Here is a 103972-nt window from a genome sequence, read left to right on the forward strand (position 1 = left end):
CCGAAGCCGCCCGAGCTCTACCCCACGCACGAGGACCTCGCGATCGACCGCCTCGTGGGCACCAAGCAGCACGGCTACTTCCCCTCGGATCGCCAGCCCGAGCTCTTCGCCGCGCTGGCCGGCGTCGCCGACGTGGAGCTCGACGGCGCGCCCGTCCGCGTCTCCAGCGAGGCGATCGGCCCCCGCGCGACGGTGCGCGACCACGACGACGGCATCGCGCTCCTCGTGGAGCGCGACGGGCGCGTCGACGAGGTCATCGCGTCCGGCGTCGTCCGGTGCGGCGGCACGCTCCACCTGCTCCGGGAGACGGACCTCACCGGCCCGAAGCTCGAGCGGCTGCCGCTCCGGCGGGTGTTCGCGCGCGCGGACCTCGGCAAGCTCGTGACCCAGGTCCTGCCCGAGCTGCAGAAGCGCGTCCCGGTCACGGTGCAGAGCCAGCGGCTGCCCCGCGCGGGCGGCGCGTCCCGCCCGCGGATCCTCCTCGAGCTCAGCCAGAAGGACCACACGCTCTCGGTCGTGCCCAGCCTCGTGTACGGCGATCCGCCGGAGGCGCGCATCGAGAACGGGCGGCTCGTGCACCTGTCCGGCCCCGTGCCCGTCCGCGACGAGGCCGCCGAGCGCGAGCTGCTCATCCGCCTGCGCGACGAGCTCCACCTCATCCCGGGCCGCCGGGTCGACTTCGACGGCGCCGAGGCGATCCGCTTCGCCTCGCGCCTCGAGGCGTGGGACGCGCGCGTGTTCGCCGACGCCCGCGGCGAGCTCTTCGGCAAGGCCGAGCTCGTGCCGCGCTTCGTCATCGACGACCGCGCCTTCGACGTCGAGTTCACGCTCTCCGCCGGGCGGAGCGACGGGGCGGACGAGGAGGGCGCCGGCGCGCCGCCGCGGCGCGCGGACGCCGCGGCCGTGATCCGCGCCTGGCAGGACGGCCTGCCGCTCGTGCCGCTGCTCGGCGGCGGGTGGGCGCCGCTGCCCTCGGCGTGGCTCGAGAAGTACGGCGCGCGCGTCGCCGACCTGCTCGCGGCGCGGCGCGACGACAAGGAGGTGCCGCCCGCGGCGCTGCCGTCGCTCGCCGCGCTGTGCGACGAGATCGAGCACCCGCGCCCGTCCGGCTTCGACCGGCTGATGCCGCTGCTCGACGGCTTCGCGTCGCTCCCGGAGGCGCCGCTGCCGCCCGACCTCACCGCGACGCTGCGCCCCTACCAGCGCCGCGGCGTCGACTGGCTCTCGTTCCTGCGCGACGCCGGCCTCGGCGCGGTGCTGGCCGACGACATGGGGCTCGGCAAGACGCTGCAGACGCTCTGCGCCCTGCGCGGCCGCACCCTCGTCGTGTGCCCGCGCAGCGTCGTCCACAACTGGGCCGACGAGATCCGGCGGTTCCGCCCCGGCCTCCGGTTCGCGATCTACCACGGCGCGCGGCGCGCGCTCGATCCCGCGGCCGACATCACGCTGACCACCTACGCCGTGCTCCGCAACGACGTCGAGCTGCTCGCGGCGCAGGCCTGGGACGTGGTGGTGCTGGACGAGGCGCAGGCGATCAAGAACCCCGACAGCCAGGCCGCGCGGGCGGCGTTCGCGCTGCGCGCCGAGCTGCGCGTCGCGCTGAGCGGCACGCCGGTCGAGAACCGCCTCGACGAGCTCTGGAGCCTGCTCCACTTCACGAACCGCGGCCTGCTCGGCGGGCGCAGCGCCTTCCAGGATCGCTACGGCCGGCCGATCGCCGACGGCGTGCAGGGCGCGGCGGCCGAGCTGCGGCAGAAGATCCGCCCCTTCGTGCTGCGGCGGCTGAAGCGCGAGGTGGCGCCCGAGCTGCCGCCGCGCTCGGAGACGGTGCTCTACTGCGAGCTCGAGGAGGCCGAGCGCGAGCTCTACGACGCGGTGCACGCGGCCACCCGCAAGGACGTGGTGGCGAAGCTCGCCGCGGGGGCGAGCGTCATGGCGGCGCTGGAGGCGCTGCTCCGCCTGCGCCAGGCGGCGTGCCACCCGGCGCTGATCCCGGGCTCGCACGCCGGGGAGGCGGGCGCGGCGCTGGCGGCGCGGACCGCGCCCTCCGCCAAGGTGACGCGGCTGCTCGAGGCGCTGGAGGAGTGCGTGGCGGACGGCCACAAGGCGCTCGTCTTCTCGCAGTGGACGTCGCTGCTCGACCTCGTCGAGCCGCACCTCGCCGAGGCGGGGATCTCGTTCACGCGCCTGGACGGCGCGACGCGCGACCGCGGCGCGGTGGTGGCGGAGTTCCAGTCGGCGGGCGGCCCTCCGGTGATGCTCATCTCGCTCAAGGCGGGCGGCACAGGCCTGAACCTGACCGCGGCGGACCACGTGTTCCTGCTCGACCCGTGGTGGAACCCGGCGGTCGAGGATCAGGCGGCGGACCGCGCCCACCGCATCGGGCAGCACCGCCCGGTGATGGTCCACCGGCTCGTCGCGAAGGACACGGTGGAGGAGGGGATCCTCGCGCTCCAGGAGCGCAAGCGCGCGATCGCGGGCGCCGCGCTGGGCGAGGCGGACAAGGCGGTCTCGCTCACGCGGGAGGACCTGCTCGCGCTGCTGGGATGACGCGCGCGGGGCCACGCCGCGCGCGGGCGTCGCCGCGGCGGCGGCGGCGCCGCCGCCGCCGCCGCCGATCGAGCGCGACACGCGCGGTTGCGACGGTCGAGCTGTCGTGGGATGAGCGCCTGCGATGCGAACCTCCCGCCTGCCCCTCGCCGCGCTGCTGACGTCGCTCGCTGCGTGCACCGTCAACGGTCCCCGAGAGCCCGCGCCCGAGCCGTCGCCCACGGCCACGGCGCCCACGGCCACGGCGCCCACGGCCACGGCGCCCACGGCCACGGCGCCCACCGCGACCGCGCCCGAGCCGTCGCCCACGGCCACGGCGCCCACCACCGCCGCGCCGACCGCGCCGCCGACGTCGAGCGCGCCTCCGGCGCAAGCGCCCGGCGACGAGGTGCTGCTCGGCTCCTGGAGCTCCGCCGCGTGTGCGCCGCGCAAGTACGAGCGCGTGTTCTCCTTCGTAAAGGACGGCAGCTTCACCGCGGAAGATCGCGTCTCCCCCTGTCCGCCGAAGGTGGCGTGCGTCTGGTCGGGCATCGTCCATCACAAGGGCACCTTCAAGCGCTCCGGCGACACGATCGCGCTCTCGGTCGCCGAGACGTCGCAGGGGCGCGGCGCTCAGCCGTTCCCGGCCACGCTCGCCGTGGATCCCAAGACGGGCGTCCCCGCCGAGACGGGCGAGGACGGCAAGCGCTGCCCGTACCAGCGCTGAGCTCCGATCCCTCCGCGCCGGCGGTTCGCGGGAGGGGCGCCGGTGTGTTATGCACCGCCGCTTCGATGAGCTCCGACCGCGAGGCCGCCGGCGCAGGCCGGCCGTTCACAGCCGCCGATCTCGACGCCTGCCTGAAGGTGCTCGAGGCCCTCGTCGACGATCGCGCGCTGCTCGCCGACGTCAGCGCCGAGGACCGCCGCCGGCTCCTCCTCGCCGCCGGCCGCGTCTCGCGCCCCGAGCGCGCCGAGCAGCGCGAGCTCGCCCGGGCCTTCCGCAAGGGCGACCGGCGCGCGCAGCGGTCCGCCGACACCGCGATCCTCGACGCCGCCGGCATCCGCGTCGCCCGCCGCGATCCCGTGTTCCGCACGCCGGACGCGCCCGCCCTCTCCCCGTCGACCGCGGCCGCCCCGGCCGTCGAGCTCGCCTGCGCCGCCGCTCCGGCCGTCGACTCCGCCGAGGCCGCCGCCCCGGCCGTCGACTTCGCCGCGGAGCCGGCGCCGCCGCCGGACGCCGGCGCGCCGGAGCTCGCGCGGCCGCGCAAGTGTTATGTCTGCAAGGCCGAGTTCCGGAAGGTGCACTTCTTCTACGACGCGATGTGCACCCCCTGCGGCGACTTCAACTACAAGAAGCGCAGCCAGACCGCGCCGCTCGACGGCCGCGTCGCGCTGGTCACGGGCGCCCGCGTCAAGATCGGCTACCAGGCGGCGATCATGCTGCTCCGCGCCGGCGCGCGGGTGATCGTCACCACCCGCTTCCCGCACGACGCGGCCCGCCGCTTCTCGGCCGAGCGCGACTTCGACGTGTGGGGCTCGCGGCTCTCCATCTATGGCCTCGACCTCCGCCACACGCCGAGCGTCGAGCTCTTCACGCGCCACCTCCTGCGCACGCAGGGCCGGCTCGACTTCCTCCTCAACAACGCCTGCCAGACCGTGCGGCGCCCGCCGGGCTTCTATGCCCACCTCATCGAGGGCGAGACCGCGCCCGTCCGCGCCCTCCCCGAGGGCGCCCGGCCGCTGCTCCGCGACTACGACGCGCTCCGGGAGCGCGGCACGCTCCCCCTCGTCGCCGGCGGCGACCCTTCCGCCGGCATCCGCGAGCCCGCGCTGCTCTCCCAGATCCCCGGCCCCGGGGACGAGCCCCTCGACGAGGTGCTCTTTCCGAGGGGCCGTTACGACGCCGACCTCCAGCAGGTCGATCTCCGGAGCATGAACAGCTGGCGGCTGACGCTCGCCGAGGTCCCGACCGTCGAGCTGCTCGAGGTCCAGCTCGTGAATGCCGTCGCCCCCTTCGTGCTGAACTCCCGGCTGAAGCCGCTCATGCTGCGCCACCCGACGTTCGATCGCCACATCGTCAACGTCTCGGCGATGGAGGGGCAGTTCTACCGCCGGTACAAGACGGACAGGCACCCTCACACCAACATGGCGAAAGCCGCGCTCAACATGATGACGCGCACCTCCGCGCCCGACTACGCGAAGGACGGCATCTTCATGAACAGCGTCGACACCGGCTGGGTCACGGACGAGGACCCCGCGGCCCTCGCCGCCCGCAAGCTCGAGGAGCACGGCTTCCACCCGCCGCTCGACATCGTCGACGGCGCCGCCCGCATCTGCGATCCCATCTTCTCCGGGCTGCTCACCGGCCAGCACCGCTACGGCCAGTTCCTCAAAGACTACATGCCCGCCGACTGGTGACTGGAGAGGCGGTCACCCGCTTCGGATACGGGCCCATCTCGGCGTTTTCGGTGCTCAGCGCACAGGAGTGCGCCTCCGCGCCGAAAACGCCGATCTGGACCCGTCTCCTGTGCGGGTGACCGCCGCTCCGGGACGCATGTAACCGGCGCTCCGGGACGCATGTGACGGAGGCGGATGAAAGCGGCGCTGGCGACTACGCGCCGTTCCCCAGCGTCGCGCTCGCCTGCCACGTTTACCTGCTCCGCTCCACTTTATCCGACATCGCCCGACTGCCCAGCTCGTCCGATGCGTCCACACCCGGTCGCGTGTGTCATGACGCCTTGCGTCCGTTCGCTTGACAGCGTCGCAAATCTGCTGATAAGCGTTCACTTAACACTTACCAGGAGGGAGCGTACGTCGTGGAGATACTCGTTCATAATTCGCTGACCCGCTTCCTCATCCAGGCGTTCCTGATCATCGTGTGCGCGCGCCTCGTGGGCCTCATCGCCCGCAGGCTGGAGCAGCCGATGGTCATCGCCGAGGTCACGGCGGGCATCCTGCTCGGTCCCTCGCTGTTCGGCTGGCTCTTCCCGGAGACGTCGGCGGTCATCTTCGCCGAGCAGTCGCTGCCGCTGCTCAAGCTGGTGAGCGAGGTCGGGCTCATCGTCTTCATGTTCCTCATCGGGCTGGAGCTCGACCCGAAGCTGCTCCGCGGGCGCGGCCACGCCTCGGTCATCATCAGCCACACCAGCATCGTCGTGCCGTTCGCGCTCGGCGGGTTGCTCGCGCTCTATCTCTACCCGCGCCTGTCCGCCAGCTCCGTCCCCTTCAGCTCGTTCACGCTGTTCATGGGCGCCGCCATGAGCATCACGGCCTTCCCCGTGCTCGCGCGCATCCTCACGGAGCGGCGCCTGCTCAAGTCGAAGGTCGGCGCGCTCACGATCACCTGCGCCGCCGTGGATGACGTGACCGCCTGGTGCATCCTCGCGTTCGTCGTCTCGATCTCGCGCGCCACCGGCCTCGTGGGCGCCGTCTGGACCACGGTCTTCGCCTGCGCCTACATCGGCGGCATGCTGGTCGTGGTCCGACCGTTCCTGGACCGGCTCGGGGAGCGCGGCGGCACCAAGGAGGGGCTCTCGCAGGACCTCGTCGCCGTCACGCTCCTCCTGCTCATCGTGTCGAGCTGGACGACCGAGATGATCGGCATCCACCCGCTGTTCGGCGCCTTCATGCTGGGCGCGATCATGCCGAAGGGCACGAGCTTCGCGCAGAGCCTGGCCGAGAAGCTCGAGGATTTCGCGGTGGTCTTCCTGCTCCCGCTCTTCTTCGCCTACAGCGGGCTGCGCACCCACATCGGTCTCCTCAACTCGGCGGACGGCTGGCTGATGTGCGGCCTCATCATCGTGGTCGCCTGCGTCGGCAAGTTCGGCGGCAGCACCGTGGCCGCCCGGCTCACCGGCCTGCGCTGGCGCGAGGCGAGCGCGCTCGGCATCCTCATGAACACCCGCGGCCTGATGGAGCTCATCGTCCTGAACCTCGGGCTCGATCTCGGCATCATCTCGCCCAAGCTGTTCACGATGATGGTGCTGATGGCGCTGGTCACGACGTTCATGACCACGCCGCTCCTGCGCTGGATCTACCCGCCGGAGGAGCTCGCCAAGGAGCTCATCGACGCGCCGGGCCGGACGCCGCTCCCCGCCGCGGCGGCGGAGGTCTACACCGTGCTCATGTGCGTCTCCTACGAGCGCACCGGCCCCGGCATGGTGACGCTCGCGAGCGCGCTCGCCCGCCGCGGCCCCGACGCGCGGCGCCTCTACGCGCTGCGCCTCATCCCGCCGACCGACCGCGGCTCGTTCTACCTGAACCAGGCGCCCGAGGGGCAGGGGCCGGGCGCGCTCGCGCCGCTGCTCGCGCGGGCCGAGGAGCTCGACGTCGAGGTCCGGCCGCTCTCCTTCGTCTCGCCCAAGCCGAGCCTCGACATCTGCAACGTCGCCGACGTGAAGCAGGCCGACCTCGTGCTGGTCGGGTGGCACAAGCCGCTGTTCAGCCAGACCGTGCTCGGCGGCACGGTCTACGAGGTCATGCGCAGCGCCCGCACCGACGTCGGCGTGCTCATCGATCGCGGGCTCAAGGAGGTCCGCCGGTTGCTCGTCCCCTTCCACGGCACCGCGCACGACAAGGCGGCGCTGGGGCTCGCCCGCCGGCTGGTGCAGGAGGTCGGCGCGGACGTCACCATCCTCCACGTCGTCAAGCCGACGCGCAAGGCCGGCGACGCGCCGCTCGGCGCGCAGGAGACGGTGGACCAGGTGTTCGAGGGCGAGGAGGGCGGCGCGCTGCGGAAGTCCAAGGTGACGCTCAAGGTGGTCGAGCACGACTCGCCCGCGGCGGCCGCGGTGGACGAGGCGGCGCGCGGCTACGACCTCGTCCTGGTCGGCGTCGGGCCCGAGTGGGGCCTCGCGCAGCGGCGGTTCGGCATCCGCGCCGAGCACATCATCCAGGGGTGCCCGACGTCGCTGCTCGTCGTGCGTCACCATGAGCCCGCGACGGCGCCCGCCGCGGCGCCGGCGCCCGCGGCGAAGCTCTTCGCGCTCGCGTCCGAGCCCGAGCCGGATCGCACCTGAGCCCCATGGCCGCGGTCCCCGACATCGGCAGCGCCTCGCGGGCGCGCGCCCTCGCCGAGTTCGGGGCCGCGCTGCGGCTCCTCCGCGTCGAGGCGGGCATGAGCCTGCGCGCGCTCGCGCAGCGCATCGGCGTGTCCAGCGCCTACCTGAGCCGCGTCGAGCACGGGCACGACGCCATCCCCACGCCCGACCGGCTCACGGCGATCGCGAGCGCGCTCGGCCTCCGGCCGGCGCTCCTCCTGGAGCTCGGCCACCAGGTCGAGCCGCTCGTCGCCCGCTACCTCGACCGCGTCCCGGCGGCGAACGCGCTCTTCCTCGAGATCGCGCGCCGCCGCCTGACCGGCCCGCAGCTCGCGCGCGTCAAGGCGTTCATCGACGCCGAGTTCCCGCTGGGCGCCCCGTTCGGCGCGGCGCCCGCGCCGCGGCTGAGCGCGCTGCTCACGCCGGAGCGCATCGTGCTGCGCCTCTCGTGCGCGCACCTCGAGGACGTCATCGACGTCGCGGCGTCCCGGCTCGCCCCGCCCGGCGGCGCGATCGCCGCGAGCGCGCTCGCGCAGGAGATCCTGCGGCGCGAGCGCGAGTCGCCGACCGCGCTCGGCAACGGCGTCGCGGTCCCCCATGCGATCCTGCCGGGCGCCTGCGCCGCGGCCGTGCTCGCGACGCTGGTCGAGCCGCTCGCCGTGCCGACCCCGGGCGGCGCGCCGCTCCGGCTGATCGTCGTGCTCGTCTCCGGCGAGGGCGGGCGCGCGCACCTCGAGCTGCTCGCGCAGGTGGCCCGGCTCGCCGTCCACGACGCCGCCGACGCGCTGTGCGCCGCGGAGAGTCCGGCGCAGCTGATCGAGCAGCTCGCGCAGCTCGAAGCGGGCTGCGGGTGACCGCCGCTCTGGGACCCCGGTGGCAGCGGGCTGAACCCGCCTGAAACGAGCAGGATTTCGGGCCGCCGAGGGGCGGCGTCACTCGATGATGCGGACGAGGCGCTGCACCACGTGCGAGCCGCCGCGCACGTCGCGCAGCACCGCGGTGATCGTGGCGATGCCCGGCTCCGCGGGGGCGATCCACGTCACGGCGTGGTCCTCGATGTACCCCGTGGACGGGTCGTTCACGAGCTTGATGCCCCCGTCGAGGTCGCCCTGATCGGCGTAGTAGTTGACCCAGACGCTCTCCTTCAGCGACTGCTGCTTCGCGTCGGGGTCGGTCTCCGCCACCTTGTCCTTGTCGACGATCACCTCCAGCCGGTGCGCCTCGCAGTCGGTGAACGGATCCGGCGCGTTGCACCCGACCTCGCGCCGCTCCTCCGCGCTGAGGGGGCAGCGGCGGACCTCGCGGATCGCGCCGAGGTCCTCGGGCATGGACTCGCCGTCGAGCTCGAGATCCACGATCGTCGGGTTCACGTTCGGGCGGCGGTCCTCGAAGACGTAGACCTGCGTGTAGCCGGGGACGAAGCTGTCCGCGCCGAGCCGGCGGCCGCTCGAGTCGAAGCAGCCGATGGGGAACGTCCCGGCGCGCCCGGTGCCCTGGTCCTCCACGGCGCCCGGCCTCCCGGCGCAGGCGACGAAGAAGACGAAGGCGCTGCCGTAGTGCGGGCCCGAGGCGGGGGGCTCGCGGCTCGAGAGGATCTCCTCCCCGATCCGGATCGTGTAGGTGTCGCCGAATCCCACGGCCACGCCGTTGAGCTCGGGCGGCGGGTCGCCCTCTTCCCAGTCCTGGAGCTGCTCGGCGAGCGGCTCGAAGTCCTCGTAGCAGCCGTAGTAGTCGTCCCCGATCGGGTTCTCGCACCCGCCGAACCAGTAGACCGACACCGGCCGCGACGCGTCGTCGTCGTCGCCGAACGCGTCTTGGTAATGGATCCGGAAGGTGACCTCGTCGCCGGGGTTGGCGTACGGCTTGTCGGCGACCACCGCGAAGACGCGGAGCGAGTCCACGAGGCTCGGCGGATCGAAGCCAGCGACGCACCCGGAGGCGATCGCCGGCGCGGCGAGCGCGCCGAGCGCCAGCGTCCCGAGCAGCGCACGCCGCCACCCGCGCCGCGCGCCGGCGGGCTTCACCGCGCCGCCCGCGCCGCCCAACGCTCCCGTGGATCGCATCTCAGAACTCTCCTCGCATCCCGAAGCTCGGCAGGACAGGCAGCCCTGTGACGTACTGGCGGGCCGTATAGTTGTAGTTGTACTGGATCGCCTCGCTGTTCGCGTTGTTGTAGACGTTCTGCACGTCGAGGTAGGCCGAGAGCCGGAAGCGCTTCCAGGCCCACGTCTTGTCGAGCCGCAGATCCAGCTGGTGGAACACCGGGAGCCGCTCGGTGTTCGTGCCGGAGAATGGGATCGGCGTGTAGGTCCCGGTCGGCGCGTGGAACAGCGCGTTGGTGCGGTACGGGTCGCAGCTCTGCTCGTAGACGTTGCACACGTTGGGCGTGACGAGGTTGCCGGAGACGAGGCGGAACCGGGCGCCGAACTCCCAGCCGTCGCCGAGGCGGTAGCTGCCGAGCACCGTCAGGATGTGGGTCTGGTCGAACGAGACGAGCCGCTCCGCCTCGCCGGGCCCCGGCACCCGCGTGCTGCGGGAGAGCGTGTACGCGGCCCAGCCGAAGAAGCGGTCGTCGGGCTTGTACTTGAGCAGGAACTCCCCGCCGACGACCCGGCCGGACCCGGCGTTCCGGTACTGGAGCTGGACCGTGCTCGCCTGGTCGAGGCCGACCACGAGGTCGTCGAGCTGCTTGTAGAACCCCTCGGCCGACGCCTCGATGTTCCGGGTGAGCTCCTGCTCGACGCCGACCGCGTAGTGCAGCGCCCGCGTCGCCCGCAGGTTCGGGTTGCCGAGCGGCGGGATCACCTCGTTGAACTGCGGCGGCTGGTGGAACACGCCGACGCCGCCCTTCACCGTGGTGCGCGGGAACCCGTGCGCGACGTCGACGCGCCCGTTGACCCGCGGGCTCACGGTGGCCTGCTGGTTGAGGTCCTGGTAGTCGAGGCGCAGGCCCGGGACGAGCTTCGCGCGGGCGCTCGGGGCGAGCTCGAGCTCCGCGTAGGCCGCGGGGAAGTAGAACGAGCCGTCGCGCGAGACCTCCTGGAGGGTGCGCGTCGAGAACGGCTGGTTCGGCGGCTCGCCCGGGCGGTTCGGCGCGGGGCCGCGGAAGCTCACCTTGTAGAGGCCCGTGGACATGTCGAGCCCCGCGTTGAACGTCGCCCCCTTGGACAGCCGCCGGGAGTACTCGAGGCGGCCGGAGAGCGTCTTCAGATCGATCTGGAAGTAGATCGGCCCGACCCCGAAGTCGGCGTCGTCGCGGCCGAGCGCGACGACGCCCTCGAGCCGGTCCCGGTCGGTGAGCTCGTGGTCGTAGCGGACCTGCAGCCGCTGAAACGCGGTGTGCAGCCCGACGTTGCCGGAGAGGGCCGGCTCGTTCGGCACCGGATCGCTGAGGAGCAGCTCGAGCGCGTCGTCCGACCCGAAGAACGCGAGGCGGAGGCGCGACGAGGGCGTCGGCTCGGCCTCGAGCAGGGCCTGGTAGTCGTAGTAGACGGGCGCCTGGGTGACGCCCGCGCCCGCGGCCTCGAGCACGGGGCCGAACGACTCGCCGATGTAGCTCCGCCGGCCCGCCACCGCGAAGCGGATCTTCTCGAGGAACGGCACGGGCCCCTCGAGCAGGAGGCGCGCGTCGATCAGGTCCATCTGGGCGAGGCCGTGGTACTCGCCGTCCGCCTTGGGGGAGCGCAGCGCGACGTCGACGATGCCGCCCTGCACGCGGCCGTACTTGGCGCTGAAGTTGCCGGGATAGAAGTCGATCTTCTCGAGCATCTCGGTCGGCACGACCGAGGAGAGGCCGCCGAAGTGGTAGACGAGCGGCACCTGGGTGCCGTCGATGAAGGTCTGCGTGTCCTGCGGGCCGGAGCCGCGCACGATGAGGAGGCCGGCGACGGTCGGTGGGCGCGCCACGCCCGGCAGGTTCTGGAGCGAGCGCAGCGCGTCGCCGTTCGTGCCGGGGATGCGGTTGATCTCGCGCTGCTCGAGCGTGCGCTTCGTGACCTCGCGGGGCGGGCGGTCGCCGCGGACCGTGACCTCGAGGCCCTCGCCGCGGGGCAGGAGCCGGTACTTCACCTCGAGCTGCTCCCCGGCGGCGATCTCCTCCTCGACGGAGAGCGGCTCGAAGCCGGGCGCCTCGATGGTGACCTGGTAGCGCCCCGGCGGGAGGTCGACGAAGCGGAAGGCGCCGCTCTCGTCGGTGGTGAGCTCCGGCGCGGCGGCGCGGGCGGGTGGCGGCGCGCCGCCGCCCGCCCGCGCCGCGCCGCCGGTGCGCGCGACCGACACGGTGGCGCCGGCGAGCGGGACGTCGCCGCCGCTGGCGAGCACGGTGCCGCGGAGGTTCTCGGCGGGCGTCGCCGCGCCCGCGGCGTCCGGCGGCGGCGCGGCGGGCTTCAGCGTGAACGAGTAGCGGTACAGGATGCGCGCCGCCGCGGGGGTGCCGTCGGCGCGCCGGGCAGGCTCGAACTCGAGCTTCTGGGCGGCGGCCACGGCCGACTCGTCGAACCCGTGCCCGCCGCTCTCGACGACGACCGCCTGCTTCACGCGCCCGTTCCGGTCGATGTCCAGCTGGAGGGTCACCGACCCCTCGACCCCCTGCTGCTCGGCCTCCTTCGGGTACTCCGGCGGCGTGTAGTTGAGCGCCCGCGGCGGCGTCGCCCGGCCGGCCGGCGCGGGCGCGGCGTCCGCGGGCTTCACGAGCGCGCCGTCGGCCCCGCGCGGCACGCTCGTCGGGCCGGGAGGCGCCGGCGGGGCCGCCTGCCCCGGCGCGCCCTGCGGCGGCTGCTGCGCGCCCTGCGGCGGCTGCTGCGCCCGCGCCGGGGCGGGCGAGAGCGCGGCCGCCAGCAGGGCGGCCAGCGCGGCGTGGGCCCGCCTGCGGGCGCGGGGCGGGCTCGATCCGTCGAGGCGCACGAGGGCGGGCTTCGGCGTCACCACGAGGTCACACCGGATCGCGCCGCTTGAGGAACACGCAGAGCGTGACGAGGAGCAGCAGGGTCATCCCGGAGAGCACCGCGAACGGCACCCAGGTCTGGTCGTACGAGGTGAAACCCCACGCGCCCGCGTAGTTGTCGGCCGCCATCTGCGCGATCGAGCACTTGAACTTTCCACCCTCGATGAAGTCCGCGGGGCTCGAGTCGTTGCGGTGCAGATCGATGACCCAGGCCGGGTCGCCGGCGATGGCGAGCCGCTCCGGCGCGATCGCGCCCTCGAAGCCCCACCGCGCCGGGATGATGTACATGAGCGGCCGGAGGTGCGGCACGGTCGTCATCGGCACCATGAGCCCGCCGAGGACGACCTGGGGGATCAGCGCGATCGGCGTGAGCGCCATCGCCGCCTCGGACGAGGCGACCACCGTGGAGAGGAGGAGCCCCAGCGCGACGGCGCTGAGCGAGGTCGCGGTCAGCGCGGCGAGCTGCATGGCGAACGCCTGCGCGCCGCCGTGGAAGCCGAGCGCGAAGAACACGATCGCGAGCAGGACGGTGCACTGGATGACGCAGAACGCGGCGAGCAGCAGGTACTTCGAGAGCACGTAGTTGACGAGGCCCAGGTTGACCATGCGCTCGCGGAGGTAGATGGCCCGCTCGCTGACGATCTCGCGCGCCGCGTTGGAGGTCCCGAACCAGACCGCGGCGACGATGAGGAAGAAGATCGCGGCGGTGTGATCGGTGGTGGCCTCCATGCCCTTGAGCACGTCGGCCTGCTGGTCGCCGCCGCCGGCGCGGCGGCCGAGCTCCTGGAGGGCGCCGAGGCACCAGGCCGGGATCGCCTTCTCTTGCCCGCCGAACACGATCGCGAGCAGGACGCCGATGATCGGGGCCTGGAGGAGCATGATCGCGGTGCCGCCGACGTCGCGGATCTTCACCTTGAAGTAGCGCGACAGGAGCAGCCCGAGCTGCCCCTTCGTCGTGGCGCGGCCCGCCGGGATGCCGCGCTGCCCCTGGCCGGTGCCGATCTCCCGGCGGCCGGAGTACATCTTCCGGTACGTCGGGTTCGCGTCGCTGAAGAACTCCTTGCGCCACTCGATCGCCGCGAGCTTCCGCGCCTCGCCGCGCGACACGTTCGGGTTGCGCGCGCGGAGCTGCTCGAAGATGGGCCGCTCCCGGAGCGCGAGCATCTCGAACATGTCGCGCGGGTTGTCGACGTCGTTGGGCTGGCCGAGCCGCTCCTTCCAGCTGCCGAAGAAGCGGTAGGCGTCGGGCCGGGTCGGCCCGAAGAACATCGGGATGCCGCCGTAGCCGAGGATGAGCCCGTGGCTGAACTTCTCGAACTCGTCCTTCGCCGGCTGGTGGATCGTCATGATGATCGTCTTGCCGGTCGCCTTCGTGAGGTCGTGCAGCAGGCTGATCAGCGCGGTCGTGTCGTCGGCGGCGAGGCCCGAGGTCGGCTCGTCGAGGAAGAGGATGACGGGGTCGGTGACGAGCTCGAGCGCGATGTTGACGCGCTTGCGCTGCCCGCCCGAGAGGATCTTGTTCTCGGGCTTGCCGATCTGCAGGTTCTTGACCCCCTCCAGGCCGAGGTCCTTGATCGTCTGCTCGACGCGCGCGTCGATCTCCGCCTCGGTGTAGTCGGGCGGGAGGCGGAACTTCGCGCTGTAGCGGACCGCCTCGAAGACGGTGAGCTCCGGGTGCACGAGGTCGTCCTGCGGCACGTAGCCGATGGAGCCGCGGAGCGTGTCGTAGATGTTGTAGAGGTCCTCGCCGTTGATGCGGACGACGCCGCTCGTCGGCGGCAGGTAGCCGTTCAGCGTGAGCAGGAGCGTCGTCTTGCCGGCGCCCGACGGCCCCATGAGCGCGATCATGTCGCCCGGCAGCGCCTTGAACGACACGTTGTCGAGCAGCGTCTTCTGCTCCTGGGGGTTGTCGCGGTCGGGGACCTGGAGCGAGAGGCTCCACGCCTCGATCTCGTAGAGCGGGCGCCCCGCCCACCGATCGGCGGCGTACTCCTCCTGGACGAGCTCGACGGCGCCCGCGCCCCCCATCTCGATCTGGAGGGGCATGGGCCCGATGTAGATCTTCTCGCCGCTCTGCACGGCGATCTTCTGGCCGGGCGCGATGCGGTTGCCGCGGACGTAGGTCCCGTTGGCGCTGCCGCGGTCCTCGACGTAGAGCTGGCCGTTCAGCGAGTGCAGCAGGGCGTGGTGGCTCGACACCTGCGGGTGGGCGAGCACGATGTCGTTGTCGGGGGTGCGCCCGATCTTCTTGACGTTCGGCCCGCCGCCGGAGAAGTCGAGCTGGCCGAGGACGGTCTTGTTCTTCTTGCCGGGCGCGCCGGCGGCGGGCCCGGACGACGCCGCGTGCGCGGGGGGCGGCGTGTACCCGCCGGCCGCGGGCGGCGGCGCGTAACCGCCGGGCGCGGGCTGCGGCGGCGGCGCGTAGCTGCCCGGCGCGGGCTGCGGCGGCGCGTAACCGCCGGGCGCGGGCTGCGGCGGCGGCGCGTAGCCGCCGGGCGCGGGCTGCGGCGGCAGGGCGCTCGGGGAGTGCGCGGCGCCGTGCCCCGGGGGCAGCGCCGACTGGCGCGCGGCCTGGGCGAGCTGGACGAGCAGGGACACCTGGACCGGGACGGGGCCGAACGCGACGGCGCCTTGCGGATCGATCGGGGTCGGCGCGCCGGGCGGGATGCGCTGCGCGCCCACGTAGGTGCCGCTCGTGGAGTTGTGGTCGATGACCATCATGCGATCGAGCGTGACCGTCGCGTGCTGGCTGGAGACGCTCGGGTGCTGGAGCACCAGGGAGGCGCGCGCGGGGTCGCGCCCGATCACGACCTGGCCGGGCGCGGGCGCGAGCGTGCCGGGCGACGCCAGCATCAGCGTGATGGCCGGGTGGTTGAGCGGGACGGGCGTCTGCGCGACGACGAACTGGGTGCGGAAGTCGAACGGGACCTGCTCCCCCGGCGCGAGCGGCCTCCCGTTCGCCGACGCGGGCCCCTGCCCGCAGGCGAAGGACAACTTGCCGCCGCCCTGGTTGACGATGCGCGCGTGCTCGGGCAGGACGCCGGGAGCGACGAGCACCACATCGCAGGTAGGAGCGCTGCCGATCGTGATGCTTTGTTTGCCTAGCCCCGGGATCATGCGGCCCGCGTTTCACCACAGGCGGTCGGGGAGGGCAAGGAAAGAGGCGCGCCCGGCGATCCCGCGCTCTTCGTCGCTCGCCGGCGGCGCGGCGCCGGTCGCGGAGGTGGGCGAGGGGAGCGACGATCCTGGTTCGCGCGGCGCGGTGCGCGCGGTGATCGGGGGCGCGGCGTCAGAGGCTCGCCTGCGGGGCGGACAGGGCGTCGAAGCGGAGCGTCGTTTACGGCTGCGGCGCCTACGGCTGCGGCGCCGGGGGGATCACCGCATCATCACAGGTCGAGGAGCATGAAGCCGGCGCGGGCTTCCTCGAGAGAAAGCGTGCGGGCCGACTCGGGCTCATCGTCCCTGTCGGCTGGGGCGCTGTCCGTGTCGTCTCCGTACTCGATCTCCTGGTCTCCAGGCATGGAGCCACCTCCGGAGACCTAGGCTAATCCGGAATCCTGGGTTTCTTCAATCGCATTTCGCGGTGGAAGGGGCGCCGTCCTCGCTGCTCTGGCTGCGTCTGGCCGCTTCCGGCGTTCAGCCCGAGGTCAGCTTCCACAGCAGGAGGGCGATCAGCACGACGACCACGACGGAGACGCCGGCGATGAGCAGGACGAGACCGGCGCGCGGGGAGCGCAGGGTGCTCGGGAGCGTCGTCGTGGATGTCGACAGGGGGCCAGAGAAGCCCGGCGCGGGCTCGTGCGCGTGCCCGGCACGCGGCCCGGTCGCGGCGTAGCCCTGAGCGTTCGGCGGCGCGTGCGCGAGGTGAGGCGGCGGGGCGGCGCCGGCAGCAAGGCCGCCGGGCGCCGCCGCGTGGCCTTGCGCGGGGATCGCCGCAGCCCCGGGGGCGTCCGGGCTTGCTGGAGGAGCCAGGGCGCCGAAGGCAGGGCCCGGGTGGGGCGGAGCGCCATGGGGGCCCGGGTAGGGCGGCGCGCCGGGGGCGCCGGGGTAGGGCGGCGCGCCGTGGGGAGCCGGGTAGGGCGGCGCGCCGTGGGGGGCCGGGTAGGGCGGGGCGCCGGGGGCGCCGGGGTAGGGCGGCGCGCCATGGGGGCCCGGATAGGGCGGCGCGCCATGGGGGCCCGGGTAGGGCGGCGCGCCGTGGGGGCCCGGGTAGGGCGGGGCGCCGGGGGCGCCGGGGTAGGGCGGGGCGGCCTGAGCGCCGGGATGATGTGCTGCGCCCGGGGGAGGCGGCGCGCCGGGGGCGCCCGCATGAGGTGGAATGCCGGCGGCGGCGTGAGGTGCCGGGCCGGGGGCGATCGGGTGCGGCGTGGAGACGGCGGGAGCGCTCAGGGGAAGCGGAGACAACACGGCGGGCGCGTCGGGCGCGATCGGGTACGGCGCTGGCGCCTGCACCGGGGCTCCCGGCACGGTCAGGGGCTGCATCCGTGCGGCGTCCACCGCGGTCGGGCGCAATGCAGGCGCGCCGGGGTTGGCCGCCGGGGTCACGCCGGGCAGGTTGTCCGTGGCCGTCGGGGTCAGGGCGAACGTGCCGTCGATGGCCGTCGGCGCCACGACCGGCGCGCTGTCGTTGGCCGTCGCGGCCACGGCAGGGGCGCCGTCGCTGGCCGTCGCCGCCAGGACGGGGGCGCTGTCGTCGGCCGTCGCCGCCAGGACGGGGGCGCTGTCGTCGGCCGTCGCCGCCAGGAGCGGGGCGCTGCTTCTGGTCTCTGCGCCCGCCGCAGCGGCGCTTCCGCCGGCTGCTGCGCGCGCGGCCGTCGCCGCTCCGGTCGCCGCGGGGCCTGCTGCAGCCGCGTCGGCCAGGGCCGGCGGGCTCACCGCCGTCGGCGCGTCGGTCGCGGTGGGTCGAACGCCGGCGGGCGCGTCGGTCGCGGTGGGTCGAACGCCGGCGGGCGCGTCGGTCGCGGTCGGCGGCACGGGCGCCCACGGGGCGCCTGCCGCGGGCGCGGCCGCAGCTGCCGGCGCGCCCGCCGCGCCCGCGGCCGCCGGTGCCCCGTGGCTCTGGCCCGGCGGCGCCTTCGCCGGGCCCCGCTGGCTCGCCGCGGCCTCGTCCGGCCTCGTCATCGCGACGGTCTCCAGCGGACCCGACGTGCGCTGCGCCTCGCCGCCGCCGCCGCCGCTGTCGCCGGCGACCCCGGGCGGCCCGTGCGCGATCGTCTGCGAGCGGTTGCCCGCGTCGATCACGCGGGCCATCTGGACGGTGATGTTGTCGTAACCGCCCCGGCTGTTGGCGAGCTGCACGAGCATCCTGCACGCGTGATCGACCGGGCCCGACGCGAGCGCCTGTCGCGTGCACCCGAGGATGTCCGCGCTCAGCACGAGGTCGGTGAGGCCGTCGCTCGCGAGGATCAGCACGTCGCCCGGGTACAGCTCCATCGGCTCGGGGCGGACCTCGACCTCCACCTCCGGCTTCATCCCGAGCGCGCGCGTGATCTTGTTCGCGTCCGGGTGACCGATCGCCTGGGCCTCGGTGATCATGCCCGCGTCGATCATGCTCTGCACCATCGAGTGGTCGCGCGTGAGCGGGTAGATCTGGTGGGCCCGGATCACGTAGGCGCGGCTGTCGCCCACGTGCGCGACGTCGACGCCGGCGTCGTGGAGGAGCATCGCCACCGCGGTCGAGCCGGGCCGGACCCGGTTCTCCGCCTGGCCGCCCAGCCGGTAGACGCGGCGCCCGGCCTCCTCGATCGCGGCCTTGAGCGCCGCGCCCGGCGCCGCCGTGGCCGGCGTCTGCTCGATCACCTCGAAGATGGTCTTGATCGCGGTGCGGCTCGCCTCGCTCCCGCCGTAGTGGCCTCCCATGCCGTCGCACAGGACGCAGAGGTGACCGAACTTGGTCTCGGCGTAGCCGCACGCGTCTTCGTTGACCTGCTTGTTGGGATCCCGGCCCGGATCGCTGTGCTGGGCGAATTCGATCTTGAGGCGCAGGGAGGGCTCGATCGGGGGCATCATCGCGGGGCATCCGTCGGGGCGTGAGGCCGGGCCCCGGATCACGCTACTCCAAACGCACGCTGAACTCGACGGGGCCGAACCGCAACGCCGCGCCCGGGGGCACGGGCGTCCACACGGCGGCGGCGATGCGCTGCCCGTTCACGTAGGTGCCGTTGTTCGAGCCCTCGTCCCGCACGAAGAGCTGGCCCGCCTCGAGCTTCACGCTCGCGTGGGTGCCGGAGACGCGCGGCTCGGAGAGCAGGATCTGACACGCGGCGCCGTCGCGCCCGGCGCGCATCTCGATGCCGGGGTGCACCGTGAAGATGCCCGCCGCGCCGGCCAGCGTCGCCCGGCTGGCCCCGCCGGGCGGCGCCATTCCCATCACCGGGCCGCCGCCGTAGCCGAAGTCGCCGGGGGGAGGCGGCGGCGGCGGCGCGGCGAAGGGCCCGGGCCCCCCGCCCGCGACGATGGGCCTCGGCGGAGGCGCCGCCGCCGCCGCGCCGCGGCGCCGCCCGCCGCCGCGGAAGATCGAGACGAGCAGCAGCACGATGACGACCCCGCCGAAGGTCACGCCGCCGATGAGCAGGTAGGGCAGCGGCGCCTCCTTCGCCTTCAGCGTGAGGATCTTGTCGGCCGTGACCGCGCTCGTCCGCCGCGCCTGGTTGTCGTAGACGATGAGGCGCGCCGTCATCTGGTCGCCCTTGCCCACGAGGAACTTGTCCGTGTCCGGCAGCTCGAACTCGACGACGCTGTCGCCCGCCGTGATCGCCTTGCCGCGCATCCCGCTCTCGATCAGCGTCCGCTGGGCCTTCTTGGCGTCGTCGAGGCTGCCGCCCTGCAGCGACTGCGGCGCGGCCTGGTTCTTCGGGACCATGTAGATCTCGGCCCGCTGCGCGTTGCCGCCCCAGCAGAAGTTGCCGAAGATCTTGACGGTGCCGCCGGGGTAGAGGGGCGACTTCTTCGCCGCGCGATCGGTCGCCTCGCGGTCGACGTCGAGCGGCCACGCGGTGGGGTCGATGCCGACGGGGACGTTCTGGAAGGTGGCGTCTCCGGCTATCGGCGGATCCGTGTTGATGAAGGCGAGCTTGAACGTCTGCGTGATGCTCGGCGCGACGCACGAGACCCGCCACTTCACGATGTGCATCTTGTTGAAGCGGGTGCGGATCGCGTTGACGATGTTGGCCGCGCGCCGCTGCTGGCCGTCGCGCACCACGGTGAAGAAGCCGCCGATCTCGGTGTTGGCCATCCCCTCCATGAACTCGCGCGCGTTCGCCGTGAACTCCTCGACGAGCCGGCTCGGGAACCAGATGGAGATGACGGGCACCGGCGTCTTCGGCAGGACGTCGTTGTTCTCGGGGAACCGCCCCTTCGTCAGGTAGTCCCGGAGCAGGTTCGACGCCGCGGCGGTCGAGCTCGGATCCGCGCCGGCGGAGCCGTTCGAGAGCACCACCATCGCCTGGTGCATCGGCACCGCGACGCCCTGCCCGGCGTTGCCGAGCTCCTTGAACGCGTCGGTCGCGGCGTTCTTGATGATCGTGAAGAGCGGGCGCGTGCGGCCCTGCGTCGGGTAGGTGCGCGCGGCGCCGGCGATGGTCTGCGCCGCCGTCTGCTTGTTGCTCACCCACTTCGAGTCCTCGACGACGCCGCGGTCGTTGAAGAACATCACGTCGACGATGTCGTTCGGCTGCATCGCGTTCACGAACGCGCTCGCCACCGCCTTCGCCTCGTCGAACCGGTTGCCCATGCTCGACGCGGCGTCGATCAGGATGAGCCACGCCGTCCCGACGCCCGGCTGGCCGGCGCTGTCGCCCCAGCGGGCCTTCGACTCGAACTTCGCGGGCAGATCCGTCCCGTCGACCGTGACGGAGAAGATCGCGTTCTTGTCCGGGAAGTCGAAGGACGAGTAGAGCGCCGACGGCTGCTCCATCGCGTCGGCGACGCAGTCGAGGTTCGCGTCGCCCGTGAGCGCGGCGCAGTTGCGGGTGAGGTCGCTGAGGCGCTTGTTCTGCACGACCTCGAGCACGGTCGTGAGCACGGGCGAGCCGTCCACGGTGCTCGCGCGCGGGTCGATGCGGAGCAGGTGCGCCTCGGGCGCCGCCTCGGCGCGGCGCTGCCCCGCGAGCAGCGCGAGCAGCGCGGCCGCGAGCGCGAGCAGCGTCGCGCGGAGCGCGGCGTTGGCCCCGCGCCCCTTGCGGCGGGCGAGGGCGCGGAAGGGGTGGATCGGGCGAGTCGCGTCATGAGAGGGAGTCATGCGTGGGGATCTCCAGCGATCGCGGGGGAGCAGAGGAGCGCTCCCCGCGCGAGCGGGGCGGCCGCCGCGCACGGGCGGCGGCCATCCGGTTGGTTTTCACGCAGCCTGGCCGGGGCGCCAGGTGCCGGTCGAACGTCGCGGGGGAAGGGGGCCAGGCTCGGCAACGCTCTCCTCGTGCGGTGGGGCCGTCAGGCCCGCGCGGCCACGCTGAACAGGATGACGCTGAAGCCGCCGAAGCGGACCTTGTCGCCATCGCGCAGCTCGCGCCGGCCCTGGAAGCCGATCGCCTCTTCGTTGTGGAACGTCCCGTTGGTCGAGCCGAGGTCGGCGAGGAGGATGCGGCCGCCGTCGATCTCGATCGTCGCGTGGTGCGTCGAGGTCGTCCCGTGGGCGATCTCGATGTCGACCTTCTGCCCTGTCTCGGCGCGGCCGACGACGTTCTTGCCCTGCCAGAGCGGCCAGAACCGCCCGAGCGGATCGTCCTGGAAGCTGACGAGGAAGCCCGCGAGGGCGCGGCGGCTCTCGTGCCCCGAGAGCCTCGGCGGCGCGGGCGTATGGCTCGGCGAGCGCATCCCCGGAGGTTGGGGAACGTACGGGGGCGGCGGCGCCGGCACGTGCATGATCTGCTGGGGCATCGGCGGCTCGCCGTAGCCGCCCATCCCCGCGAACGGCGGCGGGGGCGCCCCGCCTTGCGCGAGCGGGGGCGGCGGCGCGGACTGACCTCCGCCGGGCGCATAGGCCGTCTGGTTGAAGGGGTCGCCGCTCACCTGGATCCCGTCGAGGGCGATCGGGTGGCCCCCCTCGATGCAGAACGAGCCGCCGGGCGGGATGGCGTGCCCCTGCACGCAGCGCGCGCCTTGCTGCTGCGGCTGCTGCGGCGGCGGCGGCGCGGGCGGCGGGCCGAAGCCCGGCCGAGGGGCCGGGGGCACGGGGTAACCGCTCACCTGCTCCGGGAAGCCCGGGGGCTGGCCGTAGCCGCCTCCCGGGGCGCCGAACCCCGGCGGCTCCGGCGGGAAGGGCGGCGGCTTGATCGGCGGCGGAGGCTGGGGCGGCGCGCCGTAGCCGCCGGGCTGCGAGCCGAACGGCGGCGGCGGGCCGAAGCCGGCAGGACCACCCTCGGGACCCGCAGGGAAAACCGGAGGCGGAGGCGGCGGAGGAGCTCCGAAGGGCGCGGGCGGGGGCGGACCAAAACCCCCGCTGGGCGAGCCGAAGTTGGGAGGAGGCTCGGGAGGTGAGCCGAAGCCCGGGGCAGGATACGGAGGCGGAGGCGGCGGAGGCGGCGGCGCCCCGAACGCACCAGGCCCAGGCGGGCCGAGCGGCGAGGCGCACACAGCGCAGAACTTATCGGCGGGGGTCGCGGGCGCACCGCAACGCGGACAGAGCATGGTGATCCTTCTCGGGTTTCGCGGCGCTGGGGCACCGCCGCCGCGAGCATACCGTGGGCGCTCGGCCGAGGATCAAGAAGAAGTATGCGGGAATCCTTGCTGGCGGCCGGGAATGCGGCCTGTTCTTGCAGCGCGCCATGCAGCGCGGCATCGCGCCGCAGCCTGGCCGCCAGGCGCGCAAGAGCCCGGGCGTTGCGCTGGGGTCGTTCGACGATCGATGGAAGCCGAAGCCCGGCCGTTCACCAAGGGCGGCCGGGTCTGCGGAGCATTCCTGTGCTCGGCCGGGGCGCCGGCCGGCGAAGATCAGTCCTTCGCGTCGCGGACGCGGGCGGCCTTGCCGGCGAGGCTCCGCAGGTAGAACAGCCGCGAGCGGCGGACGACGCCGCGCGAGACGATCTCGACCTTGTCGATGCGCGGGCTGTGGAGGAGGAAGATGCGCTCGACGCCGACCGTGAAGCTCACCTTGCGCACCGTGAAGGTGCTGCGGACCCCCGCGCGGTGGCGCTTCAGCACGACGCCCTGGAACACCTGGATGCGCTCCTTCTCGCCCTCGACGATCCGGTAGTGGACTCGCACCGTGTCGCCGACCCGGAAGTCCGGGATCCCCTCGCGGAACAGGGGGGCTTCGATCTTCGCCAGGATGTTCGAGGTCTGCATGGTCAATCCTTCAAAGGGTCGGGGTCCGTCTTCGCGGTCCCCTGCTCAAGAGGGTGCAGGGTCGCCGCCGTGCGTGGGCTCGGCCGGCGGAGCGGGCGCCGCGTGCGGCTCCCGTGCTTCACGCCGTGGACGCCGTGAACACACGGGGCGCGGCCCGTCTCCAGCTCCGGGAGCTTGGGCGCGAGCGCATTTCCGCGCTCCCCCCGGGGGGGTACCGGAGAGGTGCGGCATTATGCATGCGGGCGATCCGGTGTCAACGCCGGGATCGGCGCGGCTGCGCGCGCCGATCCCCCGGCCTCAGCGGCGGACGGGGATGATCTGGACGCGGCGGGCCTCGCCCTCGCCGTCGCTCTTCGTCACGACGCCGGGGAACTTCGCCAGCGCCAGGTGGACGACGCGGCGATCCTGCGGGTTCATCGGCTCGAAGGTGATGATCTTGCCCTCTTCGACCGCCTGCTTGCCCAGCCGCCGCGCCATGGAAGAGAGCGTGTCCTCGCGGCGCTGCCGGTAGCCCTCGGCGTCGATGATCACGTGGCGCCGCTTCTTGCCGGGCCGGTTGATCACGCGGTTGGCGAGGAACTGCAGCGCCGAGAGCGTCTGCCCCTTCTTGCCGATCACGCGGCCCGCGTCCTTCCCCTCGATCTCGAGGCGGATCTCCTCGGGCGGATCTTCCTCCTCGTTCTCGAGGAGGTCGACGGTGCAGTCCATGCCCATCGCCGCGAGCACGTCGATCACGAAGTCGAGCGCGACGTCGGCGCGCCCATCCTCCACGAACTCGGCCTCGACCGCGTCGTCAGCGCCCTGCGCCTCTGCATCGACGTCCGCCGCGTCGATTCCCCTTTCGGCAGCTTCACTATCCACGGACACGTGCTTTTCCCTTTCCGAGAGCAGGCGCCGACTTGTCGTCGTCACCCGGAGCCTTCTTCAGCGCGGATTGGGGCTCCGCGCTCGCGACCTCCCTCACCTCGATGCCTCCGGCCCGCTGGTCCCGGGCCTTGAGGTACCGCTCGACGAGCACCTGCTGCCCGATGCCGAGCCAGGTGTTCGTCAGCATGTACACGCCGAGGCCGGCCGGGAGGAAGAGCATCATGACGGTGAAGATGCCGGGCATGAGGTACATCATCATCTTCTGCTGCGCCGGATCGCCCTGCGGGGGCATGAGCTTCTGCTGGATGAAGCTCGAGGCGCCGAGCACGATGGGGATGATGAAGTACTTCCCCGGGGCCGACAGGTCGGGGATCACGGGGCCGAACGGGGTGTGGTAGAGCTCGACCGCGGTCTGCAGCGCGGTGTAGAGGGCGAACCACACCGGCATCTGGAGCAGCATCGGGAAGCAGCCGACGACCGGGTTCGCCACCTTGTTCTTGCGCCACAGCTCCTGCATCGCGAGGCCGCGCTGGGCGGCGTCGTCCTTGTACCTCGCGTTGATCTCGTCCATCTCCGGCTTCAGCTTGCGCATCGCCGCCGCGCTCTTGATCTGCTGGATGCTCAGCGGGAAGAGCAGGAGGCGGACGGTGATGGTGAGCAGGCAGATGGCCCAGCCCCAGCTGCCGACGGCGCGGTAGAGGACGTACAGGTACGAGACGAGGAGCTTCGCGATCGGCGAGAACCAGCCGAGGTTGATGACCTCGCTCGTCCCGTGCCCCACGGCGCCGAGCACGTCGCGCTCCTTCGGGCCGGTGAAGGAGAGGACCTTGTAGGTCACCGCGCCGCCGGGCGCGAGCTCGTGCTCGGGGTAGGCGAGCCGCGCGCGGTAGACGTGCCCATGGGCCGGGTCCTTGGACTTCTGGGGGAAGCTCGCCGTGTTCCAGATCTCCTCGATCTGCGTCTCGGCCACGGGCGCCGCGGGCCCTTCCTGCGGGATGGCGATCTTGCTGAAGTAGCTGCTCGACACCGCGACGAAGCGCGCGGCGCCCGGCGTGCGCCGCCAGCGTTCGGACGTGAACTCCTTGTCCTTGAAGTCGTCGGGCTCGAAGGCGTCCGGGTGCTGTCGCTCCGTCTTCTGGTCGGTCGCGGCGACCGTCTCCGTGATCCACTCCGAGATCAGGCCGAGGTGGCCCTCCGTCTCCTTCTGGGTCCGCCACGCGGTCTGCTCGAGCGCGAGCCGGTGCTTGCGCGGCTCCTGGCCGGTGTTCTCGACCGTCAGCTGGAGCGAGAGCTCGAACGGGCGCCCGGTCGCGGCGATCACCTTGGTGAGCCGCGTCGCGTCGTCGGTGTAGGTGAAGGTGCAGCTCTTGCCGTCCTGCGCCGAGAGCTTCCAGTCGAGATCGTCGAACGGCACCTGCGCCGCGCTGCCGCCCGGCAGGCGCAGGTCCGTCCTGAGGGGCATCCGCGACTCGAGCGACGTCGTGACCAGGTCCATCGGCCGGCGTTCGCCGTTTCCGGTCGTGTACTTCGGGTCGGTCATCCAGAGGTGCCGGACCGACCCGCCCCGGGTGGACAGCTCGGCCCGGAAGCGATCGCCGTCGATGACACAGGCCTCCGCCGGGGCGCGCTCTGCCGGGGCGGTGCTGTCGTTGACGTCGAGCGGCTGGAGCTTATCCGCGGAGCTGCCGAAGAGGAGCGGCTGGCCGAACTGGATGAACAGGAAGATGGCAAGGCCGACGAACAGCCATTTGACGAGATTGCTGCGTTCCATGAAGTCCTTCGTCGATCCCAGGATCTCGATCCGCGCCGTGTGCTGCTGAGAGTCTCATGACGCCTCACGAGGCTGCCCAGGGTGGCTCCGGGGGGCTCCGCTCTGTGCCTTTCGGGCTGCACCGCCGGGCTCGCCGGCGATCGCGCGGGATCAGTCCATGAGAGTGGCCAGGCCGCTGGAGCCGCTCACCCGGCGTGCGAGGCGAGCTCCGTGCCAGTAGACGAACTGCGTGCCGTATCGTGCGGGTCAGCGTCCCGTCGCGGCGGCATCTGGGCCGCCGCGTCACGGCGAAGTCGAGGTGGTGGCGGAGGGTCGAACCCGCCCGGATGAAACGGGTGACACCTACACAGTCGCTTGAGCGAAAGCAAGCTCCCCCGAAGCGCTCCGTGACCGACAATGCAGGCCGCGGCGTAGCGGGAGCACGAGGGCTCGAACCGGCAGACCGGGCCCATCACCGCCACGATGAGCCTGGAGAGCGTCACCTGGTAGACGCGGATCAGCGCGAGGAGGAGCTTCGCCAGCATGCGACGGCCAGGAGGAAGGCCGGATCTTGGGTCGCAGCGCACGACCGCGCAAGGCTCGGCCTCATCTTCCTCTGGGTCGGGCTCTGGGTCGGGCGGGCGGTTCCTCCTCGTTCTCGTTTCCTCCGTCGCCCCCTCGGTCCGGCGGCGACGCCGCTCGCGGGCCTGCGCTCGGCGATCCCTGCGCAGCGAGCGCGTCGCGCGCCCGGCGGCGGAGCACCGGGACCACGCTGCGCAGCTCCGCCAGCACGTCGTCCAGCCCGAGCGCCCCTGCGCCTGTGCGCAGGATCACCACGATGTCGACGCGCTCCGGGAAGAGCTCCGGGAACCTCCGGTAGGCCTCTCGGAGCAGGCGCTTCGCGCGGTTGCGGGCCACGGCGCCGCCGACCTTGCGCGAGGCGACGAGGCCCAGCCGAGACGGCCCGCCCGGGGGCGAGGAGGGCGCGCCCGTCGCGACTTCGGTCGCGCTGCGCGGGGGCGCTGCGACGAGGACCAGCAGGTGGCGGGTGGTGACGCGGTGGCCACCGTTCTGGATGCGGACGAAATCGGCGCGCTTGCGGATCCGCCTCGTCCGCGGGAAGGAAGACGACGAAGGCGAGGACGGCGAGCGCGGGCGCGCTGCGTTCGCCATCGCGCGGGGCTACTTCTTGTAGATGGTGGGCGCGAGCCGGGCGCGGCCCTTGCGGCGGCGGTTGTTGATGACCTTGCGACCGCCGGCGGTCGCCATGCGCGCACGGAAGCCGTGGGTCCGGGCGCGGCGGGTGTTGTGGGGCTGGTAGGTGCGCTTCATGGCTGTGGTCCCTTGGCTGCTGTATCGCGAACGGCGGCTCCAGGCCGCGCGTCGAGCGGGGCGCGCAAGAAAGCACGAGGTCTCGCCCAGGTCAACACCGGACGGCGCAGCCCGGCCACGATTCGCCGTTCTCTCTCACCTTTCTGGGCGCCTAGTGTAGCGTGTAGCCTCCGATCGACCGCGACGGCCGTTCAAGACGGGTCACAGGAGGGAAATTGGCGCGCACCGGAGGACAAGAGGCGGAGAGGCAGCACGTGACTGCGCGGAGCGTCAAGCGGCGCGCCCTGGGCGCTGCTGCGGCGGGAGCGCTGTTCCTGGGCGTGCTCCCGGCGAGCGCCCAGGTCACGACGTTCTATCTAGACCGGCTGTACATGGCCGGCGCCCCCCAGGACTCGATCGCGCTCTGGCGCCCTCAGGTGGCGCCGGAGACGCGCTTCTTCGGGCAGTTCGGGCTCGGCTTCGGCATGAACCCCTTCCGGGTCGAGAACATGCTGAACGACCCGCGCGCCGCCGATCGGTTCAGCCGGGCCAACGGCGAGCCGGTGTCCTCTCAGCTCATCGGTTACCTCAACGGAGGCGTCGAGTTCCTCGACCGCTTCGGCGTCCAGGTGGGGCTGCCGATCATCGCGTTCCAGACGAGCGACCGCACGAACGACTCGGACGTCGCCGGCGCGGAGGACGCGGCGAGCCCGTCGACCGCCGCGATCATGGACCTGCGGCTCGACGCGCGCGCGATCCTGTACCGCTCCGAGGATCGTTTCTTCAAGCTCGGCGTGAACGCGGCGGCGTGGGTGCCGACGGGCGGCGACAAGTCGTTCGCCGGCGACCACAGCGCGAGCGCGAGCCTCGGGCTCTCGGGCGAGCTCGATTTCAAGTCGATGTTCTTCGTCCTGAACACCGGGCTGCATTTCCGCCCGTTCGCCTCGCTCAACGACTTCAACGTGTCGAACGAGTGGACCTGGGGGCTCGGCGGCTTCGTGCCGCTCCGGGACGGCAAGCTGCGGCTCGGCGCGCAGATCTTCGGGTCGACCGGCGTCGGTCGGGGCACGACGTTCACCGGCGACAACACCCCGGTCGAGTGGATGGCCGAGGGGCGCATCGCGCTGGACGAGAAGAAGAAGGCGTGGGCCGGGATCGGCGGAGGAACGCGGCTCAGCGGTGGGTACGCGCCGGATTTCAGGCTGGTCGGCGTCATCGGCTACGCGTTCGGCATCTCCGACGTCGAGCCCGTGTCGCCCGGCAGGCGCTTCACGGCGGCCCCGCCGCGCAGCGCGGACACCGACAAGGACGGCCTCCCGGACGACATCGACCTCTGCCCGACGGATCCCGAGGACGGCAAGCCGCCGAACCCCGACGACGGCTGCCCGGCGCTGCCGGATCGCGACGGCGACGGCATCCCCGACAGCAGCGACAAGTGCCCGGATCAGCCGGAGGACTTCGACAAGATCGACGATCGCGACGGCTGCCCGGAGGACGACGCCGACCAGGATCAGATCGCCGACGCGAAGGACGCCTGCCCGAAGGAGCCGGGCGAGCCGAGCCCCGAGCCGGCGAAGAACGGCTGCCCGCAGTTCATCCGCCGCATCACCGGGTCGAGCGAGATCCAGATCCTGAAGCAGGTCCAGTTCGCGACCGGCAGCGCGAGGATCCTGCAGAACAGCTACGCGATCCTCGACGAGGTCGTGCGGCTCCTCAAGGTGAACCCGGAGATCACGCTGGTCGCGATCGAGGGCCACACGGACAACCGCGGCCCCGACCAGCTCAACGAGAAGCTCTCGAACGACCGCGCGCACTCGGTGAGGACGTACCTGATCGAGCGGGGCGGCATCGATCCTGAGCGGCTCACCGCCGCGGGCTTCGGGCCGAGGCGGCCGATCGAGACCAACAACACCGAGGCCGGGCGCCAGAAGAACCGCCGCGTCGAGTTCCACATCCGCGACAGCACCACGGGCGGCACCAAGGCCGGCGACAAGGGTGGGAACACCGTCACGCCGTAGCCGCCGCGCGGCGCGCGAGGGGGCGCTGCTCTGCGCCGCCCTCGCGCTCGCTTGCAGCCCCGAGCGGGGCACGCCCTACCTCTGCACGTGCACGTTCGTCACGGACTTCGACGACGACTCGAGGCTGTCCGTGGAGGTCTGCTCGCCGAGCGACGCGCGCGCCGAGGGGTTCGGGCGCGGCTGCGCGCAGACCCACGCGCCCGGCCCCGTCTCCGGGTGCACCTGCAGCGGCGTCCCCGGCCGGGGCCCGTGCGAGCTCAACGCGTGTCGCACGACCGCAGCAGCGCCTTGAGCTCGGCCGGCGTCGTGACGGGCGCCGAGCACGACCGCCCTCGGCAGACGTACGCGACGGCTTCCCCGGGGCGCGCCGGCTTGCCCTCGGCGACGACCCTCACCGCCGCGGCGCTCTCCGGGCGCGCCGGATCCACGACCGCGATCATGCGGTTCGGCAGGTAGGCCCGGAACGCCTCGCGCGTGAGCTCGCGGGTCGCCGCCGCGACGGCGTCACCGACCACGACGACCGTCACGCTGCCGCGCGCCAGGTGATCCAGCACGCACACCGTCTGGCCGAGGCCGAACGGGTTCTCGAGCGCGGGCTGCGCGAGCGCCTCGAGCTGCCGCTCGGCGGGGGGAAGGTAGCGCTCGTCGGCGACGTCGGACAGGCGCAGGCAGAGGCGCGCGGCCATCGAGGCGGCCGACGGCACCGCCTGATCGTAGATGTCCTGCGTGCGCGCGATCAGCGCGTCGCCGTCGTCGGGCGTGAAGAAGAACCCGCGCGACGGCTCGTCCCAGTGGTGGGCGATCATCGCGTCGGCGATCGCGCGCGCGGCGTCGATGTACCGCGGGTCGGCGGTGGCCTCGTAGAGGTCGAGGGCCGCGTTGCCGAGGTACGCCTGGTCGTCCAGGAAGCCCGGCCTCACCTCGCTCGCCGCGGATCCGGCGGCCTTCGCGCCCACGGGGACGCCGTCCTTGAGGTAACGGCCGACGCGGCCGCCGCGGAGGAGCTTCCGCTCGAAGACCACGAACGCGCGCGCCGCGGCGTCGACCCAGGCGGGCTCATCCAGCGCTCGGCCCGCGTCGGCGAGCGCGCCGAGGAGCAGCCCGTTCCAGCTCGCGAGCACCTTGTCGTCGCGCGCCGGCCGGGGCCTCTGCTCGCGCGCCGCGAGCATCTTGCTCCTGGCGCGGGCGAGCGCCTCGCGGCAGCGCTCGAGGTGCGCCGCCGAGCCGCCGCCCGCGCCGGCGTCGAGGGCGGCCGCGGCCTGCTCCACCGTGCGGTGCTGCGAGAGCACCGTCGCGCCGGTGTGCTCGAAGTTGCCCTCCTCGGTGACGCCGAAGACGAGGCGGGCCATGTCGTACGCGAGCGGATCCTCGCCGACGGCCGCGCGCAGCTGATCGAGCGTCCACACGAAGAACTTGCCCTCGATCCCCTCGGAGTCGGCGTCCTGCGACGCGTAGAACCCGCCCTCCGGATCGCGCATCTCCGCGAACAGGTAGCCGACGATCTCGCGCGCCGTCTCGGCGTAGGCGGGCTTGCCGAACGCCCGAAAGCCGTCGGCGTACAGCCGCAGGAGGAGCGCGTTGTCGTAGAGCATCTTCTCGAAGTGGGGCACGAGCCAGCGCTCGTCGGTGGAGTAGCGGTGGAAGCCGCCGCGCAGGTGATCCCAGATGCCGCCCTCGCGCATCTTGTCGAGCGCGAGCTCGACGCTCTCCGCCGCGACGCGGTCGCCCTCGAGCACGCCGCGGCGGAGCAGGACGTCGAGCGCCATCGTGTTCGGGAACTTCGGCCGCGTCCCGATCCCGCCGTGGCGGTCGTCGAAGCGCGCGAGCAGGTGCCGCGAGGCGCGCCGGAGCAGATCCGAGGGGGCGGCCTCGACGACGCCCGAAGGTCCCGCGGCGCGCCCGGGCGCGCGCTGCGTGTGCTCGATCGCCTCGGTGATCTCCTTCGCCTGGAGCTCGACCTCGCCGCGCCGGTTCCGGTAAGCGTCCGCCACCGCGTCGAGGACCTTCGGGAAGCCGGGCATGCCGTACTTGTCCTGCGGCGGGAAATAGGTCCCCGCGAAGAACGGCCGCTGGTCGGGGGTGAGGAACACCGTCAGCGGCCAGCCGCCGTTCCGGCCCATGAGCTGCACGACGAGCTGGTAGATGTGATCGAGGTCGGGCCGCTCTTCCCGGTCGACCTTGATGTTCACGAAGAGCTCGTTCATGCGCCGCGCGATCGGCTCGTCCTCGAACGACTCGCGCTCCATGACGTGGCACCAGTGGCAGGCGGCGTAGCCGATGGACAGGAGGATCGGCTTGTCCTCGCTCCGGGCGCGGTCGAGCGCCTCGGGCCCCCACGGGTACCAATCGACCGGGTTGTGAGCGTGCTGCAGCAGGTACGGCGACGACTCGTTCACGAGCCGGTTCGTGTGGGCTGACATCAGGCCCACCTAGCGCCGGGCGAGGGGAGCCGCCAGCCGTGGCGGTGCGGCCGCCCGCTGCCATGGCGGGGCGGCGCGCCGCCGCAGCGCTCGTCGTTCTACCTACCGCGTCGCCGCACGCTCACGCCCGCTCCAGGACGAGCGTGCAGTTGTGTCCGCCGAAGCCCGCCGAGCACTTCACCGCGTAGCGCACGTCGACCGCCCGACGCTCGCGCACGACGTCCAGGGAGCACTCCGGATCGAGCTCATCCACGTTGATCGACGGGTGCAGCAGCTGGTCGCGCAGCGAGCACACGACCGCGATCGTCTCCACGGCGCCGGCGCCGCCGAGCAGGTGCCCGATCATCGACTTGGTCGCCGAGATCGGGATGCGCGCGAGGCGCTCGCCGAAGACGCGCCGCAGCGCCAGGATCTCCGCGGCGTCGCCCTGCTGCGTCGAGGTCGCGTGCGGGTTGATGTACCCGATCGCCTCGGGCGCGACCGCCGCGCGGGCGAGGGCGCGCGAGAGCGAGAGCGCGAGGCCGAGCCCCTCCGCGTGGGGCCGCGTGAGGTGCTCCGCGTCCGTGGTCATCCCGAAGCCGGCCACGTAGGCGAGCGGCCTCGCGCCGCGCGCCCGCGCGTGCTGCTCCTCCTCGAGCACGAGCGCGCCCGCGCCCTCGCCCATCACGAAGCCCTGGCGGCGGCGGTCGAAGGGGCGGCTCGCGCGCGTCGGATCGCCGTCGACGGCGCGGGCCAGCGCCTTCGCGTTGCCGAACCCCGCGACGGTGTTGAGCCGCGTCGCGGCCTCGGCGCCGCCCGCGACCATCACGTCGGCCTCGCCCGCCTCGATCATGAGCGCCGACGTGGCGATCGAGTGCGTGCCGGTCGCGCACGCGCTCGCGAGGTTGTACGACGGACCCATCAGCCCGTAGCGCATCGCGATGAGCGCGGCCGCGCCGTTCGGCATGACGCCCGGGATGAAGTACGGCGACACCGCCCGCGGGCCGCGCGCCGCGCTCCGCGCGACCTGCTCCTCGAAGATCTCGACCGAGCCCATGCCCGTCGACATCAGGCACCCGACGCGCGTCCGGTCGAGGCCGCCATCCCCGGCGGGCGCCGGCGCGGCGACCGCCGCCGGCGCGCCCGGCCGCGCGCGCTCCGCCGCCTCCTCGTGCTCCGCGGGCGCGCGCTGCACCGGCGCGATGCCGGCCTCGCGCAGCGCCTCCACGGCGGCCGCCAGGCTGAGCTGCGTCACCCGGCCGTAGATGTCCGCCTCCTTGGGGGACAGGTACTTGCCGGGCTCGAAGCCCTTCACGCTCGCGGCGATGTCGCTGCGGAGCTTCTCGACCGGAAAGTCGCGGATGTAGTCCACGCCGGACTTGCCGGCGAGCAGGTTCTTCCAGGTGGTCCCGGCGTCGTTGCCCAGCGGGCTGACGGCGCCGATCCCGGTCACGACGACGCGCCTTCGCATCAGGCTTCTCGGTGGGAGGGGGTGAGGGTTCAGGCGGACAGCGCCTGGGGGGCGACGCTGTCGAGGCTCGGGGCGAGTCCTTCGATCGACGTGTCGCGCCGGCGCTCTCCGCCGCGGCGCAGGTCGAGCGCGGTGCGCTGGGCGGCGAGCATCTCGTGCCGGCCCACGCCGAGGTACTTCAGGATCGGCATGTACACCTTCTGGATGAACACGTTCCGATCCACGCCGGCCTCGCGCATCTTCAGGATGCGCGAGTCGTAGTCGGGGACGATCCCGACGCCCGGCATCTCGAAGTTCGCGAACACGTGCGCCATGTCGGCGAGCGTCCCCTGGCGGTCCTCCTCGAGCAGCACCTTGATCACGCTCTGGTAGAAGCGGCAGTGCGCGATCTCGTCGCGGGCGATGTAGTCGTAGATCGCCCGCAGGCACTCGTCGCTCTCCGCCGCGGCCCGCTCCCGGTGCTTCACGTAGATGACGAACGTCGCCATCTCCTGCACGCACCCGTAGAACGTCATCTGCCGCGGCGTGTGGAACGGGAGGTTCCACTGCTTGGCGAAGATCTTGTGCTGCAGGTCGGTGAGCTGCTCCTCGGTGCGCTTGCCGGAGCGCAGGAGGTACTGCATCAGCGTGAGCGAGTGCTTCGACTCCTCGTAGGCCCAGTTGGCCTGGAACCACGCCTGGCCGAAGTAGCTCCGCACGATGTTGATGCCGTTCGACACGTAGTCGGGCAGGTACATCTCCACCGAGCAGAACGTCTCCGCGCACAGCGCGAGCTCCTCGCTCGCGTCCTTGTTCACGCGATCCCAGGGGATGTCCTGGAAGACGTTCCAGCGGCGCTCGCGCTCCGCCTTCTCGAAGAACGTCATGTACTCCCGGAAGATCTTCTCCTCGAGCCGGCTCATGCGCTCGCCTCCAGGCGCTCTCCCACCTTCTTGCACAGGTCGCCCACGGTGATGAGCTCGACCAGATCCTCGTCCGGAATCATGATCCCGAGCTCGGTCTCCATCTCCCCGACGATCTGCATCATCGAGAGCGAGTCGATGCCGAGCTCCGTGATCACCGACGTCGCGGTGACGTTGGGGAACTCGCGCTTGTCCACGCGGGCGGCAACCGTCTTGAACATCTCGAGCAGCTTGGTCATGTCCGTCATGGTTCAGTCGATCCTGCGAAGCTCGTATTGAGCGAGGGAGCTGTAGTGCTTGTCGAACGCGTTCACGCACGTCGACAGGTAACGATCGTAGTCGTCGAAGACCTTGTTCCCCCACGTCGACCGGATGGTCTTCTCGTTCAGCCGGAGCCGGCGCAGCCACTCCGCCGTGGTGCGCTGGTAGTGCTCGCGCCGCGTGTTCACCTGGATCACCTCCCAGTAGGGGTTCACCGCCTGGATGATGTCCTCGAGGCGCGGGTTCAGGCCGCCCGGGAAGATCTCGCGGGTCACGAAGTAGATGTCCTCGAGCTCCGCCTTCGTGCCGGCCGCGAGCGGGCCCCAGGGCGACATCCGCGGCGTCCGGTTGCGGAGGATCGTCTGGAGGCCGAACCACGCGCCCTTGTTCGTGAGCTCCCAGGCCTTCTTGAAGTAGGCCCGGTAGATGTCGATCGCCTTGCCCTGGCGCGCCTCCTCGGGCGAGCACAGGTGGTCGATCATGCAGATCGAGATGAGGCTGTCGAAGCGCTCCGCCGTCGAGAACGTGCGGAAGTCGCCGCCGATCACCTCGACGCCGGGGATCTTGCGGGCGTTCACCTCCGCGGCCTGCGCGGTGGAGAGCGTGACGCCGACCGCGCGCTTCGCGCCGCGCGTGGTGGCCACGTACTCGAGCGCCGCGCCCCAGCCGCAGCCGATGTCGAGGACCTTCTTCTCGGGCGTCACCTTGGCGAAGTCCGAGAGGATCCGGAGCTTGTTCAGCTGCGCGGCCTCGAGCGATTGATCGGGGGACTCGAAGACGGCGCACGTGTAGTTCATGCGCTCGTCGAGCCACAGCCTGAAGAACTCGTTCGAGACGTCGTAGCTGACCTCGACCTCGGCCTTACTGGATCCCATCGATAACTCCTTCGACACGTGCCGGGATGCCGCCCGCGCGGCCCCCATCGTTTCTCGCTGCGGCGCCGCCCGCGCGGTCCGCGCCGGCGTGAGGCGAGCGCGCCTCGACGTCGTCGGCGTCCGTGGCGAGCTCGAGCTCGCCGGCCTCGAAGCGCCGCTTCATCTCGCGGCGCCGCACCTTGCCGCTCGACGTCTTCGCCAGCGTCCCCCGCTTGATCGTCACGACCTCGGAGAGCTGCACCCCGAGCTCCGCGCGCACGGCCTGGAGGACCGCCTGCGCGACGCCGGGGGCGCTCCGCTTGACCTCGGCGACCACGACGGCCCGCTCGGCGCCGGAGGCGCTGAGGCAGGAGAACGCCGCGCAGTGGCCGTCGCGCACCCCCTCCACCGAGGACGCGACGCGCTCGATGTCCTGGGGGTAGTAGTTCTTGCCGCCCAGGATGATGAGGTCCTTGGAGCGGCCGCAGATGTACACCTCGCCGCCGGCGATATAGCCGAGATCGCCCGTCCGCAGCCAGCCGCCGCCGAACGTCGCCTCGGTCTGCTCCGGCTCGTTGAAGTACCCGGCCGCGACGCTGGGCCCGCGCACCCAGATCTCGCCCACCTCGCGCTCGCCGAGCTTCGCGCCGTCCGGGCCCGCGACGATCAGCTCGTGGCAGGGGAGGGGGCGGCCGCACGACACGAGCTCCAGCGCCGCGCCGCCGTTCGCGGGGCGCGCCTTCCCGGCCTGCATCGCCTTCACGTCCACCCGGTCGGTGGTGAGCGGGGCCTCGAGGTCGCTGAAGGAGATCGCCAGCGTGGCCTCGGCCATGCCGTACGAGGGCAGGATGCTCTCCGGGCGGAGCCCCTGCTTGCCGAAGCGGTCCAGGAACGCGCGGAGCACGTCGGCCTGGATCGGCTCGGCCCCGCACCCGAGCGCGCGCAGGCAGGAGAGGTCCCAGCCCGCGGCCTGCGCGTCGGTGACCGCGCGCGTCGCGAGCGCGAACGCGAAGTTCGGCGCGAAGGTGATCGTGCCGCGGAAGCGGTGGATCGCGTCGAGCCACAGCGACGGGCGGCGGATGAACGCCGTCGTCGGCAGGAACATCACCGGCACGAGCGCGTACAGCGGGGCCACGACGAAGCCGATGAGCCCCATGTCGTGGTAGAGCGGCAGCCAGCTGACGCCGCGATCCTCCGGCGTGGAGCGCAGCCCGTCGAACATGATCGCGTGGCTGTTCACCGACAGGTTGCGGTGCGTCACCATCACGCCCTTGGGCCGCGAGGTGCTCCCCGACGTGAACTGCAGGAACGCGAGGTCGTCGAGCGACACCTGCCACGCCTCCTCCGCCTCGGCGGCGTCGAGCCCTTCGGGCCCGCGGACGTCGCGCTCGAGGACGACGCGCAGCCGCGGCGCGCCGGCCTGGCCGACCGCGGCGAGGTATGCGTCGATCATCTCCTTGAGCGGCTCGTTCGTGACGAGCACGCCGGCGCCGGACGCCTCCAGGATGTGCCGCACCGTCTCGCTGTAGGCCTCGAGCTTGGCCAGCGACTGCGGTGGGTACATCGGCACGGCGACGATGCCCGCCGTGAGCGCGCCCACGAAGGTGAGCACGAACTCGTCGGCCTCGGTCAGGATCAGGGCGACCCGATCGCCCTTGCGGAGCCCGAGCGCGCGCAGCGCACGCGCCCGGCGCCGCGCCTCGCGCCAGAGCTCGGCGTACGTGACCGACCGCTCCTCCCCCGAGCTGCGAACGAACCTGACCGCTCGATCGGCGTGCGCGGCGTGCGCCGCATTTTGCTGGAGGACCTCGACGAAGGTTCGCATGGCTCTCTGGCAGTCCTGGCTACCCGGCATGGACAGAGCTGTCCGACAAGGACAACCCGGACTTCGGTGCGCGCCAGCCATAAGCGAAATCCGGGCCAGGGCAAACAGAAAACGTTAAATTGCAGGCTTTCCGCAGGATTCCCGCACGACGGGGGCGTCAGATGACGAAAAACCGTGCGCAGAGTGCGTCGAAAATTCGTCACATCGCCCCAGGGGTGCGAAATTCGATTCGCAGGCGATGGGCGCAGGGCGCCCAGTGTGGCCGCGGCGAATCTGCCCAGGCGCAGCGCCGACGTGCTGGAGCGCCCGCTTAGCACGGTTGCCGTCGCGCTGGCTCGGTTCCGCGGCGCGGCCCATGCGGTGGCGCGGGGATCGACGGCGCACAAAAACGAAGAGGCGCCGGTCTCCCGGCGCCTCCCGATCTCACGCGCGACGGGGCTGGCTACTCGCCGCCGCCGAGATCCATGTGGCTCGCCTCGTCGTCGTGGGCCTCATGGGCGTCGTCGCCCTTCTTGTCGTCCTTCTTCTCGGTCTTCTCGAACTTCTTCTGGTCCGCGACGGCCCAGTCGGCCGACCACGACGAGAGCACGTAGATCGTGCCGTCGCCGCCCTCCTTCACGGCGTAGCGGCTCGATCCCTTCGCGACCTTGCCGACCTTGATGGTGAAGTCGCCGGCGTCGTCCTTGAGCTTGATCTTGACGATGCCGCCCTCGGTCGCCGCGTTGTCGAGCCCGGTGTCGGACTTCGCGTCGCCGAAGTCCTCTGCGTTGAGGCTCTGGTAGCCGCGCAGGAGGTCCTTCACCTTGTTCTCGTCGAGCTTCTCCCACTTCGGGGCGGGCGCGCCGATCTTGCCGCCCTTGTCGCGCGGCGCGAACGTGCCGGACCACTTGTCGCCGTTCTTCGAGAAGCTGAACAGGCCGTTCTTGTTCTCGACGGAGGCCTGGATCACGTTGTCGTCCTCGAACTTGAGGATCGACGTCTCGCGCCAGTTCTTCGGCTCCCGCGTGTACAGGTAGCTCGAGTAGCCGGCCGCGACGTAGACCCCGTCCTTGCCGGCGACGCGCGCCATCTGCCCGCGCGAGCCGCTCTTGCCGAAGTACATGTCGAGCGCCTTCTCGTCGCCCTTGTACGCGACGACGTGGACCGCCTTGTCGTCGTTGAGCTCGTACTGCCCGTAGGTGCCGGCCGTCCGGTCGATCACCTCCTTCAGCTTGAGCTCCTTCAGGTTGTCGAGCAGGCTGCGCACGTTCGCCGCGTTCGCCTTCGCGTTCACCGGCTGCGTGACCTCCCACGCGTCGCCCTTCTTCTCGAGCGTCACGTCGGACTTGTCGGCGTTCTTGATCGAGATCTTCGTGATCTTCTCGACGTCGTCCTTCGGCACCCCGACGCTCGGCAGATCCGCGGTCGCGGCCGTCGCCGAGTGCGCGGAGAGCTGCTCGGTCTTCTTCTTCTGCGTGATGTACACGCCCAGGCCGAGGAGCGCGAGGACGGCGAGGGCGATGTAGATTCTGTGCTCGGTCTTCATGGCTCTTTACCCCGTGGGGCTCTGGCTCAATCGAGCTTGATGTTCTCGCGGGCGCTCTCGCGCCGCCGCCACCGGACGAGGCCGAACGCGGCGAACAGGGCGGCGGGCAGCAGCGTGAGCGTCCACTGCACGCGCGTCTGCACGCTCTTGCGCTGCGCCCGGTACTCCTCGGCCTTCCTGGCCAGGCTGGCCTCGTCGTCCTCCGCCTCCTGCTTCGGCTTCTCGATGTCCGAGTAGGTGAGGTTCGTCTCGCCGAGCAGCTTCGCGCTGGCCGCGAGGAGCGTGCTGTCCCCCGCCATCCAGTCGAGCGTGTTCTTGAGCGCGAGGATCGTGTTGGTCAGGTACTTCTGCGCGTAGGGCTGCGACAGCATCTGCAGGTCCTCGTCGCCGCCCATCCCGCCCATCATCGCCATCTGCGGCGGCATGGGGGGCGGGTTGCCGGCGCGCGCGAACGGGTTCGCGAGGAACTGCGACGCCGAGACCACGAGCACCCGGCTCGGGCTGGCGCTCTCCCCGGGGGCCGTGATGCCGAGCCCCTCCTGCCCGCCGAAGGCGCTCTTCAGCTTGCCCTCGACGGTCACCCCGATCGCGCGCTGCGCGCGCTCGCCCTTCGGCGCCCAGTCCGAGCGGATCTTCATGTCGATCGTCTCGGCGGTGTCGACGGTCGTGTTCGGCGTCGAGCGCGCGACGACCTTCACCGTCGCCTCGGGCTGCTTCTCCGGGTGCGGCACGAGCGTCGACGGGAACGGGAAGGCGAGCTCCGCGAGGCGGAAGAAGCCCGGGAACGCCGTGTCGAGGAGCTGCTCCTTCTCGTCGAGGCGGCTGTCCTCCTGGAGCTGGAGGATGCCCGGCGCCCGGAACCACAGGAGCTGGCCGGACTGCGTCTGCACCGGCAGCGCCATCGAGCGGCTCCAGTCGAGGACCGCCTCCTTCTTCATCTCGACGCCGTAGCCCTCGAGCAGCTTCTCGAGGCCCCACGTGTTGAGCGTCGCCTTCATCGCCGGGTCGGAGGCCTTGATGTTCACGGCGCCGGCGAAGACGGCGAGCGCCTTGTTGCCGAGCATGAGGAACTGGTCGATGCGGCGCAGCTCCTTCTCGGTGAACTCCTTGCCGGGCTGGGTGATGACGATCCCGACGAGGTCCTTGTTGATCTCGGCGTCGCCGCCCTTCAGGTCGACGTCCTCGAACTTGTAGAACGGCAGCGCCTGCTCGAGGATGCCCTTCATGTTGGGGCCGGGCCGCCCGCCCTGGGACGCGATGAGGTTCGCCTCCGAGAGCTTGATCTCGTCCTTGCCCGTGACGATGCCGAACGTCTGGTTGATGTTGTCGGCGCGGTCGCGGAGCTCACGGATCTTGTTCGTGATCCAGAACTCGAGCCCCTGCGACTGGTCGGGCGACAGGATCGGGATCGCCTCCTTCTCGCTGCCGTACTTGAACGAGACGCCCATGAACCCGCGGGTGATGGTCGCCTGGTCCTGGCCGGTCTCGCTCCCCTCGCCGAACGCGGCCTCCTGGAGGCCGGCCTCCTTGGCGGCGGCGCGCTGCTCGTCCGTCTTCGGCTCGATGATCGTGTAGTGGAGCTTGCCGTTCGAGGCCTGCTCGTACTCGCCCATCAGGTCGGTGAGATCCTGGATGAACGCCTCGTGCTTCGGGAGCCCGCGGGTGACGTAGATGTCGACCTGGAGGTCCTGCTTGAGCCCCTCGCGGACGAGGTGGGCGGAGCCCTTCGACAGCGTGAAGCGCTCGTTCTTCGTCAGATCGAAGCGCTTGTAGGCGCTGTAGGAGATGACGTTGGCCACCACGAGGATGGCGGCCACGATGGCCAGGTAGACGCCTGTTTGCGTCGCGGCTTTGGCTTTCCGTTCCATGGGTAGTCCTTACGCCCACTTCCTGCGCTCGAGCGCCCTGAACGCGGCCATCAGGCAGCCGACGGTGATCGAGAGGAAGAAGACGACGTCTCGGGTGGACACCATGCCGCGCGCGAACGGCGCGAGGCGCGTGTCGAAGCTGATGAAGGCGAGCACATCGCGCACGGCCGGCGGCGCGTTGTCGGACGCGGCGCCGATGAAGTGCAGGAAGAGGAGGAGCATGAAGGTGATGAAGAACGCGATCACCTGGCTCTCCGTGAGCGCCGAGATGAGCAGGCCAATCGCGACCGCCGCGGCGCTGTAGAGCACGAGGCCGATGTAGCCCGAGATCACCGGCCCGCTGTCGAGCGCGCCGAGGTGCCAGGGGGTCACGAACATCATGAACGGGTAGAGCGTGGTCGCGAGGATGAGCACGAGCACGAGCCCCCAGGCGCCGAGGAACTTGCCGAGGATGACCTCGTGGTCCTTGACCGGGAGGGTGATGAGCATCTCCAGCGTCCCGCTCCGCCGCTCCTCGGCGAGCAGGCGCATCGTCACGACGGGGATGACGAGGAACGACAGGCCGCGCGGGGCCTGCGCGAACAGCTGCGCGAGCGAGGCGCGATCGGCCTGCCAGAAGCCGCCGTTCAGGTAGAAGAAGACGAAGCCGAGCGCGATCAGCCCGAGGCAGATCACGACATAGGCCAGGGGGGAATCGAAGTTGGAGCGGAACTCCCGCTTCGCGATGGTCAGGGTGGTGCTCATAACCGTTCAGCCCTTCTTCTTTTCGGGCGCCTCTTCCTCCGCGCCTCCGTCGCCGTCGTCCTTCTCCTCGTCGCCGGCGGTGTCCTCGTCCTCGTCCTCGTCCTCGTCGTCCTCGTCCTCGCCCGCCGAGGTCTCGTCCTCGTCGTCGAGGTCGTCGGTGATCAGCTTGCGGCCGCGGTCCTTCCGCTCGTCGCCGCGGGTGAGCGCCTTGAAGACGTCCTCGAGGCTCTGCGAGTCGCGCCGCATCTCGAGGAGCAGCCAGCCCTTCTGGACGATGAGCTGGAAGAGCTCGGGCCGGATGTCGCCGCCGAGCGCGCCGAGGAGCTGGAAGCTGTGGGCGTTGTCGTCGGTCGGCAGCTCGGTGACGCTGGTGACGCCGGGCAGCCTGCCGAGCGCCTCCTGGACCTCCTGGGCGGTCGGCGGCTTGCGCGTGCCCGCCCGGTAGCCCTCGGCGCCCTCGAACACCTTCTTCTCGTGGACGGTGACGACGTACCGGACCTTGCCGCTCTTCGCGCGGATCTCGTCGAGGGGGCCGTCGGCGACGACGCGGCCCTTGGAGACGATGATGGCGCGGGCGCACGCGGCCTCGACCTCGGAGAGGTTGTGGGTCGAGAGCAGGATCGTCCGCTCCTTGCCGATCTCCTTGATGTAACGGATGACCTCGGCCTTCTCGTTCGGGTCGAGGTCGCTCGTCGGCTCGTCGAGGATGAGGATCGGGGGGTCGTGCACGAGCGCCTGCCCGAGGCCGACGCGCTGGCGGTAACCGTGGGAGAGGTTCCGGATGTCCTTGCCGAGCACCTGGGCGAGGCCGCAGACCTCCACGATCCCCTTCATGCGCTTGCGGAACACGGACTGATCGAGCCCGCGCATGTCGGCGACGAAGGAGAGGTATTCCCAGACGTTCATCTCGCCGTAGAGCGGGGCGCGCTGGGGCAGGTAACCGAGCTTTCGCCTGACATCGAGCGGGTCGTCGAAGACGTCGTAGCCGTGCACCCGCGCTGTCCCGGCGGAAGCCGAGATGAAGCAGGTGAGGATGCGCATCGTCGTCGACTTGCCGGCCCCGTTCGGTCCGAGGAAGCCGACCACCTCGCCGCGATGGACCTCGAAGCTCACCTTGTCGAGCGCGCGCAGCGACCCATAGCGCTTGGTCAGCGAGCTCGCCTCGATCATCACATCGCTAGCCAAAATAACCTCCTTGATCGTTCCTTGACGGGGAGCGTCGTGCTCCACGATTCCGCGCCTGGCGATCCCTCCCGCCCCTGGCCGGCAGGCGCGCCTGTCGGCGCCCTGGATCGCCCTTTACCCAGGCGAATGGCGGCGCCATCCTAGCGGCGGGGGGATCTCTGTCAACAGCGCCGACCCGAAGCGGCTAGGGCGGGGGTTTATTCCCCGGCCGCCGAGCCCGGCGGCGGGAGGTGCGGGCGAGCGTGGGCGCAGGGGCGCGGCGGGCGGCGGTCGTCCGTCCGCGGGTGCAGTCGAGCGTCCGCGGGCGTTGTGGCGGCGTCCGCGACGGCCCTCGGGCTGCGTCCGCGGCCTCCCCGGGGCTGCGGCTGGGCTCGCGTGGGCTCGTGAAAGGTTGTGCTCGTCGGCCTTTCTAGCGCTCTCCACATTTCCTCTTGACCCGACAGCGCGCTTTGGACTAGTTGGCCACACCTCGCGTGAGCCTTATCGTCCAGAAGTTCGGCGGCACGTCCGTCGGGTCCATCGAGCGCATCCAGCGGGCGGCCGCGCGGGCGCTCGCCACACAGCGGGCCGGTCATGACGTCGTGGTCATCGTGAGCGCGATGGCCGGCGAGACGAACCGCCTGCTCAAGCTAGCGTCGGACATCGCGCCGGTGCCGGACGCGCGGGAGATGGACGCGCTCGCGGCGACGGGCGAGCAGGTCTCTGCGGCGCTGATGGCGATCGCCATCCAGGCGCAGGGCGGCAAGGCGCGGAGCTTCCTCGGCCACCAGCTGAAGATCCTGACGGACAGCGCCTACACGAAGGCCCGGATCAAGGCGATCGACGCGCAGCGGCTGCACGAGGCGCTGGCCGGCGGGCAGATCGCCGTGGTCGCCGGCTTCCAGGGCGTGGACGACGCGGGCAACATCACGACGCTCGGGCGCGGCGGCAGCGACACGAGCGCCGTGGCCATCGCGGCGGCGGTGGGCGCCGAGTGCGAGATCTACACCGACGTCGACGGCGTTTACACGACCGATCCGAACATCTGCAAGACGGCGCGGAAGATCGACCGGATCAGCTACGAAGAGATGCTGGAGCTCGCCTCGCTTGGCGCGAAGGTCCTCCAGATACGGAGCGTGGAGGTTGCGATGAAGTATGGTGTCCCGGTGCACGTGCGGTCGTCGTTCTCGGACGTGCCGGGCACGTGGGTCGTCGGCGAGGAGCGGTCCCTGGAGAGCGTGACGGTGACGGGCGTGGCGCTCGACCGGAACGAGGCGCGGGTGATGCTGGTCGGCGTCGACGACAAGCCGGGCGTCGTGGCGCAGATCTTCGGCGCGCTGGCCGAGGAGAACATCAGCGTCGACATGATCATCCAGAACGCGCCGAGCTACGGGATCGAGGCGCGCGGCGCGGGCGGCGAGGTCAAGGCCGACGTGACCTTCACGGTCGGCAAGGCGGACCTGCCGCGGGCGAAGCTCGTGATGGAGAAGATCGCCGGGGGCGTGGGCGCGGTGGGCATCCGGTACGAGGAGGACATCGTGAAGGTGTCGATCGTCGGCCTCGGGATGCGCACCCACGCCGGCGTCGCGGCGCGGATGTTCCAGCTGCTCGCCGCCGAGGGGATCAACATCCAGGCGATCTCCACGAGCGAGATCAAGGTCTCGTGCCTGGTCTCGACGAAGTACGCTGAGCTCGCCGTGCGCGCGCTGCACGATGGCTTCGGTCTCGCCGCCAAGGTGTGACAAAAACTGTGCTACCGTCATAATGCGCTCGCTGTGAGCGGCCGCCGACACTGTCGGTAAGGCTGCTCGCAGCGCGTTGCGTTATGGCGTCGCGATCGCTCCATGAGGGGCGCACGGCGTCGCTTCATGTCGTCGTGGAGGTTCGCATGCGTAGCAGGGATGTCGGGCTGCTGGGGCTGGGCGCGTTCTGCGCCATGGCGCTTTTGATCAACGCTGGCGGGTGCCAGGCCGAGGGCGGCGGCACCCCGCCGACGGGCCCGACGGGGGCGTCCGGATCAGGCGGCGGCGGCGCGGGGACGAGCTCGGGGGACGGCGGCGGGGACCAGCCGACGACGTCGGGCACGGGGGCCGGGACGGGGACGGGGGCCGGGAGCGGGGGTGGCGGCGCGGGGGGCGGAGAGACGGCGCCGCAGGCGGCGACGATCGAGGAGATCACGACGGGGGCGATCCCGAGGGACACCGTCGTCGAGCTCAAGGGCGTCGTGGCGATGAGCCAGAAGTTCTACCTCGACGACACGAGGTCCGGGGACTGCCTCTGGGGTGTGTTTCTCTCCAGCCCCGGCCTCAGCGAGACCGCCGCCAACTCTGGGATTCTGGCCGTCTCTCGCAGCGAGGCGTTGACCGGAGAGGACGGGGAGATCACCTGCCCGAGGCTGGACAGCGCGCCGGCGGGGGACGCCTTCCCTGACGACGTGGCGCCCGGGGACCTGCTCGACGTCGTCGGCGAGACGACCTACTTCAACTCGAACTCATGTCACGACGGATGCGGCGATCTGACGTGTGATTCTGACAAAAATCCGCCGGAGACGGCGGATAGCTGCAGGCAGGACTGCGGCGCGATGCCCGATCTCATCCATGAGAGCGATATCGGTCAGTACCAGATCGAGTGGATCAGGAGTGTTACGCGGACGGGTCGCGTGGACGTTCCCGAGCCTCATGTCTTCACGCCCGAGGAGGCGATGAAGCTGAACTCTCCGACCGAGATCGACTTTCACCACAAGTGGGGTGGAGTGAAGGTGCGCCTGGAGGGGTCGCTCGCCCCGGAGCTGCGGACCAACACGAGCGGTCAGGAGGTGGTCGTCGGCCCCTACGGGAACATCCACCTCCAGGGCGGTCCCGTGCAGGTGGGGAACAAGATCTATTACATCGGCGGCTCGCAGGACGCGTGCCACCAGGGGCCGGTTTACTCCGACGTGAATACGGTGTTTTCGCGGGTCGACGGGTTCGTCTACAAGAATTTCTGCATCTGGAGCCTCCAGGTGACAAACAAGTGTGCAGACGTCGCGCCGCCGAGCGAGGACTGCATCGAGGAGAACCTGACGTGTCCCTGATGCGCCGTGCCGCGCACGGGAGCGTGCGCGGCTCCCGCGCCTACTCCTGCGCCATCGCCGCCGCGAAGCGCAGGAGCCCCTCGCCCCAGCCGCCGAGGATGTACGTGCGGTCGTAGAACTCGGGCACGAGCGTGTCCTGGTATCCGGCGACCTGCACCAGGAACACGCGCACGTCGCGGTGCACACGCGCGCGGTACGCGGCGACGAGCTTGGCCACGTCGATGTAGTGGCCGTTCCACGCGAAGTCCGCGTAGGCCTTCGGGTGCGTCCCGTAGAGGCCGCCGTGGCCGGCCTGCATGTCGCTCAGCACGAACACGGCGTCCCACCGCTGCCGCTCGCGGATCGCGCGATCCCAGAACAGCCAGACCCCGTTCTCCGTCGCCTGGCCGATCGTGCGGGCGATGTGCTCCGCGCGATCGAGCTGCGAGAACACGCTCTCGTTCTTGCGCACCGCGAAGCTCTCCAGCCGGTCGCCGAACACGCCGAGGTGCCCCTCGTCCGCGCGCATGCCCGCGATGACCCCCGTGAGGTTCGCGATCGTGGACACCTGCACCGTCCCGAGGCTGCTCGTCGTGGTGCCCTGCGCAGAGCCGCTGTTGTCGCAGAGCACCATCACGCGGCCGGGGAAATACGGCACCTGGCCGAGCGAGCGGTTCAGGCACTGCTCCACCGCGTCCAGCACGGCGCCCGGCGCGTTGCCCTTCACCGCGCGGTAGGCGCTGTAGTACCGGAAGGGCAGCTGCTTGCCCTCGGCCGCCGTCGCGACGAGCTTCGGCAGGAACGTCTCCGTCGGGACGCCCGCCTCGATGAGGTTGCGCAGGTTGCGCAGGAGGGCCATGTGGCCCATGACCGGCAGCGCCTTGCGCCACGCGCAGCGGTTCGAGCCGCGGGCCGAGACGATCGCTTCCCAGGTGCGCGCCGTCGCGCGGAGCGTGCCCTTCGCGAGGCGGTCCACGCTCGGGCTCTTCGGGTGCACGAGGTTCACGACGTCCACGGTCTTGCTCCCCTTGCCCTCCAGGCGGTACTTCGCGAGGGCGTGATCGTCGAAGCGCTCGAGCGCGTCGCGGAAGGCGCGCTTCAGCGCGTTCGGCACCGGCTTGCCGAAGCGGTAGAGCTGGTACGCGAGGCCCACCGCCGGCTCGTCCGCGCGCTGGATGATGCGCTCCGCGAAGCGGCGCACGAGCCCCGTCCCGCGCACGGACGGGGTGTTCGCCGCGCGCACCAGGATGACCTGGGGCGTCGTGCGCATGTGCTCCTCCTCCCGCAGCCGCGCCGCCTCGGCGAGCGTCGCCTCCGGATCGGCCGCGAGCGCCTCGTCGATGGCCTTCTCGATGAGCGCCGCCGGCGAGAGCTTGCGCCACTCGGCCGGATCCATGGCGCCGAGCGTCGCGCGCAGGCGCGCGACGTCCGTGTCGGAGAGCTGCGCGCGGCGCGCCGCCTTCTTCCCCGCCGCCGGGCGCGGATCCGCCGGCTCGCGGTGGTAGTACATCGGCTCTCCGAAGAAGCACGACGAGGCCGCGAGGCGGAGGCGCTTCAGCGGGTCTGCGATGTCGAAGGAGCGCCCGCCCATCCAGTTCAGGTGCGCGTCGCCGCGGCGCCCGTCCTTACGCTTGAGATGCTGAAAGAAAGCCATGGTGACACCTCCTTCGTCCTCGACGCACGCGCGGCGAGGGGTCGAGATAACGGGCGCAGCGCGGAGGATGGTGGTCACGGGGTTTGTCGTGTCAGAACGAAGGAACCGTGACGCTGACTGCCGCGCTGCGCCCTGTGCCAGAGGCGGGACTCGAACCCGCGACCTCGTCCTTAGGAGGGAAGTAACCCCGGAGCTCACTGCCGGCGCTCATCGCGCCGGAGAACACCGCCCGGAGTTGTTTGCGCGCTCTACCGCTGAGCTACTCTGGCGTGGACGCGAGGGGGTATTGCAGGGAGGATGCCAACCGGGCTCGGCCGACGGAGCCGCGGAAATCCGCGGGCGTGAGGCCGGGATGGCGACGCCGCCTTATACGACGGGATAAATTCGTAGCGGACGAGATAAGCCGCCGTGGGCGCTCCTGCGCCGTGTCGCGGTCGACGAGCGCGGGTGCCGGGCCACGCCCGCCGGCGCGCGCGCCTCGATTCGGGCCACGTTCTCCTCGCCGCGCCCTGAGAAATCCCTCCCTTCGCGCGCCTGTGTCATGTAGAGAGCTCTGGCCGAGACCGCTTCTTCGCCACGCTCGCGGCGCTCGCGCGCGGCGTGGCTGGCGGGGCGGTCATGGCGCTGGTCGACGAGCCCTGAGCGCGCTAGCGCGCAGCGGAGTTGCCCTCATGTCCGATTCCTACATCTACCAGCGCGACATCCCGGTGTTCGGCCGCTCCGCGGCGTCGCAGATCCGGAAGCTCGTCCTGCCGATGGATGCGGGCTTCAGGCAGGCCCTGCGGACCATGACGGCGCGCCTCGACGCCGCGACCGCAGCCGTGGGCGAGGCGATGCGGAACGCGGCGGCCGCTCCTCCGCGCGCCCCCGCGTCCGGCCGCTCCAGCAAGGGTCAGCATGCGCCGGTCGCGACGGGCCGCGACCTGATGCGCCGCCTCCTAACCTACGCTGCGTCGCGGCCGAGCGGGGCCGCGGTGGCCCGCGACATCCTGCAGGGCCAGACCCTCGCCGCGGTGCTCCGCCGCCGCCCCGCGGAGCTCATCGAGGTGATGACCCAGGCGCTGGAGGCGCTCGAGCGGCACAAGCGCCGGTTGCCCGAGCACGCGGAGTGGACGACCGCGATCGAGCGCTCGCGGGATGCCCTCGAGCCGCTCACGAGGAGCGTGCGCAAGAGCCGCCTCGCCCGCCGCGCCATGACCCCCGAGGTGAAGGCTGCGCGCGACGAGTGGCTCACCATCTATCGTGCCGCAAAGCTCCTTGTGGAGTGTGTCCTCCGGCTCCACGGCAAGGTGTCCCTGATGCCGCAGATCTTCGACGATCTCGCGGACGAGCACCACGTCGGCACGCCGGTCGACCCTGGGCAGATCCCGCAGACCGGCGCGCCCGCGTCCGCCTGAGCGCCGGCCGGCAAAACGCCCTCTTCCCGAGCTCCCAGGAGCAGCGCCCTACCGCGCTCCGAGGTGCGTCTGGAAGAACCGCACGATGTGCCCGTACTGGAGCACCTGGTTGTCGCGCTTCTGCGCCCCGTGCCCCTCGTCGGGAAACAAGATGAGCTCGGACGGGATCTTCTTGGCCTCCAGCGCCCGCTGGATCTGCACGGACTCCCCCGCGGGCACGCGTGGGTCCGTGACACCCTGGATGATGAGCAGCGGCGCCTTCACCCGATCGAGGTACGTGATCGGCGACAGCTTGACCAGCGCGTCCCGATCCTTGTCGGGATCCCCGTACTCGGAGGTCCGGAGGATGCGCCGATAAGGCGCCGTGTTCTGGAGGAACGTGACCAGGTTGCTCATCCCGACGACCGCGGCCCCGGCGTCGTACGCCCCGGCGAACATCGTCATGCCGATCAGCGCGGAATAACCGCCGTAGCTGCCGCCGAAGACGCCGACCTTGGGCGGCCGGCCCTCGTGGCCGAAGGTCGCCCTCACGAACTTCGCGGCGTCCTCGATGTCCGTGATGACGTCGAGCCGCTTCGCGCCGTCGTCGGCGTGCAGCCACGCCTTGCCGTAACCGTCGCTCCCGCGGACGTTCGGCTCGACGAAGACGAAGCCGGCGTCGACGAAGATCTGCGCCCGCGCGCTGAACCCCGCCCTGCTCTGGCTCTCCGGGCCGCCGTGGAAATGGACGATCACCGGGCACGGCTGCTCGCAGCGCGCCGGGCGGCGCACGAACATCGGGATCTGCGCGCCGTCGCGCGCCGGGTAGGACTCGAGCGTCGCCGCGGCGAACGCGCCCGCGTCGACCTCCGGCGTGCTCGGGGTGTGCCACTGCGCGAGCTTGCCCGTGGTCCAGTCGAGCACATAACTCGTCGCCGGAGATCTCGAGGTCTGCACGATCAGCGTGGTGAACCGGCCGTCCCTCGTCGTGGCGATCGGCACCACGTGGTCTGCCTCCGGGAGCGCAGGGAGCTTGATCTCGCGGAGCGTCCTCGCGTCGAGCGCGCGCAGCCGCGTGTAGCCCCGCTCGTTCACCGTGTAGAGGATCCGCTTCTTGCCGCGATCGACCCGGAACTCGCTGACGTCGAACGGGATCTCCGGCGTGATCGGCGCGAGCTTCCCCTCCTTCCAGCGGTAGAGCCGGCGGTGCTCCCCGAGCCTCGGCGTGAGGACGAAGATCTCGCCGGGCGCCGCGCCGTAGACGGCCTGGTAGTCCTCGCGCTCGCCCTGTCCGAACAGCGGCGTCAGCGCCCCGGCCGCCGGATCGGCCTTCGCGGCGCCCTTCGCGGAAGGCGCCCACTCGTAAAATTCGGTCATGTTGGACCCGACGTCCTTCGCGAGCAGCAGGCGGCCGTCGGTCGCCACGTCCGCGGCGCGCCAGATGCCCTCGCGATCGAACACGAGCTCTCGCTGCTTCGACGCGATGTCGTACCGGTAGATGGCATACGCGTCCTTCTTGACGTCGTTGGCGCGGTAATAGACGTGCCGCCCGTCGTCGGAGACGATCTGGAGCTGGGTCTGCACGCCGGGCTTGTGCTGGATGGGGAGGAGCGGGCCGCCCTTCGCCTCCTGGAGGTAAAGACCTGGGTTCTCCTCGCCTTTCCGGTCGCGCGAGAGGACGAGGTACGCGCCGCCGGGCGTCACGTCCTCGACCACCGTCGGATCCTCGCCGCCCGTCAGCTGCACCGGGAAACGCTGCGGGCCGTCGAGCCGGAAGACCTGCCGCGTCCCGGTGATCGTCCAGGTGAAGAAGAGCGCCTTGCCGTCCGGGGCGAGGACGCCGCCGCCGGGCGCGCGCACGTCGAGCATCGCCTGGATCCGGCGCGACACGTCGTCCGGGAGCGGGGGCGCCGCATAACGGGCCAGGATCTCCGGCGAGACGCTCGTCGCGCCGTGGCCCTCGTACGCCGGCCGCTCCGGCGCAGGCGCTGGCTGCGGCGCCGCGACCGGCGCTGCTGCCGCGGGTCGGGCGGGCGCGGCCGAGGCGGGCGCGGGCGCCTGCGCGGGCGACGCGGGCGCGCACCCGGCGGCGGAGAGGGCGAGGACGGAGAGCAGCGCGCCGGGGCGGCGTCGCCGCCGCTGCGAGAGGTGCGACATGCGGCGCATTTCGCCGGAGAGGCCGCGCCCCGGCAAGATGAAAGGCGGTGCGCGCGAGTGGGAGAATGTGCGTCGGAGCGCCGGATGAGGCGCGGCGCCGAAGGGCGTCGCCGCGCGCGGCGGTCAGCTCAATCGGTCTCGCCCGGGAGCTTCAGGCGGCCGAGGGCCGCCTCCGCCGTCGCGAGCTGCGCCGCGACCCGCCGCAGCGCCTCGGCCTCGTCGCCCTGGAGCGAGATGTTCGGGACGAGCGCGTTCAGCGCCCGGCGGTTGTACGCGAGCCCGAGCGGCGAGCCCTTCTCCAGGTTCATCGCCATCGACTCGGCCAGCACCGCCAGCGCCTCGCGGTGCATCCCCTTCGCGGAGAGCACCTCGGCGAGCGCCGCCGTCGAGCGGGCGAGGCCGATCAGGTCGCCGTGCGCCTGCTCCGCCTCGATCGCCGCGGTCAGGCGCTGCGTCGCGCGATCCAGGCGGCCCTTGCGGAGCTCCAGCCGGCCGATCGTCTCCCACACCCGGGCGAGCTCCCGCGCGTCGCCGATCTGCTTGTAGGTGCGCTCCGCGGCGAGCGCATGATCGATCCCCATCGAGAGCGCGTCGGACTCGCGCCCGGGCCGGGCCGGGACGTGGAGCGGGATCCGCGCGAAGAGGTGGTCCGTCTCGGCGAGCTCGGTCCGCGCCGCCGGGTCGATCCGCGCCCGCTCCTCGAAGATCCGGCGCGACTCGGTGAGGAGGTGCGTCGCCCGCACGGGGTCGCCCATGCGCACGTAGACGGCCGCCTGGTCGTTGAGCAGCCGGGCCGCGCCGATCGCGTCCCCCGCGTCGAGCAGCAGGCGGCTCGCCGCCGTGAGCTCCTCCAGCGCCCGCTCGAGCGAGCGCATGTCGCCGACGTCGTAACAGATGCTCGCGACGAGGGCGGCGACCTCGGCGTGCAGCTCCGGCGGGTCGCCCTGCACGAGGAGCGCGCGCGCGGCGTCGAGCACCTCGAGCGCGGCCGCGAGCGTGAACGCCGGATCCGGCCCGGCCGCCTGCCACTGCACCCGGGCGATGCCCGCGAGCGCGCCGATGCGGAGCCTCCGGCGCGCGGGCGTGGACGGCAGGCCGTCGAGCAACGAGAGCGCCTTCTGCCCGTACCTCAGCGCCTGGGCGTAGGCGCCGACCGCCGCCGCCTCCGCCGCGGCGATGCGGTAGCGCCGCGCCGCCTCTTCGAGCTCGCCCGCCTCGGTCAGGTGGGCCGCCGCGCGCGCCTCGTGCGCGCGGCGCCCGGCGCCGGACGCCGCCGCCGCCCCCGCGGCCTCGGCGCGCTCGGGCGGCGGCGGGGCCGGGTGCAGCGACACGCCGTGCGGCGCCGCGGCGCGCAGGGACTCCGCGGCGGTCCGCGCCGGGTCGACGGCGCGCGCGGCCGCGGAGTCCGCCGTCGCCGGCCACCCCAGCGGCGGGCGGGACGCGCCGGGGCTGCGTTCCGAGATCGTGGCGGGGATGCGCAGCGAGCTCCCGCGCACCGAGCGGATCGGCTCGTCGGTCGCGCCGCCGGCGGCCGCGGGCGCGAGGTCCGGAGGCACCCGCACCGGGCCCGGGATCGGCGCGTCGAGCGAGTCGGGCGGGTTGTCGAACACGACGGACTCGGGCGCGTCCGAGGCGTTGCGGCTCTCCGGGCTGCGGTGGAACAGCTCGGCATACGGCCACGGCAGGCTCCCGGTCGCGGCAGGCGCGATCGGCGTGGGCAGCTCCTGGGAGACGCGCGGCGGCCGGCTGCGCGTGGCGCTCACGTGCGCGCCGCCCGCGGGGACCATCGCCGGAGGGGGCCTCAGCGTCTCGGCCGCCCGAGGCACCCCCCCGGCGCGCGCCGCCGGCTGCCCGGGGTCGCCGCCCTTCTCCCGCTCGTCGGCTGCGGCCGCGCCGCCGGCCGCCGCGGCGGCCGGCGCCGGCAGCGGCATCCCCGCCGTGTTGCGCGGCGTGGCGATCGCGGGCACCGACGCCGACGAGGGGCCGGCCGAGATCGACGACGCCGTCCCGGATCGCGACAGCGCCGCCTTCGCCGCCGCGTCGTCGCTGCGCGGACCGCTCAGGCCCGCTCCGCTGATCACGTGCCGCTCGACCGGCGGCGACAGGACGCCCGCGGCCTGGGTCGGCGGCGCCGCGGCGGGGCCCCTCGCCTCGGCCGCCGCCGGCGACGCCGCGGCGCGCGGCTCGCGCGGGGCCGCCGCGTCCGACGCGAGCTGCTCCTCGCTGAGCAGCCCGGCGAGCCGCCGGTGCCACACGCGCGCGAGCGACGGGAGGATCGACCTCCGCAGCGCGTTCACGGTCTCCTGGGGGAGGTGGAAGCGCCCCTCGCCGCGATCCTCGACGGGGACGCCCGCGTCCGCGGCGCGCTGCAGCGCCTCGAGAACGTCGACCGCGTCGACGCGGAGGAGCGACGCGACGAGGTCGCTCTCGAACCCCGAGCCGACGATCGCGCCGGCCCGGAGCACCCGGAGCACCTCGCCGGGGAGATCGCGCAGCGACACCGGCGCGGGCGGCGCGACGCCGCTGGTCAACGTGGTGGTGCCGTCCGGGGGCCGGACGACCGCGTCCGGGCCGCCGGCCGCGCGCACGGCGGCGAGCAGCTCGCCGGCGGGGCCCGTGGGCGCGTGCAGACGGAAGGCGAGGACGAGCGTGACCCGGAGCGCCTCGGGGCGGGACAGCACCCGCCGCAGCACGTCGAGCGTGGCGTGATCGGCCGACTCGACGGCATCGAAGACGATGGCCCACTTGCGATCCGTGTGGCGCGCGAGGCGGTTGACGGCCTCGACGAAGTCGGCGTCCGCGATGAGCTCGTTCACGTCGCCGAGCAGCCGGCGCCTGAGCCCGGAGACGACGCGGCTGCGCGCCTGATCGAGCAGCGGCGGCGCCCCGCCGACGAGCCGCTCGATCTTCGCCTGCGCCTCGTGCAGCGGCCCCATGGTCGCCTCGGGCACATCGCAGCGCACGCGCAGGACCCGCAGCCCGAGCTGGGACGGGGGCTCCCCGGGGACGATGTCGAGCAGGGCCGTGTGCCGGCCCTCAGAAACGCGCTGCCAAAGCTGTTCCACGGTCCACTCCTTCGATCGGCTCCGCTCGGAGGCTTTGCAAGACGGCGCCCGCTCCTTCTTAAACGCTTCCCGCGCCCGACGTCACGGGAATGACGGCGGTCTTTCGTGGGAAGCGTGCTGGATCTGCGCCGCGGCGAATCGGCTGCGTCTCGCGGACAAGCGGCAGCGTCCCGCGGCGCGGCGGCGCGCTCACGGCCGCCGGGTGAACCTGTAGATCTCGCCGTCCTGCGAGAGCAGGTAGAGCTCGCCGCGCGCGTCCTCGCCGAAGGAGGTCAGCCGCGAGAGGACGTTCCCGGGGTCGACGTCGACCTCCTCGTAGCGGTCCTAGCCGACGTCGCCGATGTGCAGGTCGCCCGTCTTGCGGTCGAAGCGCGCGATCCGGCGAGCGGCCGCCGCGCGCCGCGCGCCCTGCGCTAGTAGCCCCAGAGGAACTCCGCGCGGACGAACGCCGTGAGGTAGCTGCCCGGGCCCTCGCCCTCGCCGGGGAGGAGCAGCGTGTACTTGCCCGCGAAGCCGGCGGCGAAATCGCGGCTGAAGGCGTAGTCGATGCCGAACGGGACGGAGATCCCGAACTGGGGGTTGTGGCAGTCCGGCTGGCCGTACGCGCCGCAGGGCGCGAGGCGCACGCCGTCGTACGCGCCGGTCATGAGGCCGACGTACGGGACCCACTGCAGGATGTCGATCACGTACGCGGCGCCCGCCGAGGCGCCGAGGAACATGAAATCGCCTCCCGGGTGGGACGCGGTGTTGAGCTCGAGGAGCGCGTTGAAGGCGTCCGTGAGCCCGTAGGACAGGTGCAGGCTGCCGCCGATCCCCGGGTACGTGCCGCTGTCCGCGAGCATGGCGTATCCGATGCTGGCGCCGGCGTGCCATTGCCGTTCAAAGGCGTCGGCCCGCGAGGGGGCGAGGAGCGCGGCGAGCGCGAGCGCGGCGGCGGTCAGCAGGGCGGCAGAGGTGCGTCTCATGGGTCGGTCGCGGCGAGCAGCCCGGAGCACCCCGCGCAGCAGAAGGGCGCTCGAGCGGGGAGGGCGCGCGCCGGGCGCTCGGCGTGCGCGCGCGCGGCGCGAGGCTAGCACGCGCGCCGCGGGACGCCTCAGCGGAGCTGCTGGCGGCGCGGGGAAGCGCGGGACACCCCCACGTCCTCGTCCTCGAACTCCTCGCCGATCCTCGCCGCGGCCGGGTCGGCCGCGCCGTCGCGCGCGTCGATGCGGAGCGAGGGCTGAGGGAAACGGACGCCGGTCTGCCCCGAGATCGCGGGGAACGTGTAGAGGATCTCGCCGCGGTCGCCGATCTCGACGCCCACCTCGTCGGGGCGCTCCTTGGCGAGCTCCGTCAGCAACGCGTCCGCCTCCTCCGTCGGCAGATCGAGCGCGGCGCCGACCTCCTGGGCCGTGAGCGGGCGGCGGCGGTGCGACGCGATCGAGAAGATCGCCTGGGTCTGCGCGCTGCGCGAGGCCTTCACCCCGGAGCGGGCGAGCTTGCGCCCGCTGACCAGGAGGAGCACGCCGAGCGTGACGGCGAGGAACCCGATCGGCAGGCCGATGGCGAGGCCGGCGATCGAGCCGGGGAACAGCCCGGCCGCGAGCAGCCCGAGGAGCAGCGCCAGCGCCGTGCCGCCGAGGAGGACGAGCCACCCGAGCACGCCGGCGACCGCCCCGCCCACCCTGGACGGCTTCCCCGCCAGGCTGACCGACTTGCCTGCGAACGGCAGGCGCTCGCGGCCGCAGGCGGTGCAGTACGCGGCGAGACCGCGGTGAATGACAGGAGCGTTCTTTCCGCAATGAGGGCACATGGGGGGTCTCCCGCGAGCCGAGCCTCGCGAGCTAGGCCGTAACGTAGGACCGAGCGCCGCGACCGCCAGCTGTCGGCGAGGCGCTTTCCAGATTCGTCGGCGTGGGGGTGAAAAGCGCTTGCACGAGCGTCCGTCCGGGGTGCGCGGGCAGGGGCGCGCTTCAGATGCCGAGATACCACGCGATCTCGGCCCGGGTCGGGTCGGAGGCCACGGCGCGCAGGGCCTCGTAACGGCGCTGCCACGCGGCCGCGCTCTCGGCGTCGCCGCGCCATCGCGCCGCCTCGGCCCGGGCGAAGGTGGTGTGCCGGAGCGAGAAGCGCATGGCGTCGAGCGCGAGGAAGGCGTCGAGCCACACCTCGGCGTCGCCGTCGCCGCCGAGCAGCTGGGCCGCGAGCGCGGCGTAAGGGACGAGCGCGCGCGGGGCGTCGCCGCGCCGGCGGAGGGCGGCGTAGCGGAGGGCGCGGCGCTCCGCGGGCGGCGCGTCGCGCGCGGCGCTCCACGCGGCGAGCGCGCGCGCGAGCGCAGGCTGGTCGTCGCGCGCCCACGGCGCGTCGGGGCGCGCGAAGCCGACCCACGGGAAGGCGGCGGAGAGATCGGCAGGGAGCTGCGCGGGCGGGCTGCCCTGCCGGAGCGGCGAGGCGCCCGGAGGGCGGGCGAGGGCGAGGCGGGTCCAGCGCGCGCGGGCGTCGAGCGCGGCGAGGCCGTCGGGCGCGCCGGGCGCCTCGCCGGGGCGGCGGCTCGAGGCCGCGCGCGCGGCCTCCTCGTCGGCGAGCACGGCCGCGCGGGCGGCATCGAGCCCGCGCCCCTGCGAGGCGAGGAGCTCGGCGCGCTGGAGGAGCACGGCCGCGCGCAGCGCCGGCGGCGCCGCCGCGAGGTCGACGCGCTCCACGATCTCGAGCGCGCGGTCGCGATCCCCGGCGACGGCCCACGCGCTCGAGCGCGCGAGCGCGCGGGCCGCCTCCGGCGCGAGCGCCGGGGCGAGCGCCCCGGCGTGATCCAGCGCGTCGATCGCCCGCGGCGCGTCGCCCTCGAGGGCGAGCGCGCGGGCCGCGTTCAGGGCGAGCGCCGCCGCGGCGGCGCGCAGCGCGTCGCCCTCCGCCGGCGAGAGCAGCGGGCTGTCCGCGAGCGCGACGGCGCGCGCCGCGGCGCGCGCGCGCAGGGCGCCGGAGACCACGGGCCTCTCGAGGCCGCGCGCCGGGAGCCAGTCGGCGGCGAGCGGCGAGCCCACCCACAGCGCCGGCTCGGCGCCGTGCGCCGAGGGGCCTTCTCCCGCCAGAGGCGCAAGATCGCCCACCTCGGGCTCCGGCCGCGCGAGCGCGGCGGCCGCCGCCGCGTCGAGCCGATCGTCCTCCGCCAGCACGACGGCGAGCAGGTCCACGCGGGCTCGCGGATCGAGCGCGACCCCGGAGCCGAGCAGGTCCCGGAGCGCCCGCACGGCGCGCTGCTTCGCCTCGGCGGCGCCCTCGCCGCCGGCGGCGGCGAGGCGGACGCGCTGCGCGGCCCGCGCCTCGACGGCGCTGGCCGCGCCCGCCTCGGGGTTTTGCGGCATCGGCGGCGGCTCGACGCCCGCCCGGGCAGCGCAGGCGTCGATGACGGCGCGGACGTCGCCCCAGTCGCGCGCCATGCCCGCGTGGCGCTTCGACGCGCGGCTCTCCTCGATCAGCGAGAGCAGCCCGACGCCGCGCTTCGCCTCCGCGGCCGTGCCCAGGCAGAGGACCGCGCTCACCGTGGTGCGCAGGTCCTCGTCGCGCGGGTCCATGCCCGCGTAGCTGCCCGCGATCTCCAGCGCGCGCTCGAGATCGCCGTCCAGGAGGGCCGCGCGCAGGGTGTGCACGCGCACGTGCCAGTCGGGCCAGCGATCCGGCTGATCGAGGAGCGTGCGGCGATCGCCGAGCCTCACCGCCTCGCGCCCGAGGCTCGGCGCGCCGCGCGCGGGGCCGAGCTCCTCGAACGTGATGCGCTGGGAGCCGGCGGCCACCACGGAGCGAGCCGTCTCCACGCCGACGGTCGCGCGGGCGAGGGCCGCGCGGTCCGGGCGGCCCACGGCGGCGTCGACATACTCGGCGACCGCGGTGCGAACGCCGAGCTCCTCGGAGAGCCTGCTCGCCGCCTCGTAGGTCCACGACAGGCGCGACGGCGCCGCGAACCAGCGGATCTCGGGCCGGCAGTCGGGCAGCGCGGGGCCGCGCGGCGCCTCGATCGACGCGAGGCACGCGGCGGCGCGGCGCGCGCCCGCGCGGACCGCCGTGACCGGGCCGAGCAGGGCGATCGCGATCGACGCCGCGCCCGCCGCGGCGAGCGCCGCGACGGCAGGGCGCCGCCAGGGCGGCCGCGCCGTCGCGCCGCCCTCTCGGGGGCCGGCGCTCCCATCGTCCTTCCGGGGGCCTCTCACGGGCTGCTCGCGCACGCGGCCGCTCTTAGCGCACGCGGCGCGCCGGACGCTAGGGCGCGCTCCGGTCCTCGCTGGCGGCCGCAGGGGCGAGCAGCGCGCCCGCGAGGTCGGAGGCCGCCGACAGGTCCTCCACGCGGGCGATCTCGAGATCGAGCCCGCGGGCGAGCTGCGGGGCGCTGGCGAGCGCGATCTCGGCGACCGTGTGCGTCTTTCCGGTCAGCTCCTCCAGCGACGTCACCCCGTGCTCGCGGATGCCGCAGGGCACGATGAAGTTGAAGGCCCGGAGATCCACCGCGACGTTGAACGCGAAGCCGTGCATGGTGAGCCAGCGCGACAGGCGCACGCCGATGGCGCCGAGCTTCGCCATGTCCCGCGCCCACGCGGAGCCGGCCCACTCCCCCGGGGCCGCGCGATCGGCCCACACGCCGATCATCCCCTCGACCACGCCGCCCTCGACGTGGCGCTCGCGCGCGAGCAGGATCATCACCTCCGCGAGCGACCGCACGTACTTGCGCACGTCGCACCGGTCCGGCCGGAGGTCGAGCAGCGGGTAACACACGAGCTGGCCCGGGCCGTGGTAGGTGACGTCCCCCCCGCGGCCGGTCGCGACGAGGTCGATGTCGCGCTCGTTGAGCGCGCGGGCGTCGAGCAGCACGTTCTCGGGGTTCGCCCGCGGGCCGAGCGTGATCACCGGATCGTGCTCGAGCAGCAGGATCGTGTCGCCGATCCGCCCCTGCGCGCGCGCCTCGACGAGCTGCTTCTGCAGATCGTGGATGGGGGCGTAGCGGCGCCGGCCGATCCACACGGCGCGCGCGCGCCGCGGCTCGGGTGTCCGGCTCGCGACGCCGGGGTCCCTCGTGGGCTCGAGGAGATCGCGGAGCGACGGAGGGGCCATGGCTACTCGGGCACCTCCTCGCCGCGCTCCCGCCGCTCGTCGCGGTACGCCTCGATGTGCGTGGTGAAGCTCGCCGCGACCTCGGGATCGAACTGGGAGCCGGAGCACCGCTCGATCTCGGCCACCGCGACCTCGTGCGGGAGCGCCCGGCGGTACGAGCGGTCGCTCGTCATGGCGTCGTACGTGTCGGCCACGGAGATGATGCGCGCGATGATCGGGATCTCGTTGCCCCGCATCCGGAGCGGGTAGCCGCGCCCGTCCCAGCGCTCGTGGTGCAGGTGCACGCCGGGGATGAGCGGGTGCAGGAACTTGATCGGGTCGAGGATGTCGCGCCCGTAGACCGGGTGGCGCTTGAACACCTCGTACTCGTCGCCCGTGAGCTTGCCCGGCTTGTTCAGGTTGAGCACACACCCGATCTTGCCGATGTCGTGCATGAGCGCGCTCTGCCGGACGGTCTCGATCTCGGCCGGGCCGAGGCCGAGCCGCCGCGCGAGCATCACCGCGTAGAGGGCGACCCGATCCGAGTGGCCCGCGGTGTAGCGATCCATCTTGTCGATCGCCTTCGCGAGCCCCTCGATGGTCTGCTGGAACGTCGCCTGGAGGTCCTGGTACAGGCGCGCGTTCTCGATCGCCGCCGCCGCGCGCGAGCCGATGATGCTGAGCAGCTTGCGCTGCCCCTCGTCGAAGCGCTTCGTCCGCGTGAACGACGCGACGGCGACGAAGCCCATCAGCCGCTTCTGGATCCGGAGCGGCACGGCGACGAGCGAGGAGAGCGGCAGCGCCGGCTCCCGCTGGAAGAACCGGAGGCCCTTCGCGCCCTGCTCGAGGAGCAGCGCCTCGGGGCGGAAGTGCTCGAGCACGAGCGCCGGATCGAGCCGGCCGAGATCGGCGTCCGCGGGCACGGACGCGCCGCGCAGGTGCTGCCGCTCGAAGAAGCTCCCCTCGCCGTCGTCGAGCCACGTCGAGACGAGATCGCCGTGCACCTCGTGGAGGCAGCTGTCCGCGACGGTCTCCAGCACCTGGTCGAGCGAGAGGCTCGCGGCGATGGCCTCGCTCACCTTGTAGAGCGACACCGCCTCGCGCAGCCGGATGTTCTCCGCGGCCATCCGCTGCTTCTCGATCCCGCGCTGGACGACGTGCACCACCTCGTCCAGCTTGAACGGCTTGAGGACATAGTCGTACGCGCCGCGCTTCATCGCGTCGATCGCGGTCTCGACGGTGCCGAAGCCCGTCATGATGACGGTGAGCGCGTTCGGCGCCGCCTTGCCGATCTCGTCCAGCAGCGCGATGCCGCCCATCCGCGGCATCTTGAGATCGCTGATCACGAGGTCGTAATGCCCCTTCGTGAGCTCGCTCAGCGCGCTGGTGCCGTCCTCCGCCGTGCGGACGTAGTAGCCCTCCATGCCCAGGAAGTCGGCGAGCATGTCGCGGATCACCTTCTCGTCGTCCACGACGAGGATGCGAGGGCGGTCTTCTGAAAGCGTGGACATGCGGCCGGCAAGCCTACCAGATCCGCCGGTTGCTCATCGTTCCAAGGTGGGGCCAGGTCGGGCACCCGGCCGGGCTCACACCCGGATGGCGCCGGGCTGGCGCATCGGCTGCGGCCGCGTCCGGCATCTGGGTCCGGCCGCCCCGCTCGTGACGCGGGGCGGCGCGGGCCGCTCAGTCCTCGTCGCCGGTGGAGATGATGGGGTGCCGGATGGTGCGGGGCGACTCGTCGAGATCCGGGACGCGGATCGAGATCGGCCCGGGGCTGCGGATCGAGGGCGGCGGCGCCGACTCGTCGTCGCCGCGCAGCGGGATCATCCTGCTGCTCGGCGCCGGCTCGTCCGCGGCCGTCGTCAGCACGGCCACCGCGCGCTGCTCGCCGAGGGCGTGCTTCTGCTCGAGGAAGCGCAGCACCGACGGGCCGGTCGAGCGCTCGAGCGCCGACCGCAGATCGCCGGGCAGCGTCGACTCGATGATCATCTTCACCCCGGTGCGGGGGTGCTCGATCTCGATGCGGACGAGGTGCACGAACGAGCGGTCGAGCCCGTGCTTCTCCTCGAAGTAGCGGTTCGTCGGGACGTGGCCGTACCGCTCGTCGCCGAGGATCGGGTGGCCGATCGCCGCGAGGTGCCGGCGGATCTGGTGGGTGCGCCCCCCGTCGGGGATCACGCGGAGGATCGAGTGGCCCGAGGCGACCGCGAGGCGGCGGTACCGCGTGCGCGCCGTGTAGGTGCGCGTCCCCTCGCGGAGGTCGCGGGTGATCGCGCCCTTGCCCGGCGTCACGCCCTTGGCCGCGGCCAGGTAGATGAGGCGCCCCGTCTTCGTGAGCGCCTCGCCCCAGCGCGCGGCGGCCTCCTCGTTCCGCGCGAGCATCACGAGGCCGCTCGTGCCCGGATCGAGGGCGTGCACGATGACCGGCGTCGCGCTCACGCCCGGGATGCGGGCGCAGCGCGCGAGCAGCGAGCCGAGGTACTCCGGCTGCGAGGCCACCGGCTCGTGCGGGCCCTTCTCGACGACCAGCACGCCGTCGTCGTCGTAGATGACCTTGGGCGCGGGCGGCGGCGTCCGGCGCAGGGCGGCGATCGTCTCGATCTCCTCCGTGAGCGGGATCATGTCGAGCGGCGTGAGCTCCGTCGACGAGTACCCGAGCCGGCAGAAGTGGTCGAGGTCGCGCGCGAGCGTGTCGGGATCACACGAGACGTAGACGAGGAGCGGCGCGCCGAGCCGCGCGATCGCCTCGCGCGCCGTCGGAGAGACGCCGCGGCGCGGCGGGTTCACCACGATGCCGTCGAACTTCTCCGAGCTGTTCACGAGGGAGCCGACGATCTCGGAGACGTCGCCGGTGCGCACCTCGACGCGCTGGCTCAGCCCCTGGGCCTCCGCCGCCGCGCGCGCGTTCGCCGCCGCCGGCGCGAACGACTCGACCATCACGACCCGGTTGCCCCCCTGCGCCAGGGCGAGCGAGATCGCGCCCGAGCCGCCGTAGAGGTCGAGGATGCGCGGCGGCTCCTTGCGCCGGGAGGCCGGGCCCATGGCCGCCTCGCCCTCGATCACCGGGCCGTCGTTCTCCAGCGACGCGATCTCGCGGAGCAGGAGGGCGTGCACGCGCGCGGCCTGCGTCCTGTGCGCCTGCACGAACGAGCCGAACGTCGCGACGTGGTAGGTCTGCCCGATCCGGTCCTCGGCGTGCGCGACGCCGTCGAGCAAGATCGTCTCGGGGCCCAGGATCTGCGGCGCCTCGGCGTCGTGGAAGTTGGCCGCGACGCCGATGACGCGGGGGAGCATCGGGCGGATGGCGCGGCCGGCCTCGCGCAGCTCGTCGCGCGTGCAGGCGCGCTCGCGCTGCAGCACGAACGTGATCAGCACGAACGCCGGGTTGTCCTCGGTCGCGCCCATCTCCGCGAAGAGCGGCGTGCCGGGCGCGAGGTGGATCTCGCGCAGATCGAGGGCGCGGAGCACGCCGCCCCGCGCCGGATCGTACGGCAGGAGCAGCGGCTTGACCTCCGGGGGCGGCGACGCGATCAGCGCGCGCAGCGCCGAGGTAACCGCCGCGAGCGCCGGGGCGAGCACCCGGCAGCCCGGGATGTCGACGACCTCGTGGTGCCCCGTGCGCCCGTACAGCCCGATCGCGCCGGAAGGGGCGACGATGAGCTTCGCGCGGCCGCGATAGCCGGTGATCGGATCGGCCGGGATGACCGGGCTCGTTTGGAGCAGCTCGAGCGACGGGTAGTGCGCCGCCGCGGACACCACCCGCGCGCGCTTCGTGCTGAGCTGCTCCGCGTAATCTCCTGCGATGAGAGGACAGCCCGCGCACTCGACCGAGTGCGTGCACTCGATCAACGTGTTCGGGATCTCGCCTGCCTTCAGTGTGCGCCGCACGGGCCCGGACAAAACGCCGCCACCCGATCCTTCGAGGCTGGAGCTCTCCCCCAGCCCGTGCGGTCCTTCGATACCTGCGCCGGAAGCCATTCCGGGGGAGCTTACAGGGGCTCTCGTCCAGCGTCGAAGGTGTAAAGAGGAGCCCCGCGAGCTTTTCGCCCACCGCGGTCCCGCGCTGGCGCGGATCGGATCCCGGCGCGAACGCATCGATCACGGGCGATCTGCCCGGACAGCGGCCGTCCATGAGCTGCTGGCTCCGTCGCGCCGGCTGCCGGGCGGAGCTGGCGCCAATGTGGGTGACGTGTCGGGCTGCTGGTGATGGAGCGTCCGGTCGCGACGTTCGCGACATCAGCGACCGTGGCGGTGCGTCCGGGGCTCGCCGTACGAGAGGAGGTGGTAGACTGAACGCCTCTTGCGTCTTCCGATCGCCTCTTTCTTCGGGATCCTCGTTGTGCTGCTCGCCTATCCGGCGCTCGCCGGGCCGGGCGACAAGGAGGCAAACCAGGGCATCAACGCGGCCAAGGGCGGATTCTGCAAGAGGGCCATCCCGCTCCTCGAGTCCGCGGAGGAGCAGCGGCACCGCCCGAGCTCCGCGGTCCCGCTCGCGGACTGCTACGCGAAGCAGGGCGAGCTGCTGAAGGCCGCCGAGATCTATCAGACGGTCGCAAACGAGAAGAAGGAGCCGGGGTACACCGCGCGGGATGTCGTCGCCATCACATCGGCGAAGAAGAAGGCGGCCGCCCTCGACGCGCGCATCCCAACGCTCGTCGTCGCGCCGGCGGAGCCGTACGAAGGGCTCGAGGTCGAGGTCAACGGGGAGGTGATCAGCGATCCCTCGACGCCGCACCGGTTCGACCCGGGCGTGCCGCTGGTCGTCGTCGCCAGGGCCGAAGGGTACGAGGAGTCGTCGCAGAAGGTCGTGCTGAAGGACAAGCAGCGGCGCGAGCTCAAGCTGCGCCTCAAGCCGAAGCCCGGCGCGAAGCCGCCGGCGGAGAAGAAGCCGGTCGAGACGAAGCCGCCGGCAGAGAAGAAGCCCCCGGTCGAGAAGAAGCCGGTCGAGAAGAAGCCGGTCGAGAAGAAGCCGGTCGAGAAGAAGCCGGTCGAGAAGAAGCCGGTCGAGAAGAAGCCGGTCGAGAAGAAGCCGGTCGAGAAGAAACCGCCGGCGGAGAAGAAGCCGGTCGAGAAGAAGCCGGCCGCGGAAAAGAAGCCGCCGAGCGGTCCGGACAAATCGGCCGAGGCCAAGCCGCGCCCCGGCGACCAGCCGCTGGTCGAGCCGACGAAGCCCGAGCCGCTGGCGCCCGTGCGGCGCAACGTGTGGCTCGGCGCCGGCTTCCAGGGCTTCTTCATCCCCACGCTCGCGTTCAACCTCTTCGGAGAAGGAGGGCGGAACGTCCTCGTCCCCGGCGGAGACGTGTCGTTGACCGCGAAGATCGGGCGGCTCGATCTCGTCTTCTCGATCGCTTACGCGCGCTTCAAGATGGACGACACGCCCTTCAAGCCGAACGGGCACCCCGACACCGACTACGAGATCATCGCGAGTGATCTCCAGACGCTCCAGGCGAGCGCCAGGTTCCTCTGGAACATTCCGCTCGACCGGAACGAGCTGTTCTCCTTCCGCCTGGGCGCGGGGGTCGGCGCAGGCTGGACGTTCCTCGGCGACCTCTACCGGACCCAGGCCTACCCGGGGAACGCCTTCCCGGGCGACCCGAGCACCTTCGTGCCGGGGGACCCGTACGGCTACGTGAAGTGCCGCGGACCGAACAACCCGGAGGGGAGCTTCCGGTACTGCAATCAGCTCGACTACGACGCCGATCACTACCCCGGCTACGTCGAGCCGAGCTGGTTCACCCGCCCGCGGGGCCGGCCGCAGGGCCTGAAGCCGGTCGTTTACCCGTGGCTGGTGTTGCCCGAGGTCGGCCTCACGTTCCGCCCGGGGAGCCGCGTCGCCTTCGACCTCCGGGTCGGCGCCTCGGTGACGGGCCTGCTCGGGGGGCTCGGCCTGCGGTTCGCCCTCTGACCGGACCTCCGGCGGAGCCGCCCGCGGGCGCGCGACGCCGGCGCTCGGGGCTCAGCGGCCGAGCTTCACAGGGCGCCCGAGCTTCCGCGACAGGACCGATTCCAGCGCGCTCCAGAGCTCATCGCCGCTCTTCTGCGCCACCCAGCGGCCCTCGGACGGACGGTAATCGAAGTGCCACGCGGCCCGCTCGGCGGCCATCCAGATCTGCCGCGCCGCGCGGTGGCTGTTGACGACGTACTTGGTGCCGTCCTCGAACTCCAGGGTGAGGATGCCGCTCTCGAGGTCGGCCTCCACGCCCTCGGAGATCTCGTTGATCTGCCGATCCAGCGCGCGCAGCGCCCGGTCGGCCACGGCGTCGAAATCTTGCTCCGTCAGGGGCTCTCCGCTCATGCTGTTCCGCTTACACCGGCGCGCTTCCCGGCGGTATGGGGTAGGTCGCGCCGCGGCGGTCAGTACCCCGGCCAGGGATCGGCCGGCTTCGGGGGCGGCGGGGCCGGCCGCTTGAAGCACATCACGCCGGCGTCGAGCGCCACGAGCTCCCAGCCGCTCTCGCCGCGGGCCTTGGCGAGGGCGCGCGCCTCGTCGACGCCGTGCGCCTGCTCGCAGTCCTGCTCCCACCGACGCGCGTCGACGCCCGGCGCGGCCACCTGGGCGCGCCCCCGTCCCGTCACGAGCGCGAGCGCCGCGCCCAGCACCAGACCGCCCAGCACGAGCACGACCCGCTTCTCCATCGACGACGCCTCGCGATCATGGTGGGCCGCCGTGGGGCAGACCGTCAAGCGACCCGCGCGGCACGCGGAGGATGGCACGCCCGGCAGGATTCGAACCTGCGACCCGCGGCTTAGAAGGCCGCTGCTCTATCCAGCTGAGCTACGGGCGCGTGCAGGACCAGCACGTCCTCTCGTACTGCATCGCGGCCCCGGGATCGAGCGCCACGATCGCGCCGCGTCGCGCCGTCTCCGGCCGCGGGCGCCGGCGGGCGCGCCGCTCAGCTCGACGCGGCCATCCGGCGGACCTGCTCGCCGGTCCGGCCGTAGCGGCGCTGGCGCCGGGCGTACGTCGCGAGGGCCTCGTCGAAGGTCGCCTCGGTGAAGTCCGGCCACAGCGTGTCGGTGAAGAAGAGCTCCGCGTACGCGGCCTCGAAGAGCAGGAAGTCGCTGAGGCGCTTCTCGCCGCCGGTGCGGATGATGAGATCCGGATCCGGCATCGCGCTCGTCGTGAGGAAGTTCCGGAGCGACTTCTCGTTGATCTCCTCCGGGATGACGAGCCCGGCCCGCGCGCGGACCGCGAGCGCGCGCATCGCGTTCGCCATGTCGCGCCGGCCGCCGTAGCTCAGCGCGAGCGCCAGGGTCATCTCGGTGCCCCCCGAGGTGTCCTCCACGAGCTTCTCCATCGCGCGCCGGGTCGGCGTCGGGATGTCCTCGAGGTCGCCGACGATCTGCACCGCGATGCCGCGCCGGATGAGCTCATCGTGCTCCCCCTCGGCGAACTCCTGGCAGATGCGCATCAGCGCTTCGATCTCATCCTTCGGGCGCGACCAGTTCGCGACGCTGAACGCGTACAGCGTGAGGTACGGGATGCCGCGATCGCGGCACGCGCGCACCGAGAGGCGCACGGCCTGCGCGCCGTGCTGGTGCCCCTGCATGCGGGGGAGGCCGCGCGCCGCTGCCCAGCGGCCATTGCCATCGAGGATGATCGCGACGTGCTTCGGAAGATTGCTGGACGTCATGGGGGAGTTCCTGGGTGAGGGCCACCGCACTGTGCGCCGGAGATGAGCCCGGCAGGAGGCCTCACCGTGATGCGATTGTGGAGGTTCTGTGGAGGATGGCGCGGGATAGCTCAAGGGCTGATGCGCCGCAGCGTTCCCTCGCCCGATCCTCGGACCGTACCGCCCGACCGCCGCGAGGCTTCATGGATCATTTTCCCGCGCGGTGGAACTGCGGAAACGCTCCGGAAACGCGCTCGAGCGTGAGCGTGAGCGTGAGCCGAGCGTGAGCGTGGACAGCGGGCGGTCCCCCCTCGGGGCGGGGAGCTCTTGGCGCCGCCGCGTCAGGCGCCCGGCAGCGAGATCCTGAACTCCACCTCGGGGGGGCCGCGGCGCGTGCACTCGGCCGAGCCGCTGTGCGCCTCGGCGATCGCCTTGACGATCGCGAGGCCGAGCCCGGTGCCGCCGCGATCGGCGCGGGTCGTGACGAAGCGGCGGAAGAGGCGGCCGGCGACGTGCCGGCCGATCTGGCCGCGGTTGCGGATCGCGATCGAGACCTGCCCGCCCTGGCGGGACAGCGCGATCTGGATGGGGGCGGCGGCGTCGCCGTGGGTGCGCGCGTTGTCGAGCAGGTTGTCGAGCGCGCGCGACAGCCACTGCTCGTCGCCGCGCACCGCCGCCGACGCGGCGGCGTCGACCTCGACGCGGGCGCCGCGCTCGCGCGCCCTCGCCGCGGCGGCCTGCGCGATCGCGGCGAGGTCGACGACCGCGGCCTGCTCCACGCCGCGCGCCTCGAGGCGCGCGAGCGACAGGAGCTCCCCGAGGAGCGCCTCGATCCGCGTGATCGCCTCGCGGATGCGCGCGACGAACCGGATCGCCTCCTCGGGGTCGTCGAGCGCGCCCTCGGAGAGCACCTCGGCGCTCGCGCGGATGGCGGCGACCGGGTTCTTGAGCTCGTGCGAGAGATCCGCGGCGAAGGTCTCGACGAAGGGGCGGCCCTCGAGCTGCCGCCGCATCGAGTCGATGGCGCGCGTCAGCCGCTGGACCTCGCGGCCGTGGGCCGGCGACGGCGCGGCGCGCACCTCCCCCTCGCTCACGCGCACCGCGTACTCGGTGAGCGCCTCGATCGGCGTCGCGATCGCGCGGCCGATGAGCAGCGACGAGAGCGCCGCGGCGGCGCCGAGCACGGTGCTGATCACGAGGATGGGCGGGGCGAAGTCGGCGACCATGCGCTGGACCACGATGGTCGGCTTCACGACCTGCACGCTGCCGACGCGCCGGCCGCGGACCTCGATCGGCGCGGTGACGAAGACGGTCCCGGGCTCGCCGGGCGAGGCGCCGCGCGCCCGGAGCACGCGGCCCTCGGGGTCGAGCAGCGCGACGTTCTGCGAGGTGGGGCCCTGGCCCTCGCCGTCGAGGGCGCGCACGGCCGCGAGGTCGACGCCGCGGACCTCCATCTCCATCGCCGCGACGGCGGCGAACGCGGCGGCCTCGTCGCGGGCGCTCCCCTCGGCGAGCTGCGTCGCGCGCGCCTCGATGCGATCGATGACGAGCAGCCCGAGGCCGAGCGCGAACGCGCCGACGATGCCGCCGAGCGCGATGAAGATCTGCATCCGGATGCTCATCCCGGCGGTGCGGGCGCGCACGAGGCGCGAGGCGAACAGCGCGACGAGCAGGATGATCGCGATCGACGCCGCCGCGGTGACGACGAGGCGCAGCATGGCCCCTCAGTCGCCGCCTTCCGCGGAGCTCGGCCGGTCCGTGACGCGGTAGCCGACGCCGCGCACGGTCTCGATGAGGTCCGCGTCGCCGCCGGCCTCGACGACCTTCTTCCGGAGCCCCTTCACGTGGGAGTCGATCGTCCGGTCGGTGATCGCGAACCCGTCGCCCCAGACGCGGTCGATGAGCTGCGCGCGCGTGAAGACCCTGCCGGGCGCCGCGAGCATGCAGGCGAGCAGGTCGAACTCGACGCGGGTGAGGTCGACCTTCTGGCCGTTCACGTGGGCGCGCCGCGTGGCCTCGTCGACCATGAGCGGCAGCGGCGCGGCCGGGGCCGTGGACGGCGAGGTCGGCGCGGCGCGGCGCAGGACGGCGCGCACCCGCGCCACGATCTCGCGCGGCGAGAACGGCTTGGTCACGTAGTCGTCGGCGCCGGTCTCGAGCGCGGCGACGCGGTCCGCCTCGCTGTCGCGGCTCGACAGGACGATGATCGCGGCGCGCGCGGCGCTCCGCCGCACCTGCCCGATGAGATCGAAGCCGCTGCCGTCGGGGAGCATCAGGTCGAGGATGATGAGGTCCGCCTTGTCGATCTCCCGCTCGGCGCTCGCGAGCGTGGTGGCGACGGTGGTCGCGAACCCGTCGCGCCGCAGGAAATAGGCGATGGACTCGGCGATCGCCGGCTCATCCTCGACGACCAGAACCTTGGCCATGATCGGGGAGCCTAGAACGACGGGGCGGGGGCGTCGACAGGCGGGCGGCCGGCGGGCCGGAGGAGCCGGCTCCGCCGCCGGCTTGCTGTGCCGCTGCCGCGCGTCGGGCCCGCGTTCGCCCGGCGCTGCCGCACGGCAGCGCGCGGCCAGGCTAGACGATCGCCGCGTTGACGATCTCGCGCACCACGCCGAGCAGGCGCTCGTAGTGCTCCGGGACGGGCCGCAGGCCGGCGCAGTGGACCACGAGGCCGCCGGGGCGCAGCTCGAGGTGCCCCTGGAAGCCGCGCGTCGCGAGCAGCTTGCGGAGGCGCGGGCGGAACGCGGCGGCGGCCTCGCGCGGCGAGGCGGCGAAGGTCGTCACGTGCGCGTCCCACAGCGCGTCGCCGAGGGTGACCTTCGGCGGGGGAGGGCTCTCGATGAAGGCGACGCGCGTCAGGAAGAACTCGCCGACGCGCATCGCGGCGCGGTGCCGGAGGGCCGGGTGCGCCGCGAAGCCGAGCAGCGTTCGCTCGAGCGGCTCGGCTTCGCCGTCGGCGTACCAGGGCTCCGCGATCACGGCGTGCCCGGGGCTCGTCATCCACGTGCACGCGCTGCGGTAAGCGGAGGGGGGCGCGATCGTGTCGTAGGGCTCCCAGCGGCGGAACCAGTCCTCGTCGGGGCGGGGCGTGAAGGCGAGGCCGCGCCGGGCAGCCCACGCCGCGATGAGGTCGGAGCCGAGCGGAGGCGGCATCGGCGACGAGATTAGTGCGCGCGGCCGCGCCTCGGAAGCCTCCGGCGCCACGCCGCGGCGAGCGCGCCCGCGCAGGCCGCGAGCCAGGCCGCCCTGCTCGACGCGGCCCCGCCGCCGGGCACGCTGCAGGAGCACTGGCCGTGCAGCCCGACGGTCGCGGTGACCGTCGCGCCGTCGTCGCCGCCCCCGTCGCCCCGCGGCACCTCGGCGCCGCCCTCGCCCGCCGTCGCAGGCGCCCCACCGGCGTTGCCGTCCACGCCGCCGCTGCCGCCCGCGTCGCCGCTGCCGCCCGCGCCGCCGCCGCCGCTGCCGCCCGCGCCGCCGCCGCCGCTGCCGCCCGCGCCGCTGCCGTCCTCGGCGCACCGCGTGACGTGGAGGGGGCGCGTGCTCGTGCAGTCCGTCGGCGACGCGCAGCGCGGATCGGGGAGATCGGGCGGCGCGCGGTCGCCGCCGATCTCGCCGGGGTTCGGGTACGCCGGCGCGGTCGCGGCCCACCGCTCGCCCGTGTGCTCCAGGTGGCCGAACACCCGCTCCTGGTACGGAGCCGCGCCGCCGATCGCGGGATCGTAGACGCCGCGGCCGGCATCGTGGTTCGGGTTGTTCGGGTTGTTGACGTACGAGAGGCCGTTGTAGGCCCACACGGCGCTGTACCAGTGCTCGATGATCGCGGGCTGCTGATCGCCGACGCAGCGCGTGGCCCTCCATTTGCCGGCCAGGATGAGCGCGCCGGTGGCCGCGTTGTAGGCCGGCTCCGCGGCCACGCGGCGCGGCTCGAAGTCCGGGCTGTCCCCCGCGCGCATGCCGCTCGTGATCTGGGAGGCGCCGTAGCCGCAGTCGTACGAGATGATCGTCCGCGAGCTCTGGCCGGCCTGGTCCGCGGGCCGGTCCGGCTCGCAGAACTGCTGCCACCGCGACTCCTGCATGGCGATCGCCTTCAGGAGCTCGCAGGGGAAGCTGGGGGATACGTCGCGCCGCGCCTCCGGCTTGCCGCAGCCCTGGCCGATCTGGAGGGCGACGGGCGCGGGGCCGGCGTCGCCCCAGGCCGCGGGACCCCGCGAGACGAGATCGAAGATGTCGTTCCACGCCGCGGCGGAGGGGTTGGTCCCGGGCACGGCGTCGACCGCGCAGCTGCGCTGGTTGTAAGCGCTCGACGCGGTGTAGCAGGGGCAGTACGCCGCGCGGGCGGCCGGCGCGATCAGCGCCGCGGCGGCGAGCGCCGCGGGCGTCACGAGGCGGCGGCTCATCGCGAGCCCTCCTTCCCGGCGACGAAGCCGGCGACGGCGATGCGCGCGCCGGGCGGCGCGGGGATCGCGGCCACGTCGCCGGTCGCCGCGTGGATCGCGAAGGGGACGGGGAAGGCCGAGGGGTTCGTGTGCAGCGCGGCGACCCACGCGGCGTCCTCCGAGACGGCCTGGACGACGTCGACGCCGGGGCCGAGCGGGCCCCGGACGGACGCGCGGGCGCCGCGCACGAGCAGCCCGGTGGCGCGATCGGGCGTGTACGCGAGCCCGCCGCCCGGCCAGCTGTGCGGGGCGAGGCCGCTGTACGCGCTCACCGCGAGCCGGGTGATCTTCCCGCTCGCGAGGTCGAGGCGATCGACGACCCACGCGCTGGGATCGGCCTCGTGCCGCCCCTGGAACACGAGCGCGCCCGCGGCGTCGACCGAGAAGTCGCGCGCGAACGGCGGGATCGACGGGGCGATCACGCGCGTCGCGCCCGAGTCGGGGCTCACGCCGACGATGTCGGCCGATCCGGGCGCGACGCGGTAGAGGACGAGCTCGCCGTTCCACTCGCCGGCGAGGAAGGCGAGGTAGCCCGTGTGCGCGTGCACGGCGCGGGTCGCGCCGGTGGCGAGGTCGACCTCGTCGATCGTGAGCGCGTCGACGCGCAGCCGCGCGAGATCGCCGTCGCGCGGCGGCTCCGGGCCGGCCACGCCGCGCGAGACGAAGACGCGCCCGCTCCTCGTCACCAGCGGGCGGCTCGCGTGCACGACGCCGTCGCAGAGCGCCGCCGGCTCGGCGCGCGGCTCGATCCGGAACAGGCTCGCGTTGAACGAGGGGTCGCGGGCCGGGCTCGTGTCGGCGGTGGCGACGACGACCTGCGTCCCCGGAACGACGCGGGCGCGGACGATCGCGTCGCTCAGGTGCCGGAGCACCGCGAGCGGGGGCCCGACCTTGGGGGCGCCCAGCGGCGCGATGTGCAGCGTGGTCTCGGCCGCCCCCGGAGCGGTCGCGAGGAGCGCGACGCTGGCCGGCGCGGGGCGCGCAGCGGGCGCCGCGAGGGCCGCGGGCACCAGGGAGTGGCCGACGCGCGAGAGCTCGGGCGCGGCGCTCCCCCCGGCGCCGGCGACCACCGCCGCCGCGGCGAGCAGCGCGCCGGGGGGCACGAGCCGGCGCAGAGGGCGCAGGCAGCGCGGAGAGAAAAACGAGCGGGCAGGGGAGCCGATGCGCACGATCGAAGAGTAACGAGCTGCGCGCGAACACGCTCGTTTGCTGCAGTCGTCCCCCACGCGCACATCGGACGACCCGGGCGGTGAGTAACGTCGCGCACGGCCTCGCGTCCACGGACCTGGCGGTCGCGTGCGCTTGCTCTCAGAAGCGGCCGCGCCGGCGCGGACCTGGCGGTTCGCGTGCGCTTGCTCTCAGAAGCGGCCGGCGGCACCCACCCCGGCGACGCCTGGACCGGCGACCGGCATCAGCCGGAACGCGGCGCCGGACCCGAGCGCGCTCGAGGTCGGCTGGGGGTGGTTGAACCCGAGCTGCCAGATGAGGCCGCTGGCGACGCCGGCGGCGCCCAGCCCGAGCAGCACGCCGCCGATGGTCGCGCGCGTCCGGCCCTGATTGCCCTGGTCCGCCACTGCCGCCGCACAGTTCTTGCGCCCCGGGCAGCGATCCTCCGCGTCGGCGATGTCCGTGATCCCGCTCGTGGTCAGGATCCCGCCGACCAGCAGCGTCACGGCGCCGGCGCCGGTCACGGCCCACGGCGCGTAACCGTAGGGAGGCTCCGGGGGAGGCGCCTCCACCGGGCGGGTCGGGGCCGCGGACGCCGTGGGGAGCAGCGGCGGCGGCACGGGCGCCGACGCCGACTCGCTCGCGGTCGGGGTCGGCGCCGGGCGGATCGAGTTCTTCAGGTTCTGGATCTTGTCCCGGATCGTCTGCGCGTCGCTCGCGTCCGGCGCGCGGGACAGGTACGTCTCCAGCGCGGTCACCGCCTCGGCGCGGTCGCCCTTCTTCTCGTAGGCGTTGGCGATGTTGATGAGCACGGGATGGGCCGCGCAGTCGAGCTGGTAGGCGTCCTTCCAGTACTGGATGGCGCGGTCGTAGTCGGCCCGCTCGTAGAACTGCGTCGCGGCCTTGTGCGCCCCCTTGGCGCCCTCGAGGTCGGCGGCCGTGGCCGTGCGGTTACATTCGGGGTACTCGAGGCTCGGATCTCCTGCTTGTCCCGCCACGGCCAACCCCGCAGCGAGGAACATCCCCGCGCCGAGACCGACCAGCCAAGTACGAAGCACACGCATCCGATCCGCCCTCCACGAGAAGTGGCCGCAGCATACTGATCCGCCTCGCCGGCAGCGAGAAAAAGGAATCGCGGAGGACCACGGCGCAATGCGCTCCACGGCGGGACCGGCGGGTCGAGCGGCCGAACGGCCGAGCGATCGACCCAGCCGACGGCCGGAGAGGCCCGTCCGCGCGCCGTCGCGGGCGCCGCGCGGCGTCGCGGGCGCCTCCGGCGTCGAGAGGCGGCCGCGGCGCTTGTCCAGTTTCCGGTTCTGCTAGTCTCGCCCGGTGATGCTCCCCGAGAAGAAGCAGATCCTCGTCGTGGACGACGAAGCGAACCTCCGGCGTGTCCTCAGCGCCCAGCTCGGCCGGGATGGATACGAGGTCCACACCGCGGAAGACGGCGAGGAAGGGCTCGCGTTCCTGAAGGAGCACCACATCGACCTGGTCATCACCGATCTCCGGATGCCCAAGGTCGACGGCATGGACCTCCTCCGGGCGGCGCTCCGCGACGACCCCTCGCGCCCCGTCGTGCTCCTCACGGCCCACGGGACGGTCGACAACGCGGTCGAGGCGCTGAAGACGGGCGCGTTCGACTACATCACGAAGCCGTTCGATCAGAACGAGGTGCGCGTCGTGGTGAAGAAGGCCCTCCGCACCCGCGATCTCGCGAGCGCGGACGCCACGCGGGACGTCACCGCGGCGCCGCCCCGGGGCGGCTCCGACCGGTTCGGCATCATCGGCGAGAGCCCGCCCATCCAGGAGCTTTACGCGATCCTCGAGCGGGTCGCCGACACGCCGACGACGGTGCTCATCAGCGGCGAGAGCGGCACCGGCAAGGAGCTCGTCGCGCGGGCGTTGCACGAGAACTCGAGCCGGCGCGACCGGCCGTTCATCAAGGTCAACTGCGCCGCCATCCCGAAGGACCTCATGGAGTCGGAGCTCTTCGGCTACGAGCGCGGCGCCTTCACCGGCGCGGTCGCCTCCAAGCCGGGGCGCTTCGAGCTCGCCTCCGGCGGCACGCTCTTCCTCGACGAGATCGGCGAGATCCCCACCGAGATGCAGGTGAAGCTCCTGCGCGTCCTGCAGGAGAGCGAGTTCGAGCGGGTCGGGGGCATCAAGACGATCCACGTCGACGTCCGGCTCGTCGCCGCGACGAACCGCGACCTCAAGCGGGAGATCGCGGCGGGCACCTTCCGGGAAGATCTCTTCTACCGGCTCAACGTCGTGCCGATCGCGCTCCCTGCGCTGCGCGACCGGAGGAGCGACATCCCTCACCTCTGCGCCCACTTCGTCGCGAAGTTCAACGCGCGGCTGAAGAAGAATATCGAGGGGATCGATCCCGAGGCGCTCGAGCGCCTGTCGTCGCACGCGTGGCCGGGGAACATCCGCGAGCTGGAGAACGTCGTCGAGCGCGCGCTGCTCTTCGCGGACGGCGCGCGCATCCGCCTCGACGATCTCCCGGAGGAGATCCGGAGCGGCGCCCCGTCGGCGGCGGTCACGGCGCTGCCGCTGGCCGCCGCGGCGGCGGACACCTCCTTCGCGCCCTCGACGCCCGACGGCCTGAAGGAGCAGGTCAAGGCGGCCATGAGCCGGCTCGAGCGCGATCTCATCGAGCGCGCCCTCAAGCAGACGCACGGCAACGTCACCCACGCCGCGCGGCTCCTCAAGATCTCGCGCAAGGGGCTCCAGCTCAAGATGAAGGAGCTGAACCTCCGCGAGCGCGACCCCGAGTGAGCGCGTGGTGCCCGGAGGAGAGCGATCCGCCCGCGCGCTGAAGGGGAGGGCCCTCGCCCTCTCCGCGTCGCTCGCCGGGCTCCTCTGCGCCGCGCCCGCGTGTGACCGCGGCGGCCCGTCGCCGGGCGGGGACGCCGATCTCGACGCCGCGCCGCCCTGGGACGTCGGCCAGACGGAGCCGGAGCCGCGCCCGGGCATGGCGTGGATCCCGAAGGGCGTGCTCATCGCGGGCACGCCGCCGGATCGGCTGCCGCGCATCGCCGACGAGGAGATGGCGGGCGAGCAGGTCGTGATGCACGGCTTCTACATCGACGTCTTCTCGTACCCGAACGAGGTCGGCGCGATCCCGACCACGAACGTGACGCAGGACGAGGCGCGCGCGCTCTGCGAGGCGCAGGGCAAGCGCCTCTGCACCGAGCTCGAGATCGAGCGCGCCTGCAAGGGCCCGGCGAACACGACCTACGAGTACGGCGACACGTACCGCCCCTCGGTGTGCGCGACCGGGCAGAGCCGGGTGCTGACGCCGAACGGGGTGAACGCCGGCTGCGTGAGCGGGTTCGGGGTGCACGACCTCCACGGCGGCGTGTGGACGTGGACGGCGAGCCAGTGGCAGCGGGACACCAGCAAGCCGGGGCTCGTCTCGCTGCGCGGGGGCAACGGGCCCGCGGGCGAGCTCGTCGGGCGCTGCGCCAACGGGCGCGGCGTCAAGCCGGACACGCGCCGCCCCGAGGTCGGCGTGCGCTGCTGCGCCGGCGAGGTGAACAGCTTCGAGGTCGTGCTCGAGGTCGCGCGCGATCGGCCGCTCCGGCTGGAGCCGCTCGTCGACCCGCGCGCGGCGGCGCAGCTCGCGCAGCTCGCGCCGGAGGAGGTGCGCGCCGCGGCCGAGGCGGGGCGGGCCGAGGACGCGTTCAAGGTGGAGCGCATGTGGACCTGGCACCCCCGGGGCAACGAGGAGCTCGTGGTCGGCGGCGGTTGCGCGCGCGCGGGAGGGGAGAAGGCGCCGCCGCAGCGGCGCGGCAAGCGCGCGCGGCGATCGCCGCCGGGGGGCGACCCCAGGCTCGTGTGCGGGCTCATCATCGCCCGGATGCGCCTCAGCGCGCCGGCGCTGCTCGCGTTCGTCCCGTCGGACCGCTGGCAGCCGACCCTCGGGGAGACGGACTCCCCGCGCGATCTCCTGCTCTACGGCGGCGACGCGCTGGGCGCCTTCCGCCGGCGCATCACCTACGAGTGGGGCAAGATCGCGGTGGCCGACAAGGAGCGCAAGCGCAAGCACAAGGGCCGGCGCGGGCTCTCGTTCGACTAGGCTCTGGCGACTAGGCTCTGGTTTCCCGGCGACGCGCCGCGGCCCGTGGCACATTGGCCTTGCGCCCGCGCTCCTGGAAGGGCAGCGCTAGCGCTGCGCGTCGCCCAGCCCGCCCGCTCCCTCCGATGAACCGATCGCCCGATCCCGAACCGCGCACGGCCCCAGCTGGGCGGCCGGACGATCGCCGGCGGCATCGCGCCGCGGCACGCGGGGCGCTGCGCGGCGCCGTCGCGCTCGGCTGCGCGCGGCTCCGCGGCGCGGGCGGCGGGAAGCTCGGCTTCGCGATGGCCGCGGCGATCTCGCTGGGGTACGGAGCCATGGCGATCGTGCTCCGGCTGGACGATGGGACGACGGCGCTGGGAGGGCTGCTCGGGTCCGCGGCGCGCTGGCTCTCGTGGGTGGCGGCCGGCCCGATCGCCCTCGCCGCGGCGCACGACCGGCCCGCGGCCGACCGCGCCGAGGGCATCGAGGCGCTCGCCGCGGCGCGGGGCCTGTCGCGCGCCTCGCTCCACGGCGCGCGGAGCCTCGCCGCCATGCTGGAGGTCGGCCGGGTCATCGCGGCCCCGCTGGCCCTCCTCTCGGCGCTCGCGGCGCTCCTCTCCGGCTCGGCGCTGCTCGCCCTGCAGCACCTCGCCTTCGGGGCCGCGCTCGTCCTCTTCGGCGCGGTCTCCGGCGTGACGCTCGGCGGCCTCGCGGCGGCGAGCGGCCGCGTCGCCGGGGCGCGGGGGCGCTCCCTGTTCCTGGCGCTGACCCTCGTCCCCTGGGCCCTCGCCGATCTCGCCGGCGACTCGAGGTGGTCGATCCCCGGCGCGCTCGGCGCGTTCCTCTCCTTCGCGGAGCGCTCGGCGGGAGGCCTCGCCGGATGAGCCCGGACGCGCCCGTCGTGCTGCTCGAGGGCGTGCGCGCGCGCGATCACGCCGGCGAGGCGGGCCGCCCCCGCGGGAGCCTCTTCGGCGCGGCCGCGGCGCTCGGCCCGGGCGTGCACGCCATCCTCGGCGCCCCGGAGGACGGCACGCTGGCGATCGCCGAGCTGCTCGCGGGGCGCGCCCCGCCCCTCGCGGGCCGCGTCCTCGTGGGGGGGCGCGATCCGTTCCGGAGCGCGGCGACGCGTGCGCGCATCGGCGTGCTCTCCGCCGCCCCGGAGCTGCCCGACGCCGCGTCGGTCGCCTCCTCGATGGCGATGGCGCTCCGGGTCCGCGACGAGCCCGCGGCGCGCGCCGCGGCGCTGCTCGAGCCGCTCGGCGTTGCGCCGCTCCTCGCCCGCCGGCGGGCGTCGCTGAGCTTCGCCGAGGCCAGGGCGGTCGAGCTCGCGCTCGCGCTGGGGTTGCCGGCGCCGCTCCTGATCTGCCTCGTCGAGCCGTTCGCGGAGGTCGCCGTGCCGTCCCCGGAGCCGGTCCGGGAGCGCCTCCGCGCGCTCGCGGCCGACGGCGCTTGCGTCGTGCTGATCACGTCGTCGACCGTCGATGCGCGCGCGCTCGCGGACCACATCCATGTGCTCGATCACGGCGTCATCGCGCGCACCGAGCCCGGCCACGGCGATCGCCTCGCCGGCCCGCCGCGCCCGGGCGCGGCGATGCCCGAGGCCGAGCTCTTCGTGCTCGTCCACGAGCGGGCGCCCGATGCGCCCGGCGCTCGCGCGCTCACGGCCGCGCTCGCGGCCTCTCCCGCCGTGCGCGCCGGCGCGTGGGAGCGGGGCCCGGCGGACGTCTCCTCGACCGTGCGGGTCCGGACTGCGGACCGGGAGGCGGCTGCGCTCGCGATCCTGGACGCGGCGGCCCGGGAGGACGTCGCGATCGTCGCGATCTCGTCGCTTGCGCCCTCGATGCGCGACGTGAGGGCTGCGACCGCGCTGCACCTCGCCGCCGCTCGCCCGCGCCGGCCGTTCGGCGCGCCGTCTTCTGCCGGCGTCGCGCCGCTGCCCGTCGCCGCGCCGCTGCCCGCTGCGCCGCTGCCCGCTGCGCCGCCGGTTGGACCGGTCGCCGTGGCCGCCTTTGGTGCTCCGGTGTCCCCTGGCCCGCCGCTGCTGCCTGCTACCCCATCCGACCCATCCGCCCCGCCGGTCCCGTCCACCCCACCGGGGCTGCCCGGCCCGACGCCGCCTCTGCAGGCGCCCGCAGGCGCGCAGACGGCGGCGCCCGGAGCGGTGAGCGCGGACGGGCAGGCCGAGGTTCCGCCATCGCTGGCCAACGGCGCGCCGCGCGCTGCGGAGACAGGGCGTCACGATGGCGGGTGAGGGCGCATCGAGCGCCGCGGCGCTGCAGCCGCCGCGTCCTGCGGCGTCCGGGGCCGATCGCCCGGCGCCTGCGCTGCTGGCCGTGCGGCTCGGGATGGAGATGGCCTACAGCCGCCTCCGCGCGCGGCGCCCGCTCCTGGCGTTCGGCCTCGGCCTGGCGCTCGCGATCGCGGCGGCGGTCATCGAGGTCTCGTTCGGCTCCGCCGGGGCCGTGGACCGGGCCCTGCTCGCCACCTTCCGCCTTGTCGTGCCGCTCACGAGCTTCGCCCTCGCCTCGGACGCCGCCGACCGGGCCGCGCTGCGCGACGCGGCATGGCCCGCGGCTCGCTTCGGGGCGTCGTCCCACCACGTCGCGCTGGGAATCGCCCTCACAACGGCCTTCGCCGCGGCCGTGGCAGCGGCCCTGCTCGCGATCGTGGTCGTCCTGATCGCCCACGGCCCTGGCGCGTCCCCGTTCGTCCGAGACATGCTCCTCAGCGGCTGGATCGGCGCGCTCACGGGCGCTGCCTACGCCGGCTGGTTCTCGCTCGGCGCCACGTTTCTGCGCCGCGGCCGCGGCCGCCTCGTCCCGCTCGCGGCGGACTTCCTGCTCGGGGGCTCTCTCGGGGTGGCCGGCGCGCTGCTTCCCCGCGGCCACGCGGTGAGCCTCCTCGGCGGACCGTCGCCGCTCGGGCTCGGGCAGCCCGCGAGCGCCGGCCTGCTCGCGCTGAGCGCGCTCGTCCTGGCGCTCGCCGCTGCGGCGCGGTGCCGCGAGTAGCGCGGCGGCCAAGGTGAGCGCGCCTGCGCCTCAGCTCGCCTCGCGCGGCCGCTCGGTCCCGCCTCGCGGGGCTGCGGCCGGCGCACGAGGGGGGATGTCTTCATCCGCCCGTTCACGTAATCTGAGGCGGATGACCGACTCCGACGACCAGGCCACCAAGGCGGTCAACACGCCTCGATCGGTCCTGCTCGTCAGCTCGGCGGAGTCGCTGGCGGCGAGGTGCAGGGGGATGTGCCTGCGGGCCCGCGTCATGCTCATCGTCGAGAGCGACCTCGCGGCGCTGACGAACACGGCGGTCGAGCGCAAGCCGCTCGCGATCCTGTTCCCCGACGACATCTACGCGTTCGACAGCGCGGAGTTCGACGCGCTGGCGCGCGATATCCAGGCCGCGGTGGTGACCCTCGAGCCCGGCGTCACGGACGAGGTCATCGAGGCGCGGCTCGCGGAGGCGCTGCTCCGCGCCGAGCTCCTCCGTCAGCCAGAACCTCAGTCGAGCCGGTACGTGCTCGTGCCCGACGGGCCGCGCCGCTCCAAGCGCCGCTGAGCGCGCGCTCCGTGTCCGCTCCTCCGCTCCCTGCATCCCTGCGCGGCGACAAGGATCTCCCCCCGTGAACGAGCTGCTCCTCGACCCCGGCGCGTCCAGGCTGATCGTCCGCACCCGCGCCGTCGGGATGCTCGCGCGCCTGGCGCACGACCTCGAGATCACCGCCTCCGATCTGCGCGGCCGGGCGCGCCTCGACGGCCCGTCATGGACCGCCGAGATCGCGATCGACGTGCGCAAGCTCCGCGTCGCGGGCGTCGTGCGCGGCGATCGCCTCGACCCGGACGTGCTCTCGGCCGCGGACCGCCGCGACATCGAGCAGCGCTTGCAGGGCGAGGTGCTCCGGGGCACCGACGTCGTGGAGGTCCGCGCGTCGGGGGCGACGCGTGACCGCGCCGACGTGCGCGTCCAGGTCGCCTCGGGGAGCGCCGCGCTCTCGTTGCCCCTGACCTCGCGCGAGCGCGGCGACGGGGCCGTCGGGGTGGAGGGGAGCTGTCAGGTGTCGCTGGCGGCGCTCGGCGTGCGCGAGGTCAAGGGGCCGCTCGGGGCGTTCAAGGTGCGCGACGGGATCGAGGTCCTCTTCGATCTCACTCTGCGGCCGGCGGGCTAGGCGGCCCCTCGGGCAGCTCGGGCGCCGCCTGGCCGCGCGAGCACGCGCCGTGGACCTGGTACGGCTTGCCGGCGAGGCGCTTCGCGAGCGAGGCCCCGCGCCAGGCGACGTACGCCTTGTTGAACTCGAGCACCTGGTCGGCCGCGAAGTACGGGTTCTTCGTCTTGCCGAGCGTGACCAGCGTGAGCACCTGCTCCGCCACGCTCACGGGGCAGCCCTCGAGCCGGATGGTGGGCTCGTTGCGGGCCATCGCGAGCTTGGTCGTGACCTTCACCATCTTCGCCAGCACGTCGTCGTGCTTCGCGGTGTACGGATCGCGCTCGGCGCGGTTGCGGTAGAGGCTCTCGACGTGGATCAGCTGATCGCCGATCTTGCCTTTGTACGTCGCGCAGTCGCCGATGAAGACGACCTTCTCGCCGGGCTTCGCGTCGATGGGCCCCTCGTAGGCGCCGAACACGACGTGCATCCGCGGCATCTTCGCGTCGCACTCCTTGTCGTACTCGCGCAGGATCTCGATCGCCTCCTCGATGGCCCCGGGACAGCCGCCCCAGCAGTAGTCGGTGTGCTCGGGCTCGGGCGGCGCGCCCGCGTAGGCGGTGATGTTCGTGCCCTCGAAGTACTTCTCGACGCGGACGAGGCCGACCTTGAACCCCTTGGCGCGCGCCTTCGCCTCCTCGAGCGTCACGTCGCCCGTGATCTCGATCTCGCCGAGGTCGAGCGGCCCGAAGCCGCGCTCCGCGGCCATGCGGATGTGGTCGACGCTCCTCGGATCGACGCCGATGATGTGGCAGCAGACCGCGTCGAACGCGACCTGGTTGTTCCCCATGATCACGAGGCCGAGATCGAAGGGCGACGGCGTGAGCATCCGCCCCTCGCCGGCGGTGATCGCGTCGATCGCGATGAACTGCGGCTGCACGATGTACTGGAGGTCGGCGACCTTCTCGTTCAGCCGGTGGTCGTGGTCGATGAGCCGGTGCCGATCGTCCTGGATCCCGATGTAGTTCTTCATCGAGAAGGTGACGGTCGTCCACGGGTGCGACTTGAACTTCGGGCAGTTGACGAAGAAGTCGGCCTTCGCGACCGGCTCCGGCGTGAACACGTAGTCGCGCAGCCGGCGCTCGTGCGTGAGGCGGATCTCGACCTGCTGCTCCTCCTCGAAGTGGTAGTGCTTGACGCCGGTCCGCCGGAACATCGGGTAGTAGCCGGCGCTCTCGTACGTCATGCGCGTCGGCAGCGTGATGCCGCAGCGCTCCCCGACGGCGAGCTCGGTCACGCGCCCGTCGTCGCGATCCCTCAGCGCGCCGATGACCCCCTCGATGAACTCGGGCCGCGTGTACGCGTGCGGGAAGTGCGGGCCGGAGGCGACGACGTTCGGCTTGATGAGCGTCCGGCCGTGCGGGCGGAGCGAGAGCTCCTCGAGACCGCCGCGCACGATGTCGCGGATCTTCGCCACATCGTACGTCGAGCATCGCCGCAGAATTACACGAGGGCGCGACGGAATTTTCATGGAAGCCAGCGTAAGGGTCGCCGTCCGGCACCGCAACCTGCGCTGGTCCCGGCGGATCCGCCGCCTGTGGTGCGGCTATCCGTCGCCTGTGGTGCGGCTATCCGTCGCCGGTGGTGCGGCTCAGTGTGGCGGCTCTCCGGCGACGAGCCGCGCCAGCTCGGCGCGGACCTCACGCGTCGCGTCGATGAGCCGGCCTTCGACCTCGTAGATGCGCTCGGTCGGCGCGGCCCCGCTCGGCGCGCTCGGGCTGCACAGGCGGCACCGGGCGACCTTGAGCCGGATCGCCGTCCCGGTCGACCGCAGCGCGCCCTCGACGCGGGCGCCGGGCGCCGAGGATGCGGTCGAGCGGAGCCGCACGCGGTCGCCGTCGAGCTCGACGAGCTCAGCTTCGCCGCCCTTGGTCCAGGTGAGGTGCGCCGTCACTCCGGCCTCCGCGTGCGCTCGCGGCCCTCGCCGCGCCCTTCGCGCCGCGCTTCCGCGCGGGGCGCGGCGCCGCGCCCGCGGTCGCCGCCGCCGCGCGCCCGCTCGATCGCCGCGCGCGCCTCACGCGCGGCGTCCTTCTCCTTGAGGCTCTCGCGTTTGTCGACGGTCTTCTTCCCCTTCGCGAGCGCGATCTCGGCCTTCACGCGGCCGTTCTTGAAGTAGAGGCGGGTCGCGATCACGGTCATGCCTTCGCGCTCGACGCCCTTGCGGATCGCCTCGATCTCGCTCTCGTGCAGCAGCAGCTTGCGCGGGCGCTTCGGCTCGTGCCCGAAGGCCGCCCCCGTCAGCACGGGGATGTTGACCCCCTTCAGGAACACCTCCCCGTGCTCGATGGCGCACCAGCTGTCGGTCAGCTCGGCGGCGCCCTCGCGGAGCATCTTCACCTCGCTGCCGAGGAGCACCAACCCCGCCTCGAACCGATCGTCGAGGGTGTAGTCGAAGGTCGCACGCTTGTTGCGCACGATGAGCTTCTCCCCCTCGCGTTCCTTCTCTTTGCCAGCGCGGCTCACGCGGCCGAATAGCGCGCGCGCCGCCGCCTGTCCACCGCCCTGCGCCGCGCCGGGGCGGCGGGGCGGGCCGCGCCCTCGCGGCCAACACGGCCTGGTTCGCGGGACGGACGGGTCGTCGCTTGACGCCGATCGCCGTCGCTCGTCCAATGGATCCTGCGCTCGACGGCTGCTGTCGGCGAAAGGATTCAGTGAATCGCGCGCTGCAACTTTCCGCCGGGCTGGTAGCGATGGTGGTGGTCTCCACGATGGCGCCCGCGTGCAGCTGCAGCTGCGGCGTCGATTCGAGCCTCGTGAGCCCGCCCGAGGGCGAGGGCGGGGCCGGGGGCGGCGGCGGGGCGGGCGGCGGCGGGGCGGGCGGCAGCGGTGAGGGCGGCGACGGGGCGGGCGGCGACGGGGCGGGCGAGCAGGGACACGCGCGCGCTGGGGCGGGCGAGATGGTGAGCGCCGGCGAGGTCGCCAGGAGCGCGCGCTACCGGATGGTGTTCACGCTCGGCCAGCCGACGCAGAGCCAAGAGAAGACGACCTCGCGCAGGTACCGGATGCAGGGCGGGCTCATCGGAGCCAGCGGGAGCGAGCGATGACGAGGACGCGGCGATGAGGACATCGACGATCGCGCGATGCGTGGCGGCTTCCGCGCTGGCGGCGGGCGTGGTTGCCGGCGCAGGGCGCGCAGCTGCGGCGGTGCCGGCGACGATCACCCATCAAGGCCGGCTCTACAACGCGAACGACGCGCCGATCAACGACACGATCGAGGTCGTCTTCGCCCTCTACGACGATCTCGAGGCGTCGACGCCGATCTGGAGCGAGGTCCACGCGATCACGTTCGAGGACGGCTTCTTCTCGGTGCGCCTCGGCTCGATCATCCCGTTCGAGGACTCGATCTTCGACGGCGCCGACCGCTACCTCGGCATCACCGTCGGCGACGATGACGAGCTGAAGCCGCGCGCGACGGTCGCGAGCGTGCCGTACGCGCTCCTCGCCGGCAACGTGAACGGCGACATCTCGCCCCGCTCGATCGTCGTGAACACGGTGAACGGCAGCACCGTGCTGATCAACCAGACCGGCATCGAGGTGAACGGCGTCCAGGTGATCAACGAGAACGGCGAGTGGGTCGGCTCGCCGGCCGGGCTCCAGGGGCCTCAGGGGGTGGCGGGCCCGACGGGACCTGCTGGACCAGTCGGTCCGCCTGGCCCTGCTGGATCAGCCGGTCCGGCAGGTCCACCTGGCGATGCTGGACCAATCGGCCCGGCCGGTCCGCCTGGCGAAGCTGGACCAATCGGCCCGGCCGGTCCGCCTGGCGATGCTGGACCGATCGGCCCGGCCGGTCCGCCTGGCGATGCTGGACCGATCGGCCCGGCCGGTCCGCCTGGCCCTGCTGGGCCTCGCGGCCCTGCTGGGCTTCGCGGCATGCCGGGGCCGGCGGGCGCGACCGGCGCCACGGGCGCGACCGGTCCGGCAGGCGAGGTCGGCCCGAGGGGGCCGGCGGGAGAAGCCGGGCCGATCGGGCCCGCGGGAGAGATGGGGCCGAGGGGACCCGCGGGCGAGATAGGTCCCGCCGGTCCGACGGGGCCCGCGGGAGAGATGGGTCCCGCTGGTCCGACGGGCCCCGTGGGTCCCGCGGGAGAGGCTGGGCCCGTCGGTCCGATAGGGCCGATGGGACCCCAGGGCCCGATCGGGCTCATCGGACCGCAAGGGCCGACGGGTCCCGAGGGCCCCCCGGGGCGCGACGGTGCGGTTGGTCCCATCGGACCGCAAGGGCCTCAAGGGATCCAAGGGATCCAAGGACTGCGCGGGCCCGTGGGCCCAACCGGCCCGACCGGGCCGCAGGGCGTCGTGCTGGCGGTGATGGCCCACGGCATCGGCCCGTACGAGCGCGCTCTACCGGAGGGGCTCGCCATCGATTTCTTCGGACCCACCGTCGCCGTCGACATCACGGCGGCCAGCCAGCGGATCTACGCCACCGCGCACCGCTACCTGGGCGCGGGCGCAGACCCGGCGACCGGACTGGACCTTTACATCTGCTACCAGCGCAGCACGCCCCGTGGCGCCGTGCAGCGGGTCGGGAACGGCATGCTGGGCGCCGAGGTCCCTGCGCACACCCGCGTGCCGTTCGGGGTCAGCGCCGTCATCAATGGTCTCTCCCCGGGCAGCTACAACATCGGAATGTGCGGCCAGGCCTTCGACCCGAACTGGACCAACAACGATTACGGGTACCTCTCGGTCCTGGTCCTCAACGGCGGGTAGCCGCCTCGACGACCCTCTGCATCCGCGATCAGGTTAGCCGCTGCGACAGCCTTTTCGCCGCAGCGGCGGTCAGGTCACCGCTGCGTCCGGCTGATCCACGAGGCGAACCCAGCCGGGCATCAGGCGCATGAGCCCTCCCACGCGGGGCGCGCCGGCGCCGCGCGGGACGACCTGCGGCAATTTCAAGGTGCAGAACGCAATGTGTCGGCGTGCGTGAGTCGACACGCCGCGCAGTACGATCGTCCGCGACGATTGGCTGAATGGAGGCTACACCCCTGCGGTTTCGCGCGGGCCTGTCCACGCAGGACACCCTCCCCGCGCGTCACGCCCTCCCGCGCCTCCTATGCAACCCATCCGTCTCCGCGGCGCCCGCACGCACAACCTTCAGGGCATCGATCTCGATTTTCAGCCTGGCGAGCTCGTGGCCATCGTCGGCGTGTCCGGCGCCGGCAAGTCGTCGCTCGCGCTCGACACGCTCTACTCCGAGGGGCAGCGCCGGTTCGTCGAGAGCTTCAGCCCCTACGCCCGGCAGTTCCTCGAGCGGCTCGAGCGGCCGCCGATCGACGCGCTCGAGCCCGTGGCCGCCGGCGTCGCCGTCGACCGCCGCGCGCCCGTCAAGAGCTCGCGCTCGACCGTCGCCACCATGGCCGATCTGGAGCCGTACTTCTGCGCCCTCTTCGCGCGCGAAGCGGTGCCCGTCTGCCCGTCCTGCGAGCTGCCGGCCGCGCGGACCGAGCCCGCGCGCGCCGCCGAGCTCGCGGCGAGCGCGCACGAGGGCGCGACCGCGCTCGTCACGTACCCGATCCCGGTCGCGGGCACCGAGCGCTTCCTCGACGTGCGCGAGTCGCTGCTCGCCGCCGGCTACCGACGCCTGCTGATCCGCGGGGAGGCGCGCGACATCGACAGCGTGGCGCCGTCCGAGGCGCTGAGCGGCACGGACCGGGTCGAGGTCATCGTCGATCGCGTCCGCGTCGCCCCCCGGGAGCGCCGGCGCCTCGGCGCCGCGATCGAGGAGGCCTGGAAGGGCGGCGGGGGCGACGCGTCGCTCCACCTGCACCGCAAGGCCGAAGCGGACGACGGCAACGGCGCGGGGTCGACGCGGCTCCGGCTCGTCCGTGGGCTCGCGTGCCCCTCGTGCGCGCGCGCCTTCGATCCGCCGCGCCCGGGGCTGTTCTCGTACCAGTCCCCGACCGGCGCGTGCGCGTCGTGCCGCGGCTTCGGCCGCACCCTCGGCATCGACTACAGCAAGGTGATCCCGGATCCGTCGAAGTCGATCGCGGGCGGCGCGATCCGCCCCTGGAACGGCCGCTCGACCACGTGGGAGCGGAAGCTGCTCCGCGCGTTCTGCGATCGGAACGGGATCCGCGTCGATCGGCCGTGGCGGGACCTCTCCGAGGCGCAGCGCGAGCTCGTGCTCGAGGGCGAGGGCACGTGGAACCAGGGGAAATACCCCGGCGTGAAGGCCTGGTTCCGCTGGCTCGAGACGCGCACCTACAAGATGCACGTCCGCGTGCTGCTCGCGCGGTACCGCACTTACGACGTGTGCGGCGCGTGCCACGGCAAGCGGCTCTCCCCCGAGTCGCTCCTCTACCGCGTCGGCGGCCTCGACCTCGCCGCGTGGCACGACCTCGAGCTCCGCGAGGCCCGCGCGCGCCTCGAGGCCGAGCGCCCGCAGACGGGCCAGGGGGAGATGGCGCGCCGCGAGCTCATCGCGCGGCTCGGCTACCTCGAGCGCGTCGGGCTCGGCTACCTCTCGCTCGATCGCCAGGCGCGCACGCTCTCGGGCGGCGAGGCGCAGCGCGTCGCCCTCACCGCGGCGCTCGGCACGTCGCTCACGGGCGCGCTCTTCGTGCTCGACGAGCCGACCGTCGGCCTCCATCCGACGGACATCCCGCCGCTCGTCGAGGCGATGCGCGAGCTCGCCGACCGCGGCAACGCCGTGCTCGTCATCGAGCACGAGCCCCTCGTCATCCGCGCCGCCGACCGCGCCGTCGAGCTGGGCCCCGCCGCGGGCAAGCAGGGCGGGCGCGTCACCTACGACGGCCCGCCCGGGGGGCTCCCGGCGCGCGGCCCGCTGCCCGCGCCGCGCGCCGCGCGCCGGACGCCGAGCGGGATGATCACGATCCACGGCGCGCGCGAGAACAACCTCCGCGACGTCACCGCCTCCATCCCGCTCGGCGTCGTCGTGGCGATCACCGGCCCGAGCGGCTCCGGCAAGAGCACGCTCGTGAGCGACGTGCTCTACCGGCACATCGCGAGGGCGCGCGGCTACAAGGACGTCGAGGCGCCCGGCCTGTACAAGCGCATCGAGGGCACGGCCGACATCCGCGCCGTCACCCTCGTCGACCAGGCGCCGCTCGGGCGCACCTCGCGGGGCAACCCCGCGACGTACACGGGCGCGTGGAACCGCATCCGAGCCCTCTTCGCCGACCAGCCGGAGGCGGCGGCGCGCGATCTCGGCCCCGGCCACTTCTCGTTCAACGTCGCGCTCGGGCGCTGCGACGCGTGCGCGGGCGAGGGGAGCGAGACGATCGAGATGCAGTTCCTCGCCGACGTGTCGCTGACCTGCCCGACGTGCAAGGGCAAGCGGTTCCGCGACGAGGTGCTCGAGGTGAAGCTCGACGGCCGCTCGGTCGCCGACGTGCTCGATCTCTCGATCGACGAGGCGTTCGAGGCGTTCGAGCGGGAGCCCGCGGTCCGGCGGGCGCTCGCGCCGCTCAAGCAGCTCGGCCTCGGCTACCTCGCGCTCGGCCAGCCGCTCTCGACGCTCTCCGGCGGCGAGGCGCAGCGGCTCAAGATCGCGCGCGCGCTCGGCGAGCCCTGCGCGGGCGCGCTCTTCCTGCTCGACGAGCCGAGCGCCGGGCTCCACCCGGAGGAGGTGAAGCACCTCAACGCCGCGCTCGGCGTGCTCGTGGACGAGGGCGCCTCGGTGCTGGTCGTCGACCACGACCTCGACGTCATCGCGGCGGCCGACTGGGTCGTCGATCTCGGGCCGGGCGCCGGCAGCGAGGGCGGGCGCGTCGTCGCGGAGGGCGCGCCCGAGGAGGTGGCCAAGACGGCGTCGCGCACCGGCGCCGCGCTCGCGGAGTGGTTCGCGCTGCGCGGCGGCGCCGCCGCGCGGCGGCCGCGGCGCGCCGAGGCGGCGGCCGATCCCGCCGCGGCGAAGCCCGGCAAGCGCGGCCCTCGCGGCGCCGCGCGCCCGGCGCTCGATCGGGGGCGGATCGAGGTGGAGGGCGCTCGCGAGCACAACCTCGCCGAGGTCTCGACCGTGATCCCGCACGGCGAGATCGTCGTCGTCACCGGCCCGAGCGGCTCCGGGAAGAGCACGCTGGCCTTCGACGTCGTCTTCGCCGAGGGCCAGCGGCGCTTCCTCGAGACGCTGACCCCCTACGCGCGCCAGTTCCTCCCCACGCTGCCGCGGCCGGACGTCGATCGCGTGACCGGCGTGCCCCCCTCGATCGCGCTCGAGCAGCGCACCACGCGCTCCGGCGCCAACTCGACGGTCGCGACCGTGACCGAGATCGCGCACTACCTGCGGCTGCTCTACGCCAAGGTCGGCGAGGCCCGCTGCCCGGCGTGCGACGTCCCCATCGAGGCGCGCTCGCCGGACGAGGTCTACCGCTCGCTGCTCGCGACGCGCGGCGCGCGCACGCTGCTCGCCCCCGCCGTCGTGGCGCGGAAGGGGACGTACCTCGACGTGTTCACCGCCGCCGCCCGCGCCGGCATCACGCGCGCGATCGCCGACGGCGAGCCGTGCGCGACCGACAGCCCTCCTCGCCTCGACAAGCGCCGCGAGCACTCGATCGATCTCGTGATGTACGAGGGGCGCCTGGACGGCCTCGACCGCGCGCTCTTCGATCGCGCCCTCTCGTTCGGCCGAGGCGCCGTGAAGCTCGCCGGCGGCCGGGGCGGCGAGCAGCTGCTCTCCACGACGCGCACCTGCCCGCGCTGCAGCGCCGGCGTCCCGGAGCTCGATCCGCGCTGGTTCTCGTTCAACACGAAGCAGGGCCGCTGCGAGGCGTGCGAGGGGACGGGCGCCTCGGACTTCGACGACGACGCGCTCGAGACGCCCGATCCGTGCGAGGCCTGCGGGGGCTCGCGCCTCGCGCCGATCCCGCGCGCCGTCCGGCTCGCCGGCGAGCGCTACCACCAGGCGTCGGGTCGATCGGTCGAGGCGGCCGCCGCGTGGGCGAGGAGCCTGCGCTTCTCGGGCGACCGCGCGCTGATCGCCGAGGCGCCGCACCGGGAGCTCTGCCGCCGGCTCGACTTCGTCTGCGAGGTCGGCCTCGGCTACCTCACGCTCGACCGGCGCGCGACCACCCTCTCGGGCGGCGAGATGCAGCGCCTGCGGCTCGCGGCGCAGCTCGGCAGCGGCCTCACCGGGGCGCTGTACGTGCTCGACGAGCCGACCATCGGCCTCCACCCGCGCGACACCGACCGGCTGCTCGGCAACCTGCGGAGGCTCGCCGGCATGGGGAGCACGGTGCTGATGGTGGAGCACGACGCCGACACGATCCGCGCCGCCGATCACCTGATCGATCTCGGCCCGTCGGGCGGGCGCAAGGGCGGCAGGATCGTCGCGGCGGGGCCGTCGCGCGAGGTGCTCGCGAACCCCGATTCACCGACCGCCCGCGCGCTCGCCGGCGAGGACGCCCTCCTCAGCGCGCGCCCGGCGCGCCCGCCGGTGCGCGAGCAGATCGAGCTCGTCGGCGCGCGCGCACACAACCTCCAGGGGGACACGCTCCGGATCCCCGCGGGCCGCATGACGGTGATCGCCGGCGTGTCCGGCTCGGGGAAGAGCACGCTGATCCAGAAGGTGCTCTACCCGGCCGCGCGCCGCGCGCTGAAGCTCGAGGCGCCCGAGCCCGGTCCGCACAAGGCGCTGCGCCTGCCGAAGAGCATCCTGCGGGCGGTGGCCGTCGATCAGTCGCCCATCGGGAGGACGCCGCGCTCGATCCCGGCGACGTTCCTGGGCGTCTGGGACGAGATCCGGAAGCTCTACGCCGCCTCCCCCGACGCCCAGGTGCGCGGCTACGGCCCGGCGCGGTTCTCCTTCAACACGAACGCGGGCGGCCGGTGCCCCGCGTGCGAGGGCCAGGGCGTCATCGCGCACGAGATGTCGTTCTTGCCCGACGTGACCACGCCGTGCGAGGCGTGCGGCGGCGCGCGCTTCGAGCCGGCGACGCTCGACGTGCGTTACCTGGGCCTGTCCGTCGGCGACGTCCTGCACCTCACCGCCGAGGAGGCGGTGGAGGTCTTCGCGGCGCACCCTCGGATCCGCGCGCCGCTCGCGACGATGTGTGATCTCGGCGTGGGCTACCTCCAGATCGGCCAGGGTTCCCACACGCTGTCGGGCGGCGAGGCGCAGCGGCTCAAGCTCGCGGCGGAGCTGACGGCCGGCGCGCGGCCCAAGCCGACGCTGTACGTGCTCGACGAGCCGACCACCGGCCTCCATCTCGCGGACGTGACGCGCCTCGTCCGCGTGCTCGATCGCCTGGTGGAGCGCGGCGACACGCTGGTGATCATCGAGCATCACCCGGCGGTCATCGCGTGCGCGGATCACGTGGTGGAGCTGGGCCCGGAGGGCGGCGCGGGCGGAGGTCGTATCGTGGCGGAGGGCACCCCGCGGGAGGTGGCGCGCCAGCCGACGGCGACCGGCGCGGTGCTGAAGCGGATCTTCGCGAAGGCGACGTGAGCGCGCGCGCCGCCTCGGGGGCGAGGTTCAGGAGCCGGCGCGCTTCGCGTAGTGGTACGCCGTGTAGGCGGCGATCACGTGGCAGAGCCAGCCGAGCCAGCCGCCGGTTCCGACCCACAGGCCGGGCGTGATGATCAACCAGAAGGCGGCGCGCAGAAACGCGCCGTTATAGATCTGGCCGACGCCCGGAATGAGAAAAGAAAGGACAGCAGCGATCCCGGATTTGCTCATGGCATCGGAACCTGATCACCTCGGCCGCCATGTCAAGCGGGCTCGAGCGGGCGCTCGGATCATGCGCGCCGCGCCGCGCTGGACGGCGCAGCGGGCCGCGGCGCAGCGCGGGCTCCGTTCCGCTCAGTGCCGACCTGGGAGGATGATCCTCTTTCGTCCTGTCGACGACGTGCTGGGAGCGGGCGCCGCCGACGACGCGGCGGGCGCCGTCTGGGTCGACGACGGCGTGGTCGTCAGGACCGGCCGCGTCGTCGAGGTCTGCGCGGCGGTCGGGCTCGTGGCGGGCGTCGTCGGCTTGGGCTGTGGTCGCGGCGGCGGCTGGACCGCCACCGGGGCCGGATCGACCGGAGGCGGCTCAGGCGTCGTGGTGGCGGGCGGTGGCGGCGGCGGATCGCCGGCGACCGACGCCGGCGCGGGAGGTGTATCCACCACCGGCACCGAGGCGACATCGTCGGAGGAACTCCCGCTGCGCGCCATGAAGATGGCGGTCGTGAGGCCTCCGATCACCACGAAGGCGCCCACCCCGATCAACGCGAGCGTCGGGCCGGAGCTCTTGCCGCGCGATCGCGCGCCCATCGGCGGCGGCGGCAGCGCACCGAGGCCCGGCGCCTGGGGCGCGCCGCCCGCGTAGGACCCGGGCATGCCGGCTGCGCCGGGCCCGCCCGGGGCACCGAACGGCGGACCGCCGTACGGGCTGCCGGGCAGCGGCGCCGGCTGCCCGTAGGCCCCAGCGCCAGCGGGAGGCCCCCCGTAGCTCCCGGGCGCAGGCCCATAGGGGCCCGGACCACCCGGAGGTGCGCCGTAGGCGCCCGCGGGAGCGCCGTAGGGACCCGGCGAGCCTTGCGGGGGAGCGCTGTTCCCGCCTTCGACGATGGTCGGCATGACGCCTGCGGGGCCGGGGTTCTGCGGCGCGGCGCCGGGAGGCACGGGGAACGCGCCGTGGGGCGAGTTGAGCCCCGCCGGAGGTTCCCCCGGCACCGTCTTGCCAGGACCGTACATGCCGCTCGGGGGCGCAGGCCATCCGGGGGGCGGACCGCTGTTCTGGTTGCTCATCGAGATCGCATCCTACCGCGCCCGACGGCCGCGTCAGTTGTTCGGTACGATGATCACCCGCCGAGGAGGCTTGCTGGACGGCGTGGAAGGCGGGCTCGTCGGCGACGGGCTCGTGGTCGGCTCCGGACCCGGACCGGTACCGGGACCGGGGGCGGGCTGTGCGCTGGTGGGCGCAGGGAACGGGAAGGGGAACGTCGAGGGAATGACGAGCGGAGGCAGCTGCGGGATGATCGTCGTCCCGCTCGGGCGCGTCGTCGGGGTCGGCGAAGGCTGCGTGCCGGTCGCGCTGGGCGCCGGCGGCTTCGTGGTGGAGGTCGGCCGGGGCTGAGGTTTGGCGACGACCGGCGGCGGCACGGGCTCGGGGGGCGGCGCCGCGGTCGCGGGGGAGGTGTTGGCCGGGGTGGACGGCGTGGGCTCGGCCGGGAGCGCGACGGCCGGCTGGGAGGTCGGCTCCGTCGGCGACACGTCCGCGCGCTCCGAGCGGCCGAGCTCGTGGGCGATGTACACGCCGCCCACGACCGCGCCCGTGATCCCCGTGGCGAGCAGCAGGATCGTGAACAGCGAGGTCCCTTGTTTCACGGGCCGCTTCGCCCCGGGCATCGAGGCGCCGTGCTGCGGTCCGGGCAGCGGATCCATCGGCGCCGTTCCAGGGACGTAACCCTGCACGCCGCCCGCGTACGGACTGCCGCCGTAGGCGGGCGCTGGGCCGCCGTTGAACATGCCCGGAGCCGCCGAGCTCCGGCCCATGAACGGGGCATTGCCGACCGCCGTTCCGCCCGGGCGCGGCGACGCGTCGAACAACGCCGGCTCGTGGCTCGTGGCAGGCACCCCGTGCATTCCTTGCGGGGGCATGTACGGCGCGGCGCTCACCGTCGCCGGCTGCCCGTAGGGAGGAGGGCTCCCCGCGCCGAAATACGGGCCCGACGACGGCTCCGGCTTGGGGGTGATCCCCGGCGTCGACGCGGCCGGACCTCGAGCGTCCGAAGAGAAGCCGCCCATGGGCGTCGAGAACCCGGGGGTACCCGGGGGGCCGCTCGCCGCGTGAGGCCCGCCGTCTTCCGGCGGGATCGTCTTGGGGACGCCGCTCGGACGCCCGTCGCGGATCGTGTTCGTCTCGGGCGTCGCCGCGGCGAACGCGGCTGCCCCCGGCGACGCGAAGGCGCCCGGCGGGACGGCCGCGGACGACCGCGCGACGCTGACCTCGGGCGGCGGCGGCGTGAGGGCCGACGGGGCGCGGGCCGCCCGGGCGAACGGCTCGAGGTCGCTGCGGAACTCGGCGGTGGTCGCATACCGGTCGGCCGGCGAGGCGGCCATGGCGCGGTGGACGGCGGCGCAGAGGGCCGGCGGGATCTCCGGCGCCAGGTCCGAGAGCCGCGAGATCTGCCCCGACAGGTAGGCGCCGGCGATCTGCTGGGGCTCGTCGCCGCCGACCGGCCGGCGACCGGCCAGCATCTCGAAGATCATCACGCCGAGCGAGAAGATGTCGGCGCGCGCGTCCACGGTGTCCGCCGAGTAGGCCTGCTCGGGCGCCATGTACTCGGGGGTGCCCATGATCACGCCCGGGCGCGTGAGCCCGCGATCGAGCTCCCCCGTGACCTTCAGCTTGGCGATGCCGAAGTCGAGGAGCTTGATCAGCGGATCCCCCTTCGCCGTCTTCGTGATGATCACGTTGTCCGGCTTGAGGTCGCGGTGCACGACGCCGGCCCGGTGGGCGGCCTCGACGCCCTCGAGCATCTGCATCGCGTACTCGAGCGCGTCGGCGTACGCGAGCCGGACGCCCGCCCGGTAGAGCTCCTCGTAGAGCGTCTGGAGCGTCTTCCCCTCCAGGTACTCCATGACGATGAACGCCAGGCCGGAGGCCGTCTGGTCGACGTCGACCACCCGGACCACGTGCGCGCTCTGGATCTGCGCGGAGACGCGCGCCTCCTGGAGGAAGCGCTGGACGAGGCCGGAGCGGCGGGACAGCTCGGGGTGGAGAAACTTGAGGGCGACCGTCGTCCCCAGCATCTCGTGGCGGGCTTCGTAGACGCTCCCCATGCCGCCATCGCCGATGACGCGCACCAGTCGGTACTTGTTGTTGATGACCTGGCCTGCCTGCGGACGCATCGATCTCCGTTGAGGGCGCTGGAGTTGCTCGGAGAGTCTCACAGGCTAGTAGACGAACGTCAGCCCCATTTGTGCGACACAAGGGCGCGTTCGCCGCAATCCGCTCCGATTTTCGCGCCCCAGGCGCTCGTCCACCCCGCGCTGATCCCGTCCGGGGCAGTGATGCCCGTCGGGCTCAACCACACGACGACCCCGCTGTCGTTGACGCAATGTGTCATTTGGGAACGGGGTGCGAGCGACGGCGCTGATGCGCGCGCGGGAGAGCGAGTATACCTGGGGGCGCCGCCGGGGTGCGGCGCTGAGGAGATGCCTGTGCTGGCTGCGCCGTTGCTCGATGCCCTGATCGATCGCGCTCTGGAAGAAGATCTCGCGGGGGGCGATCTCACCACCGAAGCCTGTGTCGAGGCTTCCGCGCGCGCGACCGCGAAGGCGGTGGCGCGCAAGCCGCTCGTCGCGTGCGGGGGGGCCGTGTTCCTCCGCGTCTTTCAGCGCCTGGATCCGGCGGTGGAGGGCGAGGTGCTCGTCGAGGACGGCACCGCCGTCGAGACCGGCGCCGTGCTCTGGACGATCCGCGGCCCTGCGCGCGCGCTGCTCAGCGCGGAGCGCACCGCGCTGAACCTGGCGCAGCGGATGAGCGGCGTCGCCTCGGAGGCGCGCCGCTACGCCGCCGCGATCCCGGCGGGGTCCGGCGTGCGCATCACCGACACGCGCAAGACGACGCCGGGCCTCCGCGCCCTGGAGCGCTACGCCGTCCGCGTCGGCGGCGCGCACAACCACCGCGACAACCTGGGGAGCGCGGTGATGATCAAGGACAACCACATCGTCGCGGCGGGCGGCATCTCGACCGCGATCGCCCGCGCGCGGGCGCGGGCGCCGCACACGACGAAGATCGAGGTGGAGGTCGCCTCGCTGAAGGAGCTCGACGAGGCGCTGGCCGCGCGCGCGGACATCATCATGCTCGACAACTTCACGCTGGACGACGTCAAGACCGCGGCCGCGCGCGCGAGGTCCGGGCAGCATGGCCGGCCGCTCCTCGAGGTCTCGGGCGGCATCACGCTGGAGCGCATCCCCGAGCTCGCGGCGGCGGGCATCGACGTCATCAGCGTCGGGGCGCTCACGCACTCGGCGCGCGCGGCGGACATCGCGCTGGACCTCGCGCTGTGAAGCGGCTCGACGCGGGGGCCATCGAGCGCGAGCTCTCGCGCCTCGGCGCGCCGCTCGGGAGGCCGCTCACCGTCGTGGAGGAGACGGCGTCGACGAACGACGACGCGCGGAGCGCCGCGGCCTCGGGCGCGCCGCACGGGGCCGCCTTCCTCGCCGACGCGCAGACGCAGGGGCGCGGGCGCGGCGGGCGAGCCTGGCACTCCCCGCCCGGGGAGAACCTCTACCTCTCGCTGCTGCTGCGCCCCCGCCTGCCGGCGAGCAGCATCGCCCCGATCGCCCTGGTCATGGGCCTCGCGGTGGCGTCCGTCGTCGAGCGGCGGCTCGCGGCGGCGGGCTCGGGCGCGGCGTCCGGCGGCGGCCCCGCCGCAGAGGTGCGGCTCAAGTGGCCGAACGACGTGCTCGCCGGCGGCCGCAAGCTGGCGGGGATCCTCGTCGAGGCCCAGCTGCGCGGCGACGTGGTGAGCAGCCTGATCGTCGGCGTCGGGCTCAACGTGTACACGCGGAGCTTCCCGCCGGAGCTCTCGTCGCGGGCCACGTCGCTCGCGCTGCTCGGGCTGGGCGCCGCGCCGCGCGAGATCCTCGCGGCCGAGCTGATCCAGGCGACGGGCGTCGCGGCGGCTAGGTTCGAGGCGGAGCGGCTCGCTTCCTTCGCGGAGGATCTCGCCCGGATGGATTGGCTGCGCGAGCGCCGCGTCGAGGTCGCCGGGGTGGCGGGCGTCGCGGCGGGGATCGATCCCGAGGGGCACCTCCTGGTCCGCGGCGTGGACGGCGTGCTCCGGGCGGTCGCGGCCGGCGAGGTCAGCCTCGTCTCCAGCTGAGCGGCGCGCGCCGCTTGCGTTGCGCGCGCGGCGCGGCCAAACCTTGCGCCCATCGCGGGTCGCTGCCGGCGCCAAGGCAGCCAGGGCGGCCCGGCCCCCTCGGAGGCGTCGCTTCATTGAAAGAGGACACCCTCGTCGTCCACGAAATCTACGCGAGCGTGCAGGGTGAATCGACGTTCGCCGGGCTGCCGTGCACGTTCGTCCGGCTCACGGGGTGCAATCTCCGCTGCACCTGGTGCGACACGCCGCAGGCCTTCTACGGCGGCACGCGCGTCCGCCGCAGCGAGGTCCTCGGGCGCGCGCTGGCGTTCGGCACGCCGCTCGTCGAGCTCACGGGCGGGGAGCCCCTGCTCCAGCCCGGGTCGCTCCCGCTCCTCGCGGAGCTCTGCGACGCGGGCCGCACGGTCCTCGTCGAGACGAGCGGCGAGGCCGACGTGTCGCGGGTAGATCCGCGCGTACACAAGATCATGGACCTGAAGGCGCCCGGCTCGGGAGAGTCCCACCGGAACCGCTGGTCGAACCTGGAGCACCTCACGCCGCGCGACGAGATCAAGTTCGTGCTCGCCGACCGGGCCGACTACGAGTGGATGCGGAGCACCATCCGCGAGCGGCGCCTGGAGGCGCGCGGCGCCACGCTGCTCGCCTCGTGCGTCTGGGGCAGGCTGGCGCCGAGGGATCTCGTGCGGTGGGTGCTCGAAGACAGCCTGCGCGTGCGGGTGCAGGTGCAGCTGCACAAGATCATCTGGGGCGCCGACGCGCAGGGCGTCTGACGCCGCTCCCCGCCTCCGGGCCGGCGAGGAGCGGCGCTCGGTCGCGCAGCGTCAGCGTTCGCCGCGCAGGAACTGCTCGAAGTCATCGACGTCGCGGGGCGAGCCGAGGACGAGCGGCACGCGCTCGTGGAGCGATCTCGGGACCAGATCAAGGATGCGGTCGGACCCGGTGCTCGCCTTGCCGCCGGCGGCCTCGAAGAGGAACGCGAACGGGTTCGCCTCGTAGAGCAGCCGCAGCTTGCCCTGGCCGCCGCGATCGGCGGGGTAGGCGAAGATGCCGCCCTTGAGCAGCGTCCGGTGCGCGTCCGCGACCAGCGACCCCACGTACCGTGCGCCGTAGGGCCTGCCCTCTTCCTTGCGCTCCTCCTTGATCCACGTGTTCCAGCGGCGCACCGCCTCGGGCCAGCGCGCGCTGTGGCCCTCGTTGATGGAGTACGTCGCGCCGCGCTCCGGGATCCGGATGTTCTCGTGCGAGAGGAAGAACTCGCCCACGGTGGGGTCGTAGGTGAAGCCGTGCACGCCGCCGAGGCCGGTCGTGAGCACGAGCAGCGTCGACGACCCGTAGAGCACGTAGCCCGCCGCGACCAGATCACGGCCGGGGCGCAGGAAGTCCGACGGGTCTGCGCCGAGCTTGCCCTCGCCCTTGCGGAGCACCCCGAAGATCGTGCCGATCGAGATGTTGACGTCGATGTTGGACGAGCCATCGAGCGGATCCACGACGACGACGTATTTGGCCCGCGGATCCGTGGAGAGGATCCTCATCTCGCCGAGCTCTTCGCTCACCACGGCCGCGCAGTGCCCGCGCCTGCCGAGCACGCTGAGCAGCGTCTCGTTCGCGACTTCGTCGAGCTTCTGCACGATCTCGCCCTGGACGTTGGTCTGTCCCGTGTACCCGAGGACATTCGCGAGCCCGGCGCGACGGACCTTGGAGGTCACGAGCTTCGCCGCCAGGCCGATCTGGTTCAGCAGCGACGTGAACGCCCCGGTCGCCGCGGGGAACCCGAGCATCCCCTCGAGGATGTACGTCTCGAGGGTGATCCCGATGCGCGACGACGTCTCCGGCGGGTTCCAGCTCAGGTTCCGTTGGTCCGAGAAGCTCGACATGATTCCTCCGCGTTGGTGGCGAGGACACCGTCGCCCCGCCGCTGATCGCGCCGCGGGCGCTGCCCCCAGGAGAGCCGACCGACGCGCCCCGAGAATTGCGTATCGCCCGTCGCCGTACAACATCCTCCATGTGCCGGTCCTCCGGGGCGTTCGGTCGGACACCTCTGTCCCGCTTCTGAAAATGCCGGTCAGCGTCCGCTCGCCCGTTCAGCCGGATCCGGGGCTCGATGCGGTCAGGCACACGCCGCGAGCGCGCCCGCGTTCGTCACGCTGCAACCAACCCGACGGAGTGTTCCATGGCGCTCACCTCTCGCGTACAGCAGATCCTCTCCTGGTACTCTTCCGAGAGCCCTGGCACGCTGACGAACCTCGTCCGGCTGCTCGACCACGGCGCGCTTGCGGGCACCGGCAAGCTGGTGATCCTGCCCGTGGATCAGGGCTTCGAGCACGGTCCGGTCCGATCGTTCGCCCCGAACCCTGAGGCCTACGATCCCGACTACCATGTTCAGCTCGCGATCGACGCCGGGTGCAATGCCTACACGGCGCCGCTCGGATCGCTCGAGGCGGTGGCGGCCAGGTTCGCGGGGCAGGTGCCGCTCGTCCTGAAGCTCAACAACAGCGACACGCTGGCCAAGGTGGAGCAGCCGCTCTCGGCGGTGACCGGCTCGGTCGAGGACGCGCTCCGCCTCGGCTGTGTCGGCGTCGGCTACACGATCTACCCCGGATCCGGCGCGAGGAACCGGATGTACGAGGACCTTCGCGAGATCACCCGGGAGGCCAAGCGCAAGGGCCTGGTCGTCATCGTCTGGAGCTATCCGCGCGGCGCGGGCCTGTCCAAGCAGGGCGAGACGGCCGTCGACGTCTGCGCCTACGCGGCGACGATCGCGGCGCAGCTCGGCGCGCACATCATCAAGGTCAAGCCGCCGACGGCTCATGTCGAGCAGGAGGAGGCGAAGAAGGTGTACGAAAAGTATAACATCCCTCTACAGACGCTCGCTGACAGGACCCGCCACGTCGTGCAGGCGACCTTCAACGGCAAGCGCGTTGTGATCTTCTCCGGCGGCGAGTCCAAGGCGACCGAGGCCCTGCTCGAGGAGATCCGCGAGCTCGCGGCGGGCGGCTCGTTCGGCTCGATCATGGGGCGCAACGCCTTCCAGCGCCCGCGCGCCGAGGCGCTGAAGCTCCTCTCCGACGTGATCCAGATCTACCGGTCAGCGCGCTGACGCCGCCCGGATGGGGGACGCGGGGCGGGCTCGGGGCCGGGGGGATCGGCGCCCGCGCGCTGCGCGCCATCGTCCACGTCGACGGGATTAGCCCTTCGTGGTTAGATGCCGCGCTGGAAACCCTCCACGTTAGGGCCAGGAGACCGCATGCCGATCAAAGTGAACCTCGCCTCGTCAGACCCGCTGGGCATCGCCGTCGACGTCGTTGTCATCGGTGTGCCCGAAGGCGCCTCGACGGGCGAGGGCGTGCTCGCGAGGCTCGTGGAGGCGCTGGGCGAGTCGGTGGCCCACCAGGTCAAGCGCGACGATTTCACGGGGAAGAAGGACCAGAGCATCGATTTCACGACGCACGGCGCGCTCAAGCCAGGCCGCGTGCTGCTGCTCGGCCTGGGATCGGGCAAGCTCACCGAGGTCGAGTGTCGGCTGCTGGCGGCGAAGGGGGCGCGCTTCGCGAACGGCGTGCGGGCCCAGAGCGTCGCGGTCGTGGTGCCGCCCGGGGTCGAGCGCGGCGAGCGGGCCGCGGCCGAGGGGCTCGTGCTCGGCGCCTACCGGTTCACCCGCTACTTCACGGGCGATCGCGTGCCCAAGGTCGCGCTCGAGCGCGGCACCGTGATCGTCGAGGGCAAGGCGGGCAAGGCGGCGCGCGACGCGGTGGCGCTCGGCCAGCAGGTCGGGGAGGCGATCTGCATCGCGCGTGATCTCATCAACGAGCCGCCGAACGAGCTCTACCCCGAGGCGCTGGCGCGCGTCGCGGTCGAGGTGGGCAAGCAGCGCGGCCTCAAGGTGACGGTCTTCGACAAGGCGGCGCTCGTCAAGCGAGGGATGAAGCTCATCATGGCCGTGGGGCAGGGGAGCGCGCGCGAGCCCCGGATGGTCCACATGGTCTACTCTCCTGCGGGGAAGCCCAAGCGAAAGCTCGTCTTCGTGGGCAAGGGCCTGACCTTCGACAGCGGCGGCCTCTGCATCAAGCCGGCTCCGGGCATGGAGGAGATGAAGGGCGACATGGGCGGCGCCGCGAACGTGATCGCCCTGATGGCCGCGGTCGCGGCAGCCAAGCCGAACGTCGAGGTGCACGGCATCGTCGGCTCGGCCGAGAACATGCCCGACGGCGCGGCCTACCGGCCCGGGGACATCTTCGGCTCGCTCGACGGCAAGACGGTGGAGATCATCAACACCGACGCGGAGGGTCGCCTCGTCCTCGCCGATTGCCTCGCGTATGCGCGCGCGCTGGGCCCTGACCTCATCGTGGACAACGCGACGCTCACCGGCGCCTGCGTCGTGGCCCTCGGGCCGACGGTGTCCGGCTTCTTCTCGAACCGCGAGGAGCTCGCCGACCGCCTGCGGGGCGCCGCGAAGGCTGCGGGCGAGTCGATGTGGCAGCTGCCGCTCGTCGAGGAGCTCCGGGACGGCTTGAAGAGCGACTGGGCCGACATCAAGCACACGGCCGACCGCTGGGGGGGATCCATCACCGCCGCCTTGTTCCTGCGCGAGTTCGTGGGGGATGTCCCCTGGATCCACGTGGACATCGCCGGCCCGTCGCTGGCGAGCAAGCCGTACGGCGTCTTCTCGAAGGGCGGGACGGGTCATGGCGTGCTTACCTTCCTCCGCCTCATCGAAGGCTTCACCGGCTGAACCGTGCAACTCCGCCGCAAGCTCGCGCGCGCCATGGGGCGCGCCATCACCGACTTCGACATGATCGCCGATGGCGATCGGATCCTCTGCGCCGTCTCGGGTGGCAAGGACAGCTACGCGATGCACGCGCTGCTCGTCGACCTGGCGCGCCGCGCGCCGGTCCGGTTCAGCGTGATCGCGGTCAACATCGACCAGGGGCACCCTGGCTACCCGGGGCACCTGCTGGCCGACTACATGGCCGCGGGCGGCCACGAGTTCCGGATGATCTCGGAGGACACCTACGCGATCGTCACCGAGAAGATCCCCGAGAACAAGACGTACTGCTCCCTCTGCTCCCGCCTGCGGCGCGGCATCCTCTACCGCGTGGCGCGCGAGCTCCGCTGCTCGAAGATCGCGCTCGGCCACCACCGCGATGACGCCGTGACCACGCTGCTCTTGAACCTGATCTTCGCTGGCCAGCTGAAGTCCATGCCCCCGAAGCTCATCTCCGACGACGGCGACAACGTCGTGATTCGCCCGCTGATCTACTGCGCCGAGGACGAGCTCGCCGCGTTCGCGGAGGAGGAGCGCTTCCCCATCATCCCCTGCAACCTGTGTGGCTCTCAGGAGAACCTCCAGCGCAAGGCGGTGAGCCGCCTCCTCGCGGAGCTCGACGCGCGCCACCCCGGAGCGCGACAGAACATGCTCGCCGCCCTCGGCAACGTGCGCCCGAGCCACCTCCTGGATACGGGCCTCTGGAAGCGGCTCGGGCTCGAGGTCGCCCGAGAGGAAGGGGGCGCGAGCGGCGACACCGGCGCTGCTTCACCGGCGCCGGACGTGCTGCCCGTGAGCAACCTGTTGAGGAACCTGGCCTAGCAGCCCGGCCATGAGCATGGAGGCCCCGGGGGCGATCTCGAGCGGTGCCGAGCGTGGGGCGAGCCCAGCGGTGTCCGCGTCCGGCGAGAGCAGGGGGACCCGCGCCCGGGTGGACGATGGGCCTTCGGGCTCGGACCGCTCCGACTCCGGACCGCAGCCTGGCGCGCCTCGCCTCGATCTTGGCCTCGGCGAAGGGCGCGCTCCCCAGGCGCTGCTCGCGGCGGTCGTCGCCTGGATGATCACGGTCGCGCCTGCTGCGTTCGCCCGCGGCGCGCCTACGTCCGCCGGCGTCGCCGCGACGCTCGGATTCCTGTGCGGCGTCGCGGCGCCGTTGCTCACCGGCGTCCACCGCCGGCTCGCGCGGCACCTCGGCATCTCGGCCTTTCTGGCGCTCGCCATGCTGACCTGGCTGCTCGCTTCTCCTTCCCTTCAGCCGTCTCGCCTCGACCCGGTCCGCGCGGCGATCGGCGCGATCGCCTGGGGTATCTTCGCGTTATCCTGGCGCGATCGCTGGGATACGCGGCGCCAGCCGGAGCCGGACGCGGAGGCCCCGCTCCTCCAGGCCCGGGCGCATCTGCCCCCGCTCGCCGTCCCCATCGTCGCCTTCGGCGCGCTCGTGAGCCTCGCGGTCCTCGTCCTCGCGTGGCGTGTCCGGGATCCAGATCGGGCCCTCCTGGCCCAGGCGGTCGCCGTGGCCTGCGCGGTGGCGCTGGTCTCTGCGGCGTCGAGCGTCGCGGTCGCCCGCGGCCGCCGACCTGCCGCAGGCGCTCGGCGGCTCACCCAGCACGCCGTCCGGCAGCTGCTCGTCCTGATCGCCTTCGCGGTGCTCGGGGCGATCGTGATGATGCTGCGCTGAGCAGCGGCCCGGCCGGGCCTCCGGGCCCGCGCCACGTTCGTCGCCGCCCCCGCATCCCCGCCGGTTTCCTGTCAAATCGCGTTACACTCGTCTGCGTGTCCCGCGCCGTCGATGCATTCGCGATTTTGCTCCTTGTCGCCGCCGCGTTCTCCTTTGCGTTCGGGGTTCACGCGCTCGGCGATCGCCAAGATTTCAAGGCGATCTACCTCCTGGTGGTCGGCGGGCTCTCGCTGAAGGCCTCCACGGAGATCCTCCGCCCTCGCGGGGGTAGCGCATGAGCCGCGGACGCCGAGCGATCGCGGCCGCCGCGTGCCTGTGCGCGTGCGTCGCGTTGGCTGCGCTGCCGCCGCCTGCGCGCGGCGCGCTCACCCTGCCGCCCGACGTCGCTGCCCGCGTGGGCGCGGTCGACATCCCGGTCGACCTTATAGCTCGCGTCACGGCAGCGCAGCACATCTCGCCGGCCCGCGCCCGGGACGCGGTCGTCCGCGACGCGCTCTTCGCCGGCGAGGCGCGGGAGCGCGGCCTCGAGCAGGCTCCCGATGTGCAGCGGGAGATCTCCGCGGTGCTGGCTCGCCGCCTGCTTCACCGCCTCCACGAGGATGTCGCGAGCGCTGGTCCGGTGAGCGACGACGAGCTGCGCGCGGCCACCGAGCGACACTGGCTCGACCTCGACCGCCCCGAGGGGTACCGCACGGTGCACGCCGTCGTGCGGCTCCCGGAAGGCGCCGACGCGGCCACGCGCGAGAAGGCGACGGGGATCGCGGTGGCGATCCGGACCGCGGTGTCGTCCGCGCGCGAGGTCGCGCTGCGCTCCGAGCCGCCCCGCGGAGCTGGCGGACGCAAGGCGCCCGCCGATCCAGCGGCCGACGCGTTCATCAGCGCCGCGAAGTCGGTGCCTGCCGACGGCCTCGAGATCGTCGCGCAGCCGCTGCCGCCGGTGACCGCCGCGGGGCGCGTGCTCAGCCCCGAGCCCCAGCGCTTCGATCCGGACTTCTCCCGCGCTGCGGCGTCCCTCGCCGCGCGCGGCGATCTCAGCGCGCCCGTCACCTCAGCGTTCGGCGTGCACGTCATCATGCTCCTCGAGCGCATCCCGGAGCGAATCGTGCCCGTCGAGGAGCGCCGCCGCCTGGTGCGCGATGAGGTCGTCGCGGATCGCGCCCGAGCCGCGCAGTCGAGGCTCCTCGAGGCGCTGCGGCGCGAGGCCATGGTCGTCGACGGCGCAGACGCGTCGCTCGAGCTCGTGCGGATCGAGCCATGAGCGCGTCGCGCGAGGAGGCCCGCAAGCGTCGCCGGGACCGGCTGCCTCGTGACCAGGCGCCGTCCTCGTTCACGTCCATCCTCGAGGATCTGCTGTGCGCGGTCCCTGGCGCGCGGGCAGCCGCGCTCGTCGACTTCGAGGGGGAGACGATCGACTATGCGGGCTGCCTCGACCCGTTCGACGTGAAGGTCACGGCCGCTCACTGGCAGATCGTTCTGGCGGAGGTGGGGGCGTTCCCGCTCGGCGCGCCGCGCCAGATCACGGTGCGCGCCCACCGCCGGAGCTACATCGTCCGCCAGCTGCAACCGGGATACGCTCTCGTGGTCGTGCTGCACGCGCGCGCCGCCTTCGCCGCGTCGCATCGCGCGCTGCAGGAGGCAGAGGCGCGGCTCTGCGCGGAGGCCGGCTGGTCCACGTCGCGCACCACGCGATGGTACTGCGTCGATGTCGAGACCGAGGCCTGCGATCGGGGGCGCCCTGCGCGCCTTCGCGGCGCCGGCGGCTGGCAGCCCGTCGAGGTGATGGGCTCGATGGTCGGTCTCGGGCCGCGCGAGAAAGGCTTCCGGATCCGGCTGCCGAGCGGGGCGGAGATGCTGCTCGTCCGCGAGCGGATGGGCCGCTGGTTCGCGGACGAGCATCCGGAGACCTGACCCGCGGGACAGCGCCTCGCTGGCCCGCGACTGTGCAGAAAACGCACGGCGACCGAGGCCACGTCCGTGCGAACAAACCGATCCATCAAAATTGTTGTTGACCAGGACGCGCCGGTGAGTAATCTCCGCCCTCCCTGGTTGCCCCGTCGCTGACGGGACAGCCAGCCGAGGCAAGCTGTGCAGCTTCTGCCCAGAGCGATCTGGTCGGCAAGCGACAGCGAGCGAAGGCGGGACGATTGGTCTTGAGCGTACGCTACC

The 103972-nt window shown here is 72.9% G+C and carries 79 protein-coding genes and 2 tRNA genes (1 of these 81 only partly in view); 32 read left to right on the forward strand and 49 right to left on the reverse strand.

All coding sequences use genetic code 11. From position 1 onward, the window contains the following. The 5 genes from WMF43_RS13840 to WMF43_RS13860 all read left to right on the forward strand — a co-directional run. Positions 1–2550 carry the 3' portion of a DEAD/DEAH box helicase gene (locus WMF43_RS13840; RefSeq protein WP_437680527.1) on the forward strand. It extends 540 nt beyond the left edge of the window, so the window shows 2550 of its 3090 coding nt (coding positions 541–3090); the start codon falls outside the window, past its left edge; it ends in the stop codon at positions 2548–2550. 124 nt (positions 2551–2674) lie between these two features. Further along, positions 2675–3256: a hypothetical protein gene (locus WMF43_RS13845; protein ID WP_437680529.1), complete on the forward strand. Its 582-nt coding sequence runs from the start codon at positions 2675–2677 to the stop codon at positions 3254–3256. Between the two features lie 65 nt (positions 3257–3321). Then, positions 3322–4947, forward strand: a complete 1626-nt coding sequence (locus WMF43_RS13850) for an SDR family NAD(P)-dependent oxidoreductase (RefSeq protein WP_437680531.1) — start codon at positions 3322–3324, stop codon at positions 4945–4947. 398 nt (positions 4948–5345) lie between these two features. Further along, complete coding sequence (locus WMF43_RS13855) at positions 5346–7547, forward strand: cation:proton antiporter domain-containing protein (protein ID WP_437680533.1); 2202 nt, start codon at positions 5346–5348, stop codon at positions 7545–7547. 5 nt (positions 7548–7552) lie between these two features. Then, entirely contained in the window at positions 7553–8422 is an 870-nt protein-coding gene (locus tag WMF43_RS13860; protein ID WP_437680534.1) for a PTS sugar transporter subunit IIA, read from the forward strand. Between the two features lie 78 nt (positions 8423–8500). On the opposite strand, the gene WMF43_RS13865 is transcribed toward WMF43_RS13860, so the two are convergent. From WMF43_RS13865 to rpmH, 13 genes are all read right to left on the reverse strand, one after another. Further along, positions 8501–9631 (reverse strand): hypothetical protein, encoded by a 1131-nt coding sequence (locus WMF43_RS13865; RefSeq protein WP_437680536.1) that lies wholly within the window; start codon positions 9629–9631, stop codon positions 8501–8503. A 1-nt stretch (position 9632) separates the two neighbouring features. Next, positions 9633–12491, reverse strand: coding sequence for a TonB-dependent receptor domain-containing protein (locus WMF43_RS13870; protein WP_437680538.1), 2859 nt, complete (start codon positions 12489–12491; stop codon positions 9633–9635). Positions 12492–12498: 7 nt separating this feature from the next. After that, positions 12499–15627, reverse strand: coding sequence for an FHA domain-containing protein (locus WMF43_RS13875; protein WP_437680539.1), 3129 nt, complete (start codon positions 15625–15627; stop codon positions 12499–12501). A gap of 269 nt (positions 15628–15896) precedes the next feature. Then, positions 15897–16031 carry a hypothetical protein gene (locus WMF43_RS13880; protein WP_437680541.1) on the reverse strand — a complete coding sequence of 45 codons (135 nt, stop codon included), beginning with the start codon at positions 16029–16031 and terminating at the stop codon, positions 15897–15899. A 115-nt stretch (positions 16032–16146) separates the two neighbouring features. Then, a complete protein-coding gene (locus WMF43_RS13885) occupies positions 16147–18519 on the reverse strand; it encodes a protein phosphatase 2C domain-containing protein (RefSeq protein ID WP_437680543.1) in 2373 nt (790 codons plus the stop codon). 43 nt (positions 18520–18562) lie between these two features. Beyond that, positions 18563–20749, reverse strand: a complete 2187-nt coding sequence (locus tag WMF43_RS13890) for an FHA domain-containing protein (RefSeq protein ID WP_437680545.1) — start codon at positions 20747–20749, stop codon at positions 18563–18565. Positions 20750–20937: 188 nt separating this feature from the next. After that, positions 20938–22134, reverse strand: a complete 1197-nt coding sequence (locus WMF43_RS13895) for an FHA domain-containing protein (protein WP_437680546.1) — start codon at positions 22132–22134, stop codon at positions 20938–20940. Positions 22135–22437: 303 nt separating this feature from the next. Further along, the gene (gene rplS / locus WMF43_RS13900) at positions 22438–22791 is read right to left on the reverse strand and encodes a 50S ribosomal protein L19 (protein WP_437639017.1); all 354 of its coding nucleotides are present in this window, start codon (positions 22789–22791) and stop codon (positions 22438–22440) included. A 297-nt stretch (positions 22792–23088) separates the two neighbouring features. Further along, positions 23089–23652, reverse strand: coding sequence for a protein jag (locus WMF43_RS13905; protein ID WP_437680548.1), 564 nt, complete (start codon positions 23650–23652; stop codon positions 23089–23091). After that, the gene (gene yidC / locus WMF43_RS13910; RefSeq protein ID WP_437680550.1) at positions 23645–25429 is read right to left on the reverse strand and encodes a membrane protein insertase YidC; all 1785 of its coding nucleotides are present in this window, start codon (positions 25427–25429) and stop codon (positions 23645–23647) included. The genes WMF43_RS13905 and yidC overlap by 8 nt, the downstream gene beginning before the upstream one ends. A 185-nt stretch (positions 25430–25614) precedes the next feature. Further along, positions 25615–25953 carry a membrane protein insertion efficiency factor YidD gene (gene yidD, locus WMF43_RS13915; RefSeq protein ID WP_437680552.1) on the reverse strand — a complete coding sequence of 113 codons (339 nt, stop codon included), beginning with the start codon at positions 25951–25953 and terminating at the stop codon, positions 25615–25617. Positions 25954–26014: 61 nt separating this feature from the next. After that, positions 26015–26581, reverse strand: coding sequence for a ribonuclease P protein component (rnpA, locus tag WMF43_RS13920; protein WP_437680554.1), 567 nt, complete (start codon positions 26579–26581; stop codon positions 26015–26017). A 9-nt stretch (positions 26582–26590) separates the two neighbouring features. Next, entirely contained in the window at positions 26591–26740 is a 150-nt protein-coding gene (gene rpmH / locus WMF43_RS13925; protein WP_012235155.1) for a 50S ribosomal protein L34, read from the reverse strand. Positions 26741–26994: 254 nt separating this feature from the next. Between rpmH and WMF43_RS13930 the strand changes: the two genes are divergently transcribed. Both WMF43_RS13930 and WMF43_RS13935 read left to right on the forward strand, forming a co-directional pair. Further along, positions 26995–28737 carry an OmpA family protein gene (locus WMF43_RS13930; RefSeq protein ID WP_437680555.1) on the forward strand — a complete coding sequence of 581 codons (1743 nt, stop codon included), beginning with the start codon at positions 26995–26997 and terminating at the stop codon, positions 28735–28737. Next, positions 28715–29029, forward strand: a complete 315-nt coding sequence (locus tag WMF43_RS13935; RefSeq protein ID WP_437680557.1) for a hypothetical protein — start codon at positions 28715–28717, stop codon at positions 29027–29029. The genes WMF43_RS13930 and WMF43_RS13935 overlap by 23 nt, the downstream gene beginning before the upstream one ends. Here WMF43_RS13935 and WMF43_RS13940 read toward each other — a convergent pair. From WMF43_RS13940 to WMF43_RS13985, 10 genes are all read right to left on the reverse strand, one after another. Then, positions 28995–31157, reverse strand: a complete 2163-nt coding sequence (locus WMF43_RS13940; RefSeq protein ID WP_437680559.1) for a thioredoxin domain-containing protein — start codon at positions 31155–31157, stop codon at positions 28995–28997. The genes WMF43_RS13935 and WMF43_RS13940 overlap by 35 nt on opposite strands. Positions 31158–31278: 121 nt before the next feature. Next, positions 31279–32607 carry a beta-ketoacyl-[acyl-carrier-protein] synthase family protein gene (locus WMF43_RS13945; protein WP_437680561.1) on the reverse strand — a complete coding sequence of 443 codons (1329 nt, stop codon included), beginning with the start codon at positions 32605–32607 and terminating at the stop codon, positions 31279–31281. 29 nt (positions 32608–32636) lie between these two features. Beyond that, entirely contained in the window at positions 32637–33509 is an 873-nt protein-coding gene (locus WMF43_RS13950) for an acyl-ACP desaturase (RefSeq protein ID WP_437680563.1), read from the reverse strand. Next, positions 33506–33757: an acyl carrier protein gene (locus tag WMF43_RS13955; protein WP_104979718.1), complete on the reverse strand. Its 252-nt coding sequence runs from the start codon at positions 33755–33757 to the stop codon at positions 33506–33508. Before WMF43_RS13955 ends, WMF43_RS13950 begins: the two co-directional genes overlap by 4 nt. A 3-nt stretch (positions 33758–33760) precedes the next feature. Further along, the gene (locus tag WMF43_RS13960; protein ID WP_437680565.1) at positions 33761–34645 is read right to left on the reverse strand and encodes a class I SAM-dependent methyltransferase; all 885 of its coding nucleotides are present in this window, start codon (positions 34643–34645) and stop codon (positions 33761–33763) included. Continuing rightward, positions 34632–36449: a fatty acyl-AMP ligase gene (locus WMF43_RS13965; protein WP_437680567.1), complete on the reverse strand. Its 1818-nt coding sequence runs from the start codon at positions 36447–36449 to the stop codon at positions 34632–34634. The genes WMF43_RS13960 and WMF43_RS13965 overlap by 14 nt, the downstream gene beginning before the upstream one ends. A 442-nt stretch (positions 36450–36891) precedes the next feature. Continuing rightward, entirely contained in the window at positions 36892–37974 is a 1083-nt protein-coding gene (locus tag WMF43_RS13970; protein ID WP_437680569.1) for a DUF4340 domain-containing protein, read from the reverse strand. Positions 37975–38000: 26 nt separating this feature from the next. Further along, complete coding sequence (locus WMF43_RS13975) at positions 38001–39842, reverse strand: GldG family protein (protein WP_437680571.1); 1842 nt, start codon at positions 39840–39842, stop codon at positions 38001–38003. Positions 39843–39851: 9 nt separating this feature from the next. After that, on the reverse strand, positions 39852–40586 hold the full coding sequence (locus WMF43_RS13980; RefSeq protein WP_437680573.1) for an ABC transporter permease: 735 nt from the start codon (positions 40584–40586) through the stop codon (positions 39852–39854). 6 nt (positions 40587–40592) lie between these two features. Further along, positions 40593–41771: an ATP-binding cassette domain-containing protein gene (locus WMF43_RS13985; RefSeq protein ID WP_437680575.1), complete on the reverse strand. Its 1179-nt coding sequence runs from the start codon at positions 41769–41771 to the stop codon at positions 40593–40595. Positions 41772–42244: 473 nt separating this feature from the next. Between WMF43_RS13985 and WMF43_RS13990 the strand changes: the two genes are divergently transcribed. Next, positions 42245–43492: an aspartate kinase gene (locus tag WMF43_RS13990; RefSeq protein WP_437680577.1), complete on the forward strand. Its 1248-nt coding sequence runs from the start codon at positions 42245–42247 to the stop codon at positions 43490–43492. Between the two features lie 146 nt (positions 43493–43638). After that, the gene (locus WMF43_RS13995; RefSeq protein WP_437680579.1) at positions 43639–44823 is read left to right on the forward strand and encodes a hypothetical protein; all 1185 of its coding nucleotides are present in this window, start codon (positions 43639–43641) and stop codon (positions 44821–44823) included. A 40-nt stretch (positions 44824–44863) separates the two neighbouring features. Here WMF43_RS13995 and WMF43_RS14000 read toward each other — a convergent pair whose 3' ends face one another. Together WMF43_RS14000 and WMF43_RS14005 are read right to left on the reverse strand one after the other, a co-directional pair. Further along, positions 44864–46456 (reverse strand): TROVE domain-containing protein, encoded by a 1593-nt coding sequence (locus WMF43_RS14000; RefSeq protein ID WP_437680580.1) that lies wholly within the window; start codon positions 46454–46456, stop codon positions 44864–44866. Positions 46457–46591: 135 nt separating this feature from the next. Next, positions 46592–46725 (reverse strand) — tRNA-Arg (locus WMF43_RS14005). 402 nt (positions 46726–47127) lie between these two features. Between WMF43_RS14005 and WMF43_RS14010 the strand changes: the two genes are divergently transcribed. Next, a complete protein-coding gene (locus WMF43_RS14010) occupies positions 47128–47853 on the forward strand; it encodes a hypothetical protein (protein ID WP_437680582.1) in 726 nt (241 codons plus the stop codon). A 48-nt stretch (positions 47854–47901) separates the two neighbouring features. On the opposite strand, the gene WMF43_RS14015 is transcribed toward WMF43_RS14010, so the two are convergent. From WMF43_RS14015 to WMF43_RS14050, 8 genes are all read right to left on the reverse strand, one after another. Then, positions 47902–49989: a S9 family peptidase gene (locus WMF43_RS14015; protein WP_437680584.1), complete on the reverse strand. Its 2088-nt coding sequence runs from the start codon at positions 49987–49989 to the stop codon at positions 47902–47904. A 128-nt stretch (positions 49990–50117) separates the two neighbouring features. After that, positions 50118–53054: a hypothetical protein gene (locus WMF43_RS14020; RefSeq protein WP_437680586.1), complete on the reverse strand. Its 2937-nt coding sequence runs from the start codon at positions 53052–53054 to the stop codon at positions 50118–50120. Positions 53055–53467: 413 nt separating this feature from the next. Beyond that, positions 53468–54019: a hypothetical protein gene (locus tag WMF43_RS14025; protein ID WP_437680588.1), complete on the reverse strand. Its 552-nt coding sequence runs from the start codon at positions 54017–54019 to the stop codon at positions 53468–53470. A 128-nt stretch (positions 54020–54147) separates the two neighbouring features. After that, positions 54148–54846, reverse strand: coding sequence for a hypothetical protein (locus WMF43_RS14030; protein WP_437680590.1), 699 nt, complete (start codon positions 54844–54846; stop codon positions 54148–54150). Between the two features lie 160 nt (positions 54847–55006). After that, a complete protein-coding gene (locus WMF43_RS14035; RefSeq protein ID WP_437680592.1) occupies positions 55007–57253 on the reverse strand; it encodes a hypothetical protein in 2247 nt (748 codons plus the stop codon). 34 nt (positions 57254–57287) lie between these two features. Further along, positions 57288–58133: a lipoyl(octanoyl) transferase LipB gene (gene lipB, locus WMF43_RS14040; protein WP_437680593.1), complete on the reverse strand. Its 846-nt coding sequence runs from the start codon at positions 58131–58133 to the stop codon at positions 57288–57290. A gap of 2 nt (positions 58134–58135) precedes the next feature. Further along, the gene (locus WMF43_RS14045; RefSeq protein ID WP_437680595.1) at positions 58136–59623 is read right to left on the reverse strand and encodes an HD domain-containing phosphohydrolase; all 1488 of its coding nucleotides are present in this window, start codon (positions 59621–59623) and stop codon (positions 58136–58138) included. Positions 59624–59795: 172 nt separating this feature from the next. Further along, a complete protein-coding gene (locus WMF43_RS14050) occupies positions 59796–62000 on the reverse strand; it encodes a pseudouridine synthase (protein ID WP_437680597.1) in 2205 nt (734 codons plus the stop codon). 412 nt (positions 62001–62412) lie between these two features. Between WMF43_RS14050 and WMF43_RS14055 the strand changes: the two genes are divergently transcribed. Next, on the forward strand, positions 62413–64017 hold the full coding sequence (locus WMF43_RS14055; RefSeq protein WP_437680599.1) for a hypothetical protein: 1605 nt from the start codon (positions 62413–62415) through the stop codon (positions 64015–64017). A 51-nt stretch (positions 64018–64068) separates the two neighbouring features. Here the strand turns inward: WMF43_RS14055 and cyaY are convergent, their stop codons facing one another. The 10 genes from cyaY to WMF43_RS14105 form a co-directional block, all read right to left on the reverse strand. After that, on the reverse strand, positions 64069–64407 hold the full coding sequence (gene cyaY, locus WMF43_RS14060; protein WP_437680601.1) for an iron donor protein CyaY: 339 nt from the start codon (positions 64405–64407) through the stop codon (positions 64069–64071). Positions 64408–64466: 59 nt separating this feature from the next. Continuing rightward, a complete protein-coding gene (locus WMF43_RS14065; protein WP_437680603.1) occupies positions 64467–64748 on the reverse strand; it encodes a hypothetical protein in 282 nt (93 codons plus the stop codon). Between the two features lie 72 nt (positions 64749–64820). Continuing rightward, positions 64821–64897: transfer RNA gene (locus WMF43_RS14070), tRNA-Arg, on the reverse strand. A 108-nt stretch (positions 64898–65005) separates the two neighbouring features. After that, positions 65006–65746: a polyprenyl diphosphate synthase gene (gene uppS / locus WMF43_RS14075; RefSeq protein WP_437680604.1), complete on the reverse strand. Its 741-nt coding sequence runs from the start codon at positions 65744–65746 to the stop codon at positions 65006–65008. Positions 65747–66066: 320 nt separating this feature from the next. Next, positions 66067–67443 carry an ATP-binding protein gene (locus WMF43_RS14080; RefSeq protein ID WP_437680606.1) on the reverse strand — a complete coding sequence of 459 codons (1377 nt, stop codon included), beginning with the start codon at positions 67441–67443 and terminating at the stop codon, positions 66067–66069. A gap of 6 nt (positions 67444–67449) precedes the next feature. Continuing rightward, positions 67450–68151, reverse strand: coding sequence for a winged helix-turn-helix domain-containing protein (locus WMF43_RS14085; RefSeq protein ID WP_437680608.1), 702 nt, complete (start codon positions 68149–68151; stop codon positions 67450–67452). Between the two features lie 151 nt (positions 68152–68302). After that, positions 68303–68881: a hypothetical protein gene (locus WMF43_RS14090; RefSeq protein WP_437680610.1), complete on the reverse strand. Its 579-nt coding sequence runs from the start codon at positions 68879–68881 to the stop codon at positions 68303–68305. Positions 68882–68892: 11 nt separating this feature from the next. Then, complete coding sequence (locus WMF43_RS14095; protein WP_437680612.1) at positions 68893–70125, reverse strand: hypothetical protein; 1233 nt, start codon at positions 70123–70125, stop codon at positions 68893–68895. Beyond that, positions 70122–71267 carry a hypothetical protein gene (locus WMF43_RS14100; RefSeq protein ID WP_437680614.1) on the reverse strand — a complete coding sequence of 382 codons (1146 nt, stop codon included), beginning with the start codon at positions 71265–71267 and terminating at the stop codon, positions 70122–70124. The genes WMF43_RS14095 and WMF43_RS14100 overlap by 4 nt, the downstream gene beginning before the upstream one ends. A gap of 255 nt (positions 71268–71522) precedes the next feature. Then, positions 71523–72389 carry a tetratricopeptide repeat protein gene (locus WMF43_RS14105; protein WP_437680616.1) on the reverse strand — a complete coding sequence of 289 codons (867 nt, stop codon included), beginning with the start codon at positions 72387–72389 and terminating at the stop codon, positions 71523–71525. 277 nt (positions 72390–72666) lie between these two features. Here WMF43_RS14105 and WMF43_RS14110 point away from each other — a divergent pair, with 277 nt between their 5' ends. From WMF43_RS14110 to WMF43_RS14140, 7 genes are all read left to right on the forward strand, one after another. After that, positions 72667–74112, forward strand: coding sequence for a sigma-54-dependent transcriptional regulator (locus tag WMF43_RS14110; protein WP_437684003.1), 1446 nt, complete (start codon positions 72667–72669; stop codon positions 74110–74112). A 7-nt stretch (positions 74113–74119) separates the two neighbouring features. Beyond that, complete coding sequence (locus WMF43_RS14115) at positions 74120–75415, forward strand: formylglycine-generating enzyme family protein (RefSeq protein ID WP_437680618.1); 1296 nt, start codon at positions 74120–74122, stop codon at positions 75413–75415. Positions 75416–75540: 125 nt separating this feature from the next. After that, positions 75541–76281 carry a hypothetical protein gene (locus WMF43_RS14120; RefSeq protein WP_437680619.1) on the forward strand — a complete coding sequence of 247 codons (741 nt, stop codon included), beginning with the start codon at positions 75541–75543 and terminating at the stop codon, positions 76279–76281. Next, positions 76278–77648, forward strand: coding sequence for an ATP-binding cassette domain-containing protein (locus tag WMF43_RS14125; protein ID WP_437680621.1), 1371 nt, complete (start codon positions 76278–76280; stop codon positions 77646–77648). Before WMF43_RS14120 ends, WMF43_RS14125 begins: the two co-directional genes overlap by 4 nt. Next, the gene (locus WMF43_RS14130) at positions 77638–78405 is read left to right on the forward strand and encodes a hypothetical protein (protein WP_437680622.1); all 768 of its coding nucleotides are present in this window, start codon (positions 77638–77640) and stop codon (positions 78403–78405) included. Before WMF43_RS14125 ends, WMF43_RS14130 begins: the two co-directional genes overlap by 11 nt. Before the next feature lie 130 nt (positions 78406–78535). Further along, positions 78536–78949 carry a hypothetical protein gene (locus WMF43_RS14135; RefSeq protein ID WP_437680624.1) on the forward strand — a complete coding sequence of 138 codons (414 nt, stop codon included), beginning with the start codon at positions 78536–78538 and terminating at the stop codon, positions 78947–78949. 64 nt (positions 78950–79013) lie between these two features. Next, entirely contained in the window at positions 79014–79556 is a 543-nt protein-coding gene (locus WMF43_RS14140) for a hypothetical protein (protein WP_437680626.1), read from the forward strand. On the opposite strand, the gene WMF43_RS14145 is transcribed toward WMF43_RS14140, so the two are convergent. The 3 genes from WMF43_RS14145 to smpB all read right to left on the reverse strand — a co-directional run bounded on the left by WMF43_RS14145 (position 79534) and on the right by smpB (position 82055). After that, positions 79534–81009, reverse strand: a complete 1476-nt coding sequence (locus tag WMF43_RS14145; RefSeq protein ID WP_437680628.1) for a DUF362 domain-containing protein — start codon at positions 81007–81009, stop codon at positions 79534–79536. The two genes, WMF43_RS14140 and WMF43_RS14145, sit on opposite strands and share 23 nt — an antisense overlap. A gap of 174 nt (positions 81010–81183) precedes the next feature. Beyond that, a complete protein-coding gene (locus WMF43_RS14150) occupies positions 81184–81486 on the reverse strand; it encodes a hypothetical protein (protein ID WP_437680629.1) in 303 nt (100 codons plus the stop codon). Next, positions 81483–82055 (reverse strand): SsrA-binding protein SmpB, encoded by a 573-nt coding sequence (gene smpB, locus WMF43_RS14155; RefSeq protein WP_437680631.1) that lies wholly within the window; start codon positions 82053–82055, stop codon positions 81483–81485. The genes WMF43_RS14150 and smpB overlap by 4 nt, the downstream gene beginning before the upstream one ends. 188 nt (positions 82056–82243) lie before the next feature. Between smpB and WMF43_RS14160 the strand changes: the two genes are divergently transcribed. The 3 genes from WMF43_RS14160 to uvrA all read left to right on the forward strand — a co-directional run bounded on the left by WMF43_RS14160 (position 82244) and on the right by uvrA (position 89994). Next, entirely contained in the window at positions 82244–82636 is a 393-nt protein-coding gene (locus WMF43_RS14160) for a hypothetical protein (protein WP_437680632.1), read from the forward strand. Positions 82637–82649: 13 nt separating this feature from the next. Continuing rightward, positions 82650–84299, forward strand: a complete 1650-nt coding sequence (locus WMF43_RS14165) for a collagen-like protein (RefSeq protein ID WP_437680634.1) — start codon at positions 82650–82652, stop codon at positions 84297–84299. A 343-nt stretch (positions 84300–84642) separates the two neighbouring features. Then, positions 84643–89994: an excinuclease ABC subunit UvrA gene (gene uvrA, locus WMF43_RS14170; protein ID WP_437680636.1), complete on the forward strand. Its 5352-nt coding sequence runs from the start codon at positions 84643–84645 to the stop codon at positions 89992–89994. Positions 89995–90021: 27 nt separating this feature from the next. Here uvrA and WMF43_RS14175 read toward each other — a convergent pair whose 3' ends face one another. After that, entirely contained in the window at positions 90022–90225 is a 204-nt protein-coding gene (locus WMF43_RS14175; RefSeq protein ID WP_437680638.1) for a hypothetical protein, read from the reverse strand. A 142-nt stretch (positions 90226–90367) separates the two neighbouring features. On the opposite strand from WMF43_RS14175, the gene WMF43_RS14180 reads away from it, so the two are divergent. After that, positions 90368–90856, forward strand: a complete 489-nt coding sequence (locus tag WMF43_RS14180) for a hypothetical protein (RefSeq protein ID WP_437680640.1) — start codon at positions 90368–90370, stop codon at positions 90854–90856. A gap of 455 nt (positions 90857–91311) precedes the next feature. Here the strand turns inward: WMF43_RS14180 and WMF43_RS14185 are convergent, their stop codons facing one another. Beyond that, a complete protein-coding gene (locus tag WMF43_RS14185; RefSeq protein WP_437680642.1) occupies positions 91312–93384 on the reverse strand; it encodes a protein kinase domain-containing protein in 2073 nt (690 codons plus the stop codon). Between the two features lie 312 nt (positions 93385–93696). Here WMF43_RS14185 and nadC point away from each other — a divergent pair, with 312 nt between their 5' ends. The 3 genes from nadC to WMF43_RS14200 all read left to right on the forward strand — a co-directional run bounded on the left by nadC (position 93697) and on the right by WMF43_RS14200 (position 96136). Continuing rightward, the gene (gene nadC, locus WMF43_RS14190) at positions 93697–94548 is read left to right on the forward strand and encodes a carboxylating nicotinate-nucleotide diphosphorylase (protein WP_437684005.1); all 852 of its coding nucleotides are present in this window, start codon (positions 93697–93699) and stop codon (positions 94546–94548) included. Next, positions 94545–95366, forward strand: a complete 822-nt coding sequence (locus tag WMF43_RS14195; RefSeq protein ID WP_437680644.1) for a biotin--[acetyl-CoA-carboxylase] ligase — start codon at positions 94545–94547, stop codon at positions 95364–95366. The genes nadC and WMF43_RS14195 overlap by 4 nt, the downstream gene beginning before the upstream one ends. Positions 95367–95482: 116 nt before the next feature. Further along, the gene (locus WMF43_RS14200; RefSeq protein WP_437680646.1) at positions 95483–96136 is read left to right on the forward strand and encodes a radical SAM protein; all 654 of its coding nucleotides are present in this window, start codon (positions 95483–95485) and stop codon (positions 96134–96136) included. Between the two features lie 51 nt (positions 96137–96187). Here the strand turns inward: WMF43_RS14200 and fbp are convergent, their stop codons facing one another. After that, positions 96188–97240 (reverse strand): class 1 fructose-bisphosphatase, encoded by a 1053-nt coding sequence (fbp, locus tag WMF43_RS14205; RefSeq protein ID WP_437680648.1) that lies wholly within the window; start codon positions 97238–97240, stop codon positions 96188–96190. A 296-nt stretch (positions 97241–97536) separates the two neighbouring features. Here fbp and WMF43_RS14210 point away from each other — a divergent pair, with 296 nt between their 5' ends. The 7 genes from WMF43_RS14210 (at position 97537) to WMF43_RS14240 (ending at position 103714) form a co-directional block, all read left to right on the forward strand. Then, positions 97537–98463 carry a class I fructose-bisphosphate aldolase gene (locus WMF43_RS14210; protein ID WP_437680650.1) on the forward strand — a complete coding sequence of 309 codons (927 nt, stop codon included), beginning with the start codon at positions 97537–97539 and terminating at the stop codon, positions 98461–98463. 147 nt (positions 98464–98610) lie between these two features. Further along, on the forward strand, positions 98611–100095 hold the full coding sequence (locus tag WMF43_RS14215) for a leucyl aminopeptidase (protein ID WP_437680652.1): 1485 nt from the start codon (positions 98611–98613) through the stop codon (positions 100093–100095). A 3-nt stretch (positions 100096–100098) separates the two neighbouring features. Further along, complete coding sequence (gene ttcA / locus WMF43_RS14220; RefSeq protein WP_437680653.1) at positions 100099–100950, forward strand: tRNA 2-thiocytidine(32) synthetase TtcA; 852 nt, start codon at positions 100099–100101, stop codon at positions 100948–100950. Positions 100951–100960: 10 nt separating this feature from the next. Next, complete coding sequence (locus WMF43_RS14225) at positions 100961–101806, forward strand: hypothetical protein (RefSeq protein WP_437680655.1); 846 nt, start codon at positions 100961–100963, stop codon at positions 101804–101806. Between the two features lie 95 nt (positions 101807–101901). Then, a complete protein-coding gene (locus WMF43_RS14230) occupies positions 101902–102084 on the forward strand; it encodes a hypothetical protein (protein ID WP_437680657.1) in 183 nt (60 codons plus the stop codon). Further along, a complete protein-coding gene (locus WMF43_RS14235; protein ID WP_437680659.1) occupies positions 102081–103064 on the forward strand; it encodes a peptidylprolyl isomerase in 984 nt (327 codons plus the stop codon). Before WMF43_RS14230 ends, WMF43_RS14235 begins: the two co-directional genes overlap by 4 nt. Continuing rightward, on the forward strand, positions 103061–103714 hold the full coding sequence (locus tag WMF43_RS14240) for a roadblock/LC7 domain-containing protein (protein WP_437680661.1): 654 nt from the start codon (positions 103061–103063) through the stop codon (positions 103712–103714). Before WMF43_RS14235 ends, WMF43_RS14240 begins: the two co-directional genes overlap by 4 nt. Positions 103715–103972 lie beyond the last annotated feature (258 nt).

Source organism: Sorangium sp. So ce131 (assembly GCF_051519095.1).
In the GTDB taxonomy this organism is placed as follows: domain Bacteria; phylum Myxococcota_A; class Polyangia; order Polyangiales; family Polyangiaceae; genus Sorangium.

What these genes read in the sequence shown, in the direction of transcription:
- WMF43_RS14130 (WP_437680622.1), top strand. Translation starts at nt 77,638, where the DNA reads ATGGCGGGTGAGGGCGCATCGAGCGCCGCGGCGCTGCAGCCGCCGCGT.
- lipB (WP_437680593.1), bottom strand. Translation starts at nt 58,133, where the DNA reads ATGGCCCCTCCGTCGCTCCGCGATCTCCTCGAGCCCACGAGGGACCCC.
- WMF43_RS13895 (WP_437680546.1), bottom strand. Translation starts at nt 22,134, where the DNA reads ATGCTCTGTCCGCGTTGCGGTGCGCCCGCGACCCCCGCCGATAAGTTC.
- WMF43_RS14090 (WP_437680610.1), bottom strand. Translation starts at nt 68,881, where the DNA reads ATGCCGCCTCCGCTCGGCTCCGACCTCATCGCGGCGTGGGCTGCCCGG.
- WMF43_RS13865 (WP_437680536.1), bottom strand. Translation starts at nt 9,631, where the DNA reads ATGCGATCCACGGGAGCGTTGGGCGGCGCGGGCGGCGCGGTGAAGCCC.
- WMF43_RS14165 (WP_437680634.1), top strand. Translation starts at nt 82,650, where the DNA reads ATGAGGACATCGACGATCGCGCGATGCGTGGCGGCTTCCGCGCTGGCG.
- rnpA (WP_437680554.1), bottom strand. Translation starts at nt 26,581, where the DNA reads ATGGCGAACGCAGCGCGCCCGCGCTCGCCGTCCTCGCCTTCGTCGTCT.
- WMF43_RS14095 (WP_437680612.1), bottom strand. Translation starts at nt 70,125, where the DNA reads ATGAGCCGCCGCCTCGTGACGCCCGCGGCGCTCGCCGCCGCGGCGCTG.
- WMF43_RS13880 (WP_437680541.1), bottom strand. Translation starts at nt 16,031, where the DNA reads ATGCCTGGAGACCAGGAGATCGAGTACGGAGACGACACGGACAGCGCC.
- WMF43_RS14175 (WP_437680638.1), bottom strand. Translation starts at nt 90,225, where the DNA reads ATGAGCAAATCCGGGATCGCTGCTGTCCTTTCTTTTCTCATTCCGGGC.
- WMF43_RS13960 (WP_437680565.1), bottom strand. Translation starts at nt 34,645, where the DNA reads ATGGGATCCAGTAAGGCCGAGGTCGAGGTCAGCTACGACGTCTCGAAC.
- WMF43_RS14120 (WP_437680619.1), top strand. Translation starts at nt 75,541, where the DNA reads ATGAACCGATCGCCCGATCCCGAACCGCGCACGGCCCCAGCTGGGCGG.
- WMF43_RS13885 (WP_437680543.1), bottom strand. Translation starts at nt 18,519, where the DNA reads ATGATGCCCCCGATCGAGCCCTCCCTGCGCCTCAAGATCGAATTCGCC.
- yidD (WP_437680552.1), bottom strand. Translation starts at nt 25,953, where the DNA reads ATGCTGGCGAAGCTCCTCCTCGCGCTGATCCGCGTCTACCAGGTGACG.
- WMF43_RS13940 (WP_437680559.1), bottom strand. Translation starts at nt 31,157, where the DNA reads ATGTCAGCCCACACGAACCGGCTCGTGAACGAGTCGTCGCCGTACCTG.
- WMF43_RS14185 (WP_437680642.1), bottom strand. Translation starts at nt 93,384, where the DNA reads ATGCGTCCGCAGGCAGGCCAGGTCATCAACAACAAGTACCGACTGGTG.
- WMF43_RS13975 (WP_437680571.1), bottom strand. Translation starts at nt 39,842, where the DNA reads ATGGAACGGAAAGCCAAAGCCGCGACGCAAACAGGCGTCTACCTGGCC.
- WMF43_RS13970 (WP_437680569.1), bottom strand. Translation starts at nt 37,974, where the DNA reads ATGAAGACCGAGCACAGAATCTACATCGCCCTCGCCGTCCTCGCGCTC.
- WMF43_RS14180 (WP_437680640.1), top strand. Translation starts at nt 90,368, where the DNA reads ATGATCCTCTTTCGTCCTGTCGACGACGTGCTGGGAGCGGGCGCCGCC.
- WMF43_RS13890 (WP_437680545.1), bottom strand. Translation starts at nt 20,749, where the DNA reads ATGACTCCCTCTCATGACGCGACTCGCCCGATCCACCCCTTCCGCGCC.
- WMF43_RS14045 (WP_437680595.1), bottom strand. Translation starts at nt 59,623, where the DNA reads ATGTCCACGCTTTCAGAAGACCGCCCTCGCATCCTCGTCGTGGACGAC.
- rpmH (WP_012235155.1), bottom strand. Translation starts at nt 26,740, where the DNA reads ATGAAGCGCACCTACCAGCCCCACAACACCCGCCGCGCCCGGACCCAC.
- WMF43_RS14135 (WP_437680624.1), top strand. Translation starts at nt 78,536, where the DNA reads ATGACCGACTCCGACGACCAGGCCACCAAGGCGGTCAACACGCCTCGA.
- rplS (WP_437639017.1), bottom strand. Translation starts at nt 22,791, where the DNA reads ATGCAGACCTCGAACATCCTGGCGAAGATCGAAGCCCCCCTGTTCCGC.
- WMF43_RS14030 (WP_437680590.1), bottom strand. Translation starts at nt 54,846, where the DNA reads ATGTGCCCTCATTGCGGAAAGAACGCTCCTGTCATTCACCGCGGTCTC.
- WMF43_RS13875 (WP_437680539.1), bottom strand. Translation starts at nt 15,627, where the DNA reads ATGATCCCGGGGCTAGGCAAACAAAGCATCACGATCGGCAGCGCTCCT.
- fbp (WP_437680648.1), bottom strand. Translation starts at nt 97,240, where the DNA reads ATGTCGAGCTTCTCGGACCAACGGAACCTGAGCTGGAACCCGCCGGAG.
- WMF43_RS14110 (WP_437684003.1), top strand. Translation starts at nt 72,667, where the DNA reads ATGCTCCCCGAGAAGAAGCAGATCCTCGTCGTGGACGACGAAGCGAAC.
- WMF43_RS13995 (WP_437680579.1), top strand. Translation starts at nt 43,639, where the DNA reads ATGCGTAGCAGGGATGTCGGGCTGCTGGGGCTGGGCGCGTTCTGCGCC.
- WMF43_RS13965 (WP_437680567.1), bottom strand. Translation starts at nt 36,449, where the DNA reads ATGCGAACCTTCGTCGAGGTCCTCCAGCAAAATGCGGCGCACGCCGCG.
- WMF43_RS14015 (WP_437680584.1), bottom strand. Translation starts at nt 49,989, where the DNA reads ATGTCGCACCTCTCGCAGCGGCGGCGACGCCGCCCCGGCGCGCTGCTC.
- WMF43_RS14065 (WP_437680603.1), bottom strand. Translation starts at nt 64,748, where the DNA reads ATGGAGAAGCGGGTCGTGCTCGTGCTGGGCGGTCTGGTGCTGGGCGCG.
- WMF43_RS14225 (WP_437680655.1), top strand. Translation starts at nt 100,961, where the DNA reads ATGAGCATGGAGGCCCCGGGGGCGATCTCGAGCGGTGCCGAGCGTGGG.
- WMF43_RS13860 (WP_437680534.1), top strand. Translation starts at nt 7,553, where the DNA reads ATGGCCGCGGTCCCCGACATCGGCAGCGCCTCGCGGGCGCGCGCCCTC.
- WMF43_RS13845 (WP_437680529.1), top strand. Translation starts at nt 2,675, where the DNA reads ATGCGAACCTCCCGCCTGCCCCTCGCCGCGCTGCTGACGTCGCTCGCT.
- WMF43_RS13850 (WP_437680531.1), top strand. Translation starts at nt 3,322, where the DNA reads ATGAGCTCCGACCGCGAGGCCGCCGGCGCAGGCCGGCCGTTCACAGCC.
- WMF43_RS14025 (WP_437680588.1), bottom strand. Translation starts at nt 54,019, where the DNA reads ATGAGACGCACCTCTGCCGCCCTGCTGACCGCCGCCGCGCTCGCGCTC.
- WMF43_RS14125 (WP_437680621.1), top strand. Translation starts at nt 76,278, where the DNA reads ATGAGCCCGGACGCGCCCGTCGTGCTGCTCGAGGGCGTGCGCGCGCGC.
- uppS (WP_437680604.1), bottom strand. Translation starts at nt 65,746, where the DNA reads ATGACGTCCAGCAATCTTCCGAAGCACGTCGCGATCATCCTCGATGGC.
- WMF43_RS13955 (WP_104979718.1), bottom strand. Translation starts at nt 33,757, where the DNA reads ATGACGGACATGACCAAGCTGCTCGAGATGTTCAAGACGGTTGCCGCC.
- cyaY (WP_437680601.1), bottom strand. Translation starts at nt 64,407, where the DNA reads ATGAGCGGAGAGCCCCTGACGGAGCAAGATTTCGACGCCGTGGCCGAC.
- WMF43_RS14010 (WP_437680582.1), top strand. Translation starts at nt 47,128, where the DNA reads ATGTCCGATTCCTACATCTACCAGCGCGACATCCCGGTGTTCGGCCGC.
- uvrA (WP_437680636.1), top strand. Translation starts at nt 84,643, where the DNA reads ATGCAACCCATCCGTCTCCGCGGCGCCCGCACGCACAACCTTCAGGGC.
- WMF43_RS14215 (WP_437680652.1), top strand. Translation starts at nt 98,611, where the DNA reads ATGCCGATCAAAGTGAACCTCGCCTCGTCAGACCCGCTGGGCATCGCC.
- WMF43_RS13980 (WP_437680573.1), bottom strand. Translation starts at nt 40,586, where the DNA reads ATGAGCACCACCCTGACCATCGCGAAGCGGGAGTTCCGCTCCAACTTC.
- WMF43_RS14235 (WP_437680659.1), top strand. Translation starts at nt 102,081, where the DNA reads ATGAGCCGCGGACGCCGAGCGATCGCGGCCGCCGCGTGCCTGTGCGCG.
- yidC (WP_437680550.1), bottom strand. Translation starts at nt 25,429, where the DNA reads ATGGAACGCAGCAATCTCGTCAAATGGCTGTTCGTCGGCCTTGCCATC.
- WMF43_RS14240 (WP_437680661.1), top strand. Translation starts at nt 103,061, where the DNA reads ATGAGCGCGTCGCGCGAGGAGGCCCGCAAGCGTCGCCGGGACCGGCTG.
- WMF43_RS14210 (WP_437680650.1), top strand. Translation starts at nt 97,537, where the DNA reads ATGGCGCTCACCTCTCGCGTACAGCAGATCCTCTCCTGGTACTCTTCC.
- WMF43_RS13950 (WP_437680563.1), bottom strand. Translation starts at nt 33,509, where the DNA reads ATGAGCCGGCTCGAGGAGAAGATCTTCCGGGAGTACATGACGTTCTTC.
- WMF43_RS14000 (WP_437680580.1), bottom strand. Translation starts at nt 46,456, where the DNA reads ATGGCTTTCTTTCAGCATCTCAAGCGTAAGGACGGGCGCCGCGGCGAC.
- WMF43_RS14080 (WP_437680606.1), bottom strand. Translation starts at nt 67,443, where the DNA reads ATGCTGCGCCTCGTCGTCACCGCGGCGGCGTCGATCGCGATCATCCTG.
- WMF43_RS13945 (WP_437680561.1), bottom strand. Translation starts at nt 32,607, where the DNA reads ATGCGAAGGCGCGTCGTCGTGACCGGGATCGGCGCCGTCAGCCCGCTG.
- WMF43_RS14085 (WP_437680608.1), bottom strand. Translation starts at nt 68,151, where the DNA reads ATGGCCAAGGTTCTGGTCGTCGAGGATGAGCCGGCGATCGCCGAGTCC.